97 protein-coding genes, 5 tRNA genes, 2 rRNA genes, 1 pseudogene and 1 riboswitch are annotated in these 92,184 nt (G+C 61.0%); of the genes and pseudogenes, 24 read left to right on the top strand and 81 right to left on the bottom strand.

Annotation, left to right across the window (positions count from 1 at the left end; genetic code table 11):
- Nucleotides 1–102 precede the first annotated feature (102 nt).
- A complete protein-coding gene (locus tag ACN6NG_RS02670; RefSeq protein WP_284364880.1) occupies nt 103–2,280 on the bottom strand; it encodes a TonB-dependent siderophore receptor in 2,178 nt (725 codons plus the stop codon).
- A 181-nt stretch (nt 2,281–2,461) separates the two neighbouring features.
- Between ACN6NG_RS02670 and ACN6NG_RS02665 the strand changes: the two genes are divergently transcribed.
- The 3 genes from ACN6NG_RS02665 (at nt 2,462) to ACN6NG_RS02655 (ending at nt 5,473) form a co-directional block, all read left to right on the top strand.
- Nucleotides 2,462–3,154, top strand: a complete 693-nt coding sequence (locus ACN6NG_RS02665; protein ID WP_016497795.1) for a response regulator transcription factor — start codon at nt 2,462–2,464, stop codon at nt 3,152–3,154.
- Complete coding sequence (locus tag ACN6NG_RS02660; RefSeq protein WP_063424036.1) at nt 3,154–4,500, top strand: HAMP domain-containing sensor histidine kinase; 1,347 nt, start codon at nt 3,154–3,156, stop codon at nt 4,498–4,500. The genes ACN6NG_RS02665 and ACN6NG_RS02660 overlap by 1 nt, the downstream gene beginning before the upstream one ends.
- Nucleotides 4,501–4,582: 82 nt before the next feature.
- Nucleotides 4,583–5,473 carry an alpha/beta hydrolase gene (locus tag ACN6NG_RS02655; protein WP_063424035.1) on the top strand — a complete coding sequence of 297 codons (891 nt, stop codon included), beginning with the start codon at nt 4,583–4,585 and terminating at the stop codon, nt 5,471–5,473.
- 38 nt (nt 5,474–5,511) lie between these two features.
- Here the strand turns inward: ACN6NG_RS02655 and ACN6NG_RS02650 are convergent, their stop codons facing one another.
- Nucleotides 5,512–6,498: a zeta toxin family protein gene (locus ACN6NG_RS02650; protein WP_063424034.1), complete on the bottom strand. Its 987-nt coding sequence runs from the start codon at nt 6,496–6,498 to the stop codon at nt 5,512–5,514.
- Nucleotides 6,499–6,593: 95 nt separating this feature from the next.
- Nucleotides 6,594–7,820, bottom strand: coding sequence for an RtcB family protein (locus tag ACN6NG_RS02645; RefSeq protein ID WP_421666934.1), 1,227 nt, complete (start codon nt 7,818–7,820; stop codon nt 6,594–6,596).
- Nucleotides 7,821–7,890: 70 nt separating this feature from the next.
- Nucleotides 7,891–8,032, top strand: a riboswitch (FMN riboswitch).
- Between the two features lie 80 nt (nt 8,033–8,112).
- Here ACN6NG_RS02645 and ribB point away from each other — a divergent pair.
- The 5 genes from ribB (at nt 8,113) to ACN6NG_RS02620 (ending at nt 14,269) form a co-directional block, all read left to right on the top strand.
- The gene (gene ribB / locus ACN6NG_RS02640) at nt 8,113–8,763 is read left to right on the top strand and encodes a 3,4-dihydroxy-2-butanone-4-phosphate synthase (RefSeq protein WP_016497790.1); all 651 of its coding nucleotides are present in this window, start codon (nt 8,113–8,115) and stop codon (nt 8,761–8,763) included.
- Between the two features lie 193 nt (nt 8,764–8,956).
- Nucleotides 8,957–9,199, top strand: a complete 243-nt coding sequence (locus ACN6NG_RS02635) for an exodeoxyribonuclease VII small subunit (RefSeq protein WP_003255380.1) — start codon at nt 8,957–8,959, stop codon at nt 9,197–9,199.
- Entirely contained in the window at nt 9,196–10,083 is an 888-nt protein-coding gene (gene ispA / locus ACN6NG_RS02630) for a (2E,6E)-farnesyl diphosphate synthase (RefSeq protein WP_063424032.1), read from the top strand. The genes ACN6NG_RS02635 and ispA overlap by 4 nt, the downstream gene beginning before the upstream one ends.
- Nucleotides 10,084–10,288: 205 nt before the next feature.
- The gene (gene dxs / locus ACN6NG_RS02625) at nt 10,289–12,184 is read left to right on the top strand and encodes a 1-deoxy-D-xylulose-5-phosphate synthase (protein ID WP_019472347.1); all 1,896 of its coding nucleotides are present in this window, start codon (nt 10,289–10,291) and stop codon (nt 12,182–12,184) included.
- A 213-nt stretch (nt 12,185–12,397) separates the two neighbouring features.
- Entirely contained in the window at nt 12,398–14,269 is a 1,872-nt protein-coding gene (locus tag ACN6NG_RS02620; protein ID WP_474312870.1) for a TonB-dependent receptor domain-containing protein, read from the top strand.
- On the opposite strand, the gene ACN6NG_RS02615 is transcribed toward ACN6NG_RS02620, so the two are convergent.
- The 12 genes from ACN6NG_RS02615 to nrdR all read right to left on the bottom strand — a co-directional run bounded on the left by ACN6NG_RS02615 (nt 14,247) and on the right by nrdR (nt 23,099).
- Nucleotides 14,247–15,059 carry a cobalamin-binding protein gene (locus tag ACN6NG_RS02615; RefSeq protein ID WP_063424030.1) on the bottom strand — a complete coding sequence of 271 codons (813 nt, stop codon included), beginning with the start codon at nt 15,057–15,059 and terminating at the stop codon, nt 14,247–14,249. The two genes, ACN6NG_RS02620 and ACN6NG_RS02615, sit on opposite strands and share 23 nt — an antisense overlap.
- The gene (locus ACN6NG_RS02610) at nt 15,059–15,478 is read right to left on the bottom strand and encodes an MFS transporter (protein ID WP_474312868.1); all 420 of its coding nucleotides are present in this window, start codon (nt 15,476–15,478) and stop codon (nt 15,059–15,061) included. The genes ACN6NG_RS02615 and ACN6NG_RS02610 overlap by 1 nt, the downstream gene beginning before the upstream one ends.
- Entirely contained in the window at nt 15,475–16,092 is a 618-nt protein-coding gene (gene ribA, locus ACN6NG_RS02605) for a GTP cyclohydrolase II (RefSeq protein WP_019472343.1), read from the bottom strand. Before ribA ends, ACN6NG_RS02610 begins: the two co-directional genes overlap by 4 nt.
- 280 nt (nt 16,093–16,372) lie before the next feature.
- Nucleotides 16,373–17,116: a substrate-binding periplasmic protein gene (locus tag ACN6NG_RS02600; protein WP_049277429.1), complete on the bottom strand. Its 744-nt coding sequence runs from the start codon at nt 17,114–17,116 to the stop codon at nt 16,373–16,375.
- A 15-nt stretch (nt 17,117–17,131) separates the two neighbouring features.
- Nucleotides 17,132–17,635: a phosphatidylglycerophosphatase A family protein gene (locus ACN6NG_RS02595; RefSeq protein ID WP_003255391.1), complete on the bottom strand. Its 504-nt coding sequence runs from the start codon at nt 17,633–17,635 to the stop codon at nt 17,132–17,134.
- Entirely contained in the window at nt 17,632–18,600 is a 969-nt protein-coding gene (gene thiL, locus ACN6NG_RS02590; RefSeq protein WP_274138894.1) for a thiamine-phosphate kinase, read from the bottom strand. The genes ACN6NG_RS02595 and thiL overlap by 4 nt, the downstream gene beginning before the upstream one ends.
- A gap of 18 nt (nt 18,601–18,618) precedes the next feature.
- On the bottom strand, nt 18,619–19,119 hold the full coding sequence (gene nusB / locus ACN6NG_RS02585; protein WP_016497782.1) for a transcription antitermination factor NusB: 501 nt from the start codon (nt 19,117–19,119) through the stop codon (nt 18,619–18,621).
- Nucleotides 19,116–19,592 (bottom strand): 6,7-dimethyl-8-ribityllumazine synthase, encoded by a 477-nt coding sequence (gene ribH, locus ACN6NG_RS02580; RefSeq protein ID WP_003255395.1) that lies wholly within the window; start codon nt 19,590–19,592, stop codon nt 19,116–19,118. The genes nusB and ribH overlap by 4 nt, the downstream gene beginning before the upstream one ends.
- A 91-nt stretch (nt 19,593–19,683) precedes the next feature.
- Nucleotides 19,684–20,775 (bottom strand): bifunctional 3,4-dihydroxy-2-butanone-4-phosphate synthase/GTP cyclohydrolase II, encoded by a 1,092-nt coding sequence (gene ribBA, locus ACN6NG_RS02575; RefSeq protein WP_016497781.1) that lies wholly within the window; start codon nt 20,773–20,775, stop codon nt 19,684–19,686.
- Nucleotides 20,776–20,793: 18 nt separating this feature from the next.
- Nucleotides 20,794–21,459, bottom strand: coding sequence for a riboflavin synthase (locus ACN6NG_RS02570; protein ID WP_016497780.1), 666 nt, complete (start codon nt 21,457–21,459; stop codon nt 20,794–20,796).
- 42 nt (nt 21,460–21,501) lie between these two features.
- Complete coding sequence (gene ribD, locus ACN6NG_RS02565) at nt 21,502–22,632, bottom strand: bifunctional diaminohydroxyphosphoribosylaminopyrimidine deaminase/5-amino-6-(5-phosphoribosylamino)uracil reductase RibD (protein ID WP_063424856.1); 1,131 nt, start codon at nt 22,630–22,632, stop codon at nt 21,502–21,504.
- 2 nt (nt 22,633–22,634) lie between these two features.
- Complete coding sequence (gene nrdR / locus ACN6NG_RS02560; RefSeq protein ID WP_009685710.1) at nt 22,635–23,099, bottom strand: transcriptional regulator NrdR; 465 nt, start codon at nt 23,097–23,099, stop codon at nt 22,635–22,637.
- A gap of 106 nt (nt 23,100–23,205) precedes the next feature.
- Between nrdR and ACN6NG_RS02555 the strand changes: the two genes are divergently transcribed.
- The 3 genes from ACN6NG_RS02555 to trxA are packed head-to-tail and all read left to right on the top strand — an operon-like array spanning nt 23,206 to nt 25,222.
- Entirely contained in the window at nt 23,206–23,658 is a 453-nt protein-coding gene (locus ACN6NG_RS02555) for a YbaY family lipoprotein (protein ID WP_063424858.1), read from the top strand.
- Nucleotides 23,659–24,318, top strand: a complete 660-nt coding sequence (locus tag ACN6NG_RS02550) for a class I SAM-dependent methyltransferase (RefSeq protein WP_063424860.1) — start codon at nt 23,659–23,661, stop codon at nt 24,316–24,318.
- 31 nt (nt 24,319–24,349) lie between these two features.
- A complete protein-coding gene (trxA, locus tag ACN6NG_RS02545; RefSeq protein ID WP_043199370.1) occupies nt 24,350–25,222 on the top strand; it encodes a thioredoxin in 873 nt (290 codons plus the stop codon).
- A gap of 137 nt (nt 25,223–25,359) precedes the next feature.
- Here trxA and ACN6NG_RS02540 read toward each other — a convergent pair whose 3' ends face one another.
- Nucleotides 25,360–25,704: a hypothetical protein gene (locus tag ACN6NG_RS02540; protein WP_063424862.1), complete on the bottom strand. Its 345-nt coding sequence runs from the start codon at nt 25,702–25,704 to the stop codon at nt 25,360–25,362.
- A 130-nt stretch (nt 25,705–25,834) separates the two neighbouring features.
- Here ACN6NG_RS02540 and ACN6NG_RS02535 point away from each other — a divergent pair, with 130 nt between their 5' ends.
- The 5 genes from ACN6NG_RS02535 to ACN6NG_RS02515 all read left to right on the top strand — a co-directional run bounded on the left by ACN6NG_RS02535 (nt 25,835) and on the right by ACN6NG_RS02515 (nt 29,818).
- A complete protein-coding gene (locus tag ACN6NG_RS02535) occupies nt 25,835–26,410 on the top strand; it encodes a DUF2796 domain-containing protein (protein ID WP_049274640.1) in 576 nt (191 codons plus the stop codon).
- Nucleotides 26,411–27,121, top strand: coding sequence for an ABC transporter ATP-binding protein (locus ACN6NG_RS02530; RefSeq protein ID WP_474312865.1), 711 nt, complete (start codon nt 26,411–26,413; stop codon nt 27,119–27,121).
- Entirely contained in the window at nt 27,121–28,386 is a 1,266-nt protein-coding gene (locus ACN6NG_RS02525; protein WP_063424866.1) for an ABC transporter permease, read from the top strand. The genes ACN6NG_RS02530 and ACN6NG_RS02525 overlap by 1 nt, the downstream gene beginning before the upstream one ends.
- A 126-nt stretch (nt 28,387–28,512) precedes the next feature.
- Complete coding sequence (locus ACN6NG_RS02520; RefSeq protein ID WP_474312873.1) at nt 28,513–29,025, top strand: DUF3299 domain-containing protein; 513 nt, start codon at nt 28,513–28,515, stop codon at nt 29,023–29,025.
- 109 nt (nt 29,026–29,134) lie between these two features.
- On the top strand, nt 29,135–29,818 hold the full coding sequence (locus ACN6NG_RS02515; protein ID WP_016497769.1) for an OmpW/AlkL family protein: 684 nt from the start codon (nt 29,135–29,137) through the stop codon (nt 29,816–29,818).
- Here ACN6NG_RS02515 and ACN6NG_RS02510 read toward each other — a convergent pair.
- Complete coding sequence (locus ACN6NG_RS02510) at nt 29,806–31,011, bottom strand: MFS transporter (RefSeq protein ID WP_063424871.1); 1,206 nt, start codon at nt 31,009–31,011, stop codon at nt 29,806–29,808. The genes ACN6NG_RS02515 and ACN6NG_RS02510 overlap by 13 nt on opposite strands.
- Before the next feature lie 101 nt (nt 31,012–31,112).
- Here ACN6NG_RS02510 and ACN6NG_RS02505 point away from each other — a divergent pair, with 101 nt between their 5' ends.
- Nucleotides 31,113–31,556, top strand: coding sequence for a winged helix-turn-helix transcriptional regulator (locus tag ACN6NG_RS02505; RefSeq protein WP_063424873.1), 444 nt, complete (start codon nt 31,113–31,115; stop codon nt 31,554–31,556).
- 132 nt (nt 31,557–31,688) lie between these two features.
- Here ACN6NG_RS02505 and ACN6NG_RS02500 read toward each other — a convergent pair whose 3' ends face one another.
- Both ACN6NG_RS02500 and ACN6NG_RS02495 read right to left on the bottom strand, forming a co-directional pair.
- The gene (locus ACN6NG_RS02500) at nt 31,689–32,621 is read right to left on the bottom strand and encodes an NAD-dependent epimerase/dehydratase family protein (RefSeq protein ID WP_474312864.1); all 933 of its coding nucleotides are present in this window, start codon (nt 32,619–32,621) and stop codon (nt 31,689–31,691) included.
- A complete protein-coding gene (locus ACN6NG_RS02495) occupies nt 32,614–33,498 on the bottom strand; it encodes a sugar nucleotide-binding protein (protein ID WP_016497765.1) in 885 nt (294 codons plus the stop codon). The genes ACN6NG_RS02500 and ACN6NG_RS02495 overlap by 8 nt, the downstream gene beginning before the upstream one ends.
- A gap of 261 nt (nt 33,499–33,759) precedes the next feature.
- Between ACN6NG_RS02495 and ACN6NG_RS02490 the strand changes: the two are divergent.
- The 3 genes and pseudogenes from ACN6NG_RS02490 to ACN6NG_RS02480 all read left to right on the top strand — a co-directional run bounded on the left by ACN6NG_RS02490 (nt 33,760) and on the right by ACN6NG_RS02480 (nt 36,460).
- A pseudogene (locus tag ACN6NG_RS02490) lies at nt 33,760–34,799 on the top strand (Fe(II)-2OG oxygenase family protein).
- A 15-nt stretch (nt 34,800–34,814) separates the two neighbouring features.
- Nucleotides 34,815–35,606, top strand: coding sequence for a TSUP family transporter (locus tag ACN6NG_RS02485; RefSeq protein ID WP_016497763.1), 792 nt, complete (start codon nt 34,815–34,817; stop codon nt 35,604–35,606).
- 8 nt (nt 35,607–35,614) lie between these two features.
- The gene (locus ACN6NG_RS02480; protein ID WP_474312863.1) at nt 35,615–36,460 is read left to right on the top strand and encodes an alpha/beta hydrolase; all 846 of its coding nucleotides are present in this window, start codon (nt 35,615–35,617) and stop codon (nt 36,458–36,460) included.
- 11 nt (nt 36,461–36,471) lie between these two features.
- On the opposite strand, the gene ACN6NG_RS02475 is transcribed toward ACN6NG_RS02480, so the two are convergent.
- Nucleotides 36,472–37,281 carry a helix-turn-helix domain-containing protein gene (locus tag ACN6NG_RS02475; RefSeq protein WP_016497761.1) on the bottom strand — a complete coding sequence of 270 codons (810 nt, stop codon included), beginning with the start codon at nt 37,279–37,281 and terminating at the stop codon, nt 36,472–36,474.
- A 178-nt stretch (nt 37,282–37,459) separates the two neighbouring features.
- Here ACN6NG_RS02475 and ACN6NG_RS02470 point away from each other — a divergent pair, with 178 nt between their 5' ends.
- Nucleotides 37,460–38,902 carry an alanine/glycine:cation symporter family protein gene (locus ACN6NG_RS02470; RefSeq protein ID WP_353456945.1) on the top strand — a complete coding sequence of 481 codons (1,443 nt, stop codon included), beginning with the start codon at nt 37,460–37,462 and terminating at the stop codon, nt 38,900–38,902.
- 72 nt (nt 38,903–38,974) lie between these two features.
- On the top strand, nt 38,975–39,964 hold the full coding sequence (locus ACN6NG_RS02465) for an asparaginase (protein ID WP_474312862.1): 990 nt from the start codon (nt 38,975–38,977) through the stop codon (nt 39,962–39,964).
- A gap of 106 nt (nt 39,965–40,070) precedes the next feature.
- Here ACN6NG_RS02465 and ACN6NG_RS02460 read toward each other — a convergent pair.
- The 7 genes from ACN6NG_RS02460 to fdnG form a co-directional block, all read right to left on the bottom strand.
- A tRNA-Sec gene (locus tag ACN6NG_RS02460) sits at nt 40,071–40,166 on the bottom strand.
- A 6-nt stretch (nt 40,167–40,172) separates the two neighbouring features.
- Complete coding sequence (gene selB / locus ACN6NG_RS02455; protein WP_474312861.1) at nt 40,173–42,095, bottom strand: selenocysteine-specific translation elongation factor; 1,923 nt, start codon at nt 42,093–42,095, stop codon at nt 40,173–40,175.
- Complete coding sequence (gene selA / locus ACN6NG_RS02450; protein WP_063424887.1) at nt 42,092–43,519, bottom strand: L-seryl-tRNA(Sec) selenium transferase; 1,428 nt, start codon at nt 43,517–43,519, stop codon at nt 42,092–42,094. Before selA ends, selB begins: the two co-directional genes overlap by 4 nt.
- 152 nt (nt 43,520–43,671) lie before the next feature.
- Entirely contained in the window at nt 43,672–44,598 is a 927-nt protein-coding gene (fdhE, locus tag ACN6NG_RS02445) for a formate dehydrogenase accessory protein FdhE (RefSeq protein WP_474312860.1), read from the bottom strand.
- Between the two features lie 4 nt (nt 44,599–44,602).
- A complete protein-coding gene (locus tag ACN6NG_RS02440) occupies nt 44,603–45,259 on the bottom strand; it encodes a formate dehydrogenase subunit gamma (protein ID WP_059395832.1) in 657 nt (218 codons plus the stop codon).
- Nucleotides 45,256–46,206, bottom strand: a complete 951-nt coding sequence (fdxH, locus tag ACN6NG_RS02435) for a formate dehydrogenase subunit beta (RefSeq protein WP_063424888.1) — start codon at nt 46,204–46,206, stop codon at nt 45,256–45,258. Before fdxH ends, ACN6NG_RS02440 begins: the two co-directional genes overlap by 4 nt.
- The gene (fdnG, locus tag ACN6NG_RS02430; RefSeq protein WP_474312859.1) at nt 46,206–49,274 is read right to left on the bottom strand and encodes a formate dehydrogenase-N subunit alpha; all 3,069 of its coding nucleotides are present in this window, start codon (nt 49,272–49,274) and stop codon (nt 46,206–46,208) included. Before fdnG ends, fdxH begins: the two co-directional genes overlap by 1 nt.
- A 321-nt stretch (nt 49,275–49,595) precedes the next feature.
- Here fdnG and ACN6NG_RS02425 point away from each other — a divergent pair, with 321 nt between their 5' ends.
- Nucleotides 49,596–50,084, top strand: coding sequence for a GlcG/HbpS family heme-binding protein (locus ACN6NG_RS02425; RefSeq protein ID WP_080889261.1), 489 nt, complete (start codon nt 49,596–49,598; stop codon nt 50,082–50,084).
- Between the two features lie 70 nt (nt 50,085–50,154).
- Here ACN6NG_RS02425 and ACN6NG_RS02420 read toward each other — a convergent pair whose 3' ends face one another.
- Both ACN6NG_RS02420 and ACN6NG_RS02415 read right to left on the bottom strand, forming a co-directional pair.
- Nucleotides 50,155–50,706, bottom strand: coding sequence for a single-stranded DNA-binding protein (locus ACN6NG_RS02420; protein ID WP_016497749.1), 552 nt, complete (start codon nt 50,704–50,706; stop codon nt 50,155–50,157).
- Nucleotides 50,707–50,715: 9 nt separating this feature from the next.
- The gene (locus tag ACN6NG_RS02415) at nt 50,716–52,110 is read right to left on the bottom strand and encodes an MFS transporter (protein ID WP_016497748.1); all 1,395 of its coding nucleotides are present in this window, start codon (nt 52,108–52,110) and stop codon (nt 50,716–50,718) included.
- A 129-nt stretch (nt 52,111–52,239) separates the two neighbouring features.
- Here ACN6NG_RS02415 and uvrA point away from each other — a divergent pair, with 129 nt between their 5' ends.
- Nucleotides 52,240–55,074 (top strand): excinuclease ABC subunit UvrA, encoded by a 2,835-nt coding sequence (uvrA, locus tag ACN6NG_RS02410; protein ID WP_016497747.1) that lies wholly within the window; start codon nt 52,240–52,242, stop codon nt 55,072–55,074.
- A gap of 70 nt (nt 55,075–55,144) precedes the next feature.
- Here the strand turns inward: uvrA and bfr are convergent, their stop codons facing one another.
- The 52 genes from bfr to ACN6NG_RS02150 form a co-directional block, all read right to left on the bottom strand.
- Nucleotides 55,145–55,609 carry a bacterioferritin gene (gene bfr / locus ACN6NG_RS02405; RefSeq protein WP_003255449.1) on the bottom strand — a complete coding sequence of 155 codons (465 nt, stop codon included), beginning with the start codon at nt 55,607–55,609 and terminating at the stop codon, nt 55,145–55,147.
- 163 nt (nt 55,610–55,772) lie between these two features.
- Nucleotides 55,773–57,212: a catalase gene (locus ACN6NG_RS02400; protein ID WP_353456951.1), complete on the bottom strand. Its 1,440-nt coding sequence runs from the start codon at nt 57,210–57,212 to the stop codon at nt 55,773–55,775.
- A gap of 171 nt (nt 57,213–57,383) precedes the next feature.
- Nucleotides 57,384–57,770 (bottom strand): 50S ribosomal protein L17, encoded by a 387-nt coding sequence (rplQ, locus tag ACN6NG_RS02395; protein WP_003255451.1) that lies wholly within the window; start codon nt 57,768–57,770, stop codon nt 57,384–57,386.
- A 42-nt stretch (nt 57,771–57,812) separates the two neighbouring features.
- The gene (locus ACN6NG_RS02390; RefSeq protein WP_003255452.1) at nt 57,813–58,814 is read right to left on the bottom strand and encodes a DNA-directed RNA polymerase subunit alpha; all 1,002 of its coding nucleotides are present in this window, start codon (nt 58,812–58,814) and stop codon (nt 57,813–57,815) included.
- Nucleotides 58,815–58,836: 22 nt separating this feature from the next.
- The gene (gene rpsD / locus ACN6NG_RS02385; RefSeq protein WP_012270238.1) at nt 58,837–59,457 is read right to left on the bottom strand and encodes a 30S ribosomal protein S4; all 621 of its coding nucleotides are present in this window, start codon (nt 59,455–59,457) and stop codon (nt 58,837–58,839) included.
- Between the two features lie 15 nt (nt 59,458–59,472).
- Entirely contained in the window at nt 59,473–59,862 is a 390-nt protein-coding gene (gene rpsK, locus ACN6NG_RS02380; RefSeq protein ID WP_003255454.1) for a 30S ribosomal protein S11, read from the bottom strand.
- A gap of 18 nt (nt 59,863–59,880) precedes the next feature.
- On the bottom strand, nt 59,881–60,237 hold the full coding sequence (rpsM, locus tag ACN6NG_RS02375) for a 30S ribosomal protein S13 (RefSeq protein WP_003255457.1): 357 nt from the start codon (nt 60,235–60,237) through the stop codon (nt 59,881–59,883).
- 131 nt (nt 60,238–60,368) lie between these two features.
- Nucleotides 60,369–60,485, bottom strand: coding sequence for a 50S ribosomal protein L36 (gene rpmJ / locus ACN6NG_RS02370; protein WP_002555468.1), 117 nt, complete (start codon nt 60,483–60,485; stop codon nt 60,369–60,371).
- Nucleotides 60,486–60,513: 28 nt separating this feature from the next.
- Nucleotides 60,514–61,845: a preprotein translocase subunit SecY gene (gene secY, locus ACN6NG_RS02365; protein ID WP_003255459.1), complete on the bottom strand. Its 1,332-nt coding sequence runs from the start codon at nt 61,843–61,845 to the stop codon at nt 60,514–60,516.
- Complete coding sequence (gene rplO, locus ACN6NG_RS02360; protein ID WP_003255461.1) at nt 61,846–62,280, bottom strand: 50S ribosomal protein L15; 435 nt, start codon at nt 62,278–62,280, stop codon at nt 61,846–61,848.
- A 3-nt stretch (nt 62,281–62,283) separates the two neighbouring features.
- On the bottom strand, nt 62,284–62,460 hold the full coding sequence (gene rpmD / locus ACN6NG_RS02355) for a 50S ribosomal protein L30 (RefSeq protein WP_016497744.1): 177 nt from the start codon (nt 62,458–62,460) through the stop codon (nt 62,284–62,286).
- Nucleotides 62,461–62,462: 2 nt separating this feature from the next.
- Nucleotides 62,463–62,963, bottom strand: a complete 501-nt coding sequence (gene rpsE / locus ACN6NG_RS02350) for a 30S ribosomal protein S5 (RefSeq protein WP_003255465.1) — start codon at nt 62,961–62,963, stop codon at nt 62,463–62,465.
- 3 nt (nt 62,964–62,966) lie between these two features.
- Entirely contained in the window at nt 62,967–63,317 is a 351-nt protein-coding gene (gene rplR, locus ACN6NG_RS02345; protein ID WP_003255467.1) for a 50S ribosomal protein L18, read from the bottom strand.
- A 10-nt stretch (nt 63,318–63,327) separates the two neighbouring features.
- Nucleotides 63,328–63,861, bottom strand: coding sequence for a 50S ribosomal protein L6 (rplF, locus tag ACN6NG_RS02340; RefSeq protein ID WP_003255469.1), 534 nt, complete (start codon nt 63,859–63,861; stop codon nt 63,328–63,330).
- 12 nt (nt 63,862–63,873) lie between these two features.
- A complete protein-coding gene (gene rpsH, locus ACN6NG_RS02335; RefSeq protein ID WP_003255471.1) occupies nt 63,874–64,266 on the bottom strand; it encodes a 30S ribosomal protein S8 in 393 nt (130 codons plus the stop codon).
- 209 nt (nt 64,267–64,475) lie between these two features.
- A complete protein-coding gene (gene rpsN, locus ACN6NG_RS02330) occupies nt 64,476–64,781 on the bottom strand; it encodes a 30S ribosomal protein S14 (RefSeq protein WP_009681970.1) in 306 nt (101 codons plus the stop codon).
- Nucleotides 64,782–64,794: 13 nt separating this feature from the next.
- Nucleotides 64,795–65,334 carry a 50S ribosomal protein L5 gene (gene rplE / locus ACN6NG_RS02325; protein WP_003255474.1) on the bottom strand — a complete coding sequence of 180 codons (540 nt, stop codon included), beginning with the start codon at nt 65,332–65,334 and terminating at the stop codon, nt 64,795–64,797.
- A gap of 20 nt (nt 65,335–65,354) precedes the next feature.
- Nucleotides 65,355–65,669: a 50S ribosomal protein L24 gene (gene rplX, locus ACN6NG_RS02320; protein ID WP_003255476.1), complete on the bottom strand. Its 315-nt coding sequence runs from the start codon at nt 65,667–65,669 to the stop codon at nt 65,355–65,357.
- 11 nt (nt 65,670–65,680) lie between these two features.
- A complete protein-coding gene (rplN, locus tag ACN6NG_RS02315; RefSeq protein WP_002555479.1) occupies nt 65,681–66,049 on the bottom strand; it encodes a 50S ribosomal protein L14 in 369 nt (122 codons plus the stop codon).
- A 23-nt stretch (nt 66,050–66,072) separates the two neighbouring features.
- Entirely contained in the window at nt 66,073–66,339 is a 267-nt protein-coding gene (gene rpsQ / locus ACN6NG_RS02310) for a 30S ribosomal protein S17 (RefSeq protein WP_023534981.1), read from the bottom strand.
- A gap of 2 nt (nt 66,340–66,341) precedes the next feature.
- Nucleotides 66,342–66,533: a 50S ribosomal protein L29 gene (gene rpmC, locus ACN6NG_RS02305; protein WP_002555481.1), complete on the bottom strand. Its 192-nt coding sequence runs from the start codon at nt 66,531–66,533 to the stop codon at nt 66,342–66,344.
- On the bottom strand, nt 66,533–66,946 hold the full coding sequence (gene rplP / locus ACN6NG_RS02300; protein WP_003255479.1) for a 50S ribosomal protein L16: 414 nt from the start codon (nt 66,944–66,946) through the stop codon (nt 66,533–66,535). Before rplP ends, rpmC begins: the two co-directional genes overlap by 1 nt.
- Before the next feature lie 12 nt (nt 66,947–66,958).
- Nucleotides 66,959–67,645: a 30S ribosomal protein S3 gene (rpsC, locus tag ACN6NG_RS02295; RefSeq protein WP_003255481.1), complete on the bottom strand. Its 687-nt coding sequence runs from the start codon at nt 67,643–67,645 to the stop codon at nt 66,959–66,961.
- A 13-nt stretch (nt 67,646–67,658) separates the two neighbouring features.
- Complete coding sequence (rplV, locus tag ACN6NG_RS02290; protein WP_003103908.1) at nt 67,659–67,991, bottom strand: 50S ribosomal protein L22; 333 nt, start codon at nt 67,989–67,991, stop codon at nt 67,659–67,661.
- 11 nt (nt 67,992–68,002) lie between these two features.
- The gene (gene rpsS, locus ACN6NG_RS02285) at nt 68,003–68,278 is read right to left on the bottom strand and encodes a 30S ribosomal protein S19 (RefSeq protein WP_003255482.1); all 276 of its coding nucleotides are present in this window, start codon (nt 68,276–68,278) and stop codon (nt 68,003–68,005) included.
- A 16-nt stretch (nt 68,279–68,294) separates the two neighbouring features.
- On the bottom strand, nt 68,295–69,119 hold the full coding sequence (rplB, locus tag ACN6NG_RS02280) for a 50S ribosomal protein L2 (RefSeq protein WP_008089816.1): 825 nt from the start codon (nt 69,117–69,119) through the stop codon (nt 68,295–68,297).
- A gap of 14 nt (nt 69,120–69,133) precedes the next feature.
- The gene (rplW, locus tag ACN6NG_RS02275) at nt 69,134–69,433 is read right to left on the bottom strand and encodes a 50S ribosomal protein L23 (RefSeq protein ID WP_003255484.1); all 300 of its coding nucleotides are present in this window, start codon (nt 69,431–69,433) and stop codon (nt 69,134–69,136) included.
- Nucleotides 69,430–70,032, bottom strand: coding sequence for a 50S ribosomal protein L4 (gene rplD / locus ACN6NG_RS02270; RefSeq protein WP_003255485.1), 603 nt, complete (start codon nt 70,030–70,032; stop codon nt 69,430–69,432). The genes rplW and rplD overlap by 4 nt, the downstream gene beginning before the upstream one ends.
- A 12-nt stretch (nt 70,033–70,044) precedes the next feature.
- Entirely contained in the window at nt 70,045–70,680 is a 636-nt protein-coding gene (gene rplC / locus ACN6NG_RS02265) for a 50S ribosomal protein L3 (RefSeq protein WP_003257089.1), read from the bottom strand.
- 80 nt (nt 70,681–70,760) lie between these two features.
- Complete coding sequence (gene rpsJ / locus ACN6NG_RS02260) at nt 70,761–71,072, bottom strand: 30S ribosomal protein S10 (RefSeq protein WP_003186070.1); 312 nt, start codon at nt 71,070–71,072, stop codon at nt 70,761–70,763.
- Between the two features lie 142 nt (nt 71,073–71,214).
- Complete coding sequence (tuf, locus tag ACN6NG_RS02255; protein WP_086974834.1) at nt 71,215–72,408, bottom strand: elongation factor Tu; 1,194 nt, start codon at nt 72,406–72,408, stop codon at nt 71,215–71,217.
- A 27-nt stretch (nt 72,409–72,435) separates the two neighbouring features.
- The gene (gene fusA, locus ACN6NG_RS02250) at nt 72,436–74,580 is read right to left on the bottom strand and encodes an elongation factor G (RefSeq protein ID WP_063426234.1); all 2,145 of its coding nucleotides are present in this window, start codon (nt 74,578–74,580) and stop codon (nt 72,436–72,438) included.
- 30 nt (nt 74,581–74,610) lie between these two features.
- On the bottom strand, nt 74,611–75,081 hold the full coding sequence (gene rpsG / locus ACN6NG_RS02245) for a 30S ribosomal protein S7 (RefSeq protein ID WP_008089143.1): 471 nt from the start codon (nt 75,079–75,081) through the stop codon (nt 74,611–74,613).
- 106 nt (nt 75,082–75,187) lie between these two features.
- Nucleotides 75,188–75,559, bottom strand: coding sequence for a 30S ribosomal protein S12 (gene rpsL, locus ACN6NG_RS02240; protein ID WP_003255492.1), 372 nt, complete (start codon nt 75,557–75,559; stop codon nt 75,188–75,190).
- 211 nt (nt 75,560–75,770) lie between these two features.
- Nucleotides 75,771–79,970 carry a DNA-directed RNA polymerase subunit beta' gene (rpoC, locus tag ACN6NG_RS02235; RefSeq protein WP_063426236.1) on the bottom strand — a complete coding sequence of 1,400 codons (4,200 nt, stop codon included), beginning with the start codon at nt 79,968–79,970 and terminating at the stop codon, nt 75,771–75,773.
- Between the two features lie 64 nt (nt 79,971–80,034).
- Nucleotides 80,035–84,108, bottom strand: a complete 4,074-nt coding sequence (rpoB, locus tag ACN6NG_RS02230; protein ID WP_016484650.1) for a DNA-directed RNA polymerase subunit beta — start codon at nt 84,106–84,108, stop codon at nt 80,035–80,037.
- 220 nt (nt 84,109–84,328) lie between these two features.
- Nucleotides 84,329–84,694, bottom strand: a complete 366-nt coding sequence (gene rplL, locus ACN6NG_RS02225) for a 50S ribosomal protein L7/L12 (protein ID WP_007957596.1) — start codon at nt 84,692–84,694, stop codon at nt 84,329–84,331.
- 77 nt (nt 84,695–84,771) lie between these two features.
- Nucleotides 84,772–85,272 (bottom strand): 50S ribosomal protein L10, encoded by a 501-nt coding sequence (gene rplJ, locus ACN6NG_RS02220; protein ID WP_016497742.1) that lies wholly within the window; start codon nt 85,270–85,272, stop codon nt 84,772–84,774.
- 197 nt (nt 85,273–85,469) lie between these two features.
- Nucleotides 85,470–86,165 (bottom strand): 50S ribosomal protein L1, encoded by a 696-nt coding sequence (gene rplA, locus ACN6NG_RS02215; protein WP_474312853.1) that lies wholly within the window; start codon nt 86,163–86,165, stop codon nt 85,470–85,472.
- Nucleotides 86,165–86,596 carry a 50S ribosomal protein L11 gene (gene rplK, locus ACN6NG_RS02210; protein WP_003255500.1) on the bottom strand — a complete coding sequence of 144 codons (432 nt, stop codon included), beginning with the start codon at nt 86,594–86,596 and terminating at the stop codon, nt 86,165–86,167. The genes rplA and rplK overlap by 1 nt, the downstream gene beginning before the upstream one ends.
- 119 nt (nt 86,597–86,715) lie before the next feature.
- On the bottom strand, nt 86,716–87,249 hold the full coding sequence (nusG, locus tag ACN6NG_RS02205) for a transcription termination/antitermination protein NusG (protein WP_003255501.1): 534 nt from the start codon (nt 87,247–87,249) through the stop codon (nt 86,716–86,718).
- Between the two features lie 9 nt (nt 87,250–87,258).
- Nucleotides 87,259–87,627 (bottom strand): preprotein translocase subunit SecE, encoded by a 369-nt coding sequence (secE, locus tag ACN6NG_RS02200; RefSeq protein WP_016484648.1) that lies wholly within the window; start codon nt 87,625–87,627, stop codon nt 87,259–87,261.
- 44 nt (nt 87,628–87,671) lie between these two features.
- Nucleotides 87,672–87,747 (bottom strand) — tRNA-Trp (locus ACN6NG_RS02195).
- A 54-nt stretch (nt 87,748–87,801) separates the two neighbouring features.
- A complete protein-coding gene (tuf, locus tag ACN6NG_RS02190) occupies nt 87,802–88,995 on the bottom strand; it encodes an elongation factor Tu (protein ID WP_086974834.1) in 1,194 nt (397 codons plus the stop codon).
- Between the two features lie 78 nt (nt 88,996–89,073).
- A tRNA-Thr gene (locus ACN6NG_RS02185) sits at nt 89,074–89,149 on the bottom strand.
- A 29-nt stretch (nt 89,150–89,178) separates the two neighbouring features.
- Nucleotides 89,179–89,252: transfer RNA gene (locus ACN6NG_RS02180), tRNA-Gly, on the bottom strand.
- A gap of 24 nt (nt 89,253–89,276) precedes the next feature.
- Nucleotides 89,277–89,360 (bottom strand) — tRNA-Tyr (locus ACN6NG_RS02175).
- A gap of 152 nt (nt 89,361–89,512) precedes the next feature.
- On the bottom strand, nt 89,513–89,938 hold the full coding sequence (locus ACN6NG_RS02170) for a hypothetical protein (RefSeq protein WP_063426599.1): 426 nt from the start codon (nt 89,936–89,938) through the stop codon (nt 89,513–89,515).
- A gap of 7 nt (nt 89,939–89,945) precedes the next feature.
- Nucleotides 89,946–90,695 (bottom strand): pantothenate kinase, encoded by a 750-nt coding sequence (locus ACN6NG_RS02165; protein ID WP_063426601.1) that lies wholly within the window; start codon nt 90,693–90,695, stop codon nt 89,946–89,948.
- Nucleotides 90,685–91,644: a bifunctional biotin--[acetyl-CoA-carboxylase] ligase/biotin operon repressor BirA gene (birA, locus tag ACN6NG_RS02160; RefSeq protein ID WP_063426603.1), complete on the bottom strand. Its 960-nt coding sequence runs from the start codon at nt 91,642–91,644 to the stop codon at nt 90,685–90,687. The genes ACN6NG_RS02165 and birA overlap by 11 nt, the downstream gene beginning before the upstream one ends.
- Nucleotides 91,645–91,827: 183 nt before the next feature.
- Nucleotides 91,828–91,943, bottom strand: a 5S ribosomal RNA gene (gene rrf, locus ACN6NG_RS02155).
- A 134-nt stretch (nt 91,944–92,077) separates the two neighbouring features.
- Nucleotides 92,078–92,184, bottom strand: a 23S ribosomal RNA gene (locus tag ACN6NG_RS02150); the annotation flags it as partial.

Raw genomic sequence — 92,184 nt, 5'->3', positions numbered from 1 at the left:
GACAATATCTGCGATGAAGCTGAAATTGCCGGGGGCGCTTCGCGCCCCATCGCGACACAAGGCCGCTCCTACAGGGACCGCACGCATGCCGGAACGAGCTGATCAGAAATCGTAACGCGCGCCAACCATCATGCTGCGCGACGGCCCGTAGAAGTTGAAGGTGGACGTCGACCCCACCCGCGACAGGTAGTCCCGGTCGAACAGGTTGTTGACGTTGAAGGTGGCCGTCAGCTTCGAGGTAACCGGGTACGACAGCATGGCGTCGACCGTGGCATAGCCCGGTGCATCGATACGCACGCCACCATTCTCGGAATAGAAGCTGCTCATCGCCGATACCCCGCCGCCAATGGCCAGGCCGGTCAGCGGGCCTTGGCTGATGGTGTACTTGCTCCACAGCGAAGCCTGGTTGCGCGGCATGATGAAGAAGGTGGTTTCGGCGTCACCCTTGAGGGTTTCGGTTTCCATCCAGGTGTAGCCGGCCAGCAACTCCCAGTTCGGCGTCAGCTTGCCGCTCACTTCCACTTCCGCGCCTTTGACGCGGGTCTTGCCGGAGGCAATCGAGAAATTGGTGTCTACACCATCCTCGTCATACTCGGTGGTGGCGCGGTTCTTGTCGGTCAGGCGGAATACCGAGAAACGGGTATTCAGGTCGCCGCCAAAGTAGCTGCTCTTGAGGCCGAATTCGTACTGCTCGCCTTCACGCGGCTTCAGCACCCGGCCGTTGCTGTCGGTGTCGGACTGCGGCTTGAACACCTGCGAGTAGCTGGCGTACAGCGCATGGTTCTCGGTCAGGTCGTAGACCAGGCCGCCATACGGCGTGAAGTGGCCGTCCACGCGCTTGCTGTCGTTGGTGCTGGCACCGCTGCTCAGGGTGGTGGTGTAGAAATCACCGCGGTACCAGCTGAAGCGGCCACCGGCGATCAGCGCCAGGCGCTCGATCGGGCGGAAGGTGACCTTGGAATACAGGCCGTATTCCTCTTCCTGCATGCCGGTCTCGGTGCTGTAGTTGGGCGACGGTTTGGCGAACTGCTTGGGCGAGTAGGTGTTGACGTTGATGGCGCCCAGGTTGGTGGTGCCGTTGAGGTACTCGGTGTCGTAGTTCTTGTAGTCGGTGCCGACCACAAACTCGCTGACCTGGCCAAGGGTTTCGAACGGCTGGCTGTAGCTGGCGTCCAGCGAGTAAGTGTCCTGGGTGAAGTCGCGCGCGCTGGCGCGCTCGGAGTTGGCACCGGTGGTGGCATTGGTGGCGGTGAAGGCGTAGAGGTAATTGGTGTCGCGGTGTGAACCACGCGCCGCGATACGGCCATAGCCGCCGTTGTCGAAGCGGTGGGTCAGCTCGGCGACCAGGTCGGTGGTCTTGCCGTCGAAGTAGTTCCAGTCCGCCCCCAGGAAACGGGAATGGCTGAAGTCGGGCACATCACCGGACAACGTTGCCGGGTAGCCATTGTGCGGTGTGATGTTCTTCACTTCGTGCATCAGGCCGAACGACAGCGTGGTGGCGTCGTCCAGGTCGACATCCAGCGCGCCGTAGTAGCTGTTACTGGTGTTGGCGTTGTAATCGACTTCGCCATTGGTGTCGTCACGGGACGCGACGAAACGCCCGCGCACGCGACCGGCGTCATCCAGCGGCCCGCTCAGGTCGATTTCTTCGTGGTTGGTGTCCCAGGTGCCATAGCTGCCTTCGACGTGGCCCTGGAACTCGGCAGTCGGGCGCTTGCGCACCATGTTGACGATGCCACCCAGCTCACTGGTGCTGCTGAACAGCCCCGCCGGGCCGCGCATGATTTCGACACGGTCGAACGCCGCCAGCGACGGTACGGTACCGAAGATGCTGGCCATCGGCGCCGGCAGGCCGTCAATGTTGAATTCGCTGTACTCATAGCCACGGGCGTAGATCGACGACCGGCCGCTGTCGTTGGTCAGGGTACGCAGGCCGGCGGTGTACTTGGCCAGGTCATCCAGGTGTACGAACTGGCGGTCTTTGACGTAGTCCTGGGTGTATACGGTGATCGATTGGGGGATGTCCTTCAGCGCTGCTGGCGTCTTGGTGCCCACGGTCGCGGCATCGACGCTGTAGCCACCGGTGGCTTCCGAGGGCAGCATGTCGTACAGGCGGTTGCCTTCGATGGTCAATGCCGGCAGGTCGAGCGAGGTGTCCTCGGCTGCCGCCTGGGTCGCTACCGTTTCGGCCAGTGCCGACACCGAAAACGGCGCCAGCAACCCCAGCACCAGCCAGCCCCGAGCCCGTCGCGAGCTCCCCACACCTTTGAAACCGTTCATGACACACCCTTCGCCCAAATGATAGTAATTCGCAAACGAAACAAGTTGCTTTTTGCGAACGATACCGGAGGGAAAACGGGGGCGCAGCAGGATTAACCTTCTTAACACACCCAGGCGTTGCCCTCCCTTGCTGGCAATGGGATGATTCGTAACTGATACAGGTTCTCATTCAAGGCTCCCCGTGCCCACCTCACTTCTCCTCGCCGAAGACGACGCAAGCCTGCGTCAGGACCTGGAACGCCATTTCCTCAAACGCGGTTTCCGGGTACACGCCTGCGCCACGGGTACCCAGGCCCTGGACGCCATTCGGCAAACACCGTTCGAACTGGTGTTGCTGGACATCATGCTGCCGGGTATCGATGGCCTCAGCCTGCTCGACGAGTTGCGCCGGCAGCAGGCGGTGCCGGTCATGCTGATGTCGGCGCTGGGCGCCGAGCAGGACCGCATCAGTGGCTTTACCCGTGGTGCCGACGACTACCTGCCCAAGCCCTTCAGCCTGGCGGAGCTGGACGCACGGGTCGATGCCTTGCTGCGGCGCGTGGCATTTGATCGCGGCACGGCGCTGCGTGCCGATGTCGGCGAAGTGATGCTGGACCACGACCGCCAGGACGTTATCCACAACGGCAATGCCGCTGGCCTCACCGCATCCGAATTCCGCTTGCTGGTGACGCTGCGGGCGCATCCCGGCGAAGCCTTGAGCAAACCCTTCCTGTACCAGACCGTGCTGCACCGGGCCTATACCCGCCTGGACCGGGGCCTGGACGTGCACGTGTGCAACCTGCGCCGCAAACTGGCCGACATCAGTGCCCAGCACCTGCAGATCCAGGCCGTGCGCGGGCAGGGGTATATCCTGGTCGACACGGAACAGCCCTGATGCGTCGGCACCCGTTGCTGTGGAAACTGGCCGTACTGCAGGTCAGCTTCTGCCTGTTGCTGATCTGGCTGATCTGGACCTGGGGCCTGTCGGTGGAGCGCAGCACCTATTTTCTGTCCCCGGCCGACCAGGATTACCTGGCGCGCTATGCGCAACAAGCTGAAGACGCCTGGAACCAGGGCGGTGCGGTAGGCGCCGAGGCCTGGCGCAGGCAACTGGAACAGGCCGAGGACACCTGGGTGGCGGTGATCGGCCCACACCTGCAAAGCCTCGGCACCACGCCGCTGAGCGCCGAGGAGGCCAGCCACCTGACCTTCATGCGCAAACTGGACTGGCCCATGAGCCGGCGCCTGCAGGATGAGCTGCCCTACGTGAGCATCGAATTCCCGCAACACCCCGGGCGCGGCCGCCTGGTGCTGCAACTGCCCGAACGCCTGCTGCCCACCGGCCTGACGCCATGGACCCATGTGATCACCCACGGCGTTGCACCTGCACTGCTCGCCCTGCTGCTGGGCCTGGCGTTGTACCGGCACTTGGTAGTGCCGCTGAACCGCCTGCGCGACCGCGCCGACGCCCTGCGTGCCGATGACCTCGACAGCCCCGCCCTGCCCCTGCTGGCACGCCGTGACGAGCTGGGTGAACTGGCACAGGCCTTCGAGCACATGGCCGGGCGCCTGCGCCAGAGCCTGGAGCAACAGCGCCTGCTGCTGCGCACGCTGTCTCACGAGCTGCGCACGCCCCTGGCACGGTTGCGCATCGCCCATGACAGCGACTTGCCGCCGCTGCAGTTGCGCGAGCGCCTGGACCGTGAAGTCGCCGACATGCAGAAGCTGCTGGAAGACACGCTGGACCTGGCCTGGATGGACACCGAACAGCCCAGCTTGCCGACCGAGCCGATACTGATGGTTTCCGTATGGGAGGCACTGTGCCAGGACGCCTGCTTCGAAAGTGGCTGGGACCGTGCACGCCTGCCGTGTTCGCTTGGTACCGATTGCCTGGTACAGGCCCATCTGGACAGCCTGGCCCAGGCCCTGGAAAACCTGATGCGCAATGCCATTCGCCACTCGCCGGCCGAGGGCCGGGTCAGCCTGGAGGGCTGGCGTGAAGGCGACTGCTGGCACCTGCACCTGAGCGACCAGGGCCCCGGCGTACCTGACGCCGACCTTGAACGCATCTTCAAGCCTTACCAGCGCCTGACCGACAGTGGCGCGGGCTTCGGCCTGGGCCTGGCCATCGCCCGCCGCGCCATCGAGCTGCAAGGCGGCCGCTTGTGGGCCAGCAATGGCCACCCTGGGCTGTGCCTGCACCTGACCTTGCCGATGGCCAGGGACTGTTTAGAAAGTTAATGCGCTTTACGCTCAATCAGGACTGATTATCATCTGGGCGTTCCAGCCTTGCGTTCCTCGCAAAGCCCTGACGAGACGCCTGATGAGCAAGATGATCCTGACGCTGGCTTTGGCACTGGCCCTTGCAGCCCCCATTGCCCTGGCACAGCCCGAGCGCAACCAGAAGATGGACACCTCGCTGCTGCAGCGTCAGGACCTGGCCTACCGCTTCACCCAGCTCGACCTGGACTCGGCCGATGGCCAGCGTCATTACCGTTTGTGGGTCGGTACGCCGAACCGCCCGGCGCCAGCATCGGGGTACCCGGTACTGTGGATGCTCGACGGCAATGCTGCGCTCGGCGCGCTGAACAGCCAGCAACTGGCCAAACTGGCCGCCGGCCAGGCGCCCTTGCTGGTGGCCGTGGGGTACCAGACCGGGCAGCGTATCGAGCGGGCGGGGCGGACTTATGACTATACCCCGGCGTTGCCTGGGCAGGCCGAGCAGCGTGACCCGCTGACCGGCCTGCCCAGTGGTGGCGTGGATGCATTTCTTGACCTGCTGACCGAGCGCATGCGGCCGATGGTGGCCGGGCTGGCCCCTATCGACCTGCAGCGACAGACGCTGTGGGGCCATTCCTACGGCGGGCTGGCCGTGCTGCATGCGCTGTTCACCCGCCCCGGGGCGTTCAGTGACTACGCGGCGGCCAGCCCTTCGCTGTGGTGGCATGACGGGGCAATCGTGCATGAGGCGCAGGGGCTTGAACAACGCTTGGGCAACACCCCGGCGCGGCTGCTACTGATGCGCGGCAGCGAGGAGCCTGCCAACCCCAGGGCGCAGGTAAAGGGCGATGTCGAGAGACCTGCGCGCGAACTGGCAGCGGACCTGGCCAAGGTAAAAGGCCTGCAGGTGCGTTTCGAACGGTTCGAGGGGCTGGACCATGGGCAAATGCTGGGGGCATCGTTGAAGACGGTGATCGAGCAGCTGGCCAGATAACGCCCTATTCGGCTCCGGCCTGCTGCGCCCTCTTGTCATCAGGGGTAGGTGTACTTGAGCAGGTACTGGCTCAGGTCGCGGAAGGCATCCCTGGAAATTCGGGGTACCAGGTCGGTGCTCCGGCCAAGGGTCTTGCAGCAGGCCATGACCATCTGTTGGCGCACCGGCTCATCAAGCATGCCGGCATGCACGACCTGGAAGAATTGCAGGTAGGCGCCAGAGTCGTTGCCTTCAGGGCTGCGCCGGATTTCAACCGGTGTGTCATGGTAAGGCGCCCGGAAAAAGGGCTGGCCATCGTAGTCCGGCTGCGGGGTCAACACACCAGGGGCATCACAGGTGCTGTGGCACAGCACCTTGCTCTGCTGATCCGTTTCGAAACCACGTTCATAAAGCGTGACCTGCGAGCCAGGGGCCTGCGTACAGGCGTGTTCGAAAGCGTTCAGGATTTTTTTGGCATTCGCCTGTGAGGCCTGGATCTGCGACAACGCCACGAATCGCTCGATTTCGCCCTTGGCGACGCTCTTCACGCCGCGGTCGAGGGTCGCCCAATGGCTGAATTCCACCTTGCAGGCGATCATGTGAATCTCGAAGCGGTAACCCGCCTCTACGGCCGCAGGCGGGAAGCCGGCGAATGCTTCGTCGTCCAGGGCCGATTCCATGATGATGTTGTAGCGGTTGGCGAAGGCGTACCCAAATACCTTGCCGCTCAGTGCCCTGATGAAGGCTTCGGTGTGCTCGTACACATGCAGCACACCGTGCTCGCTCATTTCGGTGTAGTGCGGGTGCATTTTGCGAAATTCGGGCAAGTACAGCCGCACATGGTTCGGGTAGCGCTCGCTGGGTAGCAACTGCTTCTCCAGCAAGTAGGTCTTGCCCGACCCTTGCGCACCGGCAACGATGAGCATTTTCGGGGTTGGGCCACTTTCAGGCCCATCAGCTTCGCGCGCCTTGTCGAACAGTGCATGGTCGAGTTGGGCGAAGGCATCATCGACGTCGCTGTCAGTGAACGGGTAAAGCGTGGCCATATCTGCAATCCTCAGGTGTCTGTCCCAGGTGGGCTGCGCGACACTCTAGGAATTCCCCCGGCGCACTGTGTGGTAGTTAGTTAAGGGACTGCTCGCTACCCCTTCACACACACAACCTGGCGCAGGGTATGAACCACCTCTACAAGCGCCTGCTGGGCACGCATCACCGCGTCGATGTCTTTGTACGCCATCGGGATCTCGTCGATGACGTCCTTGTCCTTGCGGCACTCCACATGCGCCGTAGCCCGCCGTTGGTCCTCGACGGTAAAGCGGCTTTTGGCCTTGGTCCGGCTCATCACCCGGCCGGCGCCATGGCTGCACGAACAGAACGACTCCTCGTTGCCCAGCCCACGCACGATGAAGCTCTTGGCCCCCATCGAGCCCGGGATGATGCCCAGTTCCCCCTTCTGTGCCGACACCGCCCCTTTGCGCGTGACCAGCACTTCGCGGCCAAAATGCTGCTCACGCTGCACGTAGTTGTGGTGGCAGTTCACCGCTTCCAGGCTGGCCTCGAACGGTTTGCCCAGCGCCTTGCGAGCAGCGCCGACCACGGCCAGCAGCATCAGCTCGCGGTTCTGCCGGGCGTACTCCTGCGCCCACTCCACCGCTTCGACATAGTCGGCGAAATGGCGGCTGCCTTCTTCGAAGTACGCCAGGTCCTTGTCCGGCAGGTTGGCGAGGTGCTGGCGCATGTCGGCCTGGGCCAGCTCGATGAACAGGTTGCCGATGGCATTGCCCACACCGCGCGAGCCGCTGTGCAGCATGAACCAGACGCGGTCGGCCTCATCCAGGCACACTTCGATGAAGTGGTTGCCACCGCCCAGGGTGCCCAGGTGGTGGCGGTTATTGGTCTTTTCCAGCCGCGGGTATTTGTCGGTAATGGCCTTGAACCGCCCGGCCAGCTGGTCCCAGGCCTTGTCAGTCTTGGCCGGCACATCGGCCCAGGCGCCCTGGTCACGTTTGCCAAAGGTCTTGCCATGCGGCACCGCCTGCTCGATTGCACTGCGCAGGCCATGCAGGTTGTCTGGCAGGTCACGGGCGTGCAGCGAGGTGCGCGCGGCGATCATGCCGCAGCCGATGTCCACGCCAACCGCAGCGGGGATGATCGCGCCGACCGTGGGGATCACGCTGCCGATGGTCGAGCCTTTGCCCAGGTGCACGTCGGGCATCACCGCCAGGTGCTTGAAGATGAACGGCATCCTGGCCGTGTTCAGCAGTTGTTGGCGGGCCTCGTCTTCGACTGGCACGCCATCGGTCCACAGCTTGACCGGCTTGCCACCGGCGACCTGGAGAATATCCATGGGCTTGTTCCTCGAATGCATGACGGCATGATACCGCCAAAGGTCGTAGAGCCGTGGGTTGCCAGCGGGGTGGCAAGGTGCTGTATGCTTGGGCGGTCTTCAGGGCGGGGTGCAAGTCCCCACCGGCGGTAAATCGAAAGATGAGCCCGCGAGCGCCCCGGCCATGCCGGGGGTCAGCAGATCTGGTGCAACTCCAGAGCCGACGGTCATAGTCCGGATGAAAGAAGGCGTCAGGCAGGGGCCATCCGGGCGCCCCTGCGCGCGCATTTTGTTCGCCCCGAGACGTTCATCGATCATTCACGAGGAGCGTTTCATGTCCACCCGTAACCATCCGCAATTCCCCGCTGTTTCCGCCGCCATCGCCGCCTTCCAGGCCGGGCGCCCTGTGCTGCTGCTTGACGATGACGACCGCGAGGACGAAGCGGACATCATTGCCGCTGCCGAAAACATAACACTGCAGACCATGGCCATGATGATCCGCGACTGCAGCGGCATCGTCTGCCTGTGCCTGGACGAAGCCACCGTCGACGCATTGCAACTGGCGCCAATGGTGCAGAACAACCAGGCCCGCCACGGCACTGGCTTCACGGTCACCATCGAGGCTGCAGAAGGCATCACCACCGGGGTTTCTGCCCAGGACCGCATCACCACCATTGGCGCGGCACTGCGGTCCAGCGCCGAACAGCGCCATATCGTCAGCCCGGGGCATGTGTTCCCGCTGCGCGCCCGCAATGGCGGGGTGCTGACCCGCCGTGGGCACACCGAAGGCTCGGTGGACCTGGCGCGCCTGGCCGGCCTGCGCCCCGCGGCGGTGCTGTGCGAGCTGATGAACCCCGATGGCAGCATGGCGCGTGGCGAGCAGGTGGCGGTTTATGCGCGCCAGTACAACTTGCCGGTGCTGACCATCGAGGAGTTGGCGCGGTACCGTGAGGCGATGCTGGAACGGGAAGCAGAGCCGGCCTGATAGAGCTCCTTGGGGCTATTCGCGGGCTTGCCCGCTCCCACAGGGTCCGCGCCGGGTTCAGAACCGGTGCAATACCTGTGGGGGTTTACCCGCGAAGAGGCCCGCAAATCCAACCGCATCACCCCGGAAGTTTGCTCCCCCCGCCCCGCTCTGCTAGTGTCGCGCCGTTCTGAATGCCACCGAGAAAGTCGCCATGGCCCGCAAAAAAGCCTCCCTCGATTTCGAGCAATCCCTCGCAGACCTGCAAGCACTGGTCGAGCGCCTGGAGAACGGCGAGTTGTCGCTGGAAGAGTCGCTGGCCGCCTTCGAGCAAGGCATCGCCCTGACCCGTGATTGCCAGGGTGCCCTGGCCCAGGCCGAACAGAAGGTGCAAATCCTCCTGGAACGCGACGGCGAACTGGCCGCGCAGCCCTTCGACGCGGAGCCGGAAGCATGATTGGCACTTACCAGGTCAGCTGCCAGGCTCGGGTCGACGCTGCCCTCGAACCGCTGTTCGTTGCCCCGTCCAAAGAGCTGGAACGCCTTTACGCCGCCATGCGCTACAGCGTGATGAACGGCGGCAAGCGCGTACGCCCGCTGCTGGCCTACGCCGCCTGCGAAGCCTTGGGCGCCCCGGCCGAACAGGCCAACGGCGCGGCCTGCGCGGTCGAACTGATCCACGCCTACTCGCTGGTGCATGACGACCTGCCAGCCATGGACGACGACGACCTGCGTCGCGGCCAACCCACTACCCACAAAGCATTTGACGAAGCCTGCGCCATCCTGGCGGGCGACGGCTTGCAGAGCCTGGCATTCAGTGCCCTGCTCGACCCAGGCCTGAGCCCGCAGGCCGACAGCATTCGCCTGGCCATGGTCCAGGCCCTTGCCAAGGCTGCCGGCCCGGCAGGCATGGTCGGCGGCCAGGCCATCGACCTCGGTTCGGTGGGCCTGAAGCTGGACCAGCAGGCACTGGAGTTCATGCACCGGCACAAGACCGGCGCACTGATTGAAGCCAGCGTACGCCTCGGCGCCCTGGCCAGCGCCCGTGCCGAACAGGCGCAGCTGGATGCCCTGCAGGTTTATGCACAGGCCATCGGCCTGGCATTCCAGGTGCAGGACGACATCCTCGACGTGGAGAGCGACACCGTCACCCTGGGCAAACGCCAGGGTGCCGACATAGCTCGTGACAAACCGACCTACCCGGCCCTGCTGGGCCTGGAAGCGGCCAAGGCCTATGCAATCGAACTGCGCGACCAGGCGCTGATCGCACTGCAAGGCTTCGGTGAAACGGCCGAACCGCTGCGGGCCTTGGCGTGTTACATCGTCGAACGCCGTAACTGATTGATTGGGGCCGCTGCGCGCCCCATCGCCGGCAAGCCACCTCCCACAGGTACATCAGCGGCCTGTGATCTGTGAAGGTCCTGTGGGAGCTGGCTTGCCGGCGATGGGCTGCAAAGCAGCCTCGTGCGACACCCGTCTGAATGGGCAGTATTTCCTACAATGGGGTAAACTGCCGCGTCTTCACACACCTATAACGACTCGCCTGATGCCCACGACGTTTCAAGAGATCCCCCGCGAACGCCCGGTCACGCCGTTGCTAGACCGCGCTGACACGCCTGCCGGCCTGCGCCGGCTGGCCGAAGCCGACCTGGAGACCCTGGCCGACGAACTGCGCCAGGAACTGCTCTACACCGTGGGACAGACCGGTGGGCATTTTGGCGCCGGTCTGGGCGTGATCGAGCTGACCATCGCCCTGCACTACGTGTTCGACACCCCGGACGACCGGCTGGTGTGGGACGTGGGCCACCAGGCCTACCCGCACAAGATCCTCACCGGGCGCCGTAACCGCATGCTCAGCCTGCGCCAGAAGGACGGCATCGCCGCTTTCCCGCGCCGCAGCGAGAGCGAGTACGACACCTTTGGCGTCGGCCACTCCAGCACCTCGATCAGCGCCGCACTGGGCATGGCCATTGCCGCCCGTCTGCAGAACAGCGCACGCAAGTCGATTGCGGTGATCGGGGACGGCGCGCTGACTGCCGGCATGGCCTTCGAGGCGTTGAACCACGCCCAGGAAGTCAACGCCGACATGCTGGTGATCCTCAACGACAACGACATGTCGATTTCGCGCAATGTCGGCGGCCTGTCCAACTACCTGGCCAAGATCCTCTCCAGCCGCACCTACGCGAGCATGCGCGAAGGCAGCAAGAAGGTGCTGTCGCGCCTGCCAGGCGCCTGGGAAATCGCCCGCCGCACCGAGGAATACGCCAAGGGCATGTTGGTGCCGGGCACGCTGTTCGAAGAACTGGGCTGGAACTACATCGGCCCCATCGACGGCCACGACCTGCCGACCATGATCGCCACCCTGCGCAACATGCGTGACCTGAAGGGCCCACAGTTCCTGCACGTGGTGACCAAGAAGGGCAAGGGCTTCGCCCCGGCCGAGGTCGACCCGATCGGCTACCACGCCATCACCAAGCTGGAGCCGGCCGACAAGCCTGCCGCGCCGAAGAAAGTCAGCGGCCCGAAATACTCTGCCGTGTTCGGCCAGTGGCTGTGCGACATGGCCGCCGCCGACAACCGCCTGGTGGGCATTACCCCGGCGATGAAGGAAGGCTCCGACTTGGTCGACTTCAGCGAGCGCTACCCGGAACGCTACTTCGACGTGGCGATCGCCGAGCAGCACGCCGTTACCCTGGCGGCCGGCATGGCCTGCGAGGGCAGCAAGCCGGTGGTGGCGATCTACTCCACGTTCCTGCAGCGTGCCTACGACCAGCTGATCCACGACGTGGCCGTGCAGAACCTCGATGTGCTGTTTGCCATCGACCGCGCCGGCCTGGTTGGCGAAGACGGCCCGACCCATGCGGGCAGCTACGACCTGTCGTACCTGCGCTGCATTCCGGGCATGCTGGTGATGACCCCGAGCGACGAGAACGAGCTGCGCAAGATGCTCAGCACCGGCCACCTGTACAACGGCCCGGCAGCCGTGCGCTACCCGCGTGGCACCGGCCCGAATGCGCCGATCAGCGGCGACCTGGAGCCACTGGAAATCGGCAAGGGCGTAGTTCGCCGCCAAGGCGAGAACGTCGCCCTGCTGGTGTTTGGCGTGCAGTTGGCCGAGGCTATGCAGGTGGCCGAGCAGATCAACGCCACGGTGGTCGACATGCGCTTCGTCAAGCCGCTGGACGAGGCCCTGGTGCTGGAACTGGCTGGCAGCCACGCGCTGCTGGTGACCATTGAAGAGAACGCCATCATGGGTGGCGCGGGTGCTGCGGTGGGTGAGTTCCTGGCCAGCCAGGCAGTGCTCAAGCCGCTGCTGCACCTGGGCTTGCCCGACATCTACGTCGAACATGCCAAGCCTGCACAGATGCTGGCTGAGTGCGGGCTGGATGCGGCCGGGATCGAAGCTTCGGTGAAGGCCCGCATGGCCAGGCTCGGCTTGTAATCCCCCGGGGCCGCTCTGCGGCCCATCGCGACACAAGGCCGCTCCCACATTGACCACACCGCTCCCCAGGCTTGCGCAATACCTGTGGGAGCTGGCTTGCCGGCGATGGGGCCCTGACAGGCCGCACAACACAATCGCCCAAAGACTCGCCCACCTGTAGGAGCGGCCTTGTGTCGCGATCGAGGGCGCAGCCCTCGCAAAATGGTACTGCCCATGAAAGCCCCAAGCTTTGCCACATTGCTCTGCCTCCCCCTCCCGCTGCTGGCCGCCGAGCGCGACGACGCCCTCAAGCTCCCCGACGTGCTGATCAGCGCCAGCCGCCAGGTCGAGTCGCGCACCGCCACCAGTGCTGCCAACACCGTCTTCACCCGCACTGACATCGACCGCCTGCAACCCACCAGCGTCACCGACCTGCTCAGCCGCGTGCCCGGCGTGCAAGTGGCGCCTACCGGTGGCCGCGGCAGCCTGCCCGGCATCTTCATCCGTGGCACCAAGGCCGCCCAAAGCCTGGTACTGGTGGATGGTGTGCGCATTGCCAACGCCACCTCCGGCGACAGCGGCCTGCAGTTTCTCGACGTCGACCAGATCGAGCGGGTGGAAGTGCTGCGCGGCTCGCGCTCAGCGGTGTACGGCAGCGATGCCATTGGCGGGGTAATCCAGATCTTCACCCGGCGTAGCAACGGCCCCGGCCTGCAGCCGCGGCTGCGAATGGCCGGCGGCAGCAACCAGACATTCCAGCGCAGCCTGGGGCTTTCGGGCGGCAACGACGCGACCCGCTTCAACCTTGGCGCCAGCCTGGATGAAACGGCCGGCATCGACTCGACCGGGCCGTCATTCGCCAGCGATGGCGACCACGACGCTTACCGCAACAAGGCATTCAACCTGAGCCTGAGCCACACCTTCGGTGAGCGCTTCGAGGCCGGGCTGAACCTGCTCGACAGCCGTGGCCGCAGCGAGTACGACAACCCGTTCGGCGGCTTCGACCCGGTCACCTTCGAAAGCTTCGGCCAACAGCCCTACACCGATTTCAGCGTCAGCAGCCTGGGCAGCTACTTCGATGCCCAGCTCACCGACGCCTGGCATTCCCGGCTGGAACTGGCCCACAGCGAAAACCGCGACGACAAGCGCGACAAGCTCAGCGCCGAACGCTTCGTGTTCAACACCTACCGTGATCAGGTCACCTGGCAGAACGACCTGGCCCTGGGCGAGCGGAACAGCCTGCTGCTGGGTGGCGACTGGTACGAAGACCGTGTGCACGCCAGCACCGACTTCACCGAAGACAGCCGCTGGAACCGCGCCGTCTTTGTCCAGCACCGCTACCAGGGCGAACGGTTTTCCACCGAAGTGGGTATGCGCCATGACCGTAACCAGCAGTTCGGCGGCCAGACTACCTGGAGCGGCAGCCTGACCGTACCGTTGAACGCACAGAATGATGTGCTGCTGTCCTACAGCGAAGGCTTTCGGGCGCCAACCTTCAACGACCTGTACTACCCCCAGTTCAGCAACCCGGACCTGGACCCCGAGCACTCCAGAAGCTACGAGCTGCAATGGCGCAGCCAGCTGACTGCGGACAGCCGCCTGGAAGCCTCGCTGTACCGCACCGACCTGCGCGATGCGATCGTGTTCGGCCAGGACTCTATACCCCGCAACGTTGCCTCGGCCCGTATCAACGGCTTCGAAATGGCCTTGGCGCAACAATGGGGCGCCTGGCACAGCCAACTGGGCCTGGCACTGATCGACCCTCGTGACCGTGACAGCGGCCACACCCTCGCCCGCCGTGCACGCCGCACGCTAAGCCTGGACCTGGACCGTGAACTCGGGCGTTTCACCGTGGGCGCAGGCTGGCAAGCGGTCAGCGGCAGCTATGACGATGAGGCCAACCGCAACCGCATCGGCGGCTATGGCCTGCTCGGTTTGCGCGGTAGCTGGGCAGCCACTGACGAACTGAAACTGGAAGCAAAGCTGGATAACCTGCTGGACCACACTCACAGCCGTGCCCTGTACAGCTACGAGGGTGCCTACCACCCCTACCGCGAAGAAGGCCGCACGCTGTTGTTCAGCGTTACCTGGACGCCGGCGCTTTAGCCGCGAGCAACGCGCACAAGCGTGCGGTGGCTTCGATCATCTGCCCGCTGGGCCGCTCCAGACCTTTGTCGGGCACCACCAGCAAGCGGCCATCGGCAACCGCACGCAATTGCGGCCAGGCCTTCCAGCTCGCCAGTTGCGCTGGATCGCCAGCCAGGATGACCTGTGGGTTGCGCAGCAGCACAGACTCCACATTCACCTGCGGTGCCGGCTGGTTGAGGTCGGCGAACACATTGCGCGCCCCGCACACTGCCAAGGCATCGCTCACCACCTGCCGGCCACCCAGGGTGTACAACGGCTGGTCCCACACCTGGTAGAACACCTGCAATGGCTCGTCACGCCGGTACTGCTCACGTAACTGCTGCAGCCGCTCTCGCAGGGCCTTGGCGTACTGATGGCCTTGTTCGGCACGGCCAATACGCTCGGCGATGGCTTCGATCTGCGCGATCAACTGGTCGATATCATGGGGTTCTGCACTGAAGGTGGCGATGCCCAGGCGCTTGAGCTGGTCACGCTGGGCAGGTGGCACGCTGCCCGGCCAGAGCAACAACAGCTCGGGGCGCAGGCTGAGCAGGCGCTCCATGTTCAGTTGCCCTTGGCGCCCAACCGACGGCAGGTCGCGCAGCGCTGCTGGCCGCTCGCCACCGTCGAGCACCCCCACCAGCAGATCGTCGGCCCGCAGTTCGAGCATGATTTCAGTCATCGAGGGCGCCAGGCTGACCACCCGCAGGGGGTCAGCGGCCAGCGCGGTGCAGGCGAACAGCGCCAGCAGGCCTGGCAGCAGGCGCATCAGCCGAGCTGGCGTGGAATGCGATAGAGGTACAGCACCACCACGGTAGACAGTGCCAGCAGGATTTGCGGCACTGCCTCAAGGCCGACCAGCACCGACAGTGCGGCGACCCAGGCCGGGAAGCAGGCGTACAACATGGCCATGCGCCGTATCCGGGCCAGTTCGATCCAGGCAGCGGGCTCTTCACCCGTGCCGAGCACCTTGGAGGTGGCGATCAGTGCGCGCTTGTAGGCGCCGAAGCGCGGCAGGCTGAGGAACATGGTCGCCGCGCCGGCGATGAACAGTGGCATGGCCAGCACCGGGATCAGCGCGTCACCACTACCAAAGGCCCAGGTCATGACCGGCAGCGGCACCAGGCCCAGGGCCAGGTACTGCCACCAGGCCAGTGCCAGGCGCCGCTTGACCTCGGCTCGGGTCACGCCTGAGGCGCCTCGCCCTGGTGTTCATTGCCCAGCATGTGGCCGAGTTTGCCGGCCTTGGTCGCGAGGTACAGGCGATTGTGCGGGTTGTGACCGGTGTGCAGCGGCACACGCTCGGCAACCACGATATTCATGTCGGTCAGCGCTTTGACCTTGCGCGGGTTATTGGTCATCAGGCGCAGGGCCTTCACACCCAGATGCTCCAGCATCGGCAAGCACATGGCGTAGTCGCGCTGGTCGGCGGCAAAGCCCAGGCGTTCATTGGCTTCGACGGTATCGGCGCCACCATCCTGCAGCTCGTAGGCGCGGATCTTGTTCAGCAGGCCGATGCCACGGCCTTCCTGACGCAGGTACAGCAGTACCCCACGGCCTTCACGGGCGATGGCTTGTAGCGCGGCTTCCAACTGCGAACCGCAGTCGCAGCGCTGGCTGAACAAGGCATCGCCGGTCAGGCACTCGGAGTGCAGGCGCCCCAGCACCGGCTGGCCGTCCGCAATGTCACCCAGGCTGAGCACTACGTGCTCGCGGCCAGTGGCTTCGTCAAGGAAGCCATGCATGGTGAAGGTCGCGAATGGCGTCGGGAGTTTAGAGGCGGCAACAAAGACGACGGGCACGTTGTGCTCCTGGAATAAGTTGGAAATTTCTCGTGGAGCGATTGTATCAGCCGGTTGCAGGCTGTGGGCGGGCTGAATACAGCGGGTTAAGATCGAAAAGTTCGATGCTTAGGTTAACCAGGCTCGGCCCTATCGCCGGCAAGCCAGCTCCCACAGGTACTGCACAGGATTCGAAGCTGTGGTGATCCTGTGGGAGCAACTGTCTTGCTCAACTTCTAGAAGCTGGCGCGATCCCTGTGGGAGCTGGCTTGCCGGCGATGGGGTGCAAAGCGCCCCTGCTTCAATGCGGTTTGCTGTCTGCAGTGAACGGATACGGCTGTTTCCAGTGCTCGAAAATCGGCTTCAGCTCGCCGCTGCGCACCAGTTCGTCCATGCGCTTGTCGAACAGGTCACACAGCGCCTTCGCCTGGCCGTTGCGGGCAAACGCCAGGTACAGCGGCAGCTCGGCCACATGGGTACGACGGAAGCGCTCGGGCTGGGATGACTGGCTCAGGACATAATCGACTTCGGTCTGTGCATCGATGTAGAAGTCCACCCGGTCATGCTCGAGCATCGGCAGAATGCCTTCGCGACGCTGAATTTCACGGTATTCATGCACATCTGGCAGGTAGCTGCCGTAGTCGTAGCCGCGCACCCAGGCCAGGCGATACTTGCCCACATTCTGCGCAGTAGGCGCAGGTTTGCTGGCCAGCCCCAGGGCGTAGATGTGGTCCATGTCGAAGTGCCAGCGCGGGTACAGGTTGTCGGCATTCTCTTGCTTGTACGAGCCCACCCAGGCATCGGCTTCGCCACGTTTGACCAGCCCGACTGCACGGCTGTAGGGCGCGCTCTGCGGCACCACCTTGACCCCTGCCGGCTCGAACACCTTGCGCAGCACGTCCCAGGCCACCCCGGTACCGTCAGCGTTGGTGTAATCGAGCCACTCCTCACTGACCAGGTGGATCTGCTTCGGCACGCCTTCAGCAGCCGCCACCCATGGGGCAACGCTCAGCAGCATTGCCAACAGCAACGTCCTTATGGCCATTCACGCGCTCCCTGTTCAGGCAACCGCCCACACCAGAACCTGCATGCCCAGCCAGGCAAACACGCCGGCCAGGATATCGTCGAGCATGATGCCGACGCCCCCGTGCACATGGCGGTCGATCCAGCGGATGGGCCATGGCTTGAGGATGTCGAAGAAGCGGAACATCAGGAACCCTGCCAGCAGCCACTGCCAGCCTTCTGGCACCAGCCAGAGGGTGATCCACATGCCGACGATCTCATCCCAGACAATGCCTTCATGGTCGTGTACGCGCAAGTCATTGGCGACTTTGCCGCACAACCAGAAGCCAAACAGCATGCTCACGCCCAGCAATAGCCAGTAGCCCCAGTCAGGCAACATCTGCCACAACGGGATGAACGGTATGGCCACCAGCGAGCCCCAGGTACCCGGGGCCTTGGGCAAGGTGCCAGAACCAAAGCCAAACGCGATGAAGTGCCACGGGTTGCGCCAGACCGAAGGCGGAACGAACTCCGCAGGCACCTGATTGGGGTGATCGGTCACGGTGTCTCCCTAAAGTGTTGATAGCCCCGCTGAACGGGGGTGATGTCCCGGCCCTGCACGTCGCGCAAGGTCACGCCCTTCCCTTCGAGCACACGGCCAATGGTATGCACCTCGACGAGGCCGAGGCCAGCCAGAGGCGCCAGCGCCTCAGGCGGCAGCGTGAAGGCCAGCACGTAGTCGTCGCCACCGGTAAGGGCTGCCTGCACTGCCGCTTGGCGGCCGAGAAACGCCTCTACAGCAGGAGACACCGGCACCTGGGCCAGGTTCACCTCCAGTGCTACGCCGGACGCCTTGGCGATATGCCCGCAATCTGCGAGCAGGCCGTCGGAAATGTCCAGCGCCGCCGAGGCCCGGCCACGCAGCAGCGTGCCGAGGGTGAGCTGCGGCATTGGCGACCAGTAATGGGCCAGCAGCGGCTCGGCCTGCTCGGCAGGTGCCTCGCGTTCTCCCAGCACCAGCGGCAGCGCGCCGGCCGCCTTGCCCAGCACACCACCGACGCACAGCAGGTCGCCTGGGCGCGCACCGCTACGGCGCAACGCCTGGCCTGCCGGCACGCGGCCAAACACGGTGACGGTGATGCTCAGCGGGCCCCGGGTGGTGTCACCCCCGATCAGGCTCATGCGGCAACGGTGGGCCATGCGGCTGAGGCCGTCGGCATACGCCGCCAGCCAGTCAGGGCCAACGTCCGGCAGGGTCAGGGCGAGGGTGAAGCCGATCGCAGTCGCGCCCATGGCGGCCAGGTCACTGGCGGCCACGGCCAACGAACGCTGGCCAAGCAGCAGCGGGTCGCAGACAGCGGGAAAATGCACCCCGGCGACCAGGGTGTCGGTCGACACCGCCAGTTGCTCACCGGGGGGAAGGGCTAGCAGGGCGCAGTCGTCGCCGATACCCAGGGCCACGCCCTCGCCGCCCTGCGCACAAGGCGCGGCGGCGAAGTAATGGTTGATCAGCTCGAACTCACCCATGGCTCTACAGCGCCAGAATCAGCGCTTGTTCGCCTTGACTTCGGCTTCACGCAGCGACGGTGCCAGCTTGTCCAGCACGCCGTTGACGAACTTGTGGCCATCGGTGGCACCGAAGACCTTCGCCAGCTCGACACCTTCGTTGATCACCACGCGGTACGGCACGTCGACGCGCTTGATGAACTCCCAGGTGGACAGACGCAGCACGGCCAACTCGACCGGGTCGAGCTCTTCCAGCGTCATGGTCATGCAAGGCACCAGCGCCTTGTCGATTTCGCCCTTGATTGCCGGAACCCCATGCAGGATTTCACGGAAATAGGCACCGTCGACGTCGGTGAAATCGTTATCCACCCGGAACTGCGCTTCGATCTCGTTCAGCGAATGCTGCGCCATGTGCCACTGGTACAGTGCCTGGGTCGCGAGCTTGCGGGCTTCGCGGCGCTTGGCGCTTTTCGAGGGCTTGCCGGCATCCGCAGGTTTTGGATCGCGCGGGTTGAAACGATCGCTTTCGTCGCTAATCACTTGGCCTCCAACTGCGCCAGCAGGCTGACCATTTCCAGTGCGGACAGGGCAGCTTCAGCACCTTTGTTGCCGGCTTTGGTGCCGGAACGCTCGATGGCTTGTTCGATGGAGTCGACGGTCAGTACGCCGAATGCCACCGGAACACCGAACTCCATAGACACCTGGGCCAGGCCCTTGGTGCATTCGCCCGCCACGTATTCGAAGTGCGGGGTACCACCACGGATCACGGCGCCCAGAGCGATGATCGCGTCGTAGGCGCCTTGCTGGGCGACCTTCTGTGCTACCAGCGGGATTTCAAATGCGCCCGGGGCACGGATGATGGTGATGTCGCTTTCGCTGACACCGTGGCGTACCAGGGCATCAACGGCACCGCTTACCAGGCTTTCAACGACGAAGCTGTTGAAGCGGCCAACCACCAAAGCATAGCGACCTTTGGGGGCGATGAAGGTACCTTCGATGGTCTTCAGGGTCATTCCGATATTCTCATCTTCAAGAGCGAGGCCGCATACAAGCGGCCTCGACAGGGGTCTGGACTCGAGCAGAGGGCGTCAATGCCGCCTCAAGTCACTCGGAGGGCACGTATTCTACAACTTCCAGATCGAATCCGGATATCGCGTTGAACTTCATCGGCGAACTCATCAGGCGCATCTTGCGCACACCAAGGTCGCGCAGGATCTGCGAACCGGCACCCACGGTGCTGTAGGTGGTCGGTGCCTTGGCCGGTGCATCGCCTGCGCTTTCGCGGATGTGCGCCAGCAGCACGTCGCCATCCAGCGGGTGGCCCAGCAGCAGTACCACGCCGCTGCCGGCTTCGGCCACGGCGGCCATGGCAGCACGCAGGCTCCAGCGGCCTGGCTGCTTGACCAGCAGCAGGTCGCGCAGCGGGTCCATGTTGTGCACACGCACCAGGGTCGGCTCTTCGGCGCAGATCTTGCCCAGGGTCAGGGCCAGGTGCACGTCGCCTTCCACCGCGTCGCGGTAGGTGACCAGGTTGAACTCGCCCAGCTCGCTTTCCACCGGCTGCTCGGAAACACGCTGCACGGTGCGCTCGTGAATCATGCGGTAGTGGATCAGGTCGGCAATGGTGCCGATCTTCAGGCCGTGCTCGGCGGCGAACACTTCCAGCTCGGCGCGGCGCGACATGGTGCCGTCGTCGTTCATCACTTCGCAGATCACGCCGCTTGGCTCGAAACCGGCCATGCGCGCCAGGTCGCAGGCAGCTTCGGTGTGGCCGGCGCGGGCCAGGGTACCGCCCGGCTGGGCCATCAGCGGGAAGATGTGGCCAGGGCTGACGATATCTTCGGCCTTGGCGTCCTTCGCTGCGGCGGCCTGCACGGTGCGTGCACGGTCGGCGGCGGAAATGCCAGTGGTGACGCCTTCGGCGGCTTCGATCGACACGGTGAACTTGGTGCCGAAGCCCGAGCCATTGCGCGGCGCCATCAGCGGCAGCTTCAGCGTTTCGCAACGCTCGCGGGTCATCGGCATGCAGATCAGGCCACGGGCGTGCTTGGCCATGAAGTTGATGTGCTCGGGCAGGCAGCATTCGGCTGCCATGATGATGTCACCTTCGTTCTCGCGGTCTTCGTCATCCATGAGGATGACCATTTTGCCCTGGCGGATGTCTTCGACCAGTTCTTCGATGCTGTTGAGCGCCACGCGGCACCCCCTTCTCAATCAGGATTTCAAGAAGCCGTTGGCGGCCAGGAAGCTTTCGGTAATGCCACTGCCCTTGCTCGGTTCGGCAGCCTTGTCACCCAGCAGCAAGCGCTCCAGATAACGGGCCAGCAGGTCGACCTCAAGGTTTACCCGACGCCCTGCGCGGTAGTCGGCCATGATGGTTTCGGACAGGGTGTGCGGGACAATGGTCAGCTCGAACTCGGCGCCATTGACCTCATTGACCGTCAGGCTGGTGCCGTCGACGGTGATCGAACCCTTGTGGGCGATGTACTTGGCCAGCTCCTTGGGTGCACGCACACGGAACTGGATGGCGCGGGCGTTATCGCTGCGCGAGATGATTTCGCCGACGCCGTCGACATGGCCGCTGACCAGGTGCCCACCCAGGCGGGTGGTGGGGGTCAGGGCTTTCTCCAGGTTGACCTTGCTGCCGCTCTTGAGGTCGATGAACGCGGTGCGTTTGAGGGTTTCGACGCTGACGTCGGCCCAGAAGCCATTGCCCGGCAGTTCGACGGCGGTCAGGCATACCCCGTTGACGGCGATGCTGTCCCCCAGCTTGACGTCACCCAGGTCGAGCTTGCCGGTTTCGACGTAGACGCGCACGTCACCACCCTTGGGGGTGAGGCTGCGGATGGTGCCGATGGATTCGATGATGCCGGTAAACATGGGGTCTTCCTCAAAAACGGTTTGCACGGGGCAAGCCCGGCATTATACGCCGGGTGCCGGCAGGGGGATGGCCGTGACCCGCCAGTCATCGCCCACTGCGCGCATTTCGGTAATTTTCAATCGCGGCGCTTCACTCATCTTGTCCAGCGGCCAGGTCAGCAACGGGCGGGCCTGGGAGCCGAGGAAGGTGCCGGCGACGAACAGCTGATATTCGTCCACCAGGCCTTGGCGGGCAAAGGCACCGACCAGGCCTGCACCGGCTTCCAGCAGGATTTCGTTGACGCCTCGGGCCGCCAGGGCCTGCAGCAGCGCCGGCAGGTCGACCTGGCCATTGTCACCGGGCAGGCTCAACAATTCGTGGCCGGCAGCGGCATAGTGTGGGTCATCTGCGACAGCGGTCACCACCAGTGCCGGGCCGGCCTGGAAGAACGGCGCATCCAGCGGCAGGCGCAGGCAGCCATCGACCAGTACACGCAGCGGCGTACGGCTGAGAGCCAAGGCTGTGGTTTCGGCATCCAGGCCCAGCTCGGTGCCACGCACGGTCATGCGGGCGTTGTCGGCCAGCACGCTGGCAGCGCTGGTCAGCACCACGCTGGAGCGGGCGCGCAGGCGCTGTACCGCCGAACGGGCAGCCGGGCCGGTAATCCACTGGCTTTCGCCACTGGCCATGGCGGTGCGGCCGTCCAGGCTCATGGCCAACTTGGCGCGCACGAACGGCAGGCCAGTTTCCATGCGCTTGAGAAAGCCCGGGTTGAGTGCGCGGGCCTCGGCTTCGAGCACGCCACTGGCCACCTCGATACCGGCCTCGGCCAGGCGCCGAAGGCCTTGCCCCGCCACTTGCGGGTTAGGGTCCTGCATGGCTGCCACCACCCGCGCCACACCGGCCTTGACCAGCGCCTCGGCACACGGCGGGGTGCGCCCATGGTGGCTGCACGGCTCAAGGGTAACGTAGGCACAGGCGCCACGGGCACGCTCACCGGCCTGGCGCAGGGCATGCACTTCGGCATGCGGCTCGCCGGCGCGCACGTGCCAGCCTTCGCCGACCACTTCGCCATCGCGCACGATCACGCAGCCTACGCGCGGATTCGGGTGGGTGGTGTACAGGCCCTTGCGCGCCAGCTCCAGCGCGCGGGCCATGTAGTGGGCGTCAAGGATGGCGGCTTGGCTGGGCATGTTCACTCTTTGGCCGGCTCACGGGCCAGGCGGTCGATTTCTTCGCGGAACTCGTCCAGGTCCTGGAAGCGCCGGTACACCGAGGCAAAGCGGATATAGGCCACCTCGTCGAGCTTGCGCAGCTCGGCCATGACCATTTCACCCACCACCAGCGATTTGACTTCGCGCTCGCCAGTGGCACGCAGGCGGCTCTTGATGTGGGCCAGCGCCGCTTCCAGGCGCTCGACGCTGACCGGGCGCTTTTCCAGGGCCCGTTGCATGCCGGCGCGCAGCTTGTCTTCGTCGAAAGGCTGGCGCGTGCCGTCCTGCTTGATCAGCCGGGGCAGCACCAGTTCGGCGGTTTCGAAGGTGGTGAAGCGCTCGCCACAGGCCACGCATTCGCGGCGGCGGCGCACCTGCTCGCCCTCGGCAACGAGGCGAGAGTCGATGACCTTGGTGTCGTTGGCACCGCAAAAGGGACAGTGCATGGTGGCAGGCAACAAAAAAAGGGAGGGCCATGGTAGCGCATTGCACTGGCAAGACAAGCCAAAGGGGTTAACATCCATGGGAAATCTGCCCGTTAAGGACTCCCCCATGCACTACCGAGCGCTCGTCGTGCTGTGCTGCGCCGCCCTGCTCGCCGCTTGCGGCAGCGACAGGCCGAAGACCGATACACCCCCGGCGGCCACGCCAACCCGCTCGGCCAAACCGGCCGAAGTATTGGGCCCGTTGCCGGCCTACCAGCGCGAACTGAGCGGCACCTTGCTGGAAATCCCGGCCGGTGCCGACGTGGAACTGGCCTTGCTGGTCATCGACGAACGCGACCGCCCGCAACGCCTGCTGGCCAGCAGCAACCTGACCGGCACCGGGCAAGCGTTGCCCTACCACCTTCGCTTCAACCCCGAGGCCTTCCCGGCCGGCGCGCGGGTCGAGCTGCGTGGCCGCGCCAGCCGTTCCGGCCAGTTGATCATGCACCTGCCGCCGGTACGTATCAGCCAGGCCCAGACCCAGGCCACCGGCCCGCTGCGTTTCGAGAAGGCACCTTAAGTGGCGCCACTGGCCCTGCAACAGGCTCTCAGCGGCCTGATCGGCGAAGCGCGCCTGATCGTCAGCGAGCTGCCCGGCTGTGACCTGAAGCTGTGGTTGATCGACGACCAGAACATGGACCGCGCCTTCAGCAGCGACGAAACCCGGCGCATTCTTGAAGAGCCGCCCTACTGGAGCTTTTGCTGGGCCAGTGGCCTGGCCATGGCCCGCTACCTGGCCGAACGCCCGGAATGGGTGGCCGGCAAGCGCGTGCTGGACTTTGGCGCCGGCTCCGGTATCGCCGGCATTGCCGCCGCGCGCGCCGGGGCACTGGAAGTGGTGGCCTGCGACCTCGACCCGCTGGCCCTGGATGCCTGCCGCGCCAACGCCGCGCTGAACGGGGTAGAGCTCAGTTACAGCAGCGACTTCTTTGCCGAGGACGACCGCTTCGACCTGATCCTGGTCGCCGATGTGCTGTACGACCGCGCCAACCTGCCGCTGCTGGATGCCTTCCTCAGCCGCGGCCGTCAGGCGCTGGTGGCCGACTCGCGGGTACGCGACTTCAGCCACCCGTTGTACCAGCAGTTGGGCGTGCTCGAAGCGCTGACCCTGCCGGACCTTGCCGAACCACACGAATTCCGCAGGGTCAGCCTGTACCACGCCAGCCGCGACGCCTTATAGTGGTGCCATTCACGAGTTTGCGAGAGTCGCGATGACCCAAGACACGCCTTACATTTTCGACGCTACCGATGCCACCTTTCAGCAACTGGTGATCGAGAACTCTTTCCACAAGCCGGTGCTGGTGGACTTCTGGGCCGAGTGGTGCGCGCCGTGCAAGGCACTGATGCCGTTGCTGGCCAAGATCACCGAGGGTTACCAGGGCGAGTTGCTGCTGGCCAAGATCAACTGCGACGTGGAGCAACAGGTGGTTGCCCAGTTCGGTATCCGCAGCCTGCCGACCGTAGTGCTGTTCAAGGACGGCCAGCCGGTGGACGGTTTTGCCGGGGCTCAGCCGGAATCGGCGATTCGCGCCATGCTCGAGCCACACGTGCAGATGCCCGCCGCCCCCACCGCTTCGCCACTGGAGCAGGCCAAGGCGCTGTTTGCCGAAAGCCGCTTTGCCGAAGCCGAAGCGCTGTTGCAGGCGCTGCTGGGTGAAGACAACAGCAATGCAGAGGCGTTGATCCTGTACGCCCGCTGCCTGGCCGAGCGCGGTGAACTGGGCGAGGCCCAGGTGGTGCTGGATGCGGTCAAGACCGACGAGCACAAGGCCGCCTTGGCCGGCGCCAAGGCTCAGCTGACCTTCCTGCGCCAGGCCGCCAGCCTGCCGGAAGTGGCCGACCTGAAAACCCGCCTGGCGCAGAACCCGCAAGACGATGAAGCGGCTTACCAGCTGAGCATCCAGCAGTTGGCGCGCCAACAGTACGAGGCGGCGCTGGATGGGCTGCTGAAGCTGTTCCAGCGTAACCGTGGTTACGAGAACGGCTTGCCGCAGAAGGCGATGCTGCAGGTGTTCGAGTTGCTGGGTGGGGATCACCCGCTGGTGGGCGTTTATCGCCGCAAGCTGTCGGCGGCGATGTTCTGACCTGATGGCATTTGCGAGGGCTTCGCCCTCGTTCGCGGGCACGCCCGCTCCCACAGGTGCTGCACAGCTCCCAAGTGCGGTGAAATCCTGTGGGTGCGGGCCCGCCCGCGAACGAGGCCAGAACAGGCAATACCAATTCACCCAACCCAGTGATAGACCGGCGCATCCACGCCACTTTCAACCTTCACCTCACTGCTGTGCCGCAAGCGCACCAGCAGCCGTTTGCCCGCTGCCGTGCTTCCCGCCAGCCCTTCCAGCCGGTCCAGCAACTCCGGCCCGCTCATCTGCCCGGCAAGGCGCAGCACATCACGCGCTGCAGTCCATTGCCCGTCATCCTGGCGCGGTGCCGCAACAGTAGACGTCGCAGCACCCTGTGCCACAGCAGGCACCTCGATTGGCTTACCCAGTTGCGCCCACTCTTCAGGCGCCAGCTCGATGGTCAGGTCCACCGGCCAGTCACCAATCTGTCCACGAATTCTCATGATGCATTCCTTGAGCCCAGGTCAATGCAGCCATGCTACCGCAACATGAAACCTTAGCCACGCAGGCTGGCGGCGCGCAGAAAAGTTGTTATAACATAACCCAATCTTCCAGCCCGCCCCGGAGTCGTCCATGCGTCGCCTGCTGCTCGCCCTGCCCTTCGCCTTGCTGCCACTGGCCGTGGCCCATGCCCACGATGACCATGATCATGACCACGCCCACGGCACGCTCGGCGCCCACGAGCATGGCGTGGCCAAGCTCAACGTCGTGCTTGATGACAACACCCTGGAGCTGGAGCTGGACAGCCCGGCAATGAACCTGGTGGGCTTCGAGCATGCCGCCAGCAGCGATGCAGACAAGGCCAAGGTCGCCGCCGTGCGCCAGCAACTCGAACAACCCCTCAAGCTGTTCGGCCTTTCTGCAGCAGCGAACTGCAAGGAAGAACAGCAGGAGCTGGAAAGCCCGCTGTTCGGTGATGCCCTGAAAGCCGACGACGAGGGTGACGAACACGCGCACGGCCACCAGCACAGCGACATCGGTGCCCATTACCAGCTCGCCTGTGCCAACCCCGACAAACTGGCACAGGTGGACCTGGCGCCACTGTTCAAGGCTTTCCCGGCCACCCAGAAAATCAACGTGCAACTGATCGGCCCCAACGGCCAGAAAGGCGTGGAAACCACGCCGGCCAAGGCAGCGGTCGCCTTCTGAATGGGCCAGCCGTTGATCAAACTGCATGACCTGGTGTTCGGCTGGCCAGGTCAGCCGCCGTTGCTGGATATTCCGGCATTCCACCTGGACGCGGGTGAAGCCCTGTTCCTCAAGGGCCCCAGCGGCAGTGGCAAGACCACCTTGCTGGGCCTGCTCGGCGGGGTGAACGTGCCGGCCCAGGGCCGCATCCAGTTGCTTGGCCAGGACCTCGGCAAATTGGGCCAGGGCGCCCGCGACCGCTTTCGGGTCGATCACACCGGTTACATCTTCCAGCAGTTCAACCTGCTGCCGTTTCTCTCTGTACGTGAAAACGTCGAGCTGCCCTGCCGCTTCTCGCACAGCCGCAAGGCCCGCGCCGAGCAGCGCCATGGCAGTGTCGACCAGGCGGCCGGCACGCTGCTGGCCCACCTGGGCCTGGGCGACCCCGCCCTGCTCGCCCGCCGCGCCGACAGCCTGTCGATCGGCCAGCAACAGCGGGTCGCCGCCGCACGCGCCCTGATCGGCCAGCCAGAACTGGTGATTGCCGACGAACCGACCTCGGCGCTGGATGCCGACACACGCGAAGCGTTCATCCGCCTGCTGTTCGATGAATGCCGCGCAGCCGGTGCCAGCCTGCTGTTCGTCAGCCACGACCAGAGCCTGGCACCACTGTTCGACCGTCACCTTTCCCTGGCCGACCTCAACCGCGCCGCCAAGCCCCGGGAGGCCTGATGTACCTGCTCCGCCTTGCCCTGGCCAGCCTGGCCAACCGCCGCTTCACCGCCTTTCTCACCGCCTTCGCCATCGCCCTGTCAGTGTGCCTGCTGCTGGCGGTGGAACGTGTTCGCACAGAAGCGCGCGCCAGCTTCGCCAGCACCATCAGCGGCACCGACCTGATCGTCGGCGCCCGCTCCGGTTCGGTGAACCTGCTGCTGTATTCGGTGTTCCGCATTGGCAACGCTACCAACAACATCCGCTGGGACAGCTTCGAGCACTATGCACAGGACCCGCGCGTGAAGTGGGCGATCCCGATCTCGCTGGGCGACTCGCACCGCGGCTACCGAGTGATGGGCACCACGACGGATTACTTCAGCCATTACCAGTACGGCCGCCGCCAGCATCTGGAAATGAGCCAAGGGCGTGAGTTTGCCAGCGACCCGTTCGAGGTGGTGCTCGGCGCCGAAGTGGCCGAGGCGCTGCACTACAAACTGGGTGACAAGCTGGTGCTGGCCCACGGCGTGGCAGCCATCAGCCTGGTCAAGCATGACGACAAGCCGTTCACCGTGGTCGGTGTGCTCAAGCGCACCGGCACACCGGTCGACCGCACCCTGCATATCGGCCTGGGCGGTATGGAGGCCATCCATATCGACTGGCACAACGGCGTACCGGCCCGAGGCGCCGGGCGCATCAGCGCCGAGCAGGCACGCACGATGGACCTGCAACCTGCCGCCATTACCGCGTTCATGCTGGGCCTGAACAACAAGATCGCGACCTTTAGCCTGCAGCGCGAGATCAACGAGTACCGCAGCGAGCCGTTGCTGGCAATCCTGCCAGGCGTGGCCCTGCAAGAGCTGTGGAGCCTGATGGGCACGGCGGAACAAGCGTTGTTCGTGGTGTCGCTGTTCGTGGTGCTGACCGGCTTGATCGGCATGCTGACGGCGATTCTCACCAGCCTCAACGAGCGCCGCCGGGAGATGGCGATCTTGCGTTCGGTCGGGGCCAGGCCGTGGCATATCGCGGGGCTGCTGGTACTGGAGGCGCTGTCACTGGCGGCGGTCGGGATCGTGGCCGGGCTTGGCTTGCTGTATGCGGGGATTGCCCTGGCGCAGGGGTACGTGCAGGCCAACTATGGCTTGTATCTGCCACTGGCCCTGCCGAGTGCTCATGAATGGACCTTGCTGGCTATCATCCTGGGGGCGGCGTTGCTGATGGGCAGCGTGCCGGCGTGGCGGGCCTATCGGCAGTCGCTGGCCGATGGCCTGTCCATACACCTCTGAGTGCGCGTAATGATCAGACACCTCACCGCCTGCTTCGCGGGCACGCCCGCTCCCACAGGGAGCCCCGCAGGCTTCGAACCTTGTGCAGGACCTGTAGGAGCGGGCATGCCCGCGAAGAGGCCGGCAATGCGCATGCTGCTGACCCTGCTGTTGCTGGTAGCAATGCCGCTATGGGCCGCCGAACCCAAGGAGCTGGACTGGCCGGCCTTGATCCCCGAAGGCGCCCCGGTCATCCCGCCACAACTGGCGCCGCTGCATGACATGTCACAGCTCAGCAACGCCCTGTCTGCGGAGTCAGCGCCAGCCGCGCGCCAGCAAGGCCCCGATGCCCCAGTGGTGAAGGGCCTCGACGGCCAGCAGGTCAAGCTGCCGGGCTACATCGTGCCGCTGGAGGTAAGCGAAGAAGGCCGCACCACCGAGTTCCTGCTGGTCCCTTACTACGGTGCGTGCATCCACGTGCCACCCCCGCCGTCGAACCAGATCGTGCATATTTTCAGCGAGATGGGCGTGCGCGTCGAAGACCTCTACCAGCCGTACTGGATCGAGGGAAAGATGCAAGTTAGAGCCTCCAGCAGCGAACTGGCCGACGCCGGCTACCAGATGGAAGCCGAGAAAATATACGTTTATGAGCTGAGATGAGAACTGTTTCGAATTCGTGAAGACGCTTCTTTGAGCTGGGTCAAACTTTCTGTTTAAACAGCTCCGTACCATTGGACTACTCGATTAATAACGTCCTTTGGGAGCTTCCATGAACAAGTCCTTGCTCGGCGCCTCGCTTGTGGCCCTTGCGCTCGCCGCCCCTGCCGCCCACGCCTACCAGGCGGGGGACATGATCCTGCGCGCAGGCGCCATCACCACCGCCCCGAACGAAAGCAGCGGCGACCTGAAGTTCGACGGCAACAAGGTGTCGGGCACCAAGGCGACCCTGGACAGCGACACCCAGCTGGGCCTGACCTTTGCCTACATGCTCACCGACCACATTGGCCTGGAACTGCTGGCAGCCACCCCGTTCAAGCACACCGTCGGCGTTAAAGGCCTGGGCGGCGGGCTGGACGGCAAGCTGGCAGACATCAAGCAACTGCCACCGACCCTGTCGCTGCAGTACTACCCGATGGAGCCGAATTCGCGCTTCCAGCCGTACGCCGGCGTGGGGATCAACTACACCCTGTTCTTCGACGAAGACCTGAGCAGCGCACGTAAGCAACAAGGCTTCAGCAACCTCAAGCTGCAGGATTCGGTAGGTATTGCCGGCCAACTGGGTATGGACTACATGCTGACCGAAAACCTGCTGGTCAACGCCTCGGTCTGGTACGTCGACATCGACACCAAAGCCAGTGTCAACGGCCCGACCGCGCTGGGCTACAGCAAGACCAAGGTCGACGTCGATGTCGACCCGTGGGTGTACATGGTCGGCCTTGGCTACAAGTTCTGACCTGAACACTGCAGGGCGGCTTCGGCCGCCCTCGCGCGTTGCAGCCATAGCCAGTAGCCCAGCGCTGCCGCACTGAAGGCCATGCCAAGCCCACATACCGCAGCCCACCCCCAACGGGCATGCACCCAACTCGCAAGCACCGCCCCCAGCCCGCTGCCAAGCGAATAGCAGCACATGTAGGCGCCGATCAATCGGCTAGCCATCGCACCACGCCCTGCAAGCAACAGGCTCTGGTTGGTGACATGCACCGCCTGCACGGCAAAGTCCAGCATCAGCACGCCTAGCACAAAGGCCATCAGCGACTGCCCGACAAAAGCTGTGGGCAACCACGACAGCGTCAGCAGCGCCAGCGCCAGCCCGGTGGTGCGCTCTCCCAGCCCCTGGTCGGCCAAGCGACCGGCGCGCGCAGCCGCCAAAGTACCCGCAACACCTGCCAGGCCGAACAGGCCAATCTCGGTATGGCTCAACGCCAATGGCGCGGCGCTGAGGGGCATGACCATGGCACTCCACAGCACGCTGAACGCAGCGAAGATCAATACGCCAAACACGCCGCGCTGGCGCAGCAGCCTGTCTTCCCGATACAAACGGAACTGGGACACGATCAACGCCCGGTAGCCAGGCCGGTGTACGAGCGGCTGCCCACCGGGCAGGCTGCGCCACAGAACCAGGGCCAGCAGCGTCAGCAGCCCTGCGGCAACCAGATACACACTGCGCCAACCGGCCAAGTCAGCAAGCCCACCTGCCACCAGGCGCGCCAATAGAATCCCCAGCACCACGCCACTGGTGACGGTGCCCACGGCCTGCCCCTGCTCACCGGGTGAAGCCAGGCTGGCCGCATGCGCCACCATTATCTGCACCATGACGGCCATCAGCCCGGTGATGGCCAAGGCCAGCAGCAACATCGCCCAGTTGGGCGCCATGCCGACGCCGACCAGCGCCAGGGCAGAAAACAGCAACTGGCCCAGCAACAGGCGCTTGCGGTCGATCAGGTCCCCCAGTGGCACGATCAGTAGCAGCCCCAGGGCATAGCCTGCCTGGGTCACGCCGACTACCCAGCCAATTTGCTGCTGCACCACACCCAGGTCGGCGGCCATCGATTCAAGTAAAGGTTGGGCGAAGTACACTGTCGCCACCGCCATGGCGCTGGTGATGGCAAGCAGCAGGGTTAGCCCGCGTGTCAGCGCAGATGTCATCGGTCAGGCCTCGTCAATTTGGTTTCGATTTGAAACCACCCCTGGCTATTTAGCAAATGTGGTTTTAATCTGCAACCAGACAATCAGGAAAGGCCCACCCCATGCTCGATGAAAACAATGCCCAATGCCCGGTGGCCCGAGCCCTGGAGGTATTGGGTGATCGCTGGGCACTGATGATCCTGCGCGATGCCTTCGATGGCCTGCGGCGGTTCAGTGAGTTTCAGAAGAACCTGGGGCTGGCGAAGAACATCCTCGCCTCACGGCTCAAGCTGCTGGTGGAAAGCGGGTTGCTGATGACACAGCCGGCATCGGATGGCAGTGCCTACAAGGAATATGTGCTGACCGAGAAAGGGCGGTCGGTGTTTCCGGTGGTGGTTGGCTTGAGGCAGTGGGGGGAGCGGTATCTGTTTGAGGCGGGGGAAGCGCGTTCTGAATTGGTGGAGGGTGTTACGGGGCAGGCGCTTGAGACTTTGCAGGTGCGGGCTGTGGATGGGCGGGTACTGGGGGCCGAGGATTGCCTGCGCAGGGTTGTGCGGCATGGGTGATTTTTAGGGCTGCTGCGCAGCCCATCGCGACACAAGGCCGCTCCCACAGTGACAGTAAGTCCATTGGCTTTACGCGGTCGTTGTAGGAGCGGCCTTGTGCCGCGAAAGGGCCGCAAAGCGGCCCCAGCGCTATCAGCTTTTACCCAGTAGCCGCGCCAGACCTTCAACCATCGGCGTCGCCTGCAGAAACTCGAACCGCGCCAGCAACCGCTGGTTGTCCGCCCGCGAATGGCGAATATCACCCGAACGCGCCGCCACATGGCTGATCGCCGGCAAGCTGCCCACCACCTTCTCAAGCGCCACCAGCAACTGGTTCAGCGAGGTGGCCTGGTTGAGGCCGATGTTCACCGCCCCCTCCTCGACCTGGGGCTGCTCCAGTGCCTGCACCATTACCTGCACCAGGTCGCCCACGTAAAGGAAGTCGCGGGTCTGCTCGCCATCGCCGAAGATGGTGATCGGCAAGCCCTGCACTGCGCGCTCGCAGAAGATGCTGATTACCCCGGAATACGGCGAGGACGGGTCCTGGCGTGGCCCGAAGATATTGAAGAAGCGGAACACCACCGGCTCCAGGCCATGCTGACGGCGGTAGAAGTCCAGGTACTGCTCACTGGCCAGCTTGTCCACGGCGTAGGGCGTCAGCGGCGCCTTGGGCGTGTCTTCGGCAATCGATTCACCCTCGCCATTGTTGCCGTACACCGCCGCACTGGAGGCAAACAGCACCCGGCGCAGACCATGCACGCGCATGGCTTCGCACACATTAAGGGTGCCAATGAAGTTGCTTTGGTGGGTACGCACCGGGTCTTCGACCGAGGCCTGCACCGAGGCCACCGCCGCCAGATGCACCACGGCACTGCAGCCTGCCGCAGCCTGCGTGACCAGCCCGGCGTCGGCCACATCGCCTTCAATCAGCTCTAGCCGTGGGTGGTCAACCTGCAGGTTGCTGCGCCGGCCGGTGGAGAAGTCGTCGAGAATGCGTACGGCGTAGCCTTTGTCCAACAACGCATCGCACAGGTGGGAGCCAATGAAGCCGGCACCGCCGGTGATCAGGATGGGGGCGTCAGCCATGGCGGTAGAACCGGTCCAGTAGAGGCGGCAGGCCGGCGCGCCAGGCGCGCGGCTTGATGCCGAAGGTATGAAGGATTTTCTTGCAGGCCAGTACAGCGTTCTGCGGCTCTTCGCTGGCATCCGGCCGTGCCGCATGGGCCTGCGGTGTCGGCGCCTGCACCGCCAGTTGGCGGTATTGGCCTGCTTCGGTAAGGATAGCCTGGCCCAGCGCCAGCGGCGTGGTCGCCTCGTTGCCGGCGTAATGGTAAGTGCCCCACAGCGGCGCACTGCAATCGAGCTGCTTGAGCACCGACAGAATCACCCGTGCGGCATCGTCGACCGGTGTCGGGTTGCCACGCCGGTCATCGGCCAGCAGCAGCTCTTGCGGCTGCTCTGCACGGGTCAGGAAGCGGCCCAGCGAGCCGTCGATGCTCTCGTCTAGCAACCAGCCGAAGCGCAGCAGCACATGCTGCGGGCAGGTTGCGCGCACACTCTGTTCGATGCGCCACAAAGCCTGGCCACGCAGGCCAAGCGGTACTGGCTCATCCTTTTCGCTGTAGGCGGTGGCCCGCGAACCATCGAATACCCGGTAGCTGGATGGCTGCACCAGGGTGATCTGGTGGTGCTGGCACAGCTCTGCCAGCCGCTCCACTGCCCGCTCCTGTTGAGCCAGGCGTTGCTCGCTGACCGACTCGGCCTGGAACCAGTCGAAGTAATAGGCCAGGTTGACCAAGGCGTCGGGGCGGTGATCGTCGAGCAACTGAGTGAGGTTGGCCGGCGTCCAGCCGTTCTCGGGCGGGCGCGGTGCCAGGAAAGCAATGTCCTCCTCGGCCCCAAGACGAATCAGCGCTTGCCCGAGGGCATTGCCACCACCCAACAGCATTAGGCGCATACGCATAGAGTCAGCAGATCCGAGAGGTTGATGAAGGAAAGGGGCATTTTGCGGTTTCCGGGCGGGGAAGTCCAACGTCGAGCCTCGCCAAGGCCTCAGGGGAGTCGTGGATCTGGAGTTTCACTGCACGACACAGCCGACAGAGAAAAATCCTACGACGCATCAGGAAAGAGCTGGCTTCCCCGCAGAGGCGTAACTGCATTGAATAGTTGACTCTCTTGCTTGCCAGGCGGGGAGCCTCCTGACAACAAGTACAAGGAACGTTCAATGCCCCATCCCGAAGCCGCATACCTGGATTTCCGCCCGGACCAAAGTCGGGCCATAGCCCTTGCAAGTCAAACCATTGCGGACTTGGGCGGACCGGAAGCCAAGGGTGCAGCATTTGAAGCTCGTGCCTTCGCCGATCAGCTCGAAAAAGGCTTGGATGAAAAACAACGTTCGCTGCTGCAGCGCTTCGACGAAGGCAACGTGTCAACCTTGATGTTCAGGCAAATGCGTTGTGCCGACGAGCCGATACCTGAACACCTACCCGAAATCTGCGACCTGGCGCAAAGCCCTCGCTGCCTATACCTCGCTTCACGAAATCAACTGCTGCTGGAACTCGCGCGTCATCGCAGTTTCGCTTTTGATATCGACAATGAAGGCAAACAGGTCCGCCTGGTTGGTAACTTCAAGGGAGGTGGCCGTATCCCACGCCCCAACGAAGCCCCCTGCCTGGCAGTGGAAACCAGCTCACATGCCGGCTTGTACTTGGGACCGCACACTGAAGCCCCGTACAACTGCTCAACAATCGCCAGAAACGGTCACTCCCCGGCCCCCTCCGCGCTTATCCTCACTGCCCGCTGGAATCCCGCCAATGAGCCTACGCATGTGTTCCCGCTCAGGGAAATCATCGAATGCTTGAGCAGCCTGGATACACTTGCGCTGACTTCAAGGTCTTTCGACTTTACGCGCAGTGACTGTTTCGCTAAAGGCAAGGGCAATGCGGGTAAAGAAGTTTCAATACTTCAGTTCGAGCCCAATGGTGGTTTCTCAATTCGTTACAACAGCTACCGCTTCCGCCTGAGTGATCGTGCTTGCAACGCAGCCGCGCGTGCTTTCACTACATTTCAAAAAAAGCTCGATAACGCACAACCGCTGGCGTTCGTCCTCCAGCCTGATAGCGCATTGTTGATCAACAACAGCCGAGCCTTGCACGGTCGCGACAGGGTCCAGGACAACCGGCGCCTGCTCATCCGTCAATTCGGATACTCCCCTTAGCAGAACCGCTGGTTCTCGTTGAAGACCCCCTTCTGGTTCGTGGTTAATCACTGAGAAAAACGATGATCGAATTCGATTTGACGCTTGTTCTGATACTCGCGCTCGTTGCACTCATGGCCGGCTTTTTCGATGCGATCGCCGGAGGCGGAGGCTTGATCACGCTCCCGGTGCTATTTATCGCCGGTATAGAGCCCTTGGCAGCAATTGCCACGAATAAAGTCCAAGCCGCTTCGGCTACCGTTTCGGCTACATGCGCTTTCGCCCGAAAAGGCATGATCGACTGGAGGCGAGGCAGCCCAATGGCGGTGATGTCGTTTATTGGAGGGGCCTTGGGGGCCTTGTCCATAACCTACGTGCCCAAAAGCTTTTTGCAGGCATGTGTCCCACCCTTGCTGATCCTGATAGCAATCTACTTTGCCTTTAGTCCAAAGCCGAATGAGCAAACGCGTAAGGCGAAGTTATCGAGTAGCCTGTTCTGCGTAACGGTTGCGCCAATCATTGGGTTTTATGATGGTATCTTCGGCCCTGGCGTCGGCTCGTTCTTCATGCTGGCCTGCGTAGTGCTACTAGGCCAACAGCTGATACAAGCCGTGTGCACCAGCAAGCTTTTGAACGCAGCCTGCAACCTGGGCGCGTTGTCAGTATTTTTACTCAGCGGAGCGATCATCTGGCCGCTGGCGCTGGCAATGGCGATTGCCGCCTTTCTGGGCGCACAATTAGGTGCGCGCTGCGCAGTTCGTTTCGGCTCTCGCCTCATAAAGCCGCTGCTGGTCAGTGTCTGCATCATCATGGCATTCAAACTACTGCTCGACACGGGCAATCCACTCGGCGAGTGGCTCGATCAGTTTTTCTAGAGGGCGCCATGCACTTGCAAAAGGGATCTTCTCAGCGTCTGAAATGGCAATTTGACGAACCCGCCCCGGGCAAAGAACTGTTTATCAACGAAGCGTTTGGGAACTACCAGCAACAGGCCCGGTTGCTGGTACCTGATACCGAGCGCGCAGCGCCGGCATTGGTGCTGGGTGGCGCGCGCTCGGACTTTACCCGGCTCAACCCACTGCTCTATCGCTTGCAAGCCGCTGGCATCGGGTCGCTCACCGGCAATCTTTCTGGTCACAGCCTCGCCAGCGAGCCAGGCGCAGTGGCAGCGTCACTGGCTACCAACCTCGAAGAGGCACAGCGCTTTCATACGCATATCGCAGCTCGATGCCAAACACTGATCGGCCACAGCCTGGGCGCTGCAATCACGCTGAAACTTGCAGCACGGTTGCCGAAAGTGAACCGCATCGTGTTGATCTGCCCGGCAGTTTATCCAGATGATGCTCACCGGGCGCCGTTTGGCCCGGCATTCACCACAGCCATCAGCAAACCCTACGGCTTTCTGGACAGCGACAGCTACGCCTTCCTCAAGCAGTTCCAAGGCAGAGTGCTGATGGTGATTGGCGAGTATGACGGGCTCAACTCACAACGATTCGGCAAAGGCCCAGGGACCAGTGCAGGTAGCCTGTGGCTGGCCGGTGCCGAGCGCTACAGCCCGATTCCCGAAGAAGTTACCCAGGCCCTGATGCAATCAGTTCCAGCAGCGCGTTTGCAATGCCTGTTTCTTACCGACTGCGACCATGGCATCGCTTCCCACTTACGCAGTACCCCAGCGATTGCGGATCAGGTTGCCAGCGCCGTGGCGGGATTCATCCTCGAAGACGCCTGACTTGTTGAGCATTACTCGATCTCGAACAAACTGTTGCGCAACGGCCCCACACTCAACCGCTCACGCACATCATCATCTATACGTGGGTCATCCGGCCGGTACAGTTTTACCTGACGATAAGCATTGATGCGATTGATCTCCTCGCCCAGGTACTCCCACACCACCCGGGTGCAGGCCGGGTTGCGCCGGTCGCCGCTGGAAACCCCGGCCTTGAGGCCGTTCAGGCGGGTGATGCGGCTTTTGAAGCTGGGGATGAGAATGGTCTGGCTCATTTCGTTGAAGGTGAGCGACTCGTAGTCGATGAGGAACACCCGGTCCTGCAGCTGAAACGCCGCGCCCAGGTAGCGGCAGCGCACCTCGGCATGCTGATCCGTGGCACTGGAACGCTCCTGGCGCTCCTGGCGCTCGAACAGGAAACGGCCGCGCTCTTCCCACAGGTGCACCAGCGAGACCAGGATCGTGCCCGGCACCGACATGCAGTTGGAATACTCGAAGTAATAACCGCAATAGCGCGACAGGTTGCCCGCATGATCATGCAGCGGGCGGAACAGTTCGCTGATCGGGTCGCTGGGCTGCTCGGCCAAGGTGGACACGCGAGCGCCGATCAGCCGGGCGAACTGCTCGGCCGGCAGGTTCAGTTCGTAATCCTCGACCCCGAAAAAATCGCCAATGCGCTTGAGGTTGAACGCCGTCGGACGGCTCTGCCCGCTCAGGTACTTGTTGAACTGCGCGCGGTTGATAGAGAGCTGCCGGCAAACTTCGGAGATAGAGCGGTAGTGGCTGCAGGCCAGCTTGAGGTTGGTGGCGAAATGATCGCTCATGTGCGGAACCCAGGTGACGCGAATGACGCCATTGTAGCATCAACTAGCATCAAGTCAGAGCAACCCGCGAAATTGTAACGACTCTTGTCATGGCCAACCATTCGCCCCAACGAATAGCGGTGCGCCTGCCGTCCGCTGGTCATTCCACACGAAGAATAAGAATCGAGGTCATTTTCCAATGCTCGAAGTACTCAACGATTTCCTTTCGGGGAAACTCCTCATCGTGCTGATCGTAGGGCTGGGTAGCTACTTCACTATCCGTTCGCGTTTCGTTCAGTTCCGCCATTTCGGCCACATGTTCACCGTTTTCAAGGAATCGCTGCGTGGCCAGGCAGGCCAGCTGAGCTCCTTCCAGGCCCTGATGCTGAGCCTGGCCGGCCGCGTTGGCGCCGGTAACATTGCCGGTGTCGGTATCGCGGTGACCCTGGGTGGCCCGGGCGCCGTGTTCTGGATGTGGGTCACCGCACTGGTGGGCATGTCCAGCAGCTTCTTCGAATGCACCCTGGCCCAGGTCTACAAGCGCGCCGACGGCGACGGCCTGTACCGTGGCGGCCCGGCCTACTACATCCAGCACGGCCTGAAGCGCAAAAGCATGGCCATCGTGTTCTCGGTCCTGCTGCTGGTCACCTACGGCTTCGCCTTCATCGGCCTGCAGTCGTACACCGTCACCCACTCGCTGCAGAACGCCTTTGACTTTGCCCCAAGCCAGACCGGTATCGTCCTGGCAGTGCTGCTGGCCATCACCTTCATCGGCGGCATCAAGCGCATCGCCGCAGTGTCGGACCTGCTGGTACCGATCAAGACCTTGGCCTACATCGGCGTGACCCTGTACGTGATCGGCACCCAGATCGAACACGTGCCAGCCATGCTGGAAACCATCTTCAAGAGCGCCTTCGGCCTCGACCCGGCGTTTGGCGGCCTGCTGGGCAGCGCCATCGTCATGGGTGTGAAGCGTGGTGTGTTCGCCAACGAAGCCGGCCTGGGCAGTGCGCCGAACGTCGCCGCCGTGGCAGCCGTGAAACACCCGGGCGCCCAGGGCGTGGTCCAGGCCTTCAGTGTGTTCCTCGATACCTTCGTGATCTGCACCTGCACCGCGCTGCTGATCCTGCTGTCGGGCTTCTACACCCCGGGCTTCGAGGGTGACGGCATTGTCCTGACCCAGAACTCGCTGGCCGCCGTGGTCGGTGACTGGGGCCGTGTGTTCGTCAGCGTGGCGCTGTCGCTGTTCGTGTTCACCTGCATCCTCTACAACTACTACCTGGGCGAGAACAGCCTGCAGTTCCTCACCCGTAACCGCGTGGTGCTGATGGTGTTCCGTGGCCTGGTGCTGGCACTGGTGGTGTGGGGCTCGATGCAAGACCTGTCGACCGTGTTCGCCTTCGCCGACATCACCATGACCTGCCTGGCCTTCGTCAACCTGGTGGCCCTGGCCCTGCTGTTCAAGGTCGGCCTGCGCGTGATGCGCGACTACGACGACCAGCGCAGAGCCGGTATCGGCCAGCCTGTGTTCGACTCGAGCAAGTTCGCCGACCTGGACCTGGACCGCAATGCCTGGCCTGCCAACCCACAGGTGGAAACAGCCGCTGACAAAGCAGCCGTCCAGGCTCAGCCGCAGCGCTGATATCCTCCCCTGCCCAGCCGCCCCTTCCGCGGGCGGCTTTTCTTTCTCGGCTCACCGCTACGGATGTTTTCCATGCGTGCAGTAAAGAATCTTCTCGTTCTCTATACCGGTGGCACCATCGGCATGCTCGAAACCCCGGAAGGCCTGGCGCCGGCCGGTGGCTTCGAAGCGCGGATGCGTGAACACTTTGCCAAGATGGCCGATGCCCCCCAGGTGCACTGGTCGCTTCAGGAGCTGAACCCGCTGCTCGACAGCGCCAATATGCAACAGCACAACTGGCTGGCGATGCGCGATGCCATCGTCGAAGCCGTGGATGTGGCAGGCCATGATGGCGTGCTGGTATTGCATGGCACCGACAGCATGGCTTACAGCGCCGCGGCGTTGTCGTTTTTGCTGCTGGGCCTCCCAGTCCCGGTGCTGCTGACCGGCTCGATGCTGCCGGCAGGTGCCGCAGACAGCGATGCCTGGGCCAACCTGTGCGGTGCGCTGCGCCAGTTCGAACAAGGGCTGGAGAATGGCGTGCAGCTGTACTTCCACGATCAGCTGCTGCATGGCTGCCGGGCGTCGAAGCTGCGCAGCGAGGCGTTCGATGCCTTTGCTGCGTTGCCGCGCCATCGCGACGGCGAGCGGGCCGGGGCGACTCCCGCCGAGCTTGGCTACAAGCACCCGCGCCAGCCGGTCAACCTGGCGATAGTGCCGGTGTTCCCCGGGCTGCAGGCCGGGCACTTGCAGGCCTTGATCGACAGTGGTGTGCAGGGTTTGCTGCTGGAGTGCTACGGCAGCGGTACCGGGCCGTCGGATGACCAGGCGCTGCTGAATGTGCTGCGGGCGGCGCGCCAGCGTGGCGTGATGTTGGCAGCGATCAGCCAGTGCCCTGAGGGTTCGGTGGTGTTCGATACCTATGCGGCGGGTAACCGCTTGCGTGGGGCCGGGCTGGTCAGTGGCGGTGGCATGACCCGTGAGGCGGCGCTGGGCAAGATGGTTGCGCTGCTGGGGGCGGGGTTGGATGTGGATACTGCAGAACAGTGGTTTGCCCTGGATCTGTGTGGGGAGCGGGCTTAGGCTTCACCCTTCAGGGCCTCTTCGCGGGTGAACACGCTCCCACAGGTCCCGTGCAAGTCCCAAGCGCTGTGAAGCGCCCCGTAGAGCCCCGACAGGCGAATGAAAATGGCGGAAGGCAGCGGGAGTCGAACCTGCCCGGGAACGGCTGCCGTCCCCAACCGGGTTTGAAGCCCGGCCGCGCCACCGGGCGCGATTGCCTTCCTTGAACTCAGTGCCTGGCCTGTTGCTGGGCCAGGGCGCTGTCGGCGCGGATGTGACGCTGGTCGGCCACCCTCCGGGTCAGGCCGATGCGGTCGAAATATTCCAGAATCTGCACACTGCGCTTGCGACCGATGCCCAACATATCGCGAAACGCGGCCACCTGCACTATCGGCGTTTCGCTGGCCTGCCCCAGCAACAGCTCTGCCATGCGCTGTAGCGTCGCCTCTGGGTAGAACAGGTCACGCACCACCTGGTGCACCACACCAAGCCTAGCCAGCTTGCGCAGCAGCAGGCGCACTTCGGCTTCGGCGCAATTCTCCTCAGTTGCCAGCGTCCTGACCCAGGGCGGATCGTATTGTCCCGCCAGCAACTTCGGCTGCAAGCGCGCCCACAACGCACTGTCGGCTTCGCTCAACTGCACCTTGTGATCGGGCAAATGCAGCCAGGGCCCGCTGCTGGCGATGGCGCCGTCATCGAGCAGTTCATCCAGCAGGCTGACGAAAGCCGGCCGCTCCAGCGGCAAGGCCGCAAAGCGACGCAGGCGGTCACGGTCCGGGCCCAGTTGGTCAGGCTCTTGCTCATGAAAACGCGCCAAGTGCTCCAGCACCTGTTGCTTCAGCGCCTGCCACTGGGCGTTGGCGAACAGCAGCTGCCCCTGCCGCGTGGCCACCACCAATACCCCTTCTGGCAACTGCCAGGTTGCGCGCAGGCGATTGAACTGCCGCTCAAGCCGCTGGGGATCGATGCCACCGGGAGCGCTGGCGAGCAGCGCAGGCAGGGCCTGTTCCAGGTCGTCGGCATCCCGCAGCACCTGCAGCTGGCGCAGGCGCTCATCGCTGCGGCGCTGCCGGCTTGGCGCGAACGGGTCGAGTACTTTGCCGCCCCCCAAGGTGCGCTGGGCACGCTGGTCACGCAGCACCAGGCGATCGCCGTGCACGGCCTGCAACGGCGCATTGAGCAGCAGCTGGGCGAACATGCGCTGGCCCGCTGCCAAGGACTCACCTTCGAGCAAGGCCACCCGGGCCGTTACATCCTGGGTGCCGAGGTGCACGTGTACAGCGCTGAAATGTTCAAATGCGCGGGGCTCGCCCGGCAGCAGGTTCAGCTCGATATCCACCCGCACGCTGGGCGCATACAGCCACTCGGGCACCAGCCAGTCACCCCGATGCACCTGCTCCATCGCCAGCCGTTCGGCCGTGATATTCAACGCCACGCGCTGGCCTGCCTCGGCCACCAGCGCGGCCTGGTTCTGCGCATGCAGGCCACGCACCCGCACCGGTTTGCCGGCCTTGCCCAGCAACAAGGTGTCGCCGGCACTGACCCGCCCGGCCAGCGCCGTGCCCGTGACCACCACGCCGGCACCGGTAACCGCGAAAGCGCGGTCGACGGCCAGGCGAAAACCGCCACCAGCGCTGCGCTTGCGCACCGCTGCCTCGGCCTCCAGCAAGGCCTGACGCAGCGCGTCTATGCCTTCCCCGTTGATGCTGGAGACGGGAAACTGCCGCGCACCGGCATACGGCCCGGGCGCCAGCAGTTCGCTGACTTGCGCCCGCACTTCGGCCAGGCGCGCCAGCTCGACCCGGTCACACTTGCTGATCGCCACCAAGGCCTGAGGAATGCCCAACAGCTCGATGATCGCCAGGTGCTCGCGGGTCTGCGGCATGACCCCGTCGTCGGCAGCCACCACCAACAACACCAGGTCGATACCGTGGGCACCGGCCAGCATGTTGTGGATAAAGCGCTCGTGGCCCGGCACGTCGATGAAGCCAGTCAGCGGTGCGCCTTCGGCCAACGCCGCGTAGCGATACCCCAGATCGATGGTCATGCCGCGGGCACGCTCCTCCTGGCGCTGGTCGCCGGCCTGCCCGGTCAACGCCTGCAGCAGTGCGGTCTTGCCGTGGTCGATATGGCCGGCGGTACCGACGATCACTGCACCGGCCCCAGTTGCAGGGCGGGCAACTGCGCCAGCCACTGGAGCTCGTCATCCAGTTGGCGCAGGTCCAGCCACAGGGCGTCGTCATCGATACGGCCAAGTACCGGCACCGGCAGTTCACGCATTGCCCGTTCCAGCACATGCAGGCTGCGTCCTCGCAACTTCTTCGACACCTGCGGGCGCAGGCACAGGGCTGCACTGGGCAAGCGCGCCACCGGCTGGCTGCCACTGCCGATCATGCCCAGCGCGGGCTCCACGCTGACAGCCCATTGCTCACCGAGGTGAGCCTTTAGCCCTGGGGCCAGGCGCTCGGCCTGGGCCTGTATCTCGGCCTGGCTGCGGGTCAACAGACGCAGGCTGGGCAGGCGCTCGGCCAGGCGGTCGGGGTTACGGTACAGCGCCAGCACCGCTTCGAGTGCAGCGAGGGTGATCTTGTCGACGCGCAGCGCACGCTTGAGCGGGTTTTTCTTGATCCTGGCAATCAAGTCCTTGCGACCGACGATGATCCCGGCTTGCGGCCCGCCCAGCAGTTTGTCGCCACTGAAGGTGACGATATCGGCGCCGTCAGCCAGCGCCTGACGCACCGTCGGCTCAGCGGGCAAGCCCCAGCGGGTAAGGTCTAGCAGGCTGCCACTGCCCAGATCTTCGAGCAGCGGCAGCTCATGTTGGTGGGCGATGCGCGCCAGCTCGGCCGTGGGCACTTGGGTGGTGAAGCCCTGGATGCTGTAGTTGCTGCAATGCACGCGCATCAGCAGGCCGGTACGTGGGCCGATGGCAGCTTCGTAGTCGCGGGCGTGGGTGCGGTTGGTGGTGCCGATCTCGTGCAGTTTCACACCAGCACGGGCCATGATGTCGGGGATACGAAAGGCACCGCCGATCTCGATCAGCTCGCCGCGGGAGATGATGCCCTCCTTGCGCGCGCCCAGGCTGTTGAGCGCCAGCAGCACAGCGGCGGCATTATTGTTGACTACGGTGACGGCTTCGGCGCCGGTCAACTCGCGGATCAAACCTTCGATCAAATCGTCACGGTCGCCGCGCTTACCGGTAGCCAGGTCGAATTCCAGATTGAGGGGATAGCGGGCGGCGGTTTGCATGGCCTCGATCGCTTCTTCGGGCAACAGGGCGCGACCGAGGTTGGTGTGCAGTACGGTGCCGGTGAGGTTGAACACGCGCCGGACCTGGCTGCGCTGCTGAACGGCCAGGCGTTCGCCGGTGCGGCCCAAGAGGATTTCGGGGGCCAGTTCGGCGGGGGTGAGTTCACCGTTGCGGGCGGGGGCGCGCAGGTCGTCGAGCAGCTGGCGCAGGGTGGACAGGACCGCGTCGCGGCCGTGGCGGTCGATCAGTGCGAGGCCGGCCGGGTGGCGCAGGAGGGTGTCGATGGAAGGCAGGCGTAGGGTGTCGCTGGCGAGGCTTGAAGACATGCGGTACTACCTTGGCTGATCCGGTGTCTGTACTGGCCTCTTCGCGGGTGAACCCGCTCCCACAGGGTCCGGGCTGCACTCAAGGCTTGCGCAGTACCTGTGGGAGCGGGTTTACCCGCGAAGAAGGCAACTCGGTGTTCCAGTGTAGACACTCACCCACTACCCGGCGCGAGCATCAGGTTGGGCGCCAGGCGATGGAAGCCCTCCTCGTCCAGGCGCATATCCAGCACCAGGCTGGCCAGGTCGTCGGCCAGCGGCTCGGCCGCCGCGTCGTTTTCCAGATAATTCTGCTTCAGGTACGTATTGCACCACGGGCAGCACTCCGCTCGCAGCGGTGCCTTGCCCGGCGCATGGCGGTCATCTTCCAGGCTGGTATAGCGCAAGTCCTTGCTCGACTCGCAGTACACACACTTGACCCGCACCACATGCCATTCACAGGCACACAGCGAACAGGCCAGATAGCGCAAGCCATTGTGCTTGCCGCGGTTACGCACCACCCCGGCCATTGCCGGCGAACCGCACGCCGGACACTGGGCCAGGCTACCGGCGGGTTTGAGCTCAGGCGCCGGCAGCGCCAGCAACCAACTGGACCAGGCCGCCTGCAACGCAGCGCCCAAAAACGGCACCAACGCCGCAGGCACCGCGTCGTACTGGCCCGCCAGCAAGGCGATGCCCCAGCCCTTGCGCTGATGGTCATCACTGCTGCGCAGCACCTGCAATGCTTCACCCAACGGGCCGCCTGGAGCGCCGCTGCAGTGCTCCAGCAGGGCCTGCAACCAGACAAGCCAAGGCGCTTCACGCACCAGGCTGTCGGCCGCCAGCGGTGGCAAGCCATGACTTATGCACAGGCGTTGACGCTCCTCTGCCACCGGCATACCACCGGGCGGGTTATCCACAAGCTGCTGCTGGATGCGGCACAACTGCGCGATCAGCCGCAGATAGTCGCCAAGGGCATTGCCATCGGCCAGTTGCTCAAGGCGCGCAGCGCGCAGTTCGAACAGATTGGCGGGGGGCAGATGCAGGAACGGCGGCGCTACCGCCGATGCCTCGATCTGCCCGGGTTCAAGTATCGTGCTCAAGCGCTCATCCTTCTTTTCGTCCGTGATTGCCTGGCGTCTTGTCGCCGGTCACTTCGCGGTACCACAACGCATGGTGCTTGCGCGCCCAGGCACGGCTGACCCAGCCATGCAGCATGGCGCCGATCGAGCCCTTGATCCAGATGCCGGCGTAGATGTGCACGATGATGCTGAGGATCAGCACGAAGCCCGCCAGTGCGTGGGCAAGCGATGCCAGGCGAATCGAGCCTATATCAAAGAAGTGACTGAAATAGGCCCGCCAGATCACCACGCCGCTGATCAACAACACCAGCATGCACAGCAATAGCGTCCAGAACAGCAGTTTCTGCCCGGCGTTGTATTTACCAATGGGGGGCACGCCTTCTTCGCGGTTGACCATCACCCGATCAATGCGACGCAACCACAGGCGGTCGTTGGCGGTTATGAAGTTGGCGCGCCAGAAGCGGAACACCAGGCCGAGGAAAAACACGAACATCGCCACACCCATGAACGGGTGCAGGATGCGCGTCCACGGCCCACCGCCGAACAGATGGCTTAACCAGAACAGCGCCGGGTGAAACAGCGCCAGCCCGGAAAGCCCGGCCATGAAGAACAGGATGGCGACAATCCAGTGGTTGGTCCGCTCGTTGGCGTTGTAGCGCAGGATGGGTTTGTTGTCGTTCATGGCCGCTGCTCCCCTTGCCCACCGGGCTGCTTCGGATCGTAGACATGCACCGCCGGGTCTACCTGGTGCACGCTGTCATCGGGCGGCGCGGGGTGCTCGTCCTCCTCTACCCGCTGCGGGCCAACCCGCACGTAGTGGAAGAACCCGGCCAATACCGCCGCGCCCATGGCCAGCAGCGCCAGCGGTTTGGTGAAGCCCTTCCACAGCCCCACAAGCGGGCTGATCACCGGCTGGTCCGGCAGGCCGGCGTACAGCTTCGGCGTGTCGGCATGGTGCAGCACGTACATCACATGGGTGCCGCCAACGCCATCCGGGTCGTACAAACCGGCCTTGTCGTAGCCGCGCGACTTCAGGTCGACGATGCGCTCGGCGGCGTGCACCTTCATCTCGTCCTTGCTGCCGAACACGATCGCCCCGGTCGGGCAGGTTTTCACGCAGGCCGGCTCCAGTCCCACGCTCACACGGTCGGAACACAGCGTGCACTTGTACGCCTTGTGGTCCTTCTGCGAGATGCGCGGGATGTTGAACGGGCAGCCGGTGATGCAGTAACCGCAACCGATGCAGTGGTCCTGGTTGAAGTCGACGATGCCGTTGGCGTGCTTGATGATCGCCCCCGGGCTCGGGCAGGCTTTCAGGCAACCTGGGTCGGCGCAGTGCATGCAACCATCCTTGCGGATCAGCCACTCCAGGTTGCCGTCGTCGCGCTCGTGCTCGGTGAAGCGCATCAGGGTCCAGGTCTCGGCAGTGAGGTCCTGGGGGTTGTCGTAGGTGCCGTGGTTGTGGCCGACCTCGTCACGCAGTTCGTTCCACTCCGAACACGCCACCTGGCAGGCCTTGCAGCCGATGCACTTGGTGGTATCGATCAGCTTGGCGACTTCCTGCTGCTGGCGTACCGAAGGCGGTACGGTGGTGGTGGCCGAGCGGGCGATGATGTCTTGGCTGGCCATCAGAGTTTCTCCACTTTGACGAGGAACGACTTGGACTCCGGCGTCTGCGTGTTTCCATCACCCAGGAATGGCACCAGGGTGTTGGTCAGGTAGCCATGCCGCGTGGCGCCGGTGAAGCCCCAGTGCAACGGGATGCCGATCTGGTGCACGGTCTGGTTGTTGACCTGCAGCGGGCGAATCCGCTTGGTCACTACCGCCACCGCATCGATATGCCCGCGCTTGCTCGACACCCGCACCCGGTCGCCGGCCTTGATGCCTTTCTCCTTGGCGAGTACCTCGCCGATCTCGACGAACTGCTCCGGCTGGGCAATGGCGTTGAGCCGGCAATGCTTGCTCCAGAAGTGGAAGTGCTCGGTGAGCCGGTAGGTGGTCGCCGCATAGGGGAACTCGTCGTGGGTGCCGAGGGTGTCCCACACCGAGTCGAAGATGCGCCCGGCCGGGTTGCTGACCACCTTCTTGTTCTGCGGGTGCAGCGGGTTGATGCCAATCGGCGTTTCGAATGGCTCGTAATGCTCGGGGAACGGGCCTTCGGCCATCTTGTCGATGGCGAAGAAGCGCGCCACGCCTTCAGGGTTCATGATGAACGGGTTCATCCCCGCTTCCGGTGGCGAGTCGACCTTGAAGTCAGGCACGTCGGTGCCGGTCCAGGCCTTGCCGTTCCACCACACCAGGCGCTTTTTCTCCGGGTCCCACGGCTTGCCTTGCGGGTCGCTGGAGGCACGGTTGTAGAGGATGCGGCGGTTGGCCGGCCAGGCCCAGGCCCAGTTCTGCACCTGATGCATGCCGTAGGGGTCGCTGTTGTCACGACGAGCCATCTGGTTGCCCTGCTCGGTCCAGCTGCCGGCGAAGATCCAGCAGCCGGACGCGGTGCTGCCATCGTCCTTCAATTGCCCGAAGCCCGACAGCTGCTGGCCGGCTTTGAGCGTGGCGCCGGTGGCGTCGGTAAGGTCGGTGACTGCCCAGCCGTTCATCTCCTTGGCCAGCTCCTCCGGGGATGGCTCTTCAGGAATCTTGTACGGCCAGCTGATGTTCATCATCGCGTCAGGGTAGGCACCGCCCTCGGCCTGGTAGCGTTGGCGCATGCGCAGGAACAGCTCGCTCATGATCTGCACGTCGGTACGGGTCTCACCCGGGCCGTCGGCGCCCTTCCAGTGCCATTGCAGCCAGCGGCTGCTGTTGACCAGCGAGCCATCCTCCTCGGCGAAGCAGGTGGTGGGCAGGCGGATCACTTCGGTCTGGATACTGGCCGTATCGACATCGTTGAATGGCCCGGCGTTGCGCCAGAACTCCGAGGTTTCGGTAGCCAGCGGGTCCATGATCACCAGCCACTTGAGCTTGCCCAATGCCGCAGTCACGCGGTTCTTGTCCGGCAGCGCAGCGATCGGGTTGAAGCCTTGGCAGACGTAGCCGTTGACCTTGCCTTGGCTCATCATCTCGAACATGCGCAGCACGTCATAGGCAGGCACGTCGAGCTTGGGCAGCCAGTCATAACCCCAGTTGTTTTCTGCCGTGGCGTTGGCGCCATACCATGCCTTCATCAGGCTGACGTGGAACTTGCCGTAGTTCTGCCAGTACGACAGTTGCCCCGGGCGCAGCGGTTTGGATGCGCGCTTGTCGATGTAGGTGGCGTAGTCCTGCTCGGCATCCCCAGCCAGGGTCAGGTAACCCGGCAGCGAGTTCGACAGCAGGCCGAGGTCGGTCAGGCCCTGGATGTTGGAATGCCCACGCAGTGCGTTGACCCCGCCACCTGGCATGCCGACGTTGCCCAGCAACAGCTGGACCATGGCCGCGCTGCGGATGATCTGCGCACCGATGGAGTGTTGCGTCCAGCCCAGTGCATAGAGAATCGTCATGGTCTTGCCCGGTACCGAGCAGGTGGCGATCTCTTCCCAGACCTTCATCATGGCGTCCTGTGGCATGCCACAGATCATGCTCGCCAGCTCAGGGGTGTAGCGGCTGTAATGCTGCTTCATCAGCTGGAACACGCAACGCGGGTGCTGCAGGGTCGGGTCGACCTTGGCAAAACCGTCCTCACCCAGCTCGTAACCCCAACCGGATTTGTCGGCATACACGCGCTTGGCCTCGTCGTAGCCGCTGAACAGCCCGTCCTCGAAGCCATAGCTCTCTTTGACGATGAACGACACGTCGGTGTAGTTGCGCACGTATTCGTGCTGGATCTTGTCGGTGCTCAGCAGGTAATTGATCAGCCCGCCAATGAAGGCGATGTCGGTACCGGTGCGGATCGGCGCGTAGTAGTCCGCCACCGAAGCGGTACGGGTAAACCGTGGGTCGACCACAATCAGCCGCGCCTTGTTGTGCGCCTTGGCCTCGGTCACCCATTTGAAGCCGCACGGATGCGCTTCTGCTGCGTTGCCACCCATCACCAGGACCAGATTCGCGTTGGCGATATCGGACCAGTGGTTGGTCATGGCGCCACGGCCGTACGTCGGGGCAAGACTTGCCACCGTCGGGCCATGTCAGACACGTGCCTGGTTATCGAACCCCAGCATGCCTGTTGCGCGGACGACCTTGTGGGTCAGGTAGCCAGCCTCGCTGGAGGCGGCGGAGGCAGCAAGAAAACCGGTGGTAAGCCAGCGGTTGACGGTTTGCCCCTGGGCGTTCTTCTCGATGAAGTTGGCGTCGCGGTCCTGCTTCATCAGGTCGGCGACGCGGTCGAGCGCCTCGTCCCAGCTGACCCGCACCCACTCCTTGCTACCCGGCTTGCGTACCTCGGGGTACTGCAGGCGGCTTGGGCTGTGGATAAAGTCCAGCAGGCCGGCGCCCTTCGGGCACAGAGTGCCGCGGTTGACCGGGTGGTCGGCGTCACCTTCGATATGGATGATGCTCTGTTTTACGTTTTTTCCCGCATCGCCCTGGCTGTACAGGATCAGGCCACAGCCGACAGAGCAGTAAGGGCAGGTGTTACGGGCTTCTTTCGTGTGCGCCAGCTTGAAGTGACGCACCTGCTCGGCGAATGCCGGCGTCGGGGCCATGCCCAACGCCGCCAGGCTCGAGCCTCCAAGGCCGACGGCGGCGACCTTGAAGAATTGCCGACGGTTGAGGTCCATCGTGCACTCCTGATCAGGTGGTGGACGCGCGGAACATGGCCGGCGCCTCTTGGTAGTCACGGTGGCGGTTTTGACGGCCGCCAACAGGTAAGACTAGTCAAGAATCCCAAACGTGCGATGACTTGGGTCAGGGGCGATGCAGTTGGTGCATGGCTTGTGGTTGCCTGAGTACCTAGCGGCCCACTTCATTGCCTGACATGTAACTAAAAGCAAAAAAACCACCTGCCAGGCAGTAGCCCCACGCCAACTTCAGAAACGGACTACATCCAAGAGTGACTGTTGCTTGCTAGCGTCGCGAAAAATCCTAGGGATGGTGCTCACATGAACAAGAACTTCAGCCGCGTCACACTCTTGATGGCCTCGCTATTAATGGCAGCACCGTCGCTGGCGGCCCCTCCGAAAACCAGCCCTACGTCCCCCATCACTTCCGAAGCTGCTCGAACAATGGCCGCCAACGCCGAGCGCGCAGCCCGTGCCCACGGTTATGCCATCGTCATAAGCATCGTCGACAGCCATGGCAACCTGAAGCACTTCCACCGCATGGACGGCACCAGCAGCGGCAGCATCCAGGTCGCGCAACTCAAGGCCTCGACTTCTGCCCGCTTCCCACTTTCCTCCAGCTCGCTGGCGGACCGCAGCGCCTCACTACCAGCCAATCCCTACGCGTCCTTGCCAGGCTTCACCCTGTTGGGCGGCGGTTTGCCGATCATCGACGGCGACGGCCAGCATATCGGTGGCATCGGCATCAGCGGCGCAACGCCAGAGCTGGACGCGCAGTTTGCCCAGACAGCGCTGGATGGCGATGCCTGAGCTCACGCATAAAAAAACCCAAGGCAGCTGCCCTGGGTTTCTGGTTTTGCTTGACGCCTGACCGCTCGAATCAGAACGGAATATCGTCATCGAAGCTGTCGAAGTCAGCGGCCGGCTGCGGTGCAGGCTGCTGGGGCGCTGGGCGCTGAGGGGCCTGTTGCGGGCGCTGGGCCTGCTGGCGAGGCGGTGCCTGGTTGTACTGTTGCTGCTGGCCGCCACCCTGGTTGTAGTTGCCGCCACCCTGGTTGTACGGGTCGCCGCCTTGCTGCTGGCCTTGCGGACGGCCGCCAAGCAGCTGCATGGTGCCGTTGATGTCGACGATGATCTCGGTGGTGTAGCGCTTGATACCGTCTTTTTCCCACTCGCGGGTCTGCAGCTTGCCTTCGATGTAGCACTGCGAACCCTTGCGCAGATACTCGCCGGCAATTTCGGCAACCTTGCCGAACAGCGACACACGGTGCCACTCGGTACGCTCGACCTTCTGGCCCGACTGCTTGTCGGTCCACTGCTCGCTGGTGGCCAGGCTCAGGTTGGTCACGGCGTTACCGTTGGGCAGGTAGCGGACTTCGGGATCCTGGCCACAGGTGCCGACCAGAATGACTTTGTTAACCCCACGGGCCATAACGTTCTCCTAGGCTTCGCACGCCGAAGAGGCCGGGTTAACCAGGCGCTCGAGGGTCGTACGGTCCAAAATTTTCGTATCCAGTTTGATATAGATGGCGGCTTCCTCAGCCACCACAACGGCGTCGGTCACACCCGGCACGGCCATCAGGCGCTCGGTCAGGCCGGCTTCCCGGACTGCCTCTGGCGTCAGCGGCATGCGCAGGCTGGTCACATAGGGCGGCTCGTTCATGCGAAGCGCGACGACCAGCCAGATGGCACACAGTACCGCGCAACCGAGGAACACCATGTTCAGCCCGCCGTGCTGGAACAACCAGCCACCGAGGATTCCTCCCAAGGCAGCGCCAAGGAACTGGCTGGTGGAATAAACCCCCATTGCCGTCCCCTTGCCACCGGCAGGCGACACCTTGCTGACCAGCGAAGGCAGCGAAGCCTCCAGCAGGTTGAATGCGGTAAAGAATACCACGGTGCCAATCACCAGTCCGCGCAAACCGTCAGCCCACTCCCAGAAGTATATCTCTGTCAGCAGCAGGACACTGACCGCACCGGCCAACACACGTTTCATCTTGCGCTTCTTTTCGCCGTAGATGATGAACGGGACCATTGCAAAAAATGAGATGAACAACGCGGTCAGGTACACCCACCAGTGTTGCTCTTTGGGCAGGCCCCCGCGCTCGACGAAGGCCAGTGGCAATGCGACGAAGCTGGCCATGAGAATGGCGTGCAGAACAAAAATGCCCACGTCCAGGCGCAGAAGGTCCGGATGGCGCAGGGTCGGGCCGATGGCCTGGCGCGCTACACCCGACTCGCGGTGCTGCAGGATGCTGTGCGAGTTGGGCACGACAAACGCGACCAACAGGATGCCGACCAGGGCAAGACCCGCCGTGGCCAGGAACAATCCTGACAAACCAAAGGCACTTGTCAGCAATGGGCCGACGACCATGGCGACCGCGAACGACAGGCCGATGCTCATGCCGATCATAGCCATGGCCTTGGTCCGGTGTTGCTCGCGAGTGAGGTCGGACAGCAGCGCCATGACTGCGGCAGAAATCGCCCCCGCGCCCTGCAGGATACGCCCGGCGATCACCCCCCAGATGGAATCGGCCTGGGCCGCCAGCACGCTGCCCAGGGCAAAGATCACCAGCCCCAGGTAAATCACCGGCCGACGGCCGATGCGGTCGGAAATCATGCCGAACGGGATCTGCAATACCGCCTGGGTCAGGCCATAGGCACCGATGGCCAGGCCGATCAGCGCTGGCGTGGCGCCGGCCAGGTCCATGCCGTAGGTGGCCAGCACCGGCAAGACCATGAACATGCCCAGCATACGAAAGGCAAAGACCAGGGCAAGGCCGCCAGCGGCGCGGGTTTCGCCGCCACTCATGCGCTCGTTGTGGGTGTCGTGCATGGATTAACCTCGTGTGAACCGGCGGCGATTCTATCAGTCCGACAGCTTGACGGCATCTACGCGACGCTTTGCCGCGTCATACTGGCGCGCCGTATACTTCCTTGTTTATGCCCGCCAAGCGAGGCCGCAGTGGACAAGATCCTGATTCGTGGGGCACGTACCCACAACCTGAAGAACATCGACCTGACCCTGCCCCGGGACAAGCTGATCGTGATCACCGGCCTGTCCGGTTCCGGCAAGTCGTCCCTGGCGTTCGATACCTTGTACGCCGAAGGCCAGCGCCGCTACGTGGAGTCGCTGTCGGCCTACGCCCGGCAGTTCCTGTCGATGATGGAAAAGCCCGACGTCGACACCATCGAAGGCCTGTCGCCGGCCATTTCCATCGAGCAGAAATCGACCTCGCACAACCCACGCTCCACGGTGGGCACCATCACCGAAATCTACGACTATCTGCGCCTGCTGTATGCCCGCGTCGGCACCCCTCGTTGCCCGGACCACGATATCCCGCTGGAGGCGCAAACGATCAGCCAGATGGTGGACTTGGTGCTGGAGCGCCCGGAAGGCAGCAAGCTGATGCTGCTGGCACCGGTGGTGCGCGAGCGCAAGGGTGAGCACCTGGCGGTGTTCGACGAGCTGCGCGCCCAGGGCTTCGTCCGCGCACGGGTAAACGGCAAGCTTTACGAGCTTGATGAACTGCCGAAGCTGGACAAGCAGAAGAAGCACAGCATCGATGTAGTGGTAGACCGTTTCAAGGTCCGCGCCGACCTGCAGCAGCGCCTGGCCGAATCGTTCGAGACCGCACTCAAGCTGGCTGACGGCATCGCCCTGGTAGCGCCAATGGACGACGAAGAAGGCGAAGAGATGATTTTCTCCGCCCGCTTCGCCTGCCCGGTCTGCGGCCATGCCATCAGCGAGCTGGAACCGAAGCTGTTCTCCTTCAACAACCCGGCTGGCGCCTGCCCGACCTGTGATGGCCTGGGGGTCAAACAGTTCTTCGACACCAAGCGCCTGGTCAATGCCGAACTCACCTTGGCCGAAGGCGCGATCCGTGGCTGGGACCGGCGCAACGTGTACTACTTCCAGATGCTTGGCTCGCTGGCTGCGCATTACGGCTTCAGCCTGGAAGAACCGTTCGGCGAGCTGTCGGCCGAGCACCAGAAGGTCATCCTGCAAGGCAGTGGCAAGCAGACTGTCGACTTCAAGTACCTCAACGACCGTGGCGACATCGTCAAGCGCTCGCACCCGTTCGAAGGCATCGTGCCAAACCTTGAGCGCCGCTACCGCGAGACCGAATCGGCCACTGTGCGTGAAGAGCTGGCGAAGTTCCTCGGCACCCAGCCCTGCCCGGATTGCCGCGGTACCCGCCTGCGCCGCGAGGCGCGGCATGTATGGGTAGGCGAAAAGACCCTGCCGGCGGTGACCAACCTGCCGATCGGTGAAGCCAGCAACTATTTCGGCGAGCTGACCCTCACCGGCCGCCGTGGCGAGATTGCCTCAAAAATTCTCAAGGAAATCTGCGAACGCCTGCAGTTCCTGGTCAACGTCGGGCTCGACTACCTCACCCTCGACCGCAGCGCCGATACCCTGTCCGGTGGCGAAGCGCAGCGTATCCGCCTGGCCAGCCAGATCGGCGCCGGTCTGGTCGGGGTGATGTACATCCTCGATGAACCGTCCATCGGCCTTCATCAACGCGACAACGACCGCCTGCTGGCCACCCTCAACCACCTGCGCGACCTGGGTAACACGGTGATTGTGGTGGAGCATGACGAGGACGCCATTCGCCTGGCCGACTACGTGGTCGACATTGGCCCGGGTGCCGGGGTGCACGGCGGCCAGATCGTCGCCGAGGGCACGCCGCAGGAGGTCATGGACCACCCAGACTCGCTGACCGGCAAGTACCTGTCCGGGCGCAAGAAGATCGTCGTGCCGGCCAAGCGCACACCGCGCAACAAGAAGCTGCAGCTAAAGCTCAAAGGCGCGCGCGGCAACAACCTGCAGAACGTCGACCTGGAAGTCCCGATCGGCCTGCTGACCTGTGTAACCGGGGTATCCGGCTCGGGCAAGTCGACGCTGATCAACAACACCCTGTTCCCGCTGGCAGCCACTGCCCTCAATGGTGCAAGCACCCTGGAAGCGGCCCCGCACAGCAGCATGGACGGCTTGCAGCACCTGGACAAGGTGGTGGATATCGACCAGAGCCCGATCGGCCGCACCCCGCGCTCGAACCCGGCCACCTACACCGGCATCTTCACGCCGATCCGCGAGCTGTTCTCCGGCGTGCCGGAATCGCGCTCACGCGGCTACGGCCCGGGGCGCTTCTCGTTCAACGTCAAGGGTGGCCGCTGCGAGGCTTGCCAGGGCGACGGCCTGATCAAGGTGGAGATGCACTTCCTGCCAGACATCTACGTGCCGTGCGACGTGTGCAAGAGCAAGCGCTACAACCGCGAAACCCTGGAGATCAAGTACAAGGGCAAGAACATCCACGAGGTGCTGGAAATGACCATCGAGGATGCCCGCGAGTTCTTCGACGCGGTACCGGCGCTGGCGCGCAAGCTGCAAACGCTGATGGATGTGGGGCTTTCGTACATCAAGCTGGGGCAGTCGGCGACCACACTGTCTGGCGGTGAAGCGCAGCGGGTAAAGCTGTCACGCGAGCTATCCAAGCGCGATACCGGCAAGACCCTGTACATCCTCGATGAACCGACCACAGGCCTGCACTTTGCTGATATCCAGCAGCTGCTGGACGTACTTCATCGCCTGCGCGACCACGGCAACACCGTGGTGGTGATCGAGCACAACCTGGATGTGATCAAGACCGCCGACTGGTTGGTAGACCTGGGGCCGGAGGGTGGCTCCAAAGGTGGCCAGATCATTGCCTGCGGTACACCTGAAGAGCTGAGCGGGATGAAACAATCGTATACCGGGCATTACCTGAAACCGCTGCTGGAGCGGGATCGGGCCTGAGTGTTGCGACTGCAATGAAAAAGCCCCTGGTACCGTTGGTGCCAGGGGCTTTTTTGAGTCTGTGGATAACTTACATCTGCGACTGCAGGTAGTTTTCCAGGCCAATGGCCTTGATCAACCCTTGCTGCTTCTCCAGCCAGTAGGTGTGATCTTCTTCGGTATCCGCCAATTGCGCACGGAGGATGTCACGGCTCACGTAGTCCTTGTGCAGCTCACACAGCTCGATGCCTTTGCACAGGGCGCCACGCACTTTGTACTCGAGCTTGAGGTCAGCCTCGATCATTTCCGGCACGGTGCTGCCAACCTCGAGGTCGTCCGCACGCATGTCGGGGGTGCCTTCGAGCATGAGGATGCGACGCATCAGGGCATCGGCGTGCTGCGTCTCTTCTTCCATCTCGTGGTTGATGCGCTCGTAGAGCTTGGACAGGCCCCAGTCTTCGTACATGCGCGAATGAATGAAGTACTGGTCGCGTGCCGCCAGTTCGCCCTTCAGCAGCGTGACGAGGTAGTTGATTACATCTGGGTGGCCTTGCATCGCCCTGGTTCTCCATGTGAAAACGTCTATGCCACATAGTGTGAACCAGCTTTTGCCTGCGGTCACTGAAAAACCCGCAATCAGAAGCAAAAAATCGGTTAAACAGTAGTGATATTCATTGAAAAACCGCCCAAATGAGGGCGGTTCTGCTTATCACTTAGAGTCAGGCCAGATTGATGCCCAACGCCTTGGCAATCCCTTCGCCATAGGCCGGGTCAGCCTTGAAGAAGTACTGCAACTGGCGCTGGATCACGTCTTCGCTGACACCTGCCATGGTCCCGGCGATGTTGCTGATCAGCAGCGCCTTCTGCGCCTCGCTCATCAGGCGGAACAACGCACCGGCGTGGCTGAAGTAGTCGGTGTCCTCACGGTGATCGTAACGGTCTGCCGAACCGTTCAGGGCCAGCGCGGGTTCAGCATGGCGTGGCGACTGCTTCGGTGCCTCAGCGTAGCTGTTGGGCTCGTAGTTCGGCGCACTGCCGTAACTGCCAGTGGCCATGGAGCCGTCGCGCTGGTAGCTGTTGACTGCGCAGCGTGGGGCATTCACCGGCAACTGCTGGTGGTTGGTGCCCACACGGTAGCGGTGTGCGTCTGCGTAGGCGAATACACGGCCCTGCAGCATGCGGTCCGGCGACAGGCCAACCCCTGGCACCATGTTGCTCGGCCCGAACGCAGCCTGCTCGACTTCGGCGAAGTAGTTGAGCGGGTTACGGTTGAGCTCCAGCACGCCCACCTCTATCAACGGATAATCCTTCTGCGACCAGGTCTTGGTGACGTCGAAGGGGTTCTCGTCGCGGCTGGCAGCCTCGGCTTCGCTCATCACCTGGATGCATACGGTCCAGCGCGGGAAGTCGCCACGTTCAATAGCTTCGAACAGGTCGCGCTGGGCGTAGTCCGGATCAGTACCCGCCAGGCGTGCAGCATCTGCCGGCGCGAGGTTCTTGATACCTTGCTGGGTCTTGAAATGCCATTTGACCCAGGTACGCTCGCCCTTGGCGTTGATCAAGCTGTACGTGTGGCTGCCGAAGCCGTGCATATGGCGATAGCCGTCCGGAATACCACGGTCCGAGAACAGGATGGTGACCTGGTGCAGCGCCTCGGGCGAGTGCGACCAGAAATCCCACATCATCTGGGCGTTCTTCAGGTTGGATTGCGGATGGCGCTTCTGGGTGTGGATGAAGTCCGGGAACTTCAGCGGGTCGCGAATGAAGAACACTGGCGTGTTGTTACCCACGATGTCCCAATTGCCTTCCTCGGTGTAGAACTTGACGGCAAAGCCACGAGGATCGCGCTCGGTGTCTGCAGAGCCACGTTCGCCGCCGACAGTGGAGAACCGCAGGAAGGTTTCTGTTTGCTTGCCGACCTGCTCAAACAGCTTGGCGCTGGTGTAGTGGGTTATATCGCGGTTGACGGTAAAGGTGCCGTAGGCGCCCGAGCCTTTGGCGTGCACGCGGCGCTCAGGAATGTTCTCGCGGTTGAAATGGGCGAGCTTCTCGATCAGGTGGAAGTCATCGAGCAACAGCGGGCCACGCGGGCCGGCGGAACGGGAGTTCTGGTTGTCGGCTACTGGTGCACCGCTGGCGGTGGTAAGAATCTTGCTCATGGGCTCTCCTTATCGGTCTTCAAGCGCCGGCTAATCGGCTTGGAGAGAGTATTGCCGAGCAAGGTTACAGGGACAAATTCATTACATGACTTGTATCAATAGAAATTAACAATACAGGCAGACACAAAAAACCGGGCACTAGGCCCGGTTCTTTGTAGCAGACAGAACGTCTTACTCAGCAGCTTCTACAGCACCGCCGACCGGACGATCAACCAGCTCGACGTACGCCATAGGCGCGTTGTCGCCAGCGCGGAAACCGCACTTCAGGATGCGCAGGTAGCCGCCCTGACGGGTGGCGTAACGCTTGCCCAGGTCGTTGAACAGTTTGCCAACAGCGGACTTCGAACGGGTACGGTCGAAGGCCAGACGACGGTTAGCAACGCTGTCTTCCTTGGCCAGGGTGATCAGCGGCTCGGCAACGCGGCGCAGTTCCTTGGCTTTCGGCAGGGTGGTTTTGATCAGCTCGTGCTCGATCAACGACACTGCCATGTTCTGGAACATAGCCTTGCGGTGAGAGCTGGTACGGCTCAGGTGACGTCCACTTTTACGATGACGCATGATTCATTCCTTACCAAACACTACGTTCGGTGATTACGACGATCAGGCGGTCGCCTTGTCGTCTTTCTTAAGACTTGCAGGCGGCCAGTTGTCGAGGCGCATGCCGAGAGACAGACCACGAGAGGCCAGGACGTCCTTGATTTCAGTCAGGGACTTCTTGCCCAGGTTAGGAGTCTTCAACAGCTCTACTTCGGTACGCTGAATCAGGTCGCCGATGTAGTAGATGTTCTCCGCCTTGAGGCAGTTGGCCGAACGTACAGTCAGTTCCAGGTCGTCAACCGGACGCAGCAGGATCGGATCGATCTCGTCTTCCTGCTCGACTACGACAGGCTCACTGTCACCTTTGAGGTCGACGAACGCGGCCAGCTGCTGTTGCAGGATGGTCGCAGCGCGGCGGATAGCCTCTTCAGGATCCAGGGTGCCGTTGGTTTCCAGATCAATGACCAGCTTGTCCAAGTTGGTACGCTGTTCAACACGGGCGTTTTCGACCACATAGGCGATACGACGCACCGGGCTGAACGAAGCGTCCAACTGCAGACGGCCAATGCTACGGCTTTCGTCTTCGTCGGTTTGACGGGAGTCGGCCGGCTCGTAACCGCGACCACGAGCTACAGTGAGCTTCATGTTCAGGGCGCCGTTCGACGCCAGGTTCGCGATTACGTGATCGGGGTTGACGATCTCGACATCGTGATCCAGCTGAATATCGGCAGCGGTAACCACCCCCGAACCCTTTTTCGACAAGGTCAGCGTAACTTCGTCACGACCGTGCAGTTTGATAGCCAGGCCTTTCAGGTTCAACAGGATTTCAATTACGTCTTCCTGTACACCTTCGATCGCGGAGTACTCGTGGAGTACGCCATCGATCTCGGCCTCGACTACTGCACAGCCAGGCATGGAGGACAACAGGATGCGGCGCAGCGCGTTGCCCAGGGTATGGCCGAAACCACGCTCGAGAGGCTCGAGCGTAATCTTGGCGCGGGTCGGACTGACTACCTGCACATCAATGTGGCGGGGAGTCAGGAACTCATTTACCGAAATCTGCATGGATGCACCTATTTTCTAGCCCTTACTTGGAGTAGAGCTCGACAATCAGGTTTTCGTTGATGTCGGCAGACAGGTCGCTGCGAGCAGGAACGTTCTTGAAAACGCCCGACTTTTTAGCAGCATCCACGTCAACCCACTCAACGCGGCCACGCTGGGCGCACAGTTCAAGGGCTTGAACAATGCGCAGCTGGGCCAGCGACTTCTCGCGGACCGCGACCACGTCACCCGGACGAACTTGGTAGGATGGAATGTTTACAGTCTTACCGTTGACGCTGATCGCTTTGTGCGAAACCAGCTGACGGGATTCGGAACGAGTCGAACCGAAGCCCATACGGTAGACGACGTTATCCAGACGGCACTCGAGCAGTTGCAGCAGGTTCTCACCGGTTGCGCCTTTTTTCGAGGCTGCAGCTTGGTAGTAACCGCGGAACTGACGCTCCAGAACACCGTAGATACGACGGACTTTTTGTTTCTCGCGCAGCTGGGTACCGTAGTCGGACTGACGGCCACGGCGCTGGCCGTGGATACCTGGGGCTGCTTCGATGTTGCACTTCGATTCCAGAGCGCGAACGCCGCTCTTCAGGAACAGATCGGTGCCTTCACGACGAGACAGTTTGCATTTTGGACCAATGTAACGTGCCATTCTTCTGTCTCCTGATTACACGCGACGCTTCTTCGGCGGACGGCACCCGTTATGCGGGATTGGCGTCACGTCGGTGATGCTGGCGATCTTGTAGCCGCAGCTGTTCAGTGCACGAACGGCGGATTCACGACCCGGACCTGGACCCTTGACGTTGACGTCGAGGTTCTTCAGGCCGTATTCCAGCGCAGCTTGACCAGCACGTTCAGCAGCAATCTGGGCTGCGAACGGAGTGGATTTGCGCGAACCACGGAAACCCGAACCACCGGAGGTCGCCCAGGACAAAGCATTGCCCTGACGGTCGGTGATGGTCACGATGGTGTTGTTGAAAGAAGCGTGGATGTGGGCGATGCCATCAACCACTGTCTTTTTGACTTTCTTACGAGGACGAGCAGCAGGTTTTGCCATGTCTATATTCCTGGGCGGTTACTTGCGGATCGGCTTACGCGGGCCCTTACGGGTGCGTGCGTTGGTCTTGGTGCGCTGACCGCGAACCGGCAGACCTTTACGATGACGCAGGCCGCGGTAGCAACCCAGGTCCATCAAGCGTTTGATCTTCATGTTGATGTCACGACGCAGGTCACCTTCGGTGGTGAACTTCGCAACTTCGCCACGCAGGGTTTCGATTTGCTCGTCGCTCAGATCCTTGATCTTAGCGGCTGGGTTTACACCAGCGTCTGCACAAATCTTCTGTGCAGTTGTGCGACCGACACCATAGATGTAGGTCAGCGAGATAACAGTATGCTTGTTATCTGGAATGTTGACGCCTGCAATACGGGCCATTCAGTGGGACTCCAATTGACAGCTACCTACGCCCCGGAAGCCAAGAAATAGGGCGCGAGATAATATCGCTGTAGAAACGAATAATCAACCCAGCAGCACACTAGCTGCTGGGTTTGAAGCAACGATCACACTCAGCCTTGGCGCTGTTTGTGACGCGGTTCTGCGCTGCAGATCACTCGAACGACGCCTTCGCGACGGATGATCTTGCAGTTACGGCACAGCTTTTTCACCGATGCACGAACTTTCATTACCGACTCCTCGAACCTTAGGGGCGTATCAGCGCAGCAGACCGCTGCCGCCGTAGCCTTTCAGGTTGGCTTTCTTCATCAGGGATTCGTACTGGTGCGAAACGAGGTGCGATTGTACTTGGGACATGAAGTCCATCACAACCACTACCACAATCAGCAACGAGGTCCCGCCAAGGTAGAACGGCACATTTGCTGCCACCACCAGGAACTGGGGCAGAAGGCAGACGGCCATCATGTATAGAGCACCGAACATGGTCAAACGAGTCAGAACGCCATCAATGTAGCGTGCAGACTGCTCACCAGGACGGATACCCGGAATAAAGGCACCGGACTTCTTCAGGTTTTCCGCTACGTCTTTCGGGTTGAACATCAACGCTGTGTAGAAGAAGCAGAAGAAAATGATCCCTGCACTAAACAGCAAAATGTTCAACGGCTGACCAGGAGCGATCGACTGCGAGATGTCCTGCAGCCAGCCCATACCTTCGGACTGACCGAACCAGGCACCCAGCGAAGCCGGGAACAGCAAAATGCTGCTCGCGAAAATGGCCGGGATAACCCCCGCCATGTTCACTTTCAGCGGCAAGTGGCTGGTCTGCGCAGCAAAGACCTTACGGCCCTGCTGACGCTTGGCGTAGTGAACGGCGATACGACGCTGACCACGCTCAATGAACACCACAAAACCGATAATCGCTACTGCCAGCAAACCGATTGCGACCAGGGCGAAAATGTTGATATCGCCTGTGCGTGCAGACTCGAAAGACTGCCCGATTGCTCTCGGAAGACCGGCAACGATACCTGCGAAGATCAACATCGAGATACCGTTGCCCACACCGCGCTCGGTGATCTGCTCGCCCAGCCACATCATGAACATCGCGCCTGCCACGAAAGTGGAGACGGCAACGACATGGAAGCCCAGGCCCGCAGAAAACGCCACGCCCTGGTTGGCCAGGCCAATGGACATGCCAATGGCTTGAACCAGTGCCAGGATAACGGTGCCGTAGCGGGTGTACTGGCTGATCTTGCGACGGCCAGCTTCACCTTCCTTCTTCAACTGCTCCAGTTGCGGGCTGACCGCGGTCATCAGCTGCATGATGATCGATGCCGAAATGTACGGCATGATCCCCAGTGCAAAGATGCTCATGCGCTCAAGCGCGCCACCGGAAAACATGTTGAACAAGCTAAGAATGGTCCCCTCATTCTGCCGAAACAGATCCGCCAGACGGTCCGGATTGATGCCAGGAACCGGGATATGCGCACCTATCCGATAGACGATGATCGCCATGAACAGAAAGCGCAGACGAGCCCAGAGTTCCGACATCCCGCCCTTACCGAGCGAAGAGAGAGCACCTTGCTTAGCCATTTATTCCTCGAATTTGCCGCCAGCTGCTTCGATAGCCGCACGCGCACCCTTGGTGGCTGCGATGCCCTTGATGGTGACTGCGCGAGTAACTTCGCCAGACAGCATGATTTTCACACGCTGAATGTGCTGGTTGATCACGTTGGCATCCTTCAAGGATTGCACGGAGATCACGTCGCCTTCCACTTTGGCCAGCTCGGACAGACGCACTTCTGCGCGGTCCATGGCTTTCAGGGAAACGAAGCCGAATTTCGGCAGACGACGGTGCAGCGGCTGTTGACCGCCTTCGAAGCCCGGAGCGATCGAACCACCCGAACGGGAGGTCTGACCTTTGTGGCCACGGCCGCCGGTCTTACCCAGACCGCTACCGATACCACGACCCGGACGATGCTTTTCGCGACGGGAACCCGGCGCTGGACTCAGATCATTGAGTTTCATCGATTAACCCTCGACGCGCAGCATGTAGTAAGCCTTGTTGATCATCCCGCGATTCTCGGGAGTATCCAGGACTTCTACAGTGTGACCGATGCGACGCAGACCCAGGCCCTTAACACACAGTTTGTGGTTAGGCAGACGACCCGAGACGCTCTTGATCAGCGTTACTTTTACGGTTGCCATGATCAGAAGATCTCCTCGACGCTCTTGCCGCGCTTGGCAGCAATGGATTCAGGAGATTGCATGGCTTTCAGACCCTTGAAAGTGGCGTAAACCACGTTCACTGGGTTGGTCGAACCGTAGCACTTGGCCAGAACGTTCTGAACACCAGCAACTTCCAGGACAGCACGCATTGCGCCACCAGCGATGATACCGGTACCTTCCGAGGCAGGCTGCATGTAAACCTTCGAGGCGCCGTGGGCAGCCTTGGTGGCGTACTGCAGGGTGGTGCCCTTCAGGTCTACCTGGATCATGTTGCGGCGAGCAGCTTCCATGGCCTTCTGAATCGCAGCAGGTACTTCGCGCGATTTGCCACGGCCGAAGCCCACACGACCTTTACCATCACCAACCACGGTCAACGCGGTGAAGGTGAAGATACGGCCGCCTTTTACGGTCTTGGCAACGCGGTTAACCTGAACCAGCTTCTCGATGTAGCCTTCGTCGCGCTTTTGATCGTTATTTGCCATAACTTAGAACTCCAGCCCGCCTTCACGAGCAGCATCAGCCAGCGCTTTGACGCGGCCATGGTACTTGAAGCCGGAACGGTCAAAGGCAACTTGAGATACACCGGCGGCTTTCGCACGCTCAGCTACCAGCTTGCCAACCTTAGTGGCCGCGTCGATGTTGCCAGTGGCGCCATCACGCAGGTCTTTGTCCAAGGTCGAGGCGCTTGCCAGAACCTTGCTGCCGTCGGCCGAAATGACCTGGGCATAGATGTGCTGCGAGGAGCGGAACACGCACAGGCGCACGACTTCGAGTTCGTGCATCTTGAGACGTGCTTTGCGAGCGCGACGCAGTCGAATAACTTTTTTGTCGGTCATTTACTAGGCCCTACTTCTTCTTGGCTTCTTTACGACGGACTACTTCGTCCGCGTAACGCACACCTTTGCCTTTGTAAGGCTCTGGCGGACGGAAGTCGCGGATTTCAGCGGCCACCTGACCTACCAGCTGCTTGTCGATACCCTTGATCAGGATGTCGGTCTGGCTAGGCGTTTCAGCGGTGATACCGGCTGGCAGTTCGTAGTCCACTGGGTGAGAGAAGCCCAGGGCCAGGTTCAGGACGGTGCCTTTAGCCTGTGCCTTGTAACCAACACCGACCAGCTGGAGCTTACGCTCGAAGCCTTGGCTTACGCCCTGGACCATGTTGTTAACCAGAGCGCGGGTGGTACCGGCCATGGCACGAGCTTGCTGGTCACCATTGCGAGCGACGAAACGCAGCTCACCAGACTCTTCGGTAACTTCAACAGACGAGTGAACGTTCAGTTCGAGAGTGCCCTTGGCACCCTTCACCGAAAGCTGCTGACCTGCGAATTTGACTTCGACACCGGACGGCAGCTTAACGGGGTTCTTAGCGACGCGAGACATGTCTATCCCCCCTTAGAACACTGTGCACAGAACTTCGCCGCCGACACCGGCAGCGCGCGCAGCGCGATCAGTCATCACACCTTTGTTGGTGGAGACAATAGACACGCCCAGACCGCCACGTACTTTCGGCAGATCGGTGACGGCCTTGTACTGGCGCAGGCCTGGACGGCTGGAGCGCTTCAGTTCCTCGATGACCGGACGGCCTTCGAAGTACTTCAGTTCGATCGACAGGGAAGGCTTGGCTTCACCAGTTACCTGGTAGCCAGCGATGTAACCTTCGTCCTTCAGAACTTTGGCAACCGCGACCTTCAGGGTAGAAGAAGGCATGCTTACGACGGACTTTTCAGCCATCTGGGCATTACGGATGCGAGTTAGCATGTCCGCTAACGGGTCCTGCATACTCATGGGCTAGATGCTCCTGATACAAGAATTATTAGCCTTGCGGCTATGACAACCACCTGAGCGGATTGGGTAAAAAACCCAGGCTCGGGTGAGCCGGTCATTCTAGACACAAGGCAGAAACGAAACAAGCCCCATATAGGGGCTTGTTTCTTGGCGAGGTCACCGGCGGTCGGAAGATTGCTCCCCTTCCACCGGGATCACACCGACAGCGATTACCAGGAGGCCTTGACCAGACCTGGTACGTCGCCGCGCATTGCAGCTTGACGCAGCATGTTACGGCCCAGGCCGAACTTACGGTATACACCGTGAGGACGACCGGTCAGGCGGCAACGGTTGCGCAGGCGCGAGGCGCTAGCGTCACGTGGCTGCTTCTGCAGAGCGACAACGGCAGCGAAACGCTCTTCTGGAGAGGCATTAACGTTGACGATGGTCGCTTTCAGCTCAGCACGCTTCTTAGCGAACTTGGCTACCGTCAGCTGACGCTTCAGCTCACGGTTTTTCATGCTCTTCTTGGCCATTTTCCTACTCCAATCAGTTGCGGAACGGGAACTTGAAAGCACGCAGCAGAGCGCGGCCTTCGTCGTCCGAACGAGCAGTGGTGGTCAGGGTGATGTCCAAACCGCGCAGAGCATCGATCTTGTCGTAATCGATTTCCGGGAAGATGATCTGCTCTTTCACGCCCATGCTGTAGTTGCCACGGCCATCGAAGGACTTGGCATTCAGGCCGCGGAAGTCGCGAACCCGAGGCAGGGAGATCGCCAGCAGGCGGTCCAGGAATTCGTACATCTTGTCGCTACGCAGGGTCACCTTGACACCGATCGGCCACCCTTCGCGGACTTTGAAGCCAGCGATGGATTTGCGAGCGAAAGTCACGACCGGCTTTTGACCGGTGATCTTTTCCAGGTCAGCTACTGCGTGCTCGATGACTTTCTTGTCGCCGATCGCTTCGCCCAGACCCATGTTCAGGGTGATTTTGGTAACGCGCGGAACTTCCATCACGTTCGACAGCTTAAGTTCTTCCTTAAGCTTAGGAGCGATTTCGTTCCGGTAAATCTCTTTCAGTCGTGCCATGGTCTTCTACCTAGCAGTGTTCAAGCATCAACCGCTTTTTGGGTCGACTTGAAGACACGAATTTTCTTACCGTCTTCTACTTTGAAACCAACGCGGTCAGCCTTGTTGGTTTCGCCGTTGAAGATGGCAACGTTGGAAGCGTGCAGAGGCGCTTCTTTCTCGACGATACCGCCCTGAACGCCCGCCATCGGGTTAGGCTTGGTATGACGCTTGACCAGGTTCACACCACCGATGACCAGACGGTCATCAGCGAGAACCTTCAGCACCTTACCGCGCTTACCTTTGTCTTTGCCGGCGATCACGATGATCTCGTCGTCACGACGAATCTTTTGCATGTCGGATCTCCTTACAGCACTTCAGGGGCGAGCGAGACGATCTTCATGAACTTCTCAGTACGAAGTTCACGGGTCACTGGCCCGAAGATGCGAGTGCCGATCGGCTCTTGCTTGTTGTTCAGCAGAACAGCAGCGTTGCCGTCGAAACGAATGATGGAACCGTCAGCGCGACGAACACCGTGACGGGTGCGCACGACAACAGCGGTCATCACTTGGCCTTTTTTGACCTTACCGCGCGGAATTGCTTCCTTGACAGTAACCTTGATGATGTCACCGATGCCGGCGTAACGACGGTGCGAGCCGCCGAGCACCTTGATGCACATGACGCGACGAGCGCCGCTGTTATCGGCCACATCGAGCATGGATTGAGTCTGAATCATAAAATTTCTCCGACCCCTAGCCCTTAGACTTCAACAGCGCGTTCGAGGACTTCAACCAGTGCCCAGGACTTGGTCTTGGCCAGCGGACGGGTTTCGGTAATCGAAACCTTGTCGCCGATCTTGCACTGGTTGGTTTCGTCGTGCGCGTGCAGCTTAGTCGAACGCTTAACGTATTTACCGTAGATCGGGTGCTTTACGCGACGCTCGATCAGAACGGTGATGGTCTTGTCCATTTTGTCGCTGACGACACGGCCAGTCAGCGTACGGACGGTTTTTTCAGCTTCAGCCATGATCACTTACCTGCCTGCTGGTTGAGCACAGTTTTCACGCGAGCGATGTCACGCTTAACTTGCGAGAGCAGGTGCGACTGCCCCAACTGGCCAGTTGCTTTCTGCATACGCAGATTGAACTGGTCACGCAGCAAGCCGAGCAGTTGCTCGTTCAGCTGCTGTGCCGATTTTTCACGAAGTTCATTCGCTTTCATCACATCACCGTCCGCTTAACAAAGGAGGTGGCGAGAGGCAGCTTTGCAGCAGCCAGGGCGAAAGCTTCGCGCGCCAGCTCTTCAGAAACACCCTCGATCTCGTACAGGACTTTGCCTGGCTGGATCTGGGCAACCCAGTATTCCACGGAGCCCTTACCTTTACCCATACGAACCTCGAGAGGCTTCTTGGAGATCGGCTTGTCCGGGAACACACGGATCCAGATCTTGCCGCCACGTTTAACGTGACGGGTCAGCGCACGACGTGCGGACTCGATCTGGCGAGCGGTGAGGCGACCGCGAGCAACAGCTTTCAGGGCGAATTCGCCGAAGCTGACTTTGCTACCGCGCAGTGCCAGACCACGGTTGTGGCCGGTCATCTGCTTGCGGAATTTTGTACGCTTTGGTTGCAACATTTGGCGTACCCCTTACTTAGCAGCTTTTTTACGAGGCGCTGGTGCTTGTGGTTTCAGTTCTTCTTGGCGACCACCAATAACTTCGCCTTTGAAGATCCAAACCTTCACACCGATCACACCGTAAGTGGTGTGAGCTTCGTAGGTGTTGTAGTCGATATCGGCACGCAGGGTGTGCAGAGGCACACGACCTTCGCGATACCACTCGGTACGAGCAATCTCGGCACCGCCGAGACGACCGCTCACCTGGATCTTGATGCCCTTGGCACCAATACGCATGGCGTTCTGTACGGCGCGCTTCATGGCGCGACGGAACATTACGCGGCGTTCCAGCTGCTGAGCTACGCTCTGCGCAACCAGCATAGCGTCGAGTTCCGGCTTGCGGATCTCTTCGATGTTGATGTGCACAGGCACACCCATCTGCTTGGTCAGGTCCTGACGCAGCTTCTCAACATCTTCACCTTTCTTGCCGATAACGATACCGGGACGAGCAGTGTGGATGGTGATGCGTGCAGTTTGAGCCGGACGATGAATATCGATACGGCTTACGGACGCGCTTTTTAGTTTGTCTTGGAGGTACTCACGCGTTTTCAGATCCTTCAAGAGGTAATCTGCGTAAGTAGCACCGTCTGCGTACCAGACGGAGGTGTGCTCCTTGACGATTCCCAGGCGAATGCCAGTGGGATGTACTTTCTGACCCATCTGATCGACTCCGTTACTTGTCCGCAACCTTGACAGTGATATGGCAAGACCGCTTGACGATGCGATCAGCACGGCCTTTGGCACGTGGCATGATACGCTTCAGCGAACGCCCTTCGTTGACGAAGACGGTGGAGACCTTCAGGTCATCAACGTCTGCGCCTTCGTTGTGTTCGGCGTTGGCTACGGCCGACTCGAGGACTTTCTTCATGATTTCAGCGGCTTTTTTGCTGCTGAAGGCCAACAGGTTGAGCGCTTCGCCCACCTTCTTCCCGCGGATCTGGTCGGCGACCAAGCGGGCTTTCTGGGCGGAGATGCGAGCGCCCGACAACTTAGCGGCTACTTCCATTTCCTTACCCCTTAACGCTTGGCTTTCTTGTCAGCCACGTGCCCGCGATAGGTGCGGGTACCGGCGAACTCGCCCAGTTTGTGGCCGACCATGTCTTCGTTCACGAGAACTGGAACATGCTGGCGACCGTTGTGAACCGCGATGGTCAGACCGACCATTTGTGGCAGGATCATCGAGCGACGCGACCAGGTTTTAACTGGCTTGCGATCGTTCTTCTCCACCGCCACTTCGACCTTCTTCAACAGGTGAAGATCGATAAAAGGACCTTTTTTCAGAGAACGTGGCACTGTCGTATCCCTCTAGTTACTTGCGACGACGGACGATCATGTTGTCGGTACGCTTATTACCACGGGTTTTAGCACCCTTGGTTGGGAAGCCCCATGGCGATACCGGATGACGACCACCGGAGGTACGACCTTCACCACCACCATGTGGGTGGTCAACCGGGTTCATGGCAACGCCACGAACGGTTGGGCGAACGCCGCGCCAGCGTTTGGCACCTGCTTTACCCAGCGAACGCAGGCTGTGCTCGGAGTTCGAGACTTCGCCCAGGGTCGCACGGCACTCAGCCAGTACTTTACGCATTTCACCGGAACGCAGACGCAGAGTCACGTATACGCCGTCACGAGCGATCAGCTGAGCCGAAGCACCAGCGGAACGAGCGATCTGAGCACCTTTACCCGGCTTCAGTTCGACGCCGTGAATGGTGCTACCTACTGGGATGTTGCGCAGCTGCAGGGAGTTACCGGCCTTGATTGGGGCCAGGGCACCTGCGATCAGCTGGTCGCCAGCGCTCACGCCTTTAGGGGCGATGATGTAGCGACGCTCACCGTCTGCGTAGCACAGCAGGGCGATGTGAGCAGTACGGTTTGGATCGTATTCGATACGCTCGACAGTGGCTGGGATGCCATCTTTGTCGTTGCGACGGAAGTCGACCAGACGGTAATGCTGCTTATGACCACCACCAACGTGACGAGTGGTAATACGGCCATTGTTGTTACGACCACCAGACTTCGATTTCTTCTCGAGCAGCGGTGCGTGAGGAGCGCCTTTGTGCAGCTCCTTGTTGACCACCTTGACCACGAAACGGCGGCCAGGGGAAGTCGGTTTGCATTTAACGATTGCCATGATGCACCCCTTCCTTACTCAGCACTGCTGCTGAAATCGAGATCTTGGCCTGGCTGAAGGGAGACGATCGCCTTCTTCCAGTCATTGCGCTTGCCCAGACCACGTGCGGTACGCTTGGTTTTACCCAGAACGTTAACAGTCGACACGTTTTCAACTTTTACGTTGAACAGGCCTTCGACAGCTTTCTTGATTTCCAGCTTGGTTGCATCGGTAGCAACCTTGAATACGAACTGGCCTTTTTTCTCAGCCAGAACGGTAGCCTTCTCGGAAACGTGCGGGCCAAGGAGGACTTTAAATACGCGTTCCTGGTTCATCCCAGCAGCTCCTCGAATTTCTTCACGGCCGAGACAGTGATCAACACTTTCTCGTATGCGATCAGACTGACCGGGTCGGAACCCTGTACGTCACGTACATCGACGTGCGGGAGGTTGCGAGCAGCCAGGTACAGGTTCTGATCAACAGCGTCGGAGACGATCAGTACGTCGCTCAGACCCATGCCGTTCAGCTTGTTCAGCAGATCTTTGGTTTTCGGTGCTTCAACAGCGAAGTCCTGAACCACGACCAGACGGTCGCTACGCACCAGCTCAGCGAGGATGGAGCGCAGAGCTGCGCGATACATCTTCTTGTTGAGCTTCTGCGAGTGATCTTGAGGGCGAGCTGCGAAGGTTACACCACCGCCACGCCAGATCGGACCACGAGTGGTACCAGCACGAGCACGGCCAGTACCCTTCTGACGCCATGGGCGCTTACCGCCACCAGCCACGTCGGAACGGGTCTTTTGCTGCTTGGTGCCCTGACGGCCGCCGGCCATGTAGGCCACGACTGCTTGGTGAACCAGCGTCTCGTTGAATTCGCCACCGAAAGTCAGTTCGGAAACTTCGATCGCCTGAGCGTCATTTACATTGAGTTGCATGTCAGTTTCCCCTTAACCGCGAGCCTTGACAGCTGGACGTACAACCACGTCGCCGCCAGTAGCGCCAGGAACGGCACCCTTGACGAGCAGCAGGTTGCGTTCAGCGTCTACGCGAACTACTTCCAGGGACTGAACAGTCACGCGCTCGGCGCCCATGTGACCGGACATTTTCTTGCCCTTGAACACACGACCAGGAGTCTGGCACTGGCCGATGGAACCAGGCACACGGTGCGACACGGAGTTACCGTGGGTGTTGTCCTGACCACGGAAGTTCCAGCGCTTGATGGTACCGGCGAAGCCTTTACCTTTGGACTGACCAGTAACGTCTACCAGCTGGCCTGCAGTGAAGAGTTCAGCTTTGATCAGATCGCCAGCCTGGAAATCGCCTTCTTCAAGACGGAACTCCCAAACACCGCGACCAGCGGCAACGTTAGCCTTGGCGAAGTGGCCTGCCTGAGCGGCAGTCACACGCGAAGCACGACGCTCGCCGACAGTGACTTGCACTGCACGGTAGCCATCGGTTTCCTCAGTTTTGAACTGGGTGACGCGATTCGGTTCGATCTCAATGACCGTGACCGGAATGGAGACACCTTCTTCGGTGAAAATGCGGGTCATACCGCATTTGCGACCGATTACACCAATAGTCATGTTGTAAACCTCATGAGTGTACGGGGCTTTCACCCGCTATGGCCGCCCATTTCAGAGCGTTACACGACTAGACCGAAGTCTTAGCCGAGGCTGATCTGAACTTCCACACCTGCCGCCAGATCAAGCTTCATCAGCGCGTCAACGGTTTTATCCGTTGGCTGGACGATGTCCAGAACACGCTTATGAGTGCGAATCTCGTACTGGTCACGCGCGTCTTTGTTGACGTGCGGGGAGACCAGAACGGTGAAACGCTCTTTGCGGGTAGGCAGTGGAATCGGACCACGCACTTGTGCACCAGTACGTTTCGCGGTTTCCACGATTTCCTGGGTGGATTGGTCGATCAGGCGATGGTCGAAAGCCTTCAACCTGATACGGATTTGCTGATTTTGCATTGGATTTCAGACTCCAGGCTGTTCCCAACGGACGCACTACGCCCGCTAAAAGGAGGCGTGATTCTATAGACGCCCCAATTTAGTGTCAACCCAATAAAAAAAGCCCCCGCTGAGCGGAGGCCTTTTTCAATCGGTCGAGTGATTACTCGATGATTTTTGCTACGACGCCGGCGCCGACGGTACGACCGCCTTCACGGATAGCGAAGCGCAGACCGTCTTCCATTGCGATGGTCTTGATCAGGGTAACAGTCATCTGAATGTTGTCACCTGGCATTACCATTTCAACGCCTTCCGGCAGTTCGCAGTTACCGGTCACGTCAGTGGTACGGAAGTAGAACTGAGGACGGTAGCCTTTGAAGAACGGAGTGTGACGACCGCCTTCTTCCTTCGACAGGACGTAGACTTCTGCGGTGAACTTGGTGTGCGGCTTGACCGAACCTGGCTTGACCAGAACCTGGCCACGCTCAACGTCGTCACGCTTGGTACCACGCAGCAGAACGCCGCAGTTCTCGCCAGCACGGCCTTCGTCCAGCAGCTTGCGGAACATCTCAACACCGGTGCAGGTGGTGGTTTGAGTGTCACGCAGACCAACGATTTCCAGCGGCTCTTGAACGCGGACGATACCACGCTCGATACGGCCGGTAACAACGGTACCACGACCCGAGATCGAGAATACGTCTTCGATTGGCATCAGGAACGGCTTGTCGATAGCGCGCTCTGGCTCTGGGATGTAGCTGTCCAGAGTTTCAACCAGACGCTTGACAGCGGTGGTGCCCATTTCGTTGTCGTCTTTGCCTTCCAGCGCCATACGAGCCGAACCGATGATGATCGGAGTGTCGTCGCCTGGGAAGTCATAGGTGGACAGCAGGTCGCGAACTTCCATCTCGACCAGTTCCAGCAGCTCAGCGTCGTCTACCAGGTCAGCCTTGTTCAGGAAGACCACGATGTACGGAACGCCAACCTGACGGGACAGCAGGATGTGCTCACGGGTTTGTGGCATCGGACCATCGGCGGCCGAGCAAACCAGGATCGCGCCGTCCATCTGGGCAGCACCGGTGATCATGTTCTTCACGTAGTCAGCGTGACCTGGGCAGTCAACGTGAGCGTAGTGACGAATGTTCGAGTTGTACTCGACGTGAGCGGTGTTGATGGTGATACCGCGCGCTTTTTCTTCCGGAGCCGAGTCGATCTTGTCGAACTCAACGACTGCCGAACCGAAAACTTCGGAGCAGACGCGAGTCAGAGCTGCGGTCAGAGTGGTCTTACCGTGGTCAACGTGGCCGATAGTGCCGACGTTAACGTGGGGAAGGGAACGATCAAATTTTTCTTTAGCCACGACAGTGAACCTCTTGCCTAAAGGGGATTAGCCTTGTTTTTTAACGAGTGCTTCGACGATGTTCGACGGAGCTTCGGCGTATTTGGAGAATTCCATGGAGTAGCTTGCGCGACCCTGAGACATGGAACGAACGTCGGTTGCGTAACCGAACATCTCTCCGAGCGGTACTTCAGCGCGGACGACACGGCCAGAGACCGATTCATCCATACCCTGGACCAGACCACGACGACGGTTCAGGTCACCCATCACGTCACCCAGGTAGTCTTCCGGGGTTACAACTTCAACCTTCATGATCGGCTCGAGAACCACGCCACCGCCCTTCTGGGCCAGTTGCTTGGTCGCCATCGAAGCGGCGATTTTGAACGCCATTTCGTTGGAGTCGACGTCGTGATACGAACCATCGAATACCGCGGCCTTCAGGCCGATCAGAGGATAGCCGGCAACAACGCCGTTCTTCATCTGCTCTTCGATACCCTTCTGGATCGGGGCGATGAATTCCTTAGGAATCACACCACCAACGACTTCGTTGGAGAACACCAGACCTTCAGTGATGTTGCCTTTCTCGTCGACTTCCGGCTCCGAGAAACGGATCCAGCAGTGACCGAACTGACCACGACCGCCCGACTGACGAACGAACTTGCCTTCGATCTCGACGTTGGACTTGGTGATCTTCTCGCGGTACGAAACCTGCGGCTTGCCGATGTTGGCTTCGACGTTGAACTCGCGCTTCATGCGGTCAACGAGGATGTCCAGGTGCAGCTCACCCATGCCCGAGATGATGGTCTGGCCAGTCTCTTCGTCGGTCTTGACGCGGAACGACGGGTCTTCCTGGGCCAGCTTGCCCAGTGCAATACCCATCTTCTCCTGGTCAGCCTTGGTTTTCGGCTCTACGGAGAGCGAAATGACCGGTTCAGGGAAGTCCATACGCTCAAGGATGATTGGCTTGTCGGCGTTGCACAGAGTTTCGCCCGTGGTCACGTCTTTCATGCCGATCAGTGCGGCGATGTCGCCAGCGCGCACTTCCTTGATTTCTTCACGCTGGTTGGCGTGCATCTGCACCATACGACCAACGCGCTCTTTCTTGCCTTTGACCGAGTTGATGACGGAGTCACCGGAGGTCAGAACGCCCGAGTAGACGCGAACGAAGGTCAGAGTACCCACGAACGGGTCAGTCGCGATCTTGAACGCCAGAGCCGAGAACGGCTCGTCGTCGTCGGCGTGACGCACGTCTTTACGAACAGCCGGATCTTCTTTATCCAGCTCTTTGTCGTCCGGGTTGATACCCTGAATTGCAGGGATCTCGGTCGGAGCAGGCAGGTAGTCGATGACGGCGTCGAGAACCAGGGGAACACCCTTGTTCTTGAACGACGAACCGCAGACAGCCGGTACGATTTCGCTGGCCAGGGTGCGCGCGCGCAGACCGGCTTTGATCTCTTCGACGGTCAGCTCTTCGCCTTCCAGGTACTTGTTCATCAGCTCTTCGCTGGACTCTGCAGCCGCTTCAACCATGTTGGAGCGCCACTCTTGAGCCAGCTCCAGCATATCGGCAGGAATTTCTTCCTCGCGATAAGTGGTGCCTTTGTCGTCGTCGTTCCAGTAGATAGCCTTCATCTTGATCAGGTCAACCTGACCCTGGAAGTTATCTTCCGAACCGATGGCCAGCTGAACAGGAACCGGGGTGTGACCCAGACGGTTCTTGATCTGACCTACGACGCGCAGGAAGTTAGCACCGGCACGGTCCATCTTGTTCACGTAGACAACACGTGGAACGCCGTACTTGTTGGCCTGACGCCATACGGTTTCGGACTGAGGCTCAACGCCGGAGGTACCGCAGAACACAACGACCGCGCCGTCGAGTACGCGCAGCGAACGCTCTACTTCAATGGTGAAGTCAACGTGGCCGGGGGTATCGATAACGTTTACACGGTAGTTGTCATACTGACCAACAGAACCTTTCCAGAAGGTGGTAACGGCAGCGGAGGTAATGGTGATACCCCGCTCCTGCTCCTGCACCATCCAGTCGGTGGTCGCGGCGCCATCATGCACCTCGCCCATCTTGTGGCTCAGGCCTGTGTAGAACAGGATCCGCTCGGTAGTGGTGGTCTTGCCCGCGTCAACGTGAGCACAGATACCAATGTTACGGTAGCGGTTAATTGCTGTAGTACGAGCCATAAAGCCCTCGCAAAATGATTGATGCCTGAATTAGAAGCGGTAGTGCGAGAACGCTTTGTTGGCTTCAGCCATACGGTGAACGTCTTCACGCTTCTTGACTGCAGCACCTTTGCCTTCAGCGGCATCCAGCAGCTCGCCAGCCAGGCGCAGAGCCATCGACTTCTCGCCACGCTTGCGGGCGTAGTCTACGAGCCAGCGCATTGCCAGAGCATTACGACGGGATGGACGAACTTCAACCGGAACCTGGTAAGTGGCACCGCCGACACGACGGGACTTTACTTCGACCAGCGGAGCGATGGCGTCGAGAGCTTTCTCGAAGATTTCCAGGGGGTCGCTGTTCTTGCGCTCTTTGACCTTGTCCAGTGCACCGTAAACGATGCGCTCGGCCACGGCCTTCTTGCCGCTTTCCATCACGTGGTTCATGAACTTGGCGAGGATTTGGGATCCGTATTTAGGATCGTCCAGAATCTCACGTTTTGCTGCTACACGACGTCTTGGCATGATAAGCCCTCAAACGGTCTTCAGGTTAGCCCGGGACGTGGGTCTACGACCCCTGCCCGACCTTACTCTTATCGACTCAAAAAAATGGATGTGTGCAAACGGCCGATTACTTCGGACGCTTGGTACCGTACTTCGAACGACCCTGGTTACGGCCTTTAACGCCCGAAGTATCCAGAGAGCCGCGAACGGTGTGGTAACGAACACCTGGCAAGTCTTTTACACGGCCGCCACGGATCAGGACGACGCTGTGCTCTTGCAGGTTGTGGCCTTCACCGCCGATGTACGAGGAAACCTCGAAACCGTTGGTCAGACGCACACGGCATACTTTACGCAGTGCCGAGTTAGGTTTTTTCGGCGTGGTGGTGTACACACGGGTGCACACGCCACGACGTTGCGGGCAGTTCTGCAGCGCAGGAACGTCGGATTTCTCGACCGAACGCTTACGCGGCTGACGTACCAGCTGGTTGATAGTTGCCATCTACTAGCTCCACTGATTGTCTTGCGACTCTATTGTCTTGCAAGAAAGCCAAAAATTGGCGAGACGGAGCCTCACCAAATTTAAGGGTACAAAAGTCTACGGAGGATCTTGCACCCAGTCAAGACAAGGCCCCGGCCCTCCTCGCCCGATCATCGGCAACAATTCATGTCACCGATGGCCGATCGAGGCTTGCCGGGGCCCTGCCCTGTACTTAGTTACCGCTGGAATTCAGCGCTTCGGTCAGTGCGGCTTCCACCTCACTGGCGCTTACACGCAGCGGTTTGTCGGCTTCACGGCGACGCTTGCGCTCGCTGTGGTAGGCCAGACCAGTACCCGCCGGGATCAGACGACCCACGACGACGTTCTCTTTCAGGCCGCGCAGGTAGTCGCGCTTGCCGGTTACCGCCGCTTCGGTCAGTACGCGGGTAGTTTCCTGGAAGGAAGCCGCGGAAATGAACGATTCGGTCGACAGCGAGGCCTTGGTGATACCCAGCAGCACGCGAGTGAACTTCGAGATGAACTTGTCTTCGCCGGCGAGACGCTCGTTCTCGACCAGTACGTGAGTCAGTTCCATCTGGTCGCCCTTGATGAAGCTGGAATCGCCCGACTCCGAGATCTCGACCTTGCGCAGCATCTGACGCAGGATGGTCTCGATGTGCTTGTCGTTGATCTTAACGCCTTGCAGACGGTAAACGTCCTGGATCTCGTTGACGATGTACTTCGCCAGCGCGCTCACACCCAGCAGGCGCAGGATGTCGTGCGGATCGCTCGGGCCGTCGGAGATAACTTCGCCGCGGTTTACCTGTTCGCCTTCGAAGACGTTCAGGTGGCGCCACTTCGGAATCAGCTCTTCGTACGGATCGCTACCGTCGGTCGGAGTGATGACCAGACGACGCTTACCCTTGGTCTCTTTACCGAACGCGATGGTACCGCTGACTTCAGCCAGAATCGAGGCTTCTTTCGGACGACGCGCTTCGAACAAGTCAGCTACGCGTGGCAGACCACCGGTGATGTCACGGGTCTTCGACGTTTCTTGCGGGATACGCGCGATGACGTCACCAACACCGATCTGCGCACCGTCAGCAACACCCACCAAGGCGTTGGCTGGCAGGAAGTACTGCGCCGGTACGTCGGTACCTGGCAGGTACAGGTCCTTGCCATTGGCGTCGACCATCTTGATTGCCGGACGGATTTCCTTGCCTGCGGCAGGGCGATCCTTGACGTCCAGTACTTCAATGTTGGTCAGGCCGGTCAGTTCGTCGGTCTGACGCTTGATGGTGATGTTTTCTTCCATGCCCACGAAGGTCACGGTACCTTTCAGCTCGGTAACGATCGGGTGGGTGTGCGGGTCCCACTTGGCGACGATGGCGCCAGCTTCGACCTTCTCACCTTCCTTGACCGAAATCACCGCACCGTAAGGCAGCTTGTAACGCTCACGCTCACGACCGAATTCGTCGGCAATGGCCAGCTCACCGGAACGCGAAACAGCAACCAGGTTGCCATCGGCGCGCACGACATGCTTCAGGTTGTGCAGACGTACCATACCGCCGTTCTTCACCTGGACGCTGTCGGCAGCCGAAGTACGGCTTGCAGCACCACCGATGTGGAACGTACGCATGGTCAGCTGGGTACCCGGCTCACCGATCGACTGTGCAGCGATAACGCCGACAGCTTCACCGATGTTCACCTGGTGACCACGCGCCAGGTCACGACCGTAGCACTTGGCGCAGATACCGAAGCGGGTTTCACAGTTGATCGGCGAACGCACGATAACTTCGTCGATGCTGTTCAGCTCGATGAACTCGACCCACTGCTCGTCTACCAGGGTACCGGCCGGAACGATGACGTCCTCGGTGCCTGGCTTGAACACGTCACGGGCGATGACACGGCCCAGTACACGCTCACCCAACGGCTCTACAACGTCACCGCCTTCAATGTGCGGAGTCATCAGCAGGCCATGGTCGGTACCGCAGTCGATCTCGGTCACAACCAGGTCTTGCGCAACGTCTACCAGACGACGGGTCAGGTAACCGGAGTTCGCAGTCTTCAAGGCGGTATCCGCCAGACCTTTACGAGCACCGTGGGTCGAGATGAAGTACTGAAGTACGCTCAGACCTTCACGGAAGTTCGCGGTGATCGGCGTCTCGATGATCGAGCCGTCCGGCTTGGCCATCAGGCCACGCATACCGGCCAGCTGACGGATCTGGGCAGCGGAACCCCGCGCACCGGAGTCAGCCATCATGTACATCGAGTTGAAGGACTCTTGCTCGACTTCTTTGCCTTCGCGGTCGATGACTTTCTCTTTCGAGAGGTTGGCCATCATCGCCTTGGACACTTCGTCGTTCGCCTTCGACCACAAGTCGATGACCTTGTTGTACTTCTCGCCCTGGGTTACCAGGCCGGAGGCGTACTGGCTCTCGATTTCCTTCACTTCATCGGTAGCGCTGTTGATGATGCGCGCTTTCTCATCCGGGATGACAAAGTCGTTCACACCAATGGACACGCCAGAGATGGTGGAGTAAGCGAAACCGGTGTACATCAGCTGGTCGGCGAAGATAACGGTCTCTTTCAGACCAACCACGCGGTAGCACTGGTTGATCAGCTTGGAGATCGCCTTTTTCTTCATCGGCTGGTTGACGACATCGTACGGCAGGCCTGCTGGCACAACCTGGAACAGCAGCGCACGGCCGACGGTGGTGTCGACGATACGGGTGTTCTTGGTCGAGCTGCCATCACGGTCATTCACGGTCTCGTTGATACGGACCTTGATTTTCGCGTGCAGCGCAGCTTCGCCGGCGCGGAATACGCGGTCGACTTCCTGCAGGTCGGCGAATACACGACCCTCGCCCTTGGCGTTGATGGCTTCACGGGTCATGTAGTACAGACCCAGTACAACGTCCTGCGACGGAACGATGATTGGCTCACCGTTGGCTGGCGACAGAATGTTGTTGGTCGACATCATCAGCGCGCGCGCTTCGAGCTGAGCTTCCAGGGTCAGCGGCACGTGAACGGCCATCTGGTCACCGTCGAAGTCGGCGTTGTACGCGGCACAGACCAGCGGGTGAAGCTGGATGGCCTTACCTTCGATGAGCACAGGCTCGAACGCCTGGATACCCAGACGGTGAAGGGTCGGTGCACGGTTGAGCAGTACGGGGTGTTCGCGAATCACTTCAGCGAGAACGTCCCACACCTCTGGCAGCTCGCGCTCGACCATCTTCTTGGCAGCTTTGATGGTGGTCGCCAGACCACGCATTTCCAGCTTGCCGAAAATGAACGGCTTGAACAGCTCGAGGGCCATCTTCTTCGGCAGACCGCACTGGTGCAGACGCAGGGTCGGGCCTACGGTAATTACCGAACGACCAGAGTAGTCAACACGCTTACCGAGCAAGTTCTGACGGAAGCGACCTTGCTTACCTTTGATCATGTCGGCCAGGGACTTCAGCGGACGCTTGTTCGAGCCAGTGATGGCGCGACCGCGACGGCCGTTGTCCAGCAGGGCGTCGACCGCTTCCTGCAGCATGCGCTTTTCGTTGCGCACGATGATGTCCGGCGCGGACAGATCGAGCAGGCGCTTCAGACGGTTGTTACGGTTGATCACCCGACGATACAGGTCGTTCAGGTCGGAGGTCGCGAAGCGGCCGCCATCCAGCGGTACCAGCGGACGCAGGTCCGGCGGCAGTACTGGCAGTACGGTCAGGACCATCCACTCAGGCAGGTTGCCCGAGCCCTGGAAAGCTTCCATCAGCTTCAGGCGCTTGGACAGCTTCTTGATTTTGGTTTCCGAGTTGGTCTGCGGAATCTCTTCACGCAGGCGACCGATCTCGTGCTCCAGGTCGATAGCGTGCAGCAGCTCGCGGACAGCCTCGGCACCCATGCGGGCGTCGAAGTCGTCACCGAACTCTTCCAGCGCTTCGAAGTACTGCTCGTCGTTCAGCAGCTGACCCTTTTCAAGGGTGGTCATGCCCGGGTCAATAACGACGTAGCTCTCGAAGTAGAGAACCCGCTCGATATCACGCAGGGTCATGTCCATCAGCAGGCCGATACGGGACGGCAGCGACTTCAGGAACCAGATGTGGGCAACCGGCGAGGCCAGTTCGATGTGCGCCATGCGCTCACGACGAACCTTGGCCAGGGCAACTTCAACGCCGCACTTCTCGCAGATTACGCCGCGGTGCTTGAGGCGCTTGTACTTGCCGCACAGGCACTCGTAGTCCTTGACTGGGCCAAAGATCTTGGCACAGAACAGGCCGTCACGCTCAGGTTTGAACGTACGGTAGTTGATGGTTTCCGGCTTCTTAACTTCACCGAACGACCACGAACGGATCATCTCAGGTGACGCCAGCCCGATACGGATGGCGTCGAACTCTTCGACTTGACCCTGGTTTTTCAGCAAATTCAGTAGGTCTTTCAAGGCCTTTCCTCCTGGCGGAGCAGGGAGCGGGCAATACATGCCCCACTCCCCTTCGCGTCACGTGTTATTCGGTTTCCAGATCGATATCGATACCGAGCGAACGGATCTCTTTGATCAACACGTTGAAGGACTCGGGCATGCCCGGCTCCATACGGTGATCGCCATCCACGATGTTCTTGTACATCTTGGTACGGCCGTTCACGTCGTCCGACTTCACTGTGAGCATTTCTTGCAGGGTGTATGCCGCGCCGTATGCTTCCAGCGCCCACACTTCCATCTCCCCGAAACGCTGACCACCGAACTGCGCCTTACCACCCAGCGGCTGCTGGGTAACCAGGCTGTAGGAACCAGTGGAACGCGCGTGCATCTTGTCGTCCACCAAGTGGTTCAGCTTGAGCATGTACATGTAACCAACGGTCACTGGACGCTCGAACTTGTTGCCGGTACGGCCATCGAACAGCACCATCTGGCCGCTCTCTGGCAGATCGGCCAGCTTCAGCATGGCCTTGATCTCGCTTTCCTTGGCACCATCGAAGACCGGGGTAGCCATCGGCACGCCTTTCTTCAGGTTGTGGGCCAGGGCCAGGATCTCTTCGTCGGTGAACTCGGCGAGGTTTTCCTGACGACCACCGATCTCGTTGTAGACCTCGGTCAGGAATACGCGCAGCTCAGCGGCTTTGCGTTGCTCTTCGATCATGCGGTCGATCTTCTCGCCCAGGCCCTTGGCCGCGAGGCCCAGGTGGGTTTCGAGGATCTGACCGACGTTCATACGCGAAGGTACGCCCAGCGGGTTCAGTACGACGTCGACCGGAGTACCGTTGGCATCGTGCGGCATGTCTTCAACCGGCATGATTACCGAGACAACACCCTTGTTACCGTGACGACCAGCCATCTTGTCACCCGGCTGGATGCGACGGCGGATTGCCAGGTAGACCTTGACGATCTTCAGTACGCCCGGAGCCAGGTCATCGCCCTGCTGCAGCTTGCGCTTCTTGTCTTCGAACTTGTCGTCCAGCAGACGGCGACGGTCGACGATGTACTGCTGAGCCTTTTCCAGCTGCTCATTCAGTGCATCTTCAGCCATGCGCAGTTTGAACCACTGGCCATGCTCCAGACCGTCCAGCACTTCGTCGGTGACCACGGTGCCTTTCTTCAGGCCCGCGCCACCGTCGACCACCTGGCCGTTCAGAGCAGAACGCAGACGTTCGAAAGTTGCGCCTTCGACGATGCGGAACTCTTCGTTGAGGTCCTTGCGGATCTCGTCCAGCTGCATCTTCTCGATGGCCAGGGCGCGGCTGTCGCGCTCGACGCCATCACGGGTGAAGACCTGCACGTCAATGACGGTACCCTTGGTGCCGGTTGGCACGCGCAGGGAGGTGTCTTTAACGTCACTGGCCTTCTCACCGAAGATTGCACGCAGCAGTTTTTCTTCCGGAGTCAGCTGGGTTTCGCCTTTTGGCGTGACCTTGCCAACCAGGATGTCGCCAGCGCCGACTTCAGCACCCACGTAAACGATACCGGCTTCGTCCAGTTTGTTCAGTGCAGCTTCACCCACGTTCGGGATGTCCGCAGTGATTTCCTCTGGGCCAAGCTTGGTGTCACGCGCCACACAGGTCAGTTCCTGAATGTGGATGGTGGTGAAGCGATCTTCCTGAACCACACGCTCGGACAGGCAGATGGAGTCTTCGAAGTTGAAGCCGTTCCATGCCATGAACGCGATGCGCATGTTCTGACCCAGCGCCAGTTCACCCATGTCGGTGGACGGGCCGTCGGCCATGATGTCGCTACGCTGAACCTTGTCACCCTTGCTCACCAGCGGACGCTGGTTGATGCAGGTGTTCTGGTTCGAACGGGTGTACTTGGTCAGGTTGTAGATATCTACACCTGCTTCGCCGGTTTCCACTTCGTCGTCATTAACGCGAACAACGATACGGCTGGCGTCGACCGAGTCGATCACGCCACCACGGCGAGCAACCACGCAGACACCGGAGTCACGGGCAACGTTGCGCTCCATGCCGGTACCTACCAGCGGCTTGTCGGCGCGCAGTGTCGGTACAGCCTGACGCTGCATGTTCGAACCCATCAACGCACGGTTGGCGTCGTCGTGCTCGAGGAACGGAATCAGCGACGCAGCAACAGAAACAACCTGCTTCGGCGAAACGTCCATCAGGGTGACGTCTTCCGGCGCCTTGACGGTGAATTCGTTCAGGTGACGAACAGCTACCAGCTCATCGATCAGTTGCTTCTTGTCGTTCATCGCGGCCGAAGCCTGGGCGATGACGTGGTCCGCTTCTTCGATTGCCGACAGGAACACGATGTCGTCGCTGACAACGCCTTCCTTCACCACGCGGTACGGGCTTTCCAGGAAGCCGTACTGGTTGGTGCGGGCATAGGCTGCCAGGGAGTTGATCAGGCCGATGTTCGGACCTTCAGGGGTCTCGATCGGGCACACACGGCCGTAGTGGGTCGGGTGTACGTCACGGACTTCGAAGCCAGCACGCTCACGGGTCAGACCGCCTGGGCCGAGTGCAGAGACGCGGCGCTTGTGGGTGATCTCGGAGAGCGGGTTGTTCTGGTCCATGAACTGGGACAGCTGGCTGGAACCGAAGAACTCTTTCACCGCCGCCGCAACCGGCTTGGCGTTGATCAGGTCTTGCGGCATCAAGCCTTCGCTTTCCGCCATCGACAGACGTTCCTTGACCGCTCGCTCTACACGCACCAGGCCAACGCGGAACTGGTTTTCGGCCATCTCGCCGACGCAACGAACGCGACGGTTACCCAGGTGGTCGATGTCGTCGACGATGCCTTTGCCGTTACGGATATCGACCAGGGTCTTGAGGACCTCGACGATGTCTTCCTTGCTCAGCACGCCCGAACCTTCGATCTCGGTACGACCGATACGACGGTTGAACTTCATGCGGCCAACTGCGGACAGGTCGTAACGCTCGGCGCTGAAGAACAGGTTGTTGAACAGGGTCTCGGCAGCATCCTTGGTCGGCGGCTCGCCTGGACGCATCATGCGATAGATCTCGACCAGAGCTTCCAGCTGGTTGCTGGTGGTGTCGATCTTCAGGGTGTCGGAGATGAACGGACCGCAATCGATGTCGTTGGTGTACAGGGTCTCGATACGGACGACCTGTGCCTTGGCGACTTTGATCAGCAGATCGGTGGTCAGCTCGGTATTGCACTCGGCCAGGATCTCGCCAGTAGCCGGGTGCACGATGGCCTTGGCAGTGGTGCGACCCAGGACGTATTCCATTGGAACGTCCAGCTGCTTGACGCCGGCCTTCTCGAGCTGATTGATGTGGCGCGCAGTAATACGGCGGCCCTGCTCAACGATGACTTTGCCGGTTTCGTCATGGATGTCCATGACTGCAACTTCACCACGCAGACGCTGCGGTACCAGTTCCAGGCTGAGTTTCTCGCCGGAAATGTGGAACACGTTGGTGGTGTAGAAGGTGTTGAGCACTTCTTCAGTGCTGTAACCCAGGGCGCGCAGCAGCACCGACGCCGGCAGTTTGCGGCGACGGTCGATACGCACGAACACGCAGTCTTTCGGGTCGAACTCGAAGTCCAGCCACGAACCGCGGTAAGGGATGATGCGAGCGGAGTACAGCAGCTTGCCGGAGCTGTGAGTCTTGCCACGGTCGTGGTCGAAGAACACACCAGGCGAACGGTGCAGCTGGGAAACGATCACACGCTCGGTACCGTTGATAACGAAGGTACCGTTCTCAGTCATCAGGGGGATTTCACCCATGTAGACTTCTTGCTCTTTGATGTCCTTGATCGCTTTGTTCGACGATTCCTTGTCGAAGATGATCAGGCGCACCTTGACCCGCAGTGGGACCGCGAAGGTCACGCCACGCAGGACACATTCCTTAACATCGAAGGCAGGCTCGCCCAGGCGATAGCCTACGTACTCCAGGGCAGCATTGCCGGAGTAGCTGATGATCGGGAATACCGATTTGAAGGCCGCGTGCAGGCCGACGTCGCGGAACTGATCCTTGGATGCTCCCGCTTGCAGGAATTCGCGATACGAATCCAGCTGGATGGCCAGGAGGTAAGGCACATCCATGACGTCCGGCAACTTGCTAAAGTCCTTGCGGATACGTTTTTTCTCAGTGTATGAGTAAGCCATCAGCGTTCCCCAGCTTGGTCACCTGCTTGTTTGGCTTCTCCCGGCGGGAGCAGCCAGAAAATCGTGCAAACCCCTTGGTTTGCGCCACCCACGTGGGTGTCTTGCAGCTTGTTATCGGGGCCGGCTTGACCGACCGCCAATAACGGAAAAAGGCCGGTGGCATAAGCCACCAGCCATCAGCCTTGTGCTCAACGCTCAGGCTGGCATCGCAAAGTCGAGATTACTTCAGCTCGACTTTAGCGCCTGCTTCTTCCAGCTTCTTCTTAGCGTCTTCAGCGGCTTCTTTCGAAACGCCTTCAGCTACAACCTGAGGAGCGCCATCGACTTTCTCTTTGGCTTCTTTCAGGCCCAGACCGGTCAGCTCGCGAACGGCTTTAATCACGTTCACTTTCTTCTCGCCGGCTTCAACCAGAACAACGTTGAACTCGGTCTGCTCTTCAACAACAGCGGCAGCAGCAGCTGGGCCAGCAGCGGCAACAGCAGCGGTCACGCCGAAGGTTTCTTCCATTGCTTTGATCAGCTCAACAACTTCCAGAACGGTTTTCTGGCCGATTGCTTCGATGATTTGCTCGTTAGTCAGGGACATGACTTAAATCCTGTATTGGGGTGAAGGCCTACGCAGCCATCAAATTAAACAAATGATTTTGAAAGAGTTCGCGTGCCTTAGGCAGCGGTAGCTTCTTTCTGGTCGCGAATGGCTGCCAGAGTACGAGCCAGCTTGCTGGTGGCGCCTTGAATAACGCTCATCAGTCGTGCAATAGCTTCGTCGCGGGTCGGCAGGGTAGCCAACACGTCGATCTGGTTCGCTGCAATGAAATTGCCGTCAAACGCAGCTGCCTTGATCTCGAACTTGTCCTGACCCTTGGCGAACTCTTTGAACAGACGAGCAGCAGCGCCCGGGTGTTCGTTGGAGAAAGCAATCAGGGTCGGGCCTTTGAACGCGTCGCTGAGGATCGAAAATTCGGTGCCTTCAACAGCGCGCTTGAGCAGGGTGTTACGTACGACACGTACGTAAACGCCAGCCTCGCGGGCCTCTTTACGGAGTCCGGTCATTGCGCCTACAGTCACACCACGGGCATCAGCCACAACAGCGGACAGAGCGACTTTGGCAGCCTCGTTGACTTCAGCGACGATGGCCTTCTTGTCTTCGAGTTTAATTGCCACGGGTTTACTCCTGGTTTTTACCGTTTCATCTGGCCGAAGCCGGATGTCGTTTTGGTGTCTGATTCGGTAACGAATCGGGAGCACCATCTGCGTGGGCTGGTGTTTTAAGGCTTGCGCCACCTACGGTCTTGGATAGCCCCCGCCAGGCAGGGACCCCAATTTTTGCTGGCGGCGCGACGAGTCGCACCGCCATGTTCTTACACGTTCAGCGAGCTCTGATCGATGACCAGACCTGGGCCCATGGTGGTGCTCAGGGTAACGCGCTTGACGTAGATACCTTTCGAGGAAGCAGGCTTGATACGCTTCAGATCAGCGATCAGGGCTTCAACGTTTTCCTTCAGCTTGCCAGCTTCGAAGCCGACCTTGCCAACGGAGGTGTGGATGATACCGTTTTTGTCGGTACGGTAGCGAACCTGACCAGCCTTGGCGTTTTTCACGGCAGTGGCTACGTCTGGGCTAACGGTACCAACTTTCGGGTTAGGCATCAGGCCGCGAGGACCCAGAACCTGACCCAGCTGACCTACAACGCGCATGGCATCAGGCGATGCGATGACTACGTCATAGTTCAGGTCGCCGGCTTTCATTTCGGCAGCCAGATCGTCCATACCTACGCGGTCAGCGCCGGCAGCCAGAGCGGCTTCAGCAGCTGGACCCTGGGTGAAGACGGCAACGCGAACGGTCTTGCCAGTGCCGTGTGGCAGCACAGTAGCGCTACGAACGACCTGGTCGGATTTACGCGGGTCAACACCGAGGTTAACGGCGATGTCGTAGGACTCGACGAACTTGGCAGCAGGCAGCGAGGCCAGCAGAGTTGCCGCTTCTTCGAAGTTGTAGGACTTGCCTGCTTCGATTTTATCGGCGATTGCCTTTTGGCGTTTGGTCAGCTTAGCCATTACACACCCTCCACGTTCAGGCCCATGCTGCGGGCAGAGCCAGCGATGGTGCGTACAGCAGCGTCCAGGTCAGCAGCGGTCAGATCAGCCTGTTTTGCCTTGGCGATGTCTTCCAGCTGAGCGCGGGTAACGGTACCGACTTTAACGGTGTTCGGACGAGCCGAACCACTGGTCAGGCCAGCAGCTTTCTTCAGCAGAACCGAGGCAGGGGTGCTCTTGGTCTCGAAGGTGAAGCTACGGTCGCTGTAGACAGTGATGATCACAGGAGTCGGCAGGCCGGCTTCTTGACCCTGAGTACGGGCGTTGAAGGCCTTGCAGAATTCCATGATGTTCACACCGTGTTGGCCCAGTGCTGGACCAACGGGTGGGCTTGGGTTGGCCTGGCCGGCCTTAACTTGCAGCTTGATGTAAGCCTGAATCTTCTTAGCCATGAGCTACTCCAAAATCGGGTACGAACGCCTGATGGCTCCCCGGATGACTTGCGTTTTATCCCAGTGACGACAAAACCCCGCAACACACAGGGCTGCGGGGTTTGGGATGCTTCGTCCGCCTAGACCTTTTCGACCTGGCTGAACTCGAGCTCCACCGGAGTAGAGCGACCGAAAATGAGCACCGCCACCTGGAGGCGACTCTTTTCGTAGTTAACTTCTTCGACACTACCATTGAAGTCAGCGAACGGACCGTCAATGACACGAACCACTTCACCTGGCTCGAACAGCGTCTTGGGCTTCGGCTTGTCGCTGCCGTCAGCAACGCGACGCAGGATAGCCTCAGCTTCTTTGTCGGTGATCGGTGCAGGCTTATCTGCGGTACCGCCAATAAAGCCCATCACGCGAGGGGTATCCTTGACCAAGTGCCAAGTCCCTTCGTTCATCTCCATCTGGACCAGCACATAGCCAGGGAAGAATTTACGCTCACTCTTGCGCTTCTGGCCGTTGCGCATTTCAACGACTTCTTCGGTCGGAACCAAGATCTCGCCGAAACCGTCTTCCATGCCAGCCAGCTTGACGCGCTCGATCAGGGAGCGCATTACATGCTTCTCGTAACCCGAGTAAGCATGCACAACATACCAACGCTTAGCCACGGGACACCTTTAGCCAACGATCAGGGAGACCGCCCAGCCGAGCAGGGAATCAAGACCCCACAGCAGCAGTGCCATAACCAGCACGACAGCCACGACAATCAGCGTGGTCTGGGTGGTTTCCTGGCGGGTCGGCCACACGACTTTACGGATTTCGGTACGAGCTTCCTTCGCCAGCGCAAAGAACGACTTGCCCTTCGCAGTCTGCAGAGCTACAAAGCCCGCGACAGCAGCCAGGACGAGAAGTGCAAGGACGCGATACAGGATCGGAGACGCGGAGTAATATTGATTACCCACAACAGCTACAACCACCAAAGCAACTACAGCCAGCCACTTGAATAGATCAAAACGCGATTCTTGGGCTTCAGTTTTGGGAGTCATCGAGGAGGATCCTGTAAGAAGAAAGCCATCACACCGAAGTGAAATGGCAGGTCAGGAGGGAATCGAACCCCCAACCTACGGTTTTGGAGACCGTCGCTCTGCCAATTGAGCTACTGACCTGTAACGCTGTATCAGGCCGGCAATTATACCGGCCTGATCAAGTAAATCAACTACTTATTCAATAATTTTTGCTACGACGCCGGCGCCGACGGTACGACCGCCTTCACGGATAGCGAAGCGCAGACCGTCTTCCATTGCGATGGTCTTGATCAGGGTAACAGTCATCTGAATGTTGTCACCTGGCATTACCATTTCAACGCCTTCCGGCAGTTCGCAGTTACCGGTCACGTCAGTGGTACGGAAGTAGAACTGAGGACGGTAGCCTTTGAAGAACGGAGTGTGACGGCCGCCTTCTTCCTTCGACAGGACGTAGACTTCTGCGGTGAACTTGGTGTGCGGCTTGACCGAACCTGGCTTGACCAGAACCTGGCCACGCTCAACGTCGTCACGCTTGGTACCACGCAGCAGAACGCCGCAGTTCTCGCCAGCACGACCTTCGTCCAGCAGCTTGCGGAACATCTCAACACCGGTGCAGGTGGTGGTTTGAGTGTCACGCAGACCAACGATTTCCAGCGGCTCTTGAACGCGGACGATACCACGCTCGATACGGCCGGTAACAACGGTACCACGACCCGAGATCGAGAATACGTCTTCGATTGGCATCAGGAACGGCTTGTCGATAGCGCGCTCTGGCTCTGGGATGTAGCTGTCCAGAGTTTCAACCAGACGCTTGACAGCGGTGGTACCCATTTCGTTGTCGTCTTTGCCTTCCAGCGCCATACGAGCCGAACCGATGATGATCGGGGTGTCGTCGCCTGGGAAGTCATAGGTGGACAGCAGGTCGCGAACTTCCATCTCGACCAGTTCCAGCAGCTCAGCGTCGTCTACCAGGTCAGCCTTGTTCAGGAAGACCACGATGTACGGAACGCCAACCTGACGGGACAGCAGGATGTGCTCACGGGTTTGTGGCATCGGACCATCGGCGGCCGAGCAAACCAGGATCGCGCCGTCCATCTGGGCAGCACCGGTGATCATGTTCTTCACGTAGTCAGCGTGACCTGGGCAGTCAACGTGAGCGTAGTGACGAATGTTCGAGTTGTACTCGACGTGAGCGGTGTTGATGGTGATACCGCGCGCTTTTTCTTCCGGAGCCGAGTCGATCTTGTCGAACTCAACGACTGCCGAACCGAAAACTTCGGAGCAGACGCGAGTCAGAGCTGCGGTCAGAGTGGTCTTACCGTGGTCAACGTGGCCGATAGTGCCGACGTTAACGTGGGGAAGGGAACGATCAAACTTTTCCTTAGCCATCGATACAATCCTCCGCAGAAGAAATAGTCTTGCGCTGATAAAACAAAGGCAGATATTTTCATATCTGCCTTGTTTATATGGAGCTCTTGAGCGGACTTGAACCGCTGACCTCACCCTTACCAAGGGTGTGCTCTACCAACTGAGCTACAAGAGCGAAACACTTTGTGCAAAATCCGGCAAACTTGGAGCGGGTAGCGGGAATCGAACCCGCATCATCAGCTTGGAAGGCTGAGGTTCTACCACTAAACTATACCCGCGGAGCTTGCGGCTCTCGCTAAAACTGGTGGAGGGAGAAGGATTCGAACCTTCGAAGCTCTCGCAACGGATTTACAGTCCGTCCCCTTTGACCGCTCGGGAATCCCTCCAGATGTGGCCGGCATTCTATGTGTCTGCCGTCCTAGTGTCAAGCGTTTTTTCAAATTTTTTCAATCAAATCTGAAACTTAGCTGCTTTGACACCGCTTCCAGTTCTACCACCTGAGTGGTGTTCCCTGTGAAGCGGGCGCCATTCTATCAAGCTATTCACCAGTTGCAATACCCTGGCAGAAAATAATTTTATGTTTTAAGTCTTTGAAATCATTGGAAAGAGCCGAAAGGACCGTTTGGTCCAGTAAACGCTCGCTTTCCGGGGCAACCTTTAGCCAGCGACCATCGGCGCCAGGCAGCTGCCCCGCCACCGGCAAGGTGGCAATATCCAGGCTTAGCAAGCGCTGACGCAGCGCATCCAGCTGCTCCTGCCCTGTCACACCACCTACTACCAGGCATTCGTCACGGCGCCTGGGTGGCGCCGACACACCCGTTTCACGCAACAGACGGATTTCCTGCTGATTCCCCTTGTACAGTGACAGCGGGGCGACTTCCTTGACCTTCAGCGGTGCTTCCTGCTGATGCCACACGTAATAGAAGACGTTGAGCACCAGTAACAACAGAAACAACCAACGCATAGGCACCTCAATCCAATGGGCAGGCCATGGCCAGGCCAACGAAAACCAGGTCAGGGACGACACGCGCCTGCGGCACGGCCTCTCTCACCAGCGGCGCATCACCCCCGGTGAGGAACACCGCGAATTCTTCACCCCATAGCGCACGCGCCTGCTCAAGCTGGGTACGCGCAAAGCCCTGAAGCATCAACACGCAACCACGCTCGACCGCTTCGACGGTAGAGCGGCCCGGCGACAGGCTGGTCAATGCGCGCTCGGCGGAGGCATCGTCATAGCGAATGCGCCGGGTATGGGTACGCAACTGACTGCGCATCAGTGGCATGCCCGGGCAGATGTAACCACCCAGGTGCTCGCCGTCTGCTGCCACAAAATCCGCTTTGGCGGCGGTACCCAGGTCGATCACCAGGCACGCGCCCTTGGCCAGGTGAAATGCACCCAGCGCAGCCAGCCAACGGTCCATGCCCAAACGCTGATAGTCGTCATAACCGTTGCGCACACCGGCCATGCTCTGTGCCGGATGCGCAACATGGGCCTGCACGGCAAATGCCTGGGCAATCAACGCACAAAGCGCATCGGTTTCTTCCTCGCTGCGCACACTGACAATGCGGCAACCCGTCAGACGCACCGAAGCCAGCGCAGCCACTTCAGCCAGCAGCGCTTGATCTGAATCGACGATCCCGCCACCCTCAATCACTGCATCAGCGGTATGGATCACGCGCCACTTGATAAAGCTGTTACCGCAATCGAGCTCAAGAATCATCACGCAACCTCAAACTGAGCTCACCACCACTGAAGCTCTTTTCAACTCCGTCCACCTCAAGGCGCAAGCCGCCCTGCCCGTCGACGCCAAGAACCACGCCATCAATGCGCGTATTACCGGCAACCAGTGAAACATTGCGCCCCTGCCAAAGGTGCGCCTGCTCCCATTCCTCCTGGAAGGCGGCAAACCCGTAGCGACGATGGCGTGCCAATTCGTGCTGCATTTGCTGGTTGAGCGATGCCACCAAGTGGTTACGGTCTATAGCCGCGCCCACCTCACGCCGCATCGAGGTCCACTCTTGGTCGACCTGGTCATTGACCTGCATGTTCACATTGATACCGATACCCAGTACCACATGACAGACATCGGCCGGGTCACCCACCAGCTCCAGGAGAATGCCAGTGATCTTCTGCCCGCGAACCAACACGTCATTGGGCCATTTGAGCCCTACATCTTTTACCCCGAACGCCTGCAGCGTGCGCATTACTGCAACGCCTACCACCAGGCTCAAGCCTTCGAGCTGGCGAATGCCACCATCCACACGCAAGACAAGGCTGTAATAGAGGTTTTCGGCAAATGGGCTGACCCATTGGCGGCCACGTCGGCCGCGGCCGGCGCTTTGCCGCTCGGCCAGGACGAGAAATGGCGCTACCTGCCCTTGATTGGCAAGTCTCAAGCCTTCGGCGTTGGTCGAGTCGATGATTTCGTGAATGAAAACCGGCCACTGCTCGCCTTCGGCAAACCTGGCGATTGCCTGCGCTTCGAGCAAAGCCAGGGGTGCCGCTAGCTGATAGCCGCGCCCACGAACCTTGTGAATGGTGAGGTTCAGCTCGCTCTCCAGGTGCTGCAGCTGCTTCCAAACGGCGCTGCGACTCACCCCGAGGGCTGCCCCCAGAGCTTCTCCGGAATGGAACCGGCCATCCTTGAGGAGATTCAACAACTTCAGCATGCCAGTCTCGACTTGGAATAAGGCACGCATGATAGCCATGGGCTGTTGGCTTGCATAGGAAAAGGGCCCGCATACCTGGCGTTGCACCCTGCTCCTACAGGGGTTCAGGCAGGGCTGGGGATATTTGCGCCGCAAAGACAAAACCCCTACCTGCATGCGCAGATAGGGGTTTTGCGAAATGAATCTTGACGATGACCTACTCTCACATGGGGAAACCCCACACTACCATCGGCGATGCATCGTTTCACTGCTGAGTTCGGGATGGGATCAGGTGGTTCCAATGCTCTATGGTCGTCAAGAAATTCTGTAGCCAGAATGTCCAGATGGACAGCCCAGCGAATCCGGATATGCGATATTTGTGGTTTGTTGCGAACTTTCGGTTCGTATCATCTTCACCACCGCAATCTGCGCTAGCAAATTGCTTGGGTGTTATATGGTCAAGCCTCACGGGCAATTAGTATTGGTTAGCTCAACGCCTCACAGCGCTTACACACCCAACCTATCAACGTCGTAGTCTTCGACGGCCCTTTAGGGGATTCA

Source organism: Pseudomonas sp. TSO6 (assembly GCF_056098905.1).
Note: the sequence above shows the minus strand (reverse complement) of the source record. Positions and strands in the feature narration are given on the sequence as shown.

Bases quoted from the DNA above. Each gene is read 5' to 3' on its own strand.
- rplB (WP_008089816.1), bottom strand. From the start codon at position 69,119: ATGGCAATCGTTAAATGCAAACCGACTTCCCCTGGCCGCCGTTTCGTG.
- ACN6NG_RS02540 (WP_063424862.1), bottom strand. From the start codon at position 25,704: ATGAGAATTCGTGGACAGATTGGTGACTGGCCGGTGGACCTGACCATC.
- rplQ (WP_003255451.1), bottom strand. From the start codon at position 57,770: ATGCGTCATCGTAAAAGTGGACGTCACCTGAGCCGTACCAGCTCTCAC.
- selA (WP_063424887.1), bottom strand. From the start codon at position 43,519: ATGTCTTCAAGCCTCGCCAGCGACACCCTACGCCTGCCTTCCATCGAC.
- ribB (WP_016497790.1), top strand. From the start codon at position 8,113: ATGTCCACCCGTAACCATCCGCAATTCCCCGCTGTTTCCGCCGCCATC.
- ACN6NG_RS02600 (WP_049277429.1), bottom strand. From the start codon at position 17,116: ATGGCCATAAGGACGTTGCTGTTGGCAATGCTGCTGAGCGTTGCCCCA.
- birA (WP_063426603.1), bottom strand. From the start codon at position 91,644: ATGCTGAAGTTGTTGAATCTCCTCAAGGATGGCCGGTTCCATTCCGGA.
- ACN6NG_RS02635 (WP_003255380.1), top strand. From the start codon at position 8,957: ATGGCCCGCAAAAAAGCCTCCCTCGATTTCGAGCAATCCCTCGCAGAC.
- rplO (WP_003255461.1), bottom strand. From the start codon at position 62,280: ATGAAACTCAATGATCTGAGTCCAGCGCCGGGTTCCCGTCGCGAAAAG.
- secE (WP_016484648.1), bottom strand. From the start codon at position 87,627: ATGACTCCCAAAACTGAAGCCCAAGAATCGCGTTTTGATCTATTCAAG.
- ACN6NG_RS02495 (WP_016497765.1), bottom strand. From the start codon at position 33,498: ATGCGTATGCGCCTAATGCTGTTGGGTGGTGGCAATGCCCTCGGGCAA.
- ACN6NG_RS02570 (WP_016497780.1), bottom strand. From the start codon at position 21,459: ATGTTTACCGGCATCATCGAATCCATCGGCACCATCCGCAGCCTCACC.
- ACN6NG_RS02670 (WP_284364880.1), bottom strand. From the start codon at position 2,280: ATGAACGGTTTCAAAGGTGTGGGGAGCTCGCGACGGGCTCGGGGCTGG.
- ACN6NG_RS02515 (WP_016497769.1), top strand. From the start codon at position 29,135: ATGAACAAGTCCTTGCTCGGCGCCTCGCTTGTGGCCCTTGCGCTCGCC.
- ACN6NG_RS02470 (WP_353456945.1), top strand. From the start codon at position 37,460: ATGCTCGAAGTACTCAACGATTTCCTTTCGGGGAAACTCCTCATCGTG.
- rplD (WP_003255485.1), bottom strand. From the start codon at position 70,032: ATGCAACTCAATGTAAATGACGCTCAGGCGATCGAAGTTTCCGAACTG.
- rpsJ (WP_003186070.1), bottom strand. From the start codon at position 71,072: ATGCAAAATCAGCAAATCCGTATCAGGTTGAAGGCTTTCGACCATCGC.
- rpsC (WP_003255481.1), bottom strand. From the start codon at position 67,645: ATGGGTCAGAAAGTACATCCCACTGGCATTCGCCTGGGAATCGTCAAG.
- ACN6NG_RS02465 (WP_474312862.1), top strand. From the start codon at position 38,975: ATGCGTGCAGTAAAGAATCTTCTCGTTCTCTATACCGGTGGCACCATC.
- ACN6NG_RS02480 (WP_474312863.1), top strand. From the start codon at position 35,615: ATGCACTTGCAAAAGGGATCTTCTCAGCGTCTGAAATGGCAATTTGAC.
- rplV (WP_003103908.1), bottom strand. From the start codon at position 67,991: ATGGAAGTAGCCGCTAAGTTGTCGGGCGCTCGCATCTCCGCCCAGAAA.
- thiL (WP_274138894.1), bottom strand. From the start codon at position 18,600: ATGGGTGAGTTCGAGCTGATCAACCATTACTTCGCCGCCGCGCCTTGT.
- bfr (WP_003255449.1), bottom strand. From the start codon at position 55,609: ATGCAAGGCCACCCAGATGTAATCAACTACCTCGTCACGCTGCTGAAG.
- rpsD (WP_012270238.1), bottom strand. From the start codon at position 59,457: ATGGCACGTTACATTGGTCCAAAATGCAAACTGTCTCGTCGTGAAGGC.
- rpmC (WP_002555481.1), bottom strand. From the start codon at position 66,533: ATGAAAGCGAATGAACTTCGTGAAAAATCGGCACAGCAGCTGAACGAG.
- fdxH (WP_063424888.1), bottom strand. From the start codon at position 46,206: ATGGCCAGCCAAGACATCATCGCCCGCTCGGCCACCACCACCGTACCG.
- rplF (WP_003255469.1), bottom strand. From the start codon at position 63,861: ATGTCTCGCGTCGCTAAGAACCCCGTTAAGCTGCCGTCCGGTGTCGAA.
- ACN6NG_RS02390 (WP_003255452.1), bottom strand. From the start codon at position 58,814: ATGCAGATTTCGGTAAATGAGTTCCTGACTCCCCGCCACATTGATGTG.
- ACN6NG_RS02615 (WP_063424030.1), bottom strand. From the start codon at position 15,059: ATGCGCCTGCTGCCAGGCCTGCTGGCGCTGTTCGCCTGCACCGCGCTG.
- ACN6NG_RS02510 (WP_063424871.1), bottom strand. From the start codon at position 31,011: ATGACATCTGCGCTGACACGCGGGCTAACCCTGCTGCTTGCCATCACC.
- ACN6NG_RS02165 (WP_063426601.1), bottom strand. From the start codon at position 90,695: ATGATTCTTGAGCTCGATTGCGGTAACAGCTTTATCAAGTGGCGCGTG.
- tuf (WP_086974834.1), bottom strand. From the start codon at position 88,995: ATGGCTAAGGAAAAGTTTGATCGTTCCCTTCCCCACGTTAACGTCGGC.
- rplA (WP_474312853.1), bottom strand. From the start codon at position 86,165: ATGGCTAAGCTGACCAAACGCCAAAAGGCAATCGCCGATAAAATCGAA.
- ACN6NG_RS02525 (WP_063424866.1), top strand. From the start codon at position 27,121: ATGTACCTGCTCCGCCTTGCCCTGGCCAGCCTGGCCAACCGCCGCTTC.
- ribD (WP_063424856.1), bottom strand. From the start codon at position 22,632: ATGCCCAGCCAAGCCGCCATCCTTGACGCCCACTACATGGCCCGCGCG.
- ACN6NG_RS02440 (WP_059395832.1), bottom strand. From the start codon at position 45,259: ATGAACGACAACAAACCCATCCTGCGCTACAACGCCAACGAGCGGACC.
- rpmD (WP_016497744.1), bottom strand. From the start codon at position 62,460: ATGGCAACCGTAAAAGTAACGCTGATCAAGAGCGTCTCGGGTCGTCTG.
- rplX (WP_003255476.1), bottom strand. From the start codon at position 65,669: ATGCAAAAGATTCGTCGTGACGACGAGATCATCGTGATCGCCGGCAAA.
- fusA (WP_063426234.1), bottom strand. From the start codon at position 74,580: ATGGCTCGTACTACAGCAATTAACCGCTACCGTAACATTGGTATCTGT.
- ACN6NG_RS02530 (WP_474312865.1), top strand. From the start codon at position 26,411: ATGGGCCAGCCGTTGATCAAACTGCATGACCTGGTGTTCGGCTGGCCA.
- rpsL (WP_003255492.1), bottom strand. From the start codon at position 75,559: ATGGCAACTATCAACCAGCTGGTACGTCAGCCGCGTAAGCGTTCGGTC.
- ACN6NG_RS02655 (WP_063424035.1), top strand. From the start codon at position 4,583: ATGAGCAAGATGATCCTGACGCTGGCTTTGGCACTGGCCCTTGCAGCC.
- ACN6NG_RS02555 (WP_063424858.1), top strand. From the start codon at position 23,206: ATGCACTACCGAGCGCTCGTCGTGCTGTGCTGCGCCGCCCTGCTCGCC.
- rpsE (WP_003255465.1), bottom strand. From the start codon at position 62,963: ATGGCAAATAACGATCAAAAGCGCGACGAAGGCTACATCGAGAAGCTG.
- rplW (WP_003255484.1), bottom strand. From the start codon at position 69,433: ATGAACCAGGAACGCGTATTTAAAGTCCTCCTTGGCCCGCACGTTTCC.
- ACN6NG_RS02660 (WP_063424036.1), top strand. From the start codon at position 3,154: ATGCGTCGGCACCCGTTGCTGTGGAAACTGGCCGTACTGCAGGTCAGC.
- ACN6NG_RS02400 (WP_353456951.1), bottom strand. From the start codon at position 57,212: ATGAGCAAGATTCTTACCACCGCCAGCGGTGCACCAGTAGCCGACAAC.
- dxs (WP_019472347.1), top strand. From the start codon at position 10,289: ATGCCCACGACGTTTCAAGAGATCCCCCGCGAACGCCCGGTCACGCCG.
- ACN6NG_RS02415 (WP_016497748.1), bottom strand. From the start codon at position 52,110: ATGCACGACACCCACAACGAGCGCATGAGTGGCGGCGAAACCCGCGCC.
- rplL (WP_007957596.1), bottom strand. From the start codon at position 84,694: ATGTCCCTGACTAACGAGCAAATCATCGAAGCAATCGGCCAGAAAACC.
- rplC (WP_003257089.1), bottom strand. From the start codon at position 70,680: ATGACTATTGGTGTAATCGGTCGCAAATGCGGTATGACCCGCATTTTC.
- ACN6NG_RS02475 (WP_016497761.1), bottom strand. From the start codon at position 37,281: ATGAGCGATCATTTCGCCACCAACCTCAAGCTGGCCTGCAGCCACTAC.
- ACN6NG_RS02520 (WP_474312873.1), top strand. From the start codon at position 28,513: ATGCGCATGCTGCTGACCCTGCTGTTGCTGGTAGCAATGCCGCTATGG.
- rplN (WP_002555479.1), bottom strand. From the start codon at position 66,049: ATGATTCAGACTCAATCCATGCTCGATGTGGCCGATAACAGCGGCGCT.
- ispA (WP_063424032.1), top strand. From the start codon at position 9,196: ATGATTGGCACTTACCAGGTCAGCTGCCAGGCTCGGGTCGACGCTGCC.
- ACN6NG_RS02420 (WP_016497749.1), bottom strand. From the start codon at position 50,706: ATGGCCCGTGGGGTTAACAAAGTCATTCTGGTCGGCACCTGTGGCCAG.
- trxA (WP_043199370.1), top strand. From the start codon at position 24,350: ATGACCCAAGACACGCCTTACATTTTCGACGCTACCGATGCCACCTTT.
- rpsH (WP_003255471.1), bottom strand. From the start codon at position 64,266: ATGAGTATGCAGGACCCGTTAGCGGACATGCTAACTCGCATCCGTAAT.
- ACN6NG_RS02535 (WP_049274640.1), top strand. From the start codon at position 25,835: ATGCGTCGCCTGCTGCTCGCCCTGCCCTTCGCCTTGCTGCCACTGGCC.
- ACN6NG_RS02505 (WP_063424873.1), top strand. From the start codon at position 31,113: ATGCTCGATGAAAACAATGCCCAATGCCCGGTGGCCCGAGCCCTGGAG.
- rpsM (WP_003255457.1), bottom strand. From the start codon at position 60,237: ATGGCCCGTATTGCAGGCGTCAACATTCCAGATAACAAGCATACTGTT.
- rplE (WP_003255474.1), bottom strand. From the start codon at position 65,334: ATGGCACGACTGAAAGAGATTTACCGGAACGAAATCGCTCCTAAGCTT.
- rpsN (WP_009681970.1), bottom strand. From the start codon at position 64,781: ATGGCCAAGAAGAGCATGAAAAACCGTGAGCTGAAGCGTCAGCTGACG.
- rpoB (WP_016484650.1), bottom strand. From the start codon at position 84,108: ATGGCTTACTCATACACTGAGAAAAAACGTATCCGCAAGGACTTTAGC.
- rplK (WP_003255500.1), bottom strand. From the start codon at position 86,596: ATGGCTAAGAAGATTCAGGCTTACATCAAGCTGCAAGTTAAGGCCGGC.
- rplP (WP_003255479.1), bottom strand. From the start codon at position 66,946: ATGTTGCAACCAAAGCGTACAAAATTCCGCAAGCAGATGACCGGCCAC.
- ACN6NG_RS02500 (WP_474312864.1), bottom strand. From the start codon at position 32,621: ATGGCTGACGCCCCCATCCTGATCACCGGCGGTGCCGGCTTCATTGGC.
- ACN6NG_RS02650 (WP_063424034.1), bottom strand. From the start codon at position 6,498: ATGGCCACGCTTTACCCGTTCACTGACAGCGACGTCGATGATGCCTTC.
- ACN6NG_RS02425 (WP_080889261.1), top strand. From the start codon at position 49,596: ATGAACAAGAACTTCAGCCGCGTCACACTCTTGATGGCCTCGCTATTA.
- ACN6NG_RS02170 (WP_063426599.1), bottom strand. From the start codon at position 89,938: ATGCGTTGGTTGTTTCTGTTGTTACTGGTGCTCAACGTCTTCTATTAC.
- nrdR (WP_009685710.1), bottom strand. From the start codon at position 23,099: ATGCACTGTCCCTTTTGCGGTGCCAACGACACCAAGGTCATCGACTCT.
- rpsK (WP_003255454.1), bottom strand. From the start codon at position 59,862: ATGGCAAAACCTGCTGCTCGTCCTCGTAAGAAAGTCAAAAAGACAGTG.
- ACN6NG_RS02645 (WP_421666934.1), bottom strand. From the start codon at position 7,820: ATGCATTCGAGGAACAAGCCCATGGATATTCTCCAGGTCGCCGGTGGC.
- ribH (WP_003255395.1), bottom strand. From the start codon at position 19,592: ATGACCCTGAAGACCATCGAAGGTACCTTCATCGCCCCCAAAGGTCGC.
- secY (WP_003255459.1), bottom strand. From the start codon at position 61,845: ATGGCTAAGCAAGGTGCTCTCTCTTCGCTCGGTAAGGGCGGGATGTCG.
- rpsQ (WP_023534981.1), bottom strand. From the start codon at position 66,339: ATGGCTGAAGCTGAAAAAACCGTCCGTACGCTGACTGGCCGTGTCGTC.
- rplR (WP_003255467.1), bottom strand. From the start codon at position 63,317: ATGACCGACAAAAAAGTTATTCGACTGCGTCGCGCTCGCAAAGCACGT.
- ACN6NG_RS02620 (WP_474312870.1), top strand. From the start codon at position 12,398: ATGAAAGCCCCAAGCTTTGCCACATTGCTCTGCCTCCCCCTCCCGCTG.
- ACN6NG_RS02485 (WP_016497763.1), top strand. From the start codon at position 34,815: ATGATCGAATTCGATTTGACGCTTGTTCTGATACTCGCGCTCGTTGCA.
- rpmJ (WP_002555468.1), bottom strand. From the start codon at position 60,485: ATGAAAGTTCGTGCATCGGTGAAAAAGCTGTGCCGTAACTGCAAGATC.
- rpsG (WP_008089143.1), bottom strand. From the start codon at position 75,081: ATGCCAAGACGTCGTGTAGCAGCAAAACGTGAGATTCTGGACGATCCT.